Genomic DNA, 112,645 nt, shown 5'->3' with positions numbered 1-112,645 from the left:
TCACCACTTACGCCGCACAACCGGATCCAGAACGCAAACCTTGGCGCAAACGTGCCAGCGTGCGTGACCAGTCCTTCAGCCAGGAACTGGAACGCATGGAAAAGGAACTGCGCAGCGACAATCCCTGAGGCTCGGAGCCACGCCCGCGCGTCGTCGCCCGGCCAGCCCGGGCGCGGTCGATTTTTACTGTCCGGCTGATGATGAAATGGAATTACACAAATTTCATACGGCCGTTTGAATAATGGCGAAGCGGATTTTTCTTCGCTTTTATGTCTTTTTTCGCCAGCGTTTGTGCTTTTTAGCCGATTTTCACCTACCCATCGTCCCCGTCAAGCACGGCTCGCGTGCGCCATGAAGATTGCCATCGGTCTGCAGCAGGTGCATCGATTGCCAAGGTTTTCTGGCATAATCCCGCCCCCCTATGACCCGCCAGACAACCTTCATGATCGATTTATTCAGCGGACTGGATGCCTGGGTGTTGGTGAGCCTGCTGCTCGCCTTGACCTTCGTACTCGCCTTCGAGTTCATCAATGGCTTTCATGACACCGCCAACGCGGTAGCTACTGTCATCTATACCAAAGCCATGCCGCCGCACCTCGCCGTGTTCTTCTCCGGCGTGTTCAACTTCCTTGGCGTTCTGCTCGGTGGTGTTGGGGTGGCCTATGCCATCGTGCACCTGCTGCCGGTAGAGCTGCTGATCAATGTGAACACCGGACACGGCCTGGCCATGGTCTTCTCGCTGCTGGCTGCGGCCATCACCTGGAACCTGGGCACTTGGTACTTCGGCATCCCGGCCTCCAGCTCGCACACGCTGATCGGCTCCATTCTCGGTGTCGGCTTGGCCAACGCCCTGATCAACGACATCCCGCTGGGCGACGGCGTCAACTGGCAAAAGGCGATCGACATCGCCATGTCGCTGGTGGTCTCGCCCATGGCCGGCTTCGCCGTTGCCGCCCTGGTGCTGATCGGCCTGAAATGGTGGCGCCCGCTGTCGAAGATGCACAAAACCCCCGAGCAGCGCCGCAAGCTCGACGACAAGAAGCACCCGCCGTTCTGGAACCGCCTGGTCCTGGTGGTTTCCGCCATGGGTGTAAGCTTCGTGCACGGCTCCAACGACGGCCAGAAAGGCATCGGCCTGATCATGCTGGTACTGATCGGTATCGTCCCGGCCAAGTTCGTCCTCGACCTGAACAGCACCACGTACCAGATCGAGCGTACCCGCGACGCTACCCTGCACATGAGCCAGTTCTACCAGCGCAATGCCGCGACCCTGGGCGAATTCCTGGCACTGGGCAAGGCCAAGGCCAGCGACCTGCCGGAGCAGTTCAGCTGCAACCCACAGCAGACCGAACCGACCATCGCCGCACTGCAGTCCTCGTTGCAAGGCGTGACCGACTACCACAGCCTGGACGCCGAGAAGCGCGTCGAAGTGCGTCGCTACCTGCTGTGCCTGGATGACACGGCGAAGAAGGTTGGCAAACTGCCAGGCCTGGAAGCCCGTGAAAAGGCCGACCTTGAGAAACTGCGCAAAGACCTCACCGCCACCACCGAATACGCCCCATTCTGGGTAATCGTGGCCGTCGCCCTGGCCCTGGGCCTTGGCACCATGGTTGGCTGGAAGCGTGTGGTGTTGACCGTTGGCGAGAAGATCGGCAAACAGGGCATGACATACGCCCAAGGTATGTCGGCACAGATCACCGCAGCCTGCGCCATCGGCATGGCCAACGTGTTCGCCCTGCCGGTATCGACCACCCATGTGCTGTCGTCCGGTGTGGCCGGCACCATGGTCGCCAACAAAAGTGGCCTGCAAGGCGGCACCGTGAAGACCATCCTGCTGGCCTGGATCCTGACCCTGCCTGCCTCGATGGGCTTGGCGGCCGGCCTGTTCTGGCTGGCGTCCAAAGCCATTGGCTGACGGACACCGCAATAGAAAAAGGCGCCCAAGGGCGCCTTTTCTATGGCTATTTTCCTGCACTTAGTAGGAGCAGGTCGCCTGCCAGGTGCAGGTCATCACTTTTTCTTGCCGCCGAGCAACGACCCCATCAACCCGCGTACCAACTGCCGCCCCAACTGGTTGGCCGCCTGGCGTACCGCCGACTTGATCGCCTGCCCCGCCGCACTCTGCAAGAACTCACCGGCCTTGTCGGTAAAGCTCTCCTCATCCGCCTTCGGTTGCGGCGCCGGTTCCACCGCCTCGCCCTTGCGCTGGGTCAGCATCTCATAGGCCGACTCACGGTCCACAGGCTTGTCATAGCGCCCCGCCAACGGCGAGGCCGCAACCAACGCACTGCGCTCAACTGCACTCAGCGGCCCTATACGTGACTGCGGCGGTGCAACCAGTACCCGCTGCACCATGGCCGGCGTGCCCTTTTCTTCCAGCGTGCCCACCAGCGCCTCGCCAATCCCCAACTCAGTCAACACCGCCAGGGTGTCGAACGCAGGATTGGGGCGGAAGCCATCGGCCACAGCCCGCAGCGCCTTCTGCTCCTTGGCAGTAAACGCCCGCAGACCATGTTGTATGCGCAAACCTAGCTGGGCCAGCACCGCGTCGGGCAAGTCTCCTGGCGACTGGGTGACGAAATACACCCCCACGCCCTTGGAGCGGATGAGCCGCACCACTTGCTCAAGACGGTCCTGCAATGCCTTGGGCGTGCCGTTGAACAGCAAGTGCGCCTCATCGAAGAACAGTGCCAGCACCGGCTTGTCGGCATCGCCGCGCTCGGGCAACTGCTCGAACAACTCGGCCAGCAGCCACAACAGGAACGTCGCATACACTTTGGGTGCTTCGTGCACCAGCCGGCTGGCATCGAGCAAGTGGATGCGGCCACGGCCATCCGGGTCCGGGCGCAGCAAGTCCTCCAACTGCAATGCCGGCTCACCAAACAGCGCCTCCGCTCCCTGCTGCTCAAGGGTTGCGAGCCGGCGCAGCAAGGCCTGAGTGGAGGCCGTGGTCATCAGCGCACTGTCTTCGCCGAGCAGTTGCGGGTTGTCTTTCAGGTGCGCAAGCAGAGCCTTGAGGTCCTTGAGGTCCAGCAGCAGCAGGCCTTCGCGGTCAGCCACCTTGAAGGCTGCATACAGCGCCGCCTGCTGGCTGTCGGTCAGCTCCAGCAAGTTGCCCAGCAGCAGCGGCCCCATTTCACTGAGGGTGGTGCGCAGCGGGTGGCCGGACTGCCCGGCAATGTCCCACAAGCTCACCGGGTAAGCCCGAGGCGTATGCCCCAGCCACGGCATGCCGGCGATGCGCTCGGCCACCTTGCCCTGGGGTGCACCGGCTGCGCCCAGGCCGCAGAGGTCACCTTTGACATCAGCAGCGAACACCGCCACCCCGGCGTCGCTGAACACTTCCGCCAGGTGCTGCAGGGTCACGGTCTTGCCTGTACCGGTTGCGCCCGCCACCAGACCGTGGCGGTTGGCCAGGCGCATTGCTTGCCCGACTGGCTGGCCATCCGGGCCAGCACCTACAACGATGGTCGAAAATTCCGACATCTCTTTAATCCTCTGCTCAAGCTTTAGCTTAATTCGGCCGATACCTGTGGGTGATATTCGCCTTAATAGAGAGGAACAACCGAAAAGGTACTTTTCTGGATGTTGCACTGCCTACCGCTCCACTCGTGCGAACGCCTGATATAAAACCTTAGCGGAACCGATTACGCCATGAACAAAAGCCTTCGTTTCAGCCACAAGATTCTTTTGGCAGCATCACTGATCGTGATACTTGCCTTCAGCCTTTTCACCCTCTACAACGATTACCTCCAGCGTAATGCGATCCGCGAGGACCTGGAAAACTATCTGGCTGAAATGGGCACCTCCACTTCGACCAACATCCGCAACCTGTTCGAAGGCCGCATCAAACTGGTGGAGAACCTGGCACAGAACATTGCCCAGGACCCGACCAACGCCGAAACCCTGATGGGCCAGAATGCGCTGATATCCAGCTTCCTTACCGTGTACCTGGGCAAGGTCGACGGCGGTTTCAGCGTGCGCCCCGACGCGAAGATGCCCGACGGCTATGACCCACGTACCCGTCCCTGGTACAAGGACGGCATGAGCGCCAGCGGCGCAACCCTGACCGAACCGTACATCGACATGACCACCAACAAGATGGTCATCGGTATCCTCAGCAAGGTCTCCAGCAGCGTTGGCGTGGTTGGTGGCGACCTGGCCCTGGACGGCCTGGTGCAGATCATCAACTCGCTGAACTTCGGCGGCATGGGCTATGCCTTCCTGGTCAACGACCAGGGCAAGATCCTGGTGCACCCGGACAAAGACCTGGTGATGAAGTCACTGTCAGACCTGTTCCCGCAGCACACGCCAAAACTGACAGGCGAGCTGACCGAAGTGCAGAGCGATGGCCAGGCCCGCCTGCTGACCTTCACCCCGATCACCGGCTTGCCGTCGGCCAACTGGTACATCGGTTTGTCGGTGGACAAGAACAAGGCCTTCTCGATGCTCAGCACCTTCCGCACCTCGGCGGTGATCGCCACGGTAGTGGCGGTGGTGATCATCATCGGCCTGCTCGGTTTGCTGATTCGCGTGTTGATGCAGCCGCTGCACACCATGACGCGCGCCATGGAAGACATTGCCGAAGGTGAAGGCGACCTGACCAAGCGCCTGCGCATCCACAACCACGACGAATTCGGCATCCTCGGCAACGCCTTCAACCGGTTCGTCGAGCGTATTCACAGCAGCATCCGCGAAGTGTCTTCTGCCACCGAGCAGGTCAACGAAGTGGCCCTGCGGGTCATCAGTGCTTCGAATTCATCGATGACCAACTCCGACGAGCAGTCCAACCGCACCAACAGTGTCGCCGCCGCCATCAACGAGTTGGGCGCCGCCGCTCAGGAAATTGCCGGCAATGCTGCTCAAGCCTCGCAGCACGCCAGTTCCGCGCGCCTGCTGGCCGAAGAGGGCCAGCAAGTGGTCGAGCGCAACATTGCTGCGATGAACCGCCTGTCCGACCTGATCGTCACGTCCAGCGAGCACATCGAAACGCTGAACAGCAAGACCGTGAATATCGGCCAGATCCTCGAAGTGATCACCAGCATCTCCCAGCAGACCAACCTGCTGGCGCTGAACGCCGCCATCGAAGCAGCCCGCGCCGGTGAAGCCGGGCGTGGTTTTGCCGTGGTTGCCGACGAAGTGCGCAACCTGGCGCACCGCACCCAGGAATCGGCGCAGCAGGTGCAGACCATGATCGAAGAGCTGCAGGTCGGTGCCCGCGAGTCGGTCGACACCATGGACCAGAGCCAGCGCCACAGCCAGGACAGCATGCAGATCGCCAACCAGGCCGGTGAGCGGCTGGACAGCGTGACCGTGCGCATTGGCGAGATCGATGGCATGAACCAATCGGTGGCCACTGCCACCGAAGAACAGACCGCCGTGGTCGAGGCGATCAACATGGACATCAACGAGATCAACATGCTCAACCAGGAAGGCGTGGAAAACCTGCAGGCGACCCTGCGCGCGTGCTCCGACCTTGAGCAGCAGGCTGGCCGCCTGAAGCACCTGGTGGGCAGCTTCCGCATCTAAATACAGACCGCACCGCCCGCCCCCACAAGGACAGCACAACCCCGAAGGGTTGCGCCCTACCTGTGGGGGCGGGCGAGCCCGCGAAACAACCAACACCACTCGACGAGCCTGCCCCACCCAACCCCGATCGAACAAACTATCCTTCACACAGGTCAACCTTTAGGCGCGTCATCGCCGGCAAGCCACCGCCGGATGACAGACCCGAAGACGATCCCGGAGGGATGCTGATCGTGCATATCGCCGACATCACCATGTTCTACGCCCCGGCCAGCGGTGGCGTACGTACCTATCTTGATGCCAAACATCACCGTCTCGACGCCATCCACGGCGTACGCCACAGCCTGTTGATCCCCGGCGCCAGCGCCCACCAAGCCGATGGCATCTACCAGGTTCCCGCTCCACCCTTGCCGTTTGGCAAGGGCTATCGTTTTCCTGTACGCCTGGCCCCATGGTGCAATACGCTGCGCACGCTCAAACCCGACCTGATAGAAGTCGGCGACCCCTACCTCACCGCATGGGCCGCGCTGGAGGCCCGGCGCCAACTCGACGTGCCGGTAATCGGTTTCTACCATTCCGACTTGCCGTTGCTGGTGAGCAACCGCATGGGCAACTGGTTCACGCCCAATGTCGAAGCCTATGTCAGCAAGCTGTACGGCAATTTCGACCGGGTACTGGCGCCCAGCCAGGTCATGGCCGACAAATTACGCCGCCTGGGCGTGCGCGATGTACACGTGCAGCCGCTGGGCGTTGACCTTGCCACGTTCCATCCCGCCCAGCGCGACCCGCACCTGCGCGCCGAACTGGGCATAGCCGACACCAGCCGCCTGTTGATCTACGCCGGCCGCGGCTCGCGGGAAAAGAACCTGCCGGTGCTGCTCGACTGCATGCAGCAACTCGGCCACCCCTACCACCTGCTGCTGGTGGGCTCGAACATGCCGGCCAGCGTGCCGCACAACGTCAGCGTCATCGACCACTTCTGCCCCGCTGCAGAGGTGGCCCGGCTGATGGCCAGTGCCGACCTGCTGGTGCATGCTGGCGACCAGGAAACCTTCGGCCTGGTCATCCTCGAAGCCATGGCCAGCGCCACACCCGTGGTGGCCGTACGCGCAGGTGCGTTCACTGAAATCATCAACGAGCAGTGTGGCCGCCTGTGCACGCCCAACGAGGGTCGGGCGATGGCGATGGCAGTGCGCGAGGCGTTCGAGGCGGGGGTCCGCAAGCTCGGCATGCAGGCCCGTCGTCATGTAGAGCAACATTATTCATGGGATAAGGTGGTGGCGGGCCTGCTACAGCACTACCAAGCCGTGCTCGGCCATCAGCCACAGGTGCGTGCCCATGCTTGAGCCCTCCTCCAGGCAACGCAGCCTCCTGCTGGTATTGCATGATATGGCCCCAGAAACCTGGCCGGACTATGCGCCGTTCGTACACGCCGTGGATGCGCTGGGCAACGTGCCCATGACATGGCTGGTGGTCCCTGACTTCCATCGGCGTAATCCGCTGCACCAGGCACCCTCGTTCTGCCGCGTGCTGGACGAACGCCTGGCCAACGGCGACGAGCTGGCGCTGCACGGTTACGCCCATGCCGACGAAGGGCCGGCACCGCGCAGCCCCATCGACTACTTCATGCGGCGCATCTACACGCATGAAGGTGAGTTCTATAGCCTCGATGAGCACGCCGCGCTTACCCGGCTGCAGGATGGCCTGGCGCTGTTCGAGGACCACGGCTGGCCCGTAGCAGGCTTTGTCGCACCCGCCTGGCTCATGAGCCAGGGCACTCGGCAAGCCTTGCGCCGCCTGCCGCTGAAGTACACCAGCACACCGCAACACCTTTACCGTTTGCCGGACTTCACAGCCATCGATGCGCCAGGCCTGGTCTGGAGTGCCCGGAGCGCATGGCGTCGTACTTTGTCCCGCGCAGTCTGCAACTGGCAATGTCAACGCTGGCAGGACGCGAGCACATTGCGCCTCGGGCTGCACCCTGTGGACATGCGCCACCGCTCATCCCGTGACTATTGGCTGCGAACACTCGAAAGCCTGTTGAAGGACGGCCGCGAGCCGCTGACCAAATCTGCCTGGCTGGAGCGCCAGGTGCCAGCATGAACCGCTGGGCCTGGCTGGCGCTGGCATTGCTGGGTGCAGCGCTGGTGCCCGTGCTGCTGGGTGGTAGCGAGCTGCTGCCAAGGCTAAGCCGGTTCGACCCACAACTGATGCTGATATTGCTTGGCATGATTTTGTCGTGCTGGCTCATCAACGCCTTGCGCCTGCGCTTGTTGCTCGGCGAGCAGGCAAAGCAGTTGAGCCCTGCACGCAGCCTGGGCGTGGTGATGGCCACCGAGTTCGCCATCTGCACCACCCCCGGCGGCAGTGGCGGTCCGTTGACCCTGATGGCCCTGCTGGCGCGCAATCGCATCGGCCCGGCGCGCAGCGCTGCGGTATTCGCCATGGACCAGCTGAACGACCTGGTGTTCTTCTTCTGCGCGATGCTGACGATCGCCGGCTACGCACTGTTCCACAGCCTGGGCCGCAGCCAGGAAAGCATGCTGCTTGGCAGTGCATTACTGCTGTGCACAACGCTGGCCGGTGTGGTCGCGCTGTTGCGCTACCGACGCACGGTAATGCGCATGAACGGCAGGCTGTTGCAGCGCCTGGGCATGGGGCCGCCGCGCAACCGCCGCTGGGCGCGCAAACTGCTGCACTTCATCGCTGCCCTGGCACAGACCTGGCGCCTGCCCAAGCGCACCTTGAGCCTGGTGTTCACCCTCACCTGCGTCCACTGGGGGCTGCGCTACAGCGTGCTGTTCCTGGTGTTGCGGGGGCTGGGGGTAGAGCTGGCGTGGATCCCCAGCTTCCTGGTGCAGATGCTGTCGCTCAGTGCCGGCCAGTTCAGCCTGCTGCCTGGCGGGGCCGGGGCCGCCGAGCTGACTTCGGCCACCTTGCTGACACCCTTGGTGGGCAGCTCGACCGCAGCGGCGGCGATCCTGATATGGCGAGGGGTTACTTACTACTTTTATCTGCTGGCAGGCGGGCCTGTGTTCGTGTGCCTGCTGGCGCGTCCTTTGCTGGAGCGCTGGCGGCGGCAGGCGGGTTGAGCTGTTGCCAGAGTTCGGCGGCGCCTGGGAAGTCGGTGCCGTCGGTTTCGTCCAGGGCTTCGGGGTCGTAACGGGCCAGGCACCCTTCGCCAAGGGTGGGTGGGGGTGAGGCGGTTGGGGCATTGCGCTGCTTGGCCATTAGCGATCCTTTCAAGATTTTTGGGGCCGCTTTGCGGCCCAAAAATCCCACAGGCAACCTGCTGTTTCAGTCAAACACGACAGTCTTGTTGCCATGCACCAGCACGCGGTCTTCCAGGTGATAGCGCAGGCCACGGGCCAGCACCATCTTCTCCACATCACGGCCAAAGCGGACCATGTCCTCGATGCTGTCGGCATGGCTGACACGCACCACGTCCTGCTCGATGATCGGGCCGGCGTCCAGCTCTTCGGTGACGTAGTGGCAGGTCGCACCGATCAGCTTCACGCCACGCAGGGCGGCCTGGTGGTACGGCTTGGCGCCGACGAACGAAGGCAGGAAGCTGTGGTGAATGTTGATGACCTTCTCTGCATAGTCCCGGCACAGTTGCGGCGGCAGGATTTGCATATAGCGGGCCAGTACCACCACGTCGGCGGCGTGCTCCTGCACCAGGCGCGACACCTCGGCGAAGGCCGGGGCCTTGTCCTTGGGATCGACCGGCACATGGAAGAACGGAATACCGTGCCACTCGACCATGCTGCGCAAATCATTATGGTTGGAGATCACGCAAGGGATCTCGCAGTCCAGCTCATCGGTGTGCCAGCGGTGCAGCAAGTCTGCCAGGCAGTGAGACTCACGGCTGGCCATCAGTACCACGCGTTTTTTCTGCGCCGAGTCGGTAATGCGCCAGGCCATGGAGAACTCTTCGGCGATTGGCGCAAACGCCTCACGGAAAGCTTCGATACCGAACGGCAGAGATTCAGCGCGGATTTCATGGCGCATGAAGAACCAACCGCTCTGCTCATCGGAGTGGTGGCTGGCTTCGTTGATCCAGCCATTGTACAAGGCCAGGAAATTACTGACTTTCGCCACGATGCCTACACGGTCGGGGCAGGCGATCACCAGACGATAGGTGCGCATGAATGAGACTCCAGAACTTCGCAAAGGCGCCCATTCTAGCGGCACGCCAGCAAAAGCGCAGTATTGATCGCAGCCACGATGGCATATGCAGGCCCAAATCGATGCACGGGCAGCGTCTGGCAGACATGGGCTTTATGTAAAATTTTGTTCACGTTGAGAAATGTTGTCACAGCTTAATTAACAGTTAATGGTCCAATCTTATGTTTACTTGCGAGTATCGCCTGTCTATTATTGCCCCACACATTTCTGAACACGCATTAAGGAACACTCCATGTCCCTGATCAACGAGTACCGCGCTACCGAAGAAGCCATCAAGGAACTTCAGGCCCGCCTGGCCAACCTGTCGCAGGATGACAAGCTGAAGAAAGAACTGGAGTTCGAAGGCAAACTGCGCACACTGATGGGCGAGTACTCCAAGTCGCTGCGCGACGTGATTGCCCTGCTCGACCCAGAGTCGAAACTGAGCAAAGCACCGCGTGGCGCGGTCAAGACTACCGCCACCAAGCGTGCACGTAAGGTCAAGCAATACAAAAACCCGCACAACGGTGAAGTGATCGAAACCAAAGGCGGCAACCACAAAACCCTGAAAGAGTGGAAAGCCACTTGGGGCGGCGATGTGGTTGAAAGCTGGGCAACCCTGCTGGACTGATAGTCCGCATACACCGTTTGCTTCACACAACAAAAACGCCGGCACATTGCCGGCGTTTTTGTTTACCTACCATCAGCCAATTGCAAATTGTGCCTGCAATTGACGGGCATGCACTTGCCAGGCCTCGAGCACTCGCCGGCCCGCCTCGTCGGCCCCCTGCCAGGCTTGCTGGCGCGCCTGTTCAAAGTCGCCCAGGGTATTGGGTGCGCCCCACTGCGGGTCGCTCAGGCGTTGCTGGCAGAAGCCGTACCACCGTTGCAGCTCTTCGCTGGTCAAGGTTTCAGGGAAGTTACGAGCCCGATAACGGAACAACAGCTCCGGCAAACGCGGGTCATCGAACATCCAGTGGCCACGGCTCAACTGCGCCGGTTCCAGCGCACGAACTTGCTCGCATAAACGCCGGTCGCGGTCACCGATAAATCCCTCATACAACTGCTGTTCCGGGTCTTCACTCGGGGCGAACTCATCCTTGCCATAGATGTGTTCCAGCTTGTCTTGCCATTGCGCCTGTTGATTGGCCAACTGTTCACCGCGCGATTGTAACAACGTCAAGTCCAGACCCAACCGTTGTTGATCGGCCGGGCGCAATACCGACAGCGGCGCCAGTACCGGGCAGCGATTGATCTGCACCAATTTGAGCGGTACCGGTAATTCACCTTCGGCCAATTCATCATGACGGGTGTACAAGCGCTGACGCAGAATTTCAGCACTTTCCCGTAGTAACGGTAGGGTTTCATGGTGCAGGTCGCAGACAATCAGCGCATTGCGATTACGCGGGTGCCAGGCCAGTGGCAATACGACACCCAGGTAATTACGCGCCGCAGAAAAACGCCCGGATATATGCACCAGAGGCTGCAACAAACGAATTTGCTCCATCACTTTATGCTTGCTGCGCAACTGGAACAGCCAGTCATACAACTTGGGCTGTTTCTGCCGAATCAGGCGGGCCAGGGCAATGGTTGCCCGCACGTCGGAAAGCGCTTCGTGGGCATGCCCGTGGTCAATGCCATTGGCCTTGCTCAGCAGTTCCAGGCGCAGGCTGGTGCGCCCGTCCTGCTGCGGCCATTGGATGCCATCCGGGCGCAGGGCATAGGCGGTGCGCACGATGTCGATCAGGTCCCAGCGGCTGTTACCGCCCTGCCACTCACGGGCATAGGGGTCGAAAAAATTGCGGTACAAACTGTAGCGGGTCACTTCATCGTCGAAGCGCAGCGTGTTGTAGCCCGCGCCACAGGTACCCGGCTGCGCCAGTTGTGCGTACACCTGGGTCATGAACTCGGCTTCGCACAGGCCCTGCTCAGCCAGCAACTGCGGGGTGATGCCGGTTACCAGGCAGGCCGCCGGGTGCGGCAGGATATCGTCCGAGGGCCGGCAATAAAGGCTGATCGGCTCGTCGATTTCGTTGAGGTCGAAGTCAGTGCGCACACCAGCCACCTGCAGCGGCCGATCGCAGCGCGGGTTGATGCCGGTGGTTTCGTAGTCGTGCCAGAAAATGCTGGAGCTCACGGGGTCGTCCTGTATCGAGGTCGACCCGATTCTAGCGCGATTCTAGAAAGCCAAGGTTCAGACGCGAGCGTTGGCGGGGCGGAAACTGAAATACTCGCGCAGCGAGCGCACGAAATCATCGTACTCGCGTGGAGACTGCAGCAGCATGAAGCCCGAATCGTAGTGCCCCGGCGTCTGGTCCTCGCGGCACCACAGGCAACTGGCGGTGAGGTTGACGAACTGGTGCCCGCCGCCAGCCAGTGGCATGCGCAGTTGCAGCTCGTAATCAGGCCCGACCAGCACGGGTAGCTGGCTGATGACCATCAAGCCATCTTCGGAGGCATTGCCCAGCTGACCGAGTTCCTGACCGGTAAAACGGTTGAACACCTTGAGGACGCAAGGCAGTTGATGACGTTCGATGTGGCGCTTGTTGAACATGATCGCGAGTGTATTCCGTACCTGATGCCAGGAATACAAGGTACTGGCGGTTGTTGTAACAGCTGAGTTACAGATTAGCGCAGCGCGCGCAGCAAATCTCGTGAAATAAACCACACCTTGGTGTTAGCGCCAAGGTGCGGTCGTCACCGGGCTGGCCACGGCCGCTTCAACGCCGCGCACATGGCCGAGTTTTTCCAGCGTCTGCAGGCGCGCCTGGGCACGATAGGCGTACTCGTTGCCCGGGTACTGCTGGATCAAGTATTGGTAAGTCTGCGCAGCATCCACGTACAACGCCTGGCGCTCCAGGCACTGGCCGCGCAGCAACGATACCTCGGGGTGGATGAACGGCCGTGCACGGCTGGTGCGGTCAACCTGCGACAACTCGAGCATGACGCGTGCACAATCGCCCCGGTCGTAGGCGCGGTAGGCATTGTTCAGGTGGTGGTCCATCGACCAGCGGGTGCAGCCGACGGCGCTGACGGCCAGGGCTAAAACGATCAGGGCTCGCATGGGGATCTCCTTTGATGCCAGTGTATCGGCGTTTGCCTGCAAATCTTCACACCCTTTTGCAAGGATACCCTGCCCGTTCAAATGCCACCCTGCCTTGGTCGCAGGTAGTGCAACGGAACAATGACTACAGCGAGATTCAGGAGTAGCCTTTCGCTGCGCTTCACTATAGGAGTTTGTGCATGAGCATCCGCCGTACCAAAATCGTCGCCACCCTTGGCCCCGCCAGCAACTCGCCGGAAGTGATCGAACAGCTGATCCTTGCCGGCCTGGACGTGGCACGCCTGAACTTCTCCCACGGCACGCCGGACGAGCACAAGGCCCGTGCGCGCCTGATCCGTGACATCGCCGCCAAGAACGGCCGCCATGTTGCATTGCTGGGCGACCTGCAGGGTCCGAAGATCCGCATCGCCAAGTTCGCCAACAAGCGCATCGAATTGAAGATCGGTGACAAGTTCACCTTCTCCACCGCCCACCCGCTGACCGAAGGCAACCAGGACATCGTCGGTATCGACTACCCCGACCTGGTCAAGGACTGCGGCGTTGGTGACGAGCTGCTGCTCGACGATGGTCGCGTGGTCATGCGCGTCGAAACCGCCACTGCAGACGCCCTGCACTGCGTGGTGATCATCGGTGGCCCGCTGTCAGACCACAAAGGCATCAACCGTAAAGGTGGCGGCCTGACCGCACCGGCCCTGACCGAAAAAGACAAGGCCGACATCAAGCTGGCCGCGGAAATGGACCTGGACTATCTGGCCGTATCCTTCCCACGTGACGCCAGCGACATGGAATACGCGCGCAAGCTGCGTGACGAGTCCGGCGGCAGCGCCTGGCTGGTGGCCAAGATCGAACGCGCCGAAGCGGTTGCCGACGACGAGACCCTCGACAAGCTGATCGCCGCCTCCGACGCAGTGATGGTTGCCCGTGGCGACCTGGGCGTGGAAATCGGCGACGCCGAGCTGATCGCCATCCAGAAGAAGATCATCCAGCACGCCCGCCGCAACAACAAGGCGGTGATCGTGGCGACCCAGATGATGGAGTCGATGATCCAGAACCCGATGCCGACCCGTGCCGAAGTGTCCGACGTGGCCAATGCCGTGCTGGACAACACCGACGCGGTGATGCTGTCGGCCGAAAGCGCCGCAGGTTCCTACCCGATCGAAGCCGTCCAGGCCATGGCCCGCATCTGCCTGGGTGCCGAAAAGCACCCGACCAGCCAGAAGTCCAGCCACCGCCTGCACACCACCTTCGAGCGCTGCGACGAAAGCATCGCCTTGGCGGCCATGTACACCGCCAACCACTTCCCGGGCGTGAAGGCGATCATCGCCCTGACCGAAAGCGGCTACACCCCGCTGATCATGTCGCGCCTGCGTTCGCACGTGCCGATCTTCGCCCTGTCGCCGCACCGCGCTACCCAGGCGCGCGCCAACATGTTCCGTGGCGTGTACCCGATTGCCTTCGACCCGGCTTCGCTGCCGGCCGACAAGGTGAGCCAGGCAGCCGTGGACGAGCTGCTCAAGCGTGGCCTGGTGCAGCAAGGTGACTGGGTGATCCTGACCAAGGGTGACAGCTACCACACCATCGGTGGCACCAACGGCATGAAGATCCTGCATGTCGGTGACCCGCTGGTCGGTTGATCTGCTGCTACAAAGGGGGCCGCTTTGCGGCCCCCTGCTATTCAGGCATGCTCGACAAACACATCAGCAAACACCTGCCCCCGTGGCACCCCGGCAATGAACAGCCGCCGGGCAAAACGCTCCACACTCCCCGGCGCCCCGCACACCAGCGCCACCGTCTGCCGTGACGCCAGCCGCAACCCGGCCAGCGCATCATCCATCTGTTCCGCCAGCACCAACTCGACTTTCACCCCTGGCAACTGCTGCAATGGCTCCGCCAAATAGTGCCCCGCCCGATCCCGTGCCACATGCAACAGCCGAATTTCCCCCCGATGCCCCTGGCGTAGCGCCTCGCGCAAGATGCCCCACAATGGCGCCAACCCGGTGCCCGCTGCCAACAACCACAGCGGCCGCTCCTGCCAGTCCGGGTCGTAATGCAAAGCCCCCCCTCTCAATTCACCCAGACGCATTTCATCGCCAACCCGTAGACCGCGCGCCTTGTCACAAAAGGCACCAGGGCGCTGGCAGTCGATATGAAACTCAAGTTGATCATCTTCACCTGGCAGGCTGGCCAGGGAATAAGGCCGTGCAACCTCGTCCAGCCACAGCACCACATGCTGACCCGCCTGATAGCGCAACGCACGCTCTGGCTGCAGGCGCAAACGCAGCACATCGCCGAACCAGTCCAGCGCACTGACCTTGGCCGGCACACCGTCGTGCCGAGAGTCGAACAGCACCAGGCGCAGGTCCTCGACCACACGGCACTGACAGGCCAGGCGCCAGCCCTGGGCATGCTTGTCAAGCGCCAGCGCCTCGGGCAAGGCATCCAACGGTTGCCCCGCCAGGCAGTGCACCAGGCAGGCATGGCAACTGCCGGCGCGGCAGCTGTAGGGCACATTCAACCCGGCCTCGTTCAGGGCATCGAGCAGGTTGCTGCCAGTCGGCACCGCCCAACGGTGCTCGCCCACGCAAATTTCGGGCATGTTCGGTACTTCTCCTGCTATCCCAGGCTCACTGTAAGCCAAGCAGAGCACGCCAGCAAAAAGGATGCCTGACCGCTGCCGACCATGGTCCAGACCGGCCGCAGGTGTGTCCGCCACGGATGCGCGCTATACTGCCGCGCCTTTTTCCGTCGGCCTGACCTGCCGGCGCCTTGCAAGGCGCTTCGACATGCTGGTCGGCAATGTCGAGCGTCTTTTTGAATGTTCCCGTCTTTAAGAGGAGCGCGCTGCATGACCGTGATCAAGCAAGACGACCTGATTCAGAGCGTCGCCGACGCCCTGCAATTCATCTCGTACTACCACCCCGTCGATTTCATCCAGGCCATGCACGAGGCCTATCTGCGTGAAGAGTCGCCTGCTGCACGCGATTCCATCGCCCAGATCCTGATCAACTCGCGCATGTGCGCCACCGGCCACCGCCCGATCTGCCAGGACACCGGTATCGTCACCGTGTTCGTGCGCGTGGGCATGGACGTACGCTGGGACGGCGCCACCCTGAGCGTCGACGACATGATCAACGAAGGTGTGCGTCGCGCCTACAACCTGCCTGAAAACGTCCTGCGCGCCTCGATCCTGGCCGACCCGGCCGGTGCTCGCAAGAACACCAAGGACAACACCCCGGCAGTGATCCACTACTCCATCGTCCCCGGCGACAAGGTCGAGGTCGATGTCGCAGCCAAGGGCGGCGGCTCGGAGAACAAGTCGAAGATGGCCATGCTCAACCCGTCCGACTCGATCGTCGACTGGGTGCTGAAGACCGTGCCGACCATGGGCGCTGGCTGGTGCCCGCCTGGCATGCTCGGCATCGGCATCGGCGGTACCGCCGAGAAAGCCGCAGTAATGGCCAAGGAAGTGTTGATGGAGTCCATCGACATCCATGAGCTGAAAGCCCGCGGCCCGCAAAACCGCCTGGAAGAAATCCGTCTGGAGCTGTTCGAGAAGGTCAACCAGCTGGGCATCGGCGCCCAGGGCCTGGGTGGCCTGACCACCGTGCTCGACGTCAAGATCATGGACTACCCGACCCACGCCGCCTCCCTGCCGGTGTGCATGATCCCCAACTGCGCCGCCACCCGCCACGCCCACTTCGTGCTCGATGGCTCCGGCCCGGCAGAACTGGAAGCGCCGTCGCTGGATGCCTACCCGGAAATCGTCTGGGAAGCTGGCCCGAGCGCCCGTCGCGTCAACCTCGACGACATCACCCCGGAAGAAGTCGCCAGCTGGAAGCCGGGCGAAACCATCCTGCTCAACGGCAAGATGCTGACCGGCCGCGATGCCGCGCACAAGCGCATGGTTGAAATGCTCAACCGTGGCGAAGAACTGCCAGTCGACCTGAAAGGCCGCTTCATCTACTACGTAGGCCCGGTCGACCCGGTCGGTGACGAAGTGGTAGGCCCAGCCGGCCCGACCACCGCCACTCGCATGGACAAGTTCACCCGCCAGATCCTCGAGCAGACCGGCCTGCTGGGCATGATCGGCAAGTCCGAGCGTGGCCCGACCGCCATCGAGGCGATCAAGGACAACAAGGCCGTGTACCTGATGGCCGTTGGCGGTGCTGCCTACCTGGTAGCCCAGGCCATCCGCAAGTCGAAGGTACTGGCCTTCGCCGAGCTGGGCATGGAAGCGATCTACGAGTTCGAGGTCAAGGACATGCCGGTTACCGTCGCCGTCGATAGCAACGGTGAGTCGGTACACATCACTGGCCCTGCCCTGTGGCAGAGCAAGATTGCCCAAAGCCTGGCAGTCGAAGTGAAGTAACCAGATGTAACTGCGGCGCCCGCTCCCACAGGTAACGCGTAGCCTTCTGGCTTGCGCTGTACGTGTGGGAACGGGCTTGCCCGCGAAGAGGCCACTGCTGTCATCACAGGGCTCTTTCAAACTGCTCCGGCCAGTCCCGCCAGGTAAACACCTGCCCTTCCCGCCTCACCCGCCGCACCTCCTCCAGGTCCACCTCACACACCAGCCACTGGCTGCAATCTGGGCTCAGCGCCTCACTCAACGCCACCACCCCATCCCCCGGCATCCCATGATCCGGCGGCACGAACAACCCTGCCCGGCCAATATTCTCGTCCAACGCCGGTGACCAGGGTGCCAACCCAACCGTAGGGCTCTGCAACACGGCGATCTGGTTCTCCAGCGCCCGCGCCTGGGCGCCAATGCGTACCCGGTGGTAACCGGCCTCGGTATCGGTACAGCTCGGCGCCAGGATCAGGTCGGCACCAGCCTCGGCCAAACGCCGGGCCAGCATGGGGAACTCATTGTCATAACAGATCAGAATCCCCAGCCGACCCAATTCGGTGTCGAACACCTGCAGCCCCTGGCCTGCAGCGATGTCCCACTGTTCGCGCTCGAACCGGGTCATCATCAGTTTTTCCTGGTAGCCCAGCACACCCTGGGGGCCGAACAGCCAGGCACGGTTGCGGTAGCGCCCATCGCTGTCCAGCACCGGCACGCTACCCGGTTGCAGGTAGATCCCCCAGCGCCGGGCAAGACCCTCGCACAGTGCTTTCCAGGGTTCGATCAGCGGCTGAATACCGGCAATCGAAGCCTTCAGGTCCCCTCGCTGCTCGGCACTCAGCTGGCCACTCAGCACCAGCCCGGCGTACTCCGGTAACAACAGCAAGCGAGCGCCCGCCTCTACCGCCTCGGCACACAGGCGTTGCAGATGGTCGGCGTAGGCGTCCCAGGTTTCATGCAGTTCGATGGCGTATTGGCAGGCCGCCATACGAATCATATCGGCAGCGCCTTGAGCCAGAACGACATCAACTTGTCGGAGCTTTCCGGTTCGTCCAAGTCGCGCCAGGCATAGCGGGTGCGTAGCGACGGGTCATGCAGAAAGCCGCGATTGCGCCAGAAGCCGTGCAAGGGTTTGTAGTCCGCTGGCCGTCGCGGGTGCACGCCTGGCCGCTCCACCGCGCAGAACGCGCAGTAATCGAACTCGGCCAGTTTGTGCGCGTAGGACTCGCGTTCGATGAAGAAGCGCACCCCCAGGCCCTGGCCACGGTATTCGGGCAGCACCAGCGATTCGCCAAAGTAATACACACTGGCGGGGTCGCGGCCTTGGGCCAGGAACGGCTGCTGGAATTCGGCCGCGACATCCACCAGCGGCAGGCCGGTAGAGGCACCGACCACCTTGCCGTCGTCCAGCGCCAGCACTACCAGGCTGCGCCCGGAGCGGGCGTAGTTGGACAGGTAGTCAGCCTCATACTCCGGGGTGCCGTCGTAAAGGTAGGGAAACTCGCGGAACACGGTAAGGCGCAGGCGAGCGAGGTCATCGATGTAAGGCGCGATAGCGGCGCCGTGCAACAGGCGTATTTCCATGCTTGGCGGTCGTTTTGTCGATGTGGATGACGCGCTCGGCTAAGCCGGGCTTGAGGGGAAACCCTATCATCCGAGGCAACGACCCGCCTTTTCCCTACACGACAGGTATTGTTCCATGACCGCTACCGAACTGGTAAATGCTTACTACGCCGCCTTCAACGCCGGCGACATGCCGGGCTTTCTGGCGCTGCTCAGCGAGGACGTGATCCACGACATCAACCAGGGCGAGCGGCAGATGGGCAAGGCCAGGTTTGCTGCGTTCATGGACAAGATGAACCGCTGCTACCGCGAACGTCTGGCCGACATCGTGGTGATGCAAAACGCCGATGGCAGCCGCGCGGCAGCGGAGTTCACCGTGCATGGCGAATACTTGGCCGATGACCAAGGGCTGCCAACTGCCAACGGGCAGACCTATGTACTGCCGGCGGGGGCTTTCTTCTACATCCACTGCGGCAAGATTGCCCGGGTGACCAACTACTACAACCTCAATGACTGGGTTGAGCAGGTTGCCTAAGCCTGACACGCCTGCTCCCGGGGGCGGTGGTAAACCTGCGGGAGCAGGCGTGCCTGCGAAGGGGCCCGATCAGGCGATACGGGTACCCAGCACTTTGAGGAAGGCCGCCAGCCACGCCGGATGCGCTGGCCATGCGGGGGCAGTGACCAGGTTGCCGTCCACATGCGCCTGGTCCACTGCGATATCGATGAACGTACCGCCCGCCAATCGCACTTCCGGCGCACATGCCGGGTACGCACTGCACTCACGCCCCTCGAGCACCCCGGCCGCCGCCAGCAGCTGAGCGCCATGGCACACCGCCGCAATCGGCTTGCCGGCCTGGTCGAACGCCCGCACCAGCTCCAGCACCTTTTCATCCAGGCGCAGGTACTCTGGCGCACGGCCACCCGGGATCAGCAATGCGTCGTAACTTTCGGGCCGCACCCGCACGAAGTCATAATTCAGGGCAAAGTTGTGCCCAGGCTTTTCGCTGTAGGTCTGCTCACCCTCGAAGTCATGAATCGCGGTGCGCACAGTCTGCCCGGCCAGCTTTTCCGGGCACACCGCATGCACTGTGTGGCCGACCATGCTCAGGGCCTGAAACGGCACCATCGCTTCATAATCTTCAACGTAGTCGCCCACCAGCATGAGAATTTTCTTCGCCGTCATCACGCCCACTCCTTCGGTTAACTGTGAATAGTCACTGCACGATAGCCGCTGTCAGTCCCGACGGTCGAGGAAGTTGACCACCAACCGATCGAGCCAGCCCCAGATCCGTTGTTTCACCCTGCGCCACAAAGGGCGCGCATGCCAATGGGCAAGGTCGACTTCCTCGCATTGGGCAAAATCGCGCTCGAAGCTGGCCACCACCGCCGCCGTCAACGATGGGTCCAGCGCCTCGATGTTGGCTTCAAGGTTGAAGCGCAGGTTCCAGTGGTCGAAGTTGCACGAACCGACGCTGACCCAGTCGTCCACCACCGCCATTTTCAGGTGCAGGAAGCACGGCTGGTACTCGAAAATCCGCACCCCGGCGCGCAGCAGGCGTGGGTAGTAGCGATGCCCGGCGTAGCGCACCGAGGGATGGTCGGTGCGGGGGCCGGTCAGCAGCAGGCGCACGTCCAGCCCCTTGCTGGCGGCCCGGCGCAACGAGCGGCGCACGCTCCAGGTCGGCAGGAAGTACGGTGTGGCCAGCCACACCCGTTGCTTGCCGCTGTTCAGCGCCCTCACCAGCGCATGCAGGATGTCCTGGTGCTGGCGGGCGTCGGCATAAGCGACCCGGCCCATGCCTTGCCCTTGTGCGGGCACCTTGGGCAGGCGCGGCAGGCCAAAGCCCTCGGCAGGGCGCCAGGCGGTGCGGCGGTTGTTGGCGTGCCACTGGCGATCGAACAGCAACTGCCAGTCGTTCACCACTGGCCCCTGCATCTGCACCATCACTTCGTGCCATTCGCTGGTCGCTTCGCCCGGCGTCCAGAATTCGTCGGTAACGCCCGTGCCCCCCACCACTGCCCAACGCTCGTCCACCAGCAGCAGTTTGCGGTGGTCGCGATACAGGTTGCGCAGGCCACGCTTCCAGCGCAGGCGGTTGTACCAGCGCAGGTACACGCCGGCGTCCGACAGGCGTTGGCGCAGCGCGCTGTTGAAAGCCAATGAGCCGTAGTCGTCAAACAGGCAACGCACCCGCACGCCGCGCCGGGCGGCCTGTTCCAGCGCTTCGACCACCGCCTCGGCACAGGCGCCGGCCTCGACCAGGTACAGTTCCAGGTCCACCTGAAACTCCGCGTGCTCGATCGCATTGAGCATGCGTGGGAAGAACGCGGGGCCGTCGATCAGCAATTCGAACTGGTTGCCATCCCGCCAGGGGAAGACTGGCCCCGCCATGTCAGCGAGCGGTGAAAATCAGCACCGCACTCACCGGCACCGATGGGTTGATGGACTTCAACTTGGCAAACTTGCGCAGGCTTTCCAGCCCAGGCAGCAAGCCGAAATCCTCGGCACGCAGCAGCAGCGGCTCGAGGGTTACAACCTGGAAGCGCCGCGCATCCAGGCGGGTGGCCAGTAGCAGGGCGTTGTAGCTGTGCGACTGGCCATGCAGGGTAACCGTTAGCGGCAGGCGCAACTCGATCTGCGCACCGTCGGCCAGGTCATTGATCGGCCGCAGGTCGATCTGTGCCTTCACTGTGGCCTCGGCAAATCGCTCGACCTCGAACAGGTTGTCGCGCATCTGCTCGTCACGCAGCGGGATGCCGCTGCTCACCGAGTCCATCTCGATACTCAACCCCGCCACACCCTTGCGGTCGACCGTACCGTGCAACACCAGAAAGCGATGCACTTCGGCGGTGTCGCCGTTCTTGCCGGTAATGAACGACAGGCGTGAAGACTCGCCATCAAGGTGCCAATTGGCATGGGCAGGCAGGCACAAAGCCAGCAGCAAGGCGGGTAACAGACGGGGCAGCTTGAACATGACAGATCTCGTGAAACCAAGCCGCCAACCTTACCCGCCTGCCTTCATGGCAGCAAGCGGCAGCCCTCGCGCGCGCCTTGCCAAGCGGCCTGGTTGCGCCGCCCCAGACCCTCTGCGGTCACTTGGCGCTGCCGGCTGTTTTCTTCCAGCAGGGTCAGCGGCAGCCATTGCTTCACGTAACCGTGGCAATACGCCTGATCGAAGCCCATGACAAAGCGGCACGAACAATATTCCTTGGCCGAGTAGGCCGAGAGAATGTCGGGGAAATCCGCCAGCGCCTGGCGCTCCTGCCAAGCCCAGTACAACAGCCCCGCCAGCACCAGCAGCGCTAACCGCTTCATGCTCCCGCCCCGGCCAATGCCGCCAGCACCCGCTTCAGCAGTTCGTCGTGCTGATAGCTGCCGTCGCGGTCATCGGCGTAACGCACGATCACCAATTTTTGCTCCGGTAGCACGTACAGCGCCTGGCCCCAGTGGCCAAGGGCGGCGAAGGTAGCTGCGGGGGCACTCGGCCAAGGCCGTTGGGCGTCGGTCAGCGGCTGGTTGAGCCACCAGTGCCCACCAGGGTTGGCCTCGCCGCTCAGCACTTCGGCCTGGGCAAACGGTGTGCGGTTGAAGGCTACCCAGGCCTTTGGCAGCAGTTGCCGGCCCTGCCAGCGGCCGTCGCGCTGCATCAGCAGGCCGATACGCGCCAGGTCGCGGGTACTGAGGTACAGATAGGAAGAGCCCACGTAAGTGCCTGCCCGGTCACGCTCCCACACCGCACTGTCGATACCCAGCGGGGTGAACAGTGCCTGCCAGGGGTAATCCGGGTACTGGCCCGCATCGAGCATGCCGCGCAGCGCGGCGGCCAGCAGGTTGCTGTCGCCACTGGAATAGAGAAATCGCTGCCCAGGGCTGGCCGACGTACCCCGCGCGGCCGTGTAGGCCGCCATGTCCGCACGACCACGGGTATACAACATGGCCACCACTGAGGATTTCAGCGGGGCGTACTCGTAGTCTTCCTGCCAGGCAAGGCCACTGGCCCAGTGCAGCAGGTCGGCCATACGCACGCCCGGATGCGCGCGCATGGGTGGATAGAAGCGGCTGACCGCGTCTTGCAGCTGAAAGCGGCCTTCGCCCTGGGCCACCCCCAGTAGCGTGGCCAGTACGCTTTTGCTCACCGACCAGGTCAGGTGCGCGGTGGCGGCAGTGGTGGGCGCGGTGTAGCGCTCGTGGACGATACGACCGTCGCGGATGATCAGCAAGGCGTCGGTGCGGATGCCACTACGCTCGGAGGGGGCGCGTTCGGGGAAGGCGTAGGCGTCGACGGCTTGCCAATCGAATGCGGCAGGGTCGCTTTGCCACTCCGGGTCAGGCCACTCTTCAGCCCAGGCGGGCGCCATGGCCATGCACAAAAGCAGCAGCAGACCTTTCAGCATCCCCATACAGGCTCACTTTTGTTGGGGCAGCAACGCGGCCCCAGGATTCAGAAGTTCACCCAAAGCTATCAGCCATTCATGACAATCCGGCAGCCGCCCAAGCTTTGTTCAACCGTTTCTCCCGCGCCGCCGCAGCCAACGCCATCACCCCTTGGTCACGCTGCCAGATTTGCGCCCAATGCACCGGCCCTGCTGCCAAGGCCGCGTCGATCGCCCCTCGCAACGCCTGAAACTGCGCGAACAACCCACCCAGCAGCAAATGGCAACCCGTGCTGTCAGCACACTGCCGGCTGCCCTCGGCACACCCTGCCAGCAACCCCAGCAGTTGCAGGCGCAAGTCCTGTGGCCAGGCGCTCTCCTGCCCCACGCCATACAACCAGGCCGTCAGTGCCGTGAGCACATACAAGTCTTCCAGCGAGCGAAACGGCTTCACGTAGGCATCCCAGCCGTCACCGGCCAGCAACTCGCACGCGGCCTGCTCCAGCAGCAATCGGCCATGGCCCACTTCCGGCATCAGCGGCAGGGTCGGCAGTGGCTCCAGCTTCACCCCCGGCTCACCGGGATAAACCACCGCCAGGTTCAGTTGCGGCGCCGCGCCAGCCGCTTCGCTACGCGCCGCCACCAGCAACCACTCCGCCTCCAGGCCTGCGGTAACGAAGTCCTTGCTGCCCGTCAGCCGCAAGCCGTCCAGCCGCGTGTGCATGTCCGCTGGCCGCACACTGCGCCGCTCGGTGGCACACAAGGCGCCAAGGCTGGGCGGCGCACTGGGCCAAAGCACCCGCAGAGCGGCCTGGTAACCCACCAGAAAGGCCAGGCCAGGGGTGGCCATCGCGCGCCCGCCCAGTGCCGCGAGTTCGAACGGGGCAACCGGTCCGAGGCGCTCGAGCAGCCCGGCGTAGGTTTCGCCCAGGGTGCCTGCCAGCGCGTGGCGAAGCGGGTCGTTGAGTCGTTGCAACCAGGCCATGGCACAGCTCCTTGCTGGGGGCTTTCGGGGAAGGCTCAGGGGGTGTCACGCAAGCATCACCAAAGATTCACAGGGGTGACACCACGTCTACCTAGGCTGACTTTGCACAACAAAGCCGACCGGCCGCAACCCTTCATGGCTGGCTTATGGAGACTCGCAATGACTCGGATCGCTCACGCTAGCGACAACAGCACTGAACGCCGTCTGCAAGCCGAACGCCTGGTTGGCGCCGCGGCGCTGCAAGAAGCCCAGGCCCTGCGCTACAAAGTGTTCAGCGCAGAATTCAAGGCCAAGCTCAAAGGTGCCGAGCAGGGCCTGGACATGGACGACTACGACGTGCACTGCCGCCACATTGGTGTGCGCGACCTGAGCACCGGCGAACTGGTTGCCACCACCCGCCTGCTCGACCACCAGGCCGCCAGCAGCCTGGGCCGTTTCTACAGCGAAGAAGAATTCAGCCTGCACGGCCTGTTGCAACTGCAAGGCCCGATCCTTGAACTGGGCCGTACCTGCGTGGCCCCCGACTACCGCAACGGCGGCACCATCGCCGTGCTCTGGGGCGAACTGGCCGAGGTGCTCAACGAGGGTCGCTACAGCTACCTGATGGGCTGCGCCAGCATCCCCATGCAGGACGGCGGCGTGCAGGCCCATGCGGTGATGCAGCGCCTGCGTGACCGTTACCTGTGCACCGAGCACCTGCGTGCCGAGCCGAAAAACCCGCTGCCGAAGCTGGCCCTGCCCACTAACGTCATTGCCGAAATGCCACCGCTGCTCAAAGCCTACATGCGCCTGGGCGCGAAGATTTGCGGCGAGCCATGCTGGGACGAGGACTTCCAGGTGGCTGACGTGTTCATCCTGCTCAAGCGCGACGAACTGTGCCCACGCTACGCTCGCCACTTCAAGGCGGCGGTCTGATGCCGAAGTTGCGGGTGTTGGCCCGCCTGACTCGACTGCTGCTGGTACTGGCGCTGGGCATGCTGATGGCCAGCATGATTGCCTTGAGCGAGCGACTGGGCTTCAAGACGCCGATCGAGCGCCGTCAACGCTGGACCTGCCTGTTCATGAAGCGCTTGGTCGCTGCCCTGCCCTTCGACGTGAAAGTCATCGGCGAGCTGCCGCAGCGGCCGATGCTGTGGGTCAGCAACCATGTGTCCTGGGCCGACATCCCTCTGCTGGGCATGCTGATGCCGCTGTCGTTTCTGTCCAAGGCCGAAGTGCGCCACTGGCCGGTGGCCGGCTGGCTGGCGGAAAAAGCCGGCACGCTTTTCATTCGTCGGGGCGGTGGCGACAGCCAGCGCCTGCGCGAACAGATCGCCGGGCAGTTGGGCCTGGCTCGACCGCTGCTGATCTTCCCCGAAGGCACCACGACCAACGGTCGCACCTTGCGCACCTTCCATGGCCGCCTGCTGGCCGGAGCCATCGACCGAGGTGTGGCGGTGCAGCCGGTGGCTATCCAGTATTTGCGCGATGGCCAGCTCGATCCGATTGCGCCGTTCATCGGTGATGACGACCTGGTATCGCACCTGATGCGCTTGTTTGCCCAACCGCGGGCCGAGGTGTGCATTCACCTGCTGCAGCCGATTGGTAGTGTGGGCAAGGAACGTGCGGTGCTGGCGTTGCAGGCACAGCAGGCGATCCATTTGGCGTTGTTCGGGGTTGAAGAAGTTGAGCTGGCGCCACGGCGGCAGGCACGGGCTGCCTGATTTTTCGCACTATCGCTACCGGCCTCTTCGCGGGCGTGCCCGCGAAGAGGCCGAAACAGAACTAACTGTCAGACAACCGCCCCGCCGCCGCAAAGGCCTGCAACTGCGGATAAAACGCCCTGAAGTCCGCCAGCAATGGCTCATACAGCCGCTCCAGCTCGCCCATCACCCCGGACATCCCTTCAGGGCGTGACAGGCGCCGAGCAATGCCATTGAACACCTGCTCCAATGTGGCGAAATCACCATAGGCCCCCAGCCAGTCATCCGCCGCCATGAACGGTGCAATCCGCGCCAGCCGCCCCGGCAGTTGTGGCTCTGCCAGCAGCACCCGGTAAAACGCCCCAGTGAACTGTGCCAGTGGCTGCTCGGCATAATCACGCCAATGTCGCGCCAGGCAATGGTCGAAGAACACATCCAGGACAATGCCGGCAAAGCGCCGCCGCTCACGCGGAAAACGCGCCAGCGCCGCCAATACCAACGGGTGCCGATCGGTGTAGCTGTCGATATGCCGATGCAGCCGAATGGCCGCCTCCAGCGCAGGCGGAAAGCGCCCTTCCAGCGAGCCTTTGACAAAGTCGCCATACAGGCTGCCAAGCAGTTGTTGCGGCGCCGGGCCGCCCAGGTGCAAGTGTGCGAGGTAATTCATGCACGCAGTCTAGCACCGCCAGCACGTATATCGTTATAACGCGATATACCGATTCGCGCTCAGCTCAGAACACCTTCGTATTTGTATATCGGAATTCAGCGATTTACATTTCGCCCTATCGCGATATGCCGCTACAACGAGCCTCAACCATGCCACTCGATCTCGACGAAATCATAAAAGCGCTGGCCCATCCGGTCAGGCGAGAAATCCTCAGCTGGCTGAAAGACCCGGCAACCCAGTTTCCCGACCAGTACCACAGCACCGAAAACGGTGTGTGCGCCGGGCAGATCGACCAACGCTGCGGCCTGTCGCAGTCGACCGTCTCTGCCCACCTGGCCACCTTGCAGCGCGCCGGGCTCATCAGCAGCCAGAAGATTGGCCAATGGCACTTCTTCAAACGCGACGAAGACACCATCCAGGCGTTCCTCGAACAACTGCGCCAAGCACTTTGACAAGGCAGGTAACCGCTATGACCACGCTTTTCGATCCGATCACCCTGGGCGACCTGCAACTGCCCAACCGCATCATCATGGCCCCGCTCACCCGCTGCCGCGCCGATGAAGGGCGCGTGCCCAATGCGCTGATGGCCGAGTACTACGTACAGCGTGCCAGTGCCGGGCTGATTCTCAGCGAGGCGACCTCGGTCAGCGCCATGGGGGTCGGCTACCCGGATACCCCCGGTATCTGGAACGATGAACAAGTTCGTGGCTGGAACAATGTGACCAAGGCCGTACACGGCGCAGGCGGGCGTATCTTCCTGCAGCTGTGGCACGTGGGCCGCATCTCCCACCCCAGCTACCTGAATGGCGAACTGCCGGTGGCTCCCAGCGCGATCCAGGCCAAGGGCCATGTCAGCCTGGTACGCCCACTGAGTGACTACCCCACCCCGCGTGCGCTGGAAACCGAAGAAATCACTGACATCGTCGAGGCCTACCGCAGCGGCGCGGAAAATGCCAAGGCGGCCGGCTTCGATGGTGTGGAGATCCACGGTGCCAACGGTTACCTGCTCGACCAGTTCCTGCAAAGCAGCACCAACCAGCGCACCGACCGTTACGGCGGCTCACTGGAAAACCGCGCGCGCCTGCTGCTGGAAGTGACCGATGCGGCCATTGAAGTGTGGGGCGCGAACCGCGTGGGCGTGCACCTGGCGCCGCGTGCCGACGCCCACGACATGGGCGACGCCGACCGCGCCGAAACCTTCACTTATGTGGCGCGCGAGCTGGGCAAGCGCGGCATCGCCTTCATCTGCTCGCGGGAACGGGAAGCCGACGACAGCATTGGCCAACTGATCAAAGAAGCGTTCGGCGGCCCGTACATCGTCAACGAGCGGTTTGACAAAGCCAGTGCCAATGCGGCCCTGGCCAGTGGCAAGGCCGATGCGGTGGCGTTCGGCGTGCCGTTCATCGCCAACCCCGACCTGCCGGCGCGGCTGGCGGCGGATGCGCCGTTGAATGACGCCCGGCCGGACACTTTCTATAGCAAGGGGCCGGTGGGGTATATCGATTATCCGCGGTTGTAACTGATTTCGCCGGGGCCGCTTTGCGGCCTTGTGCCGCGAAAGGAGGGCAAGGCCCTCCCCTGCCATGTTACGGACGGGAGTTGATCTGCTGCTGCAGGTTCTGGATCTGGCTCTGCAAGGTATTCAGGTTGCGGGTCATCTGCGCCCGGAACGCATCGAACTCCTGCACCGAAGCACCGCCTGCCGACGAAGCAGCCGGACGATTATCGATCTGGCTCTTGAGCACCAACATGTCCTGCTCCAGGCTCTGGATAGCAGCACTCGGGTTGCCTTGTTTCTTCAAGGCAGCCACATCGCTACCCAGGCTCTTGAGTTGCACGTCCAGCTTGCCGCCATCCACCTGCGCAGCCTTCAGCGCGGCAACCTGCTCGTTCAAACCCTTGAACTGGGTATCCAGCTTGCCACCATCAACCTGCCCCGAACGCAGCGCCGCCAGCTCACCATTCACCAACTTCAACTGCGCCTGCAACTGGCCTTGCAGCTCAGTCACCGCTTTCTGCTGTGCACGGGTATCGGCCAGCACCTGCTCCAGGCGCTTGCCCAGATCACCGGTCTGCCCGGCCACGCCCTGCTGCAGCTGACGCAACTGCAGCTTCAGCGCCTCGCTGCTGGTAGTCACACCGGATTCGCTGGCCTCCACCTTGCCACTGATCGCCTGCAGGCGCCCGGCCGCTTCTTCACTGATGCGGGCAAAGCTCTCCTGGGTCGCCACCAGTTGCTGCTCCATCAGCGAGATCTGCTGAAAGCTCCACCAGCCCAAGCCCGCCAACGCGATAAACGAGGCGCACAACAACGCCCACAACGGCGCCGTGCTGGCCCCACGGGCGGCCTTCTGGCGGCTGCGCACCACGTGCGCCGGCATCAGTTCGTCATCATCAACCGTGCCCGCCCGCAAGGTAGGCACGTCATCGTAGTCATCGTGAGCATGGTTACGCATGGATACATTCAACCGCGGTAGTCGCAAAGAGGCACGAGTATAAACCGCCAGCGCGGCGCGTTGATGACCATTGTCCGCCGGGCGGCTTCAATGCCCCGGCGGCAAGTGCTTCCACCAGCCACAGAATTCATCCAGCGCCGTCCACAGGCTGACTTTGGGCTGGTAGTCCAGGTATTGCCGGGCGCGGCTGATATCCAGGGTGAAATCACGGCTCATCACCTGCATGCCCAGGCGCGACAAGGTCGGTTGCGGGCGCCCTGGCCACAGCATGCAAGCCGCCTCGTTCAGCGCGGCGAAGCTGTAGGCCAGGCCGTAGGAACGGTAGCGGGTAACCTGTGGCAACTGCATCTGGCGCATCACGTAGTTGACCACGTCCCACAGCGGCAGCGGCTGCCCGTTGCTGATGTTGTAAGCCTGGCCCAGCGCCCGTTCATCAACGAACAGCGCACTGAGCAGCGCCTCGTTGAGGTTGTGCACACTGGTGAAATCGACCTTGTTCAGGCCATTGCCGATGATCGCCACACGGCCTTTGCGCTGCATCTGCATCAGCCGCGGGAAAATGCTGGCATCGCCGGCGCCGGTGACGAAGCGCGGGCGCAGCGCCAATACTTCGAGGCCGAACTCCTGGGCACCGAACACTTTCTGCTCGGCCAGGTGTTTGGTTTGCCCATAGTGGTCGTGGAAACGGCGCGGCACCTGGTCTTCACGGATGTCCAGGCGTGAACGGCCATTGAAATAGATCGACGGCGAAGACAGATGAACCAGGCGCCGTACATGCTCTTTCAGGCAGCCCTCGACCACATTCTCGGTAACCACCACGTTGCCCTGGTAGAAGTCCTGATAACGCCCCCAGTTGCCCACCGCGCCTGCACAGTGCACCACCGCCTCGACGCCCTGGCACAAACGCCGGGCCAACTCGGCATCGCCCAGGTCGCCGGGGATGAACTGGGCGCCGCGCTTGACCAGGTGCTCCACCCCTTCGGCACGGCGGCCGCTGACGCGCACGTCCAGGCCCTGCTCCAGGGCGAAGCGCGCAAAGCGCCCACCAATGAAGCCACTCGCGCCGGTGACCAGAATTCGCATGTAACACTCCGTCTTGCCAGATTTCAGATGCAACTGACGCCAGCCGTGGCTACAAGGGCACCAGCCAATGCCGTGCGGTGTACCGCAGGTGGTCGGTCAGTTGCGCGAGCAATTGCCCGCCATTGCGCCAATGATGCCAGTACAGCGGCACATCGATAGGGGTATCGCGGCAGATTTCCACCAATTGCCCGTTGGCCAGCTGCTCCTGGGCCTGCAGTTCTGGCACCAGGCCCCACCCCAACCCGGCTTCGGTCATGCGCAGGAAGCCTTCGGATGACGGGCACAGGTGGTGCAGGAAGCCGTCCTCGATGCCCAGCGATGCCAGGTAGCGATGCTGCAGGAAATCATCCGGGCCGTACACGATCGCCGGGGTGCGGGCCAGGCGGCTGGCGACGAAGCCGTGGGGGAAATGCCGCGCCATGAACCCGGGGCTGGCCAACGCCCGGTAACGCATGGCCCCCAGTAGCAGGCTGCGTGCGCCGGCTACCGGGCGTTCACTGCCACACAGGCAGGCCGCCACTTCGCCAGCACGCATGCGTTTCAGGCCCACCTCCTGGTCTTCTACCACCAGGTCGGTCAGCACGTTCTGTTGCGCACAGAAATTGCCCACCGCACCGGCCCACCAGGTGGCCAGGCTATCGGCGTTGAGGGCTATGCGCAGGCGCTCCGGCATGCCCTCTTCATCCAGCGCCGGCACCTGGCGCTGCAAGTCACGTTCAAGCAGGCGCACCTGCTGCACGTGGTTGAGCAACTGGCGGCCGACTTCGGTCGGGCTGGGTGGCGTGGCACGCACCAGCACCGGCTGCCCAACCCGCGCTTCGAGCAGCTTGATGCGCTGGGAGATGGCCGATTGCGACAAGCCCAGTATTTGCGCCGCACGCTCGAAACCACCTTGTTCGATCACCGCCGCGAGGGCGGCCAGGAGCTTGTAGTCGAACATCGATTTTCCTAATGACGGATCAGCTTTATTTGTTTTTCTTATACAGTGCCGAACCTCACAATAACCAGCATCTTTTACGACCTTTTTGGAGAGCCCAGCCATGTGGCAAAGCTACCTCAACGGCATGCTGGTGGCCTTCGGCCTGATCATGGCCATCGGCGCGCAGAACGCCTTCGTACTTGCCCAAAGCCTGCGCCGTGAGCATCACCTGCCGGTGGCGGCACTGTGCATCGTCTGTGATGCCCTCCTGGTGGCAGCCGGGGTGTTCGGCCTGGCCACCGTGCTGGCGCACAACCCGACCTTGCTGGCGGTCGCACGCTGGGGCGGCGCGGTGTTTCTGATCTGGTACGGCGCCAAGGCCCTGCGCAGCGCCTGCTCCAAGCAGAGCCTGCAGCACCAGCAAGGCCAGGGCGCCCGCTCACGCCGTGCCGTGCTGCTCAGCGCCCTGGCGGTGACCCTGCTAAACCCGCACGTGTACCTCGACACGGTGTTGCTGATCGGCTCGCTGGGCGCCCAGCAGACCGCCCCCGGCGCCTACGTGGCCGGCGCCGCCAGCGCCTCGCTGCTGTGGTTTTCGACCCTGGCGATCGGCGCGGCCTGGCTGGCCCCATGGCTGGCAAGGCCGGCGACCTGGCGCATGCTCGACCTGATGGTGGCGGTGATGATGTTCGCGGTGGCAGCGCAGTTGATCTTCAACTGATCGCAGGCCTGCAAGGCCCGGCACACACCTGCTGGCCTGAAAACGACCACCACTGGTCGGCGACCGCCAACCGCTCTGGAACCTCTATTCCCTATGTTTGTTGCGTGGTTATGCGCCGGGGCTGGTGCTATGATCGACCCCTTGCGTCGCAAAGAGTACAAACTCGCCGACGCTCATAGGGCCGCCCGTGATCGGCCCTGCGCAAACCGCGAACTAGACCTGAATCAGGAGATCCACCATGGCTTTTGAATTGCCGCCGCTGCCGTACGCCCACGATGCCCTGCAGCCGCACATCTCCAAGGAAACCCTGGAGTTTCACCACGACAAGCACCACAACACCTATGTCGTGAACCTGAACAACCTGGTCCCAGGCACCGAATTCGAAGGCAAGACCCTGGAAGAGATCGTCAAGACCTCTTCGGGCGGCATCTTCAACAACGCCGCTCAGGTCTGGAACCACACCTTCTACTGGAACTGCCTGGCCCCTAACGCCGGTGGCCAGCCGACCGGTGCCCTGGCAGACGCCATCAACGCCGCTTTCGGTTCCTTCGACAAGTTCAAGGAAGAATTCACCAAGACTTCGGTTGGCACCTTCGGTTCCGGCTGGGGCTGGCTGGTGAAGAAAGCTGACGGTTCCCTGGCCCTGGCCAGCACCATCGGCGCCGGCTGCCCGCTGACCAGCGGCGATACCCCGCTGCTGACCTGCGACGTCTGGGAACACGCCTACTACATCGACTACCGCAACCTGCGTCCGAAGTACGTCGAGGCGTTCTGGAACCTGGTCAACTGGGCCTTCGTTGCCGAGCAGTTCGAAGGCAAGACCTTCAAGGCCTGAGTCTTCAGCCCTGAATGAAAAGACCCGGCCATGTGCCGGGTTTTTTTATGCCTGTGCCGGCCCCCTTCACGGGTAACCCGCAGCCACAGAGGCACGCACGGTTTTGCTTGCTCAGCCCGCATAGCGCGCTAACATCAAACCTCTGGAAGATTGATACAGCGCACTCAAGTTGCGGGGTCAGGCAACCGATACACTGCTCATGATCGGCCGATAGTGTATCGTCATCGTTGATGGCAAAATGATGCCATGCGCATGGATTAAGGAAACCCCATTGAAGCTGGAATTGCGGAACAGCTTGTCGGTCAAGTTGCTCAGGGTCGTGCTGCTGTCGGCGCTGGCGGTCGGCGTCGTGCTCAGCTGTGCGCAAATCGTCTACGACACCTACAAGACCCGCCAGGCCGTGAACAATGATGCCCAGCGCATCCTCGACATGTTCCGCGACCCTTCGACCCAGGCGGTGTACAGCCTCGACCGCGAAATGGGCATGCAGGTGATGGAAGGCCTGTTCCAGGACGAATCGGTGCGCATGGCCTCCATTGGCCACCCCAACGAAACCATGCTGGCAGAAAAGTCACGTCCATTGCAGGACATGTCCATGCGCTGGCTCACCGACCTGATCCTCGGCCAGGAACGCACCTATACCACGCAACTGGTTGGCCGCGGCCCCTACAGCGAATACTACGGCGACCTCAGCATTACCCTGGACACCTCGTCCTACGGTGAAGACTTCCTGATCAACGCGGTGATCATCTTCATTTCCGGCGTGCTGCGGGCCCTGGCCATGGGCCTGGTGCTGTATCTGGTGTACCACTGGCTGCTGACCAAACCGCTGTCGAAGATCATCGAGCACCTCACCCAGATCAACCCCGACCGCCCCAGCCAGCACCAGCTACCGCTGCTCAAAGGCCACGAGAAGAACGAGCTGGGCCTGTGGGTGAACACCGCCAACCAGTTGCTGGCCTCGATCGAGCGCAACACCCACCTGCGCCACGAGGCGGAAAACAGCCTGCAGCGCATGGCCCAGTACGACTTCCTCACCGGTCTGCCCAACCGCCAGCAATTGCAGCAGCAACTGGACAAGATTCTTGTCGACGGCGGCCGCCTGCAGCATCGCGTGGCGGTACTGTGCGTGGGTCTGGACGATTTCAAGGGCATCAACGAGCAATTCAGCTACCAGGTCGGTGACCAGCTGCTGCTGGCCCTGGCCGACCGCCTGCGCGCCCACAGCGGCCGCCTGGGCGCGCTGGCGCGGTTGGGCGGCGACCAGTTCGCCCTGGTGCAGGCCAATATCGAGCAGCCCTACGAAGCGGCCGAACTGGCGCAAAGCATCCTCGACGACCTGGAAGTGCCGTTCGACCTCGACCACGAGCAGATCCGCCTGCGCGCCACCATCGGCATCACCCTGTTCCCTGAAGACGGCGACAGCACCGAGAAACTGCTGCAGAAAGCCGAACAGACCATGACCCTGGCCAAGGCCCGTTCGCGCAACCGCTACCAGTTCTACATCGCCAGCGTCGACAGCGAGATGCGCCGCCGCCGCGAGCTGGAAAAGGACCTGCGTGAAGCCTTGCCGCGCAACCAGCTGTACCTGGTGTATCAGCCACAGATCAGCTACCGCGACCACCGCGTGGTCGGCGTAGAGGCGCTGTTGCGTTGGCAGCACCCGGAGCTGGGCATGGTGCCACCCGACCAGTTCATCCCCCTGGCCGAGCAGAACGGCAGCATCATCAGCATCGGCGAGTGGGTGCTGGACCAGGCTTGCCGGCAATTACGCGAATGGCACGACCAGGGCTTCAGCGACCTGCGCATGGCAGTCAACCTGTCCACCGTGCAGTTGCACCACAGCGAGCTGCCACGGGTGGTCAACAACCTGCTGCAGGCCTATCGCCTGCCGCCGCGCAGCCTGGAGCTGGAGGTCACCGAAACCGGCCTGATGGAAGACATCAGCACCGCCGCCCAGCACCTGCTGAGCCTGCGCCGCTCCGGGGCGCTTATTGCCATCGATGACTTCGGCACCGGCTACTCATCGCTCAGTTACCTGAAGTCGCTACCGCTGGACAAGATCAAGATCGACAAGAGCTTCGTCCAGGACCTGCTCGACGACGATGACGACGCCACCATCGTTCGCGCCATCATCCAGCTGGGCAAGAGCCTGGGCATGCAGGTAATCGCCGAAGGCGTGGAAACCGCCGAGCAAGAAACCTACATCGTTGCCCAGGGTTGCCACGAGGGCCAGGGTTACCACTACAGCAAGCCGCTGTCGGCCCGCGAGCTGACCCACTTCCTCAAGCAGGCGCAACGCAACCAGGTTTCGATGTTCTGAGCCCACCTGCCCGGTTACAGGCTGTGACCGGGAATTACATGAATTGCGTGCCCGCCCCTTTACAGCAAATGCAAATCTTTCGCATGATGTTGCGGTTTCGCGTGCCACGGCGCACGGTCCACCCCTTGGTCCAACCACACGACGCAGGAAAACCAATAATGATTCGAATGCCTCTGGCCTCCGCCAGTCTGCTGGCCATTGCCATCGCCCTCGCCGGTTGCGGCGAAGGCAAGGACGAAAAAGCCGCCGCGCCGCAAGCCCAGGCACCTGCTGCCGCCAGCACCACCGCTGCTGCGCCAGGGGCCGTCGACGAAGCCGCCGGCAAAGCCGTGGTCAAGCATTACACCGAAATGGTCTACGCCGTGTACAGCGACTCGCTGAGCACCGCCAAGACACTGCAGACCGCCATCGACGCGTTCCTGGCCAAGCCCAACGACGAAACCCTGAAGGCCGCCAAGGAAGCCTGGTTCGCCGCGCGCGTACCGTACCTGCAAAGCGAAGCCTTCCGCTTCGGCAACACCATCATCGACGACTGGGAAGGCCAGGTGAACGCCTGGCCCCTGGACGAAGGCCTGATCGACTACGTCGACAAGAGCTACGAGCACGCCTTGGGCAACCCGGCCGCCGGCGCCAACATCATCGCCAACACCGAGATTCAGGTGGGTGAAGAGAAGGTCGACGTCAAGGACATTACCCCCGAGAAACTGGCCAGCCTGAACGAGCTGGCGGGCTCCGAGGCCAACGTCGCCACCGGCTACCACGCCATCGAGTTCCTGCTCTGGGGCCAGGACCTGAACGGCACCGGCCCAGGCGCTGGCAACCGCCCGGCATCCGACTACCTGGAAGGCCAGGGCGCTACCGGTGGCCACAACGACCGCCGTCGTGCCTACCTGAAAGCGGTTACCGACCTGCTGGTCAGCGACCTCGAAGAGATGGTCGGCAACTGGGCACCGAACGTCGCCGACAACTACCGCGCCAAGCTGGAAGCCGAGCCTGTCAACGACGGCCTGCGCAAGATGCTGTTCGGCATGGGCAGCCTGTCGCTGGGCGAACTGGCTGGCGAGCGCATGAAGGTTTCGCTGGAAGCCAACTCGCCGGAAGACGAGCAGGACTGCTTCAGCGACAACACCCACTACTCGCACTTCTACGACGCCAAGGGCATCCGCAACGTCTACCTGGGCGAGTACACCCGCCCGGACGGCACCAAGGTAAGCGGCCCAAGCCTGTCGTCGTTGGTCGCCAAGGTCGACCCGGCTACCGATGCAGCCCTCAAGGCCGACCTGGAGGCCACCGAAGCCAAGATTCAGGTGATCGTCGACCACGCCCTCAAAGGCGAGCACTACGACCAACTGATCGCTGCCGACAACGCGGCCGGCAACCAGATCGTGCGTGACGCCATCGCCGCCCTGGTCAAGCAGACCGGTTCGATCGAGCAGGCTGCAGGCAAGCTGGGCATCGCCAACCTGAACCCGGACACTGCGGATCACGAATTCTGATCCTGCTGTAGCGGTACTGAAAGAGGCGGCCTTCGGGTCGCCTTTTTTGCTGATGGCCTGTTCGCGGCCAACCGGACCGCGAACAGGCACATGAAAATGCTGGCATTTCACATCCCTTTCACCCAGGTAATTGCAAATTGCTCTTATTCAAGAGCCGCTGGCCTGCTAAGCTTGCACGCCGGTTTTTCGTCCACGCCCAGGATTTTGCATGTCCTTGTCGCTGTCCCGACTCTCCCCCTTGCTGCTGGCCTTTGCCCTCGCCGCCTGTGACGACGCCCCGCGTTTCACCCAAGCCGAGCCTGGCGAAGCGTTGTCGGCCGGCAAGGCGACTGTGCAGCGCACTGACCGCAACGCCTATTCCCTGCCTTCGGCCAACCTCTCGCCCGAGCGGCGCGTGGACTTCGCCGTAGGCAACAGTTTCTTCCGCAACCCCTGGGTGATCGCCCCGTCCACCACCACTGCTCGCGACGGGTTGGGCCCGCTGTTCAACACCAACGCCTGCCAGAACTGCCATGTGCGCGATGGCCGCGGTCACCCGCCGGAGCCTGGCAACAGCAACGCGGTGGGCATGCTGGTGCGCTTGTCGATCCCCGACCAGCCTTACCTCGCCAAAGTGATCGAACGCCTCGGCGTGGTGCCGGAGCCGGTGTACGGCACCCAGTTGCAGGACATGGCCATCCCGGGCGTGGCGCCAGAAGGCAAGGTACGGGTGAGCTACACCCAGGAAACGGTAGCGTTCAAGGACGGTCATCAGGTCGAGCTGCGCAAGCCTGCCCTGCAGATCACCCAGCTCGGCTACGGCGTCATGCACCCCGACACACGCTTTTCGGCGAGGGTGGCCCCGCCGATGATCGGCCTGGGCCTGCTCGAGGCCATCCCCGAAGCCGACCTGCTGGCCAACGAAGACCCGGACGACCGCAACCGCGACGGCATCCGCGGGCGTGCCAACCGTGTGTGGGACGACGCCCAGGGCAAGACCGTGATCGGCCGCTTCGGCTGGAAAGCCGGGCAGCCCAACGTCAACCAGCAGAACGTGCACGCTTTTGCCGGCGACATGGGCCTTACCAGCACCCTGCAGCCCAATGACGATTGCACCCCGGCACAAACCGACTGCCTGGCTGCGCCCAACGGCGACGGCGCCGATGGCGAGAAAGAAGTCAGCGACAACATCCTGCGCCTGGTCACCTTCTACACCCGCAACCTGGCGGTGCCGGCCCGCCGCGACGTTGGCTCGCCGCAGGTGCTGGCGGGCAAGAACCTGTTCTACCAGGCCGGCTGCCAGGGGTGCCACACACCGCAGTTCACCACTGCCGCCGATGCGACCGAGCCAGAATTGGCCAACCAGGTCATCCGCCCTTACAGCGACCTGCTGCTGCATGACATGGGCCCTGGCCTGGCCGACGAGCGTACCGAATTCGCCGCCAACGGCCAGGACTGGCGTACCCCGCCCCTGTGGGGCATCGGCCTGAGTGAAACGGTCAGTGGCCACAGCCAGTTCCTGCACGACGGGCGCGCCCGCAACCTGCTAGAAGCCGTGCTCTGGCACGGTGGCGAAGCCGAGGCGGCACGCAACTTCGTGCTCACATTCAACGCAGAGCAGCGCGCCGCGTTGCTGGCGTTCCTGAATTCACTTTAAAACGCGCAAAGGAGCCGGGCATGTTCCGACCCAAACTGTTGTTCACCAGCCTCGCCGCACTCGCCCTCGGTGCCTGCTCGCCGCAGGACCCGCAAGCCGTGACCTCCGCCGCCATCGCCAAGCAGGTGATCCTGCCAACCTACAGCCGCTGGGTCGAAGCCGACCGCACGCTGGCCGCCAGCGCCCTGGCCTACTGCGAAGGCAAGGAGTCCCTGGATAAAGCCCGCGCCGACTTCCTCAACGCGCAAAAAGCCTGGGCCGAGCTGCAACCGCTGCTGGTCGGCCCGCTGGCCGAAGGCAACCGCGCCTGGCAGGTCCAGTTCTGGCCCGACAAGAAGAACCTGGTCGGCCGCCAGGTCGAGCAACTGGTCAACGGCGACAAGCCCGTCGATGCCGCCGCTCTGGGCAAAGCCAGCGTGGTAGTACGTGGCCTGTCGGCCTACGAGTACATCCTGTTCGACAGCAAGCCAGACATCGCCACTGCCGAGCAGAAAGCCCGTTACTGCCCACTGTTGGTGGCCATCGGTGAACACCAGAAGGTCTTGGCCGAGGAGATCCTCAAGAGCTGGAACAGCACCGACGGCATGCTCTCGCAGATGACCAAGTTCCCCAACCAGCGCTACGCTGACTCCCACGAGGCCATCGCCGACCTGTTGCGCTCCCAGGTCACCGCCCTGGATACCCTGAAGAAGAAGCTGGGCGCGCCGATGGGCCGCCAAAGCAAGGGCATCCCGCAGCCGCTGCAGGCCGAAGCCTGGCGCAGCCATTCCTCGCTGAAGAGCCTGGAAGCCACCCTCAAGGCTGCCGAAACCGTCTGGGTCGGTGTCGACAACCAGGGCCTGCGCGGCTTGCTGCCCAGCGATCAGAAAGCGCTGGCGGACAAGATCGACGCCGCCTACGCTACCTCGCTCAAACTGCTGGCCGACAACCAGAAAACCCTCGGTGAGTTGCTGGCCGACGACGCTGGCCAGCAAACCCTCAACCAGATCTACGACAGCCTCAACGCCGTCCACCGCCTGCACGAAGGCGACCTGGCCAAGGCGCTGAACATCCAGCTGGGCTTCAATGCCAACGACGGTGACTGATCATGCTGCGACGCCAGGCACTCAAACTCGGTAGCGTATTGCTCAGCGCCCTCACCCTGGGCGGCTGGAGCCTGTTCCGCAACAAAGGCAGCGAACCCTTGCTGCTCTCGGCGCGTGACGACGGCGACGGCAAGCACTATGCCGTCGGTTTCCGCCTGGACGGCACCCAGGTGTTCAGCACTCAGGTCGCCCAGCGTTGCCATGCCATCATCCACCACCCCGAGCAGCCGATCGCCCTGTTCGTCGCCCGCCGCCCCGGTACCGAAAGTTACCTGATCGATTTGCGCGACGGGCGCTTGCTACAAACGCTCGCCTCACAGCCAAACCGGCACTTTTATGGCCACGCCGTGGTGCACAAAGGCGGCGAATGGCTGTATGCCACCGAGAACGACACCACCGACCCTGGGCGCGGCGTGCTTGGGGTATACCGTTTCGAGGGCGAGCGCCTGGTGCACACCGGCGAGATCCCAACCCACGGCATCGGCCCACACGAGGTGGCCTGGCTGCCCGACGGCGAAACGCTGATCGTGGCCAATGGCGGCATTCGCACCGAAGCCGAAAGCCGGGTGGAGATGAACCTCAATGCCATGGAGCCAAGCCTGGTACTGATGCAGCGCGACGGCACCCTGTTGAGCAAGGAAACCCTGGCCCAGCAGATGAACAGCGTGCGCCACCTGGCGGTGGGCAGCGACGGCACCATCGCCGCTTGCCAGCAGTTCATGGGCGATGCCGATGAAACGGCCGAGCTGCTGGCGATCAAGCGCCCAGGCAAGCCGTTCAAGGCCTTCCCGGTGCCAGAGCGGCAGTTGCAGGCCATGGCCCAGTACACCGCCAGCGTTGCCATCCACAGCGAACTGCGGCTGGTGGCGCTGACTGCACCACGGGCCAACCGCCTGTTCGTCTGGGACCTGGACAGCGGCGCGGTGCGGCTGGATGCGCCGATGCCCGATTGCGCAGGGGTGGGTACGGTGAAAGATGGTTTTGTCGTCACGTCCGGGCAGGGCCGTTGCCGGTTCTACGACTGCACCAAGGCCGAGCTGGTCGGGCAGCCGATGAACCTGCCGTCCGGTTTCTGGGACAACCACCTGCATCTCGTCTGATTTTTCTGCTGCCCTCACCGGCCTCTTCGCGGGCACAGGCATTTCACTCCCCTTCCTCCCAAAAACAGTCAATAATTCTCCCAGCCACGTGGGCAGGATCGCCCGTTTTCGTGTCCAAACGAATAACAACTGCATCCAAGGAACCGGACCTATGCTGCGCCGCCGCATGCTCATCATGTTGGCCGTGGTTCTGCTGATCGTGCTGGCCCTGGGGGGCTACAAAGCCTTTTCGATCTACCAGCAGATCCAGATGTTCACTGCCCCCAAGCCGCCCATCACCGTAGCGGCCGCTGTGGCCGAACAGCGCCAGTGGCAAGAGCGCCTGCCCGCCGTCGGCAGCCTCAAGGCCCTGCAAGGCGTTGACCTGAGCCTGGAGGTGGAAGGCATCGTCAAAGCCTTGCATTTCGACTCGGGCCAGCAGGTCAAGGCCGGGCAACTGTTGCTGCAACTCAATGACGACCAGGAAACCGCCCTGCTCGGCACCGCCCAGGCCGACCTGGGCCTGGCCAAGGTCGATTTCGGCCGTGGTAGCCAGCTGGTCGGCGACGCGGCCATCTCCCGTGGCGAGTTCGATCGCCTTACCTCCCAATACCGGCGTAACCAGGCGGTGGTCGAGCAGCTCAAGGCGCAGAAGATCAAGAAAAGCATCAACGCCCCGTTCAGCGGCACCATCGGCATCCGCCAGGTGGACATCGGCCAATACCTGGCCGCCGGCACAGTGATCGCCACCCTGCAGGACACCTCCAGCCTGTACGTCGACTTCAACGTACCGGAACAGGCCCTGCCACGCCTGAGCCTGGGCCAGCAGGTGCTGGTGCAAGTGGCCGCTTACCCGGGCCAGACTTTCCCCGCCAGCCTGAGCGCCATCAACCCCAAGGTCGAGGAAGCCACGCGCAACCTGCTGGTACGCGCCACCATGGCCAACCCCGACGGCAAACTGCTGCCGGGCATGTTCGCCAGCCTGTTGATCCTGCTGCCCAACCCACAGCCGCAAGTGGTGGTGCCGGAAAGCGCCATTACTTACACCCTGTATGGCAACTCGGTGTATGTCGCCTCGCCGAAAAAAGACAAGGACGGCAAGCCGGAAAACGACGACAAAGGCCAACCCCAACGGGTGGCCGAACAGCGCACCGTTCAGACCGGCGAGCGCCGAGACGGCGTGGTGGTGGTCAGCAAAGGCCTGCAGGCAGGGGAGCAAGTGGTCACTGCCGGGCAGCTGAAACTCACCCCCGGTGCTGCGATACGCATCGGCCAGGATAACGCTCTAAAGCCCGCACCGGGCACAGCGGCCAAGGACTGACAGGAGGCTGGCATGGCGTTCACCGACCCGTTCATCCGCCGCCCGGTGCTGGCCAGTGTGGTCAGCCTGCTGATCCTGCTGCTGGGCTTCCAGGCCTGGAACAAGCTGCAGATCCGCCAGTACCCGCAGATGGAAAACGCCCTGATCACGGTAACTACCGCCTACCCTGGGGCCAACGCCGAAACCATCCAGGGCTACATCACCCAGCCGCTGCAACAAAGCCTGGCCAGCGCCGAAGGCATCGACTACATGACCTCGGTGAGCCGGCAGAACTTCTCGATCATTTCCATCTACGCGCGGATCGGCGCCGACAGCGACAGGCTGTTCACCGAGTTGCTGGCCAAGGCCAACGAAGTGCGCAACAAGCTGCCCCAGGACTCCGAAGACCCGGTACTGAGCAAGGAAGCCGCCGATGCCTCGGCGCTGATGTACGTCAGCTTCTACAGCAAGGAAATGAGCAACCCGCAGATCACCGACTACCTGTCGCGGGTGATCCAACCCAAGCTGGCCACTTTGCCGGGCATGGCCGAGGCGGAAATCCTCGGCAACCAGGTGTTCGCCATGCGGCTGTGGCTGGACCCGGTCAAACTGGCCGGTTTCGGCCTGTCGGCCACCGACGTGACCAACGCCGTACGCCGCTACAACTTCCTCTCCGCCGCCGGCGAGGTAAAGGGCGAATACGTGGTCACCAGTATCAACGCCAGTACCGAGTTGAAGTCGGCCGAGGCGTTCGCCGCCCTGCCGGTCAAGACCAGCGGTGACAGCCGCGTGCTGCTGGGCGATGTGGCGCGGGTCGAAATGGGCGCGGAAAACTACGACACGGTCAGCTCGTTCGATGGCACCCCGTCGGTGTACATCGGCATCAAGGCCACCCCCGCCGCCAACCCGCTGGAGGTGATCAAGGAAGTGCGGCGCATCATGCCCGAACTGCAAAGCCAGCTGCCCTCGGCCCTGAAAGTGTCGATCGCCTACGACGCCACACTGTTCATCCAGGCCTCCATCGACGAAGTGATCAAGACCCTCGGCGAAGCGGTGCTGATCGTCATCGTGGTGGTGTTCCTGTTCCTCGGTGCCCTGCGTTCGGTACTGATCCCGGTGGTGACCATACCGTTGTCGATGATCGGCGTGCTGTTCTTCATGCAGATGATGGGCTATTCGCTTAACTTGCTGACCCTGCTGGCGATGGTCCTGGCCATCGGTCTGGTGGTGGACGATGCCATTGTCGTGGTGGAAAACATCCACCGGCACATGGAGGAAGGGAAGTCACCGTTCGACGCAGCCCTGGAAGGTGCCCGCGAGATCGCCATGCCCGTGGTGTCGATGACCATCACCTTGGCCGCCGTATACGCACCGATCGGCTTCCTCACCGGGCTCACAGGGGCCCTGTTCAAGGAGTTCGCCCTGACCCTGGCTGGGGCGGTGATCATTTCCGGTATCGTTGCCCTCACCCTGTCACCGATGATGTGCGCCCTGCTGCTGCGCCAGGAGCAGAACCCCAGCGGCCTGGCCCACCGCCTCGACCAACTGTTCGAACGCCTGAAGGTGCGCTACCAGAAGCTGCTGCACGCCACCCTCGACAGCCGGCCGGTAGTGCTGGTGTTTGCCGTGATCATCCTGTGCCTGATCCCGGTGCTGCTCAAGTTCACCCAGAACGAACTGGCGCCCAACGAGGACCAGGGGGTGATATTCATGATGAGCAGTTCGCCGCAACCGGCCAACCTCGATTACCTCAACGCCTACACCGACCAGTTCACGCCGCTGTTCAAGGCTTTCCCCGAATACTACTCATCGTTCCAGATCAACGGTTTCAACGGCGTGCAGACCGGCATTGGTGGCTTTTTGCTCAAGCCCTGGAACGAGCGCGAGCGCACGCAGATGGAGTTGCTGCCGCTGGTGCAGGCCAAACTCGAAGAAATCGGCGGCCTGCAGATCTTCGGCTTCAACCTGCCGTCGTTGCCGGGCACTGGCGAGGGCCTGCCGTTCCAGTTCGTGATCAATACCGCTGGCGACTACCCAGCACTGCTGGAAGTGGCCCAGCGCATCAAGGCGCGCGCGCAGGAATCGGGCAAGTTCGCCTTCCTCGACGTCGACCTAGCCTTCGACAAGCCCGAGGTGGTGGTGGATATCGACCGGGCCAAGGCGGCGCAGATGGGGGTGTCGATGGACACCCTCGGCGGCACCCTTGCGACCTTGCTGGGCGAAGCGGAAATCAACCGCTTCACGCTTGAGGGCCGCAGCTACAAGGTGATCGCCCAGGTAGAACGGCCGTACCGCGACAACCCGGGCTGGCTGAACAACTACTACGTGAAGAACGACCAGAACCAATTGCTGCCGCTGTCGACCCTGATCACCCTCACCGACCGCGCCCGCCCACGCCAGCTCAATCAGTTCCAGCAACTGAACTCGGCCATCATCCAGGGCGTGCCCATGGTCAGCCTGGGCGAAGCGCTGAAGACCGTGCAGGACATCGCCCGCGAAGAGGCACCGGAAGGCTTCGCCTTCGACTATGCCGGCGTGGCCCGCCAGTATGTTCAGGAAGGCAGCGCGCTGTGGGTTACCTTCGGCCTGGCACTGGCGATCATCTTCCTGGTGCTGGCGGCGCAGTTCGAAAGCTTCCGCGACCCGTTGGTGATTCTGGTAACCGTGCCCTTGTCGATCTGTGGCGCGCTGTTGCCGCTGTTCCTGGGCATATCGAGCATGAACATCTACACCCAGGTCGGCCTGGTGACCTTGATCGGCCTGATCAGCAAGCACGGCATTCTCATTGTCGAGTTCGCCAATCAGTTGCGTGAGGAGCGCGGCTTGAGCGTGCGCGAGGCCATCGAGGAAGCGGCGGCGATTCGCCTGCGGCCGGTGCTGATGACCACGGCGGCGATGGTGTTCGGCATGGTGCCGCTGATTCTCGCGACCGGGGCGGGGGCGGTCAGCCGTTTTGACATCGGGACGGTGATTGCCACCGGGATGTCGATTGGCACGCTGTTTACCCTGTTTGTGCTGCCTTGTATCTATACCTTGTTGGCGCACAAGGCGAAAGCCAAGGAAGCTGCAATAGCCTGATCCGGCCTCTTCACGGGCTTGTGGGAGCGGGCAAGCCCGCGAAGAGGCCCGCACTGCAGATGCAAAAATGCCAGAGGCCCCGCAATCGCGAGGCCTCTGGCATTTCTAGCTAACGCAGGGCTCAACCAAATGGCCGCAACCCCTGACGCAGGCCGAACAGGAACAGCAACAGGTCCTGATCTGGCGCGACCTGTGCCTGTTGCTGCGGTTTCGCTTCCCGCGGCAATGCGCACTGGTCGGCCATCTCGGCCTTGCTGAACACGTTCGGCCTCGGCTCTTCCCAGGCTGCCACCGCCACGGTGGTCACCGCCAGGCCAGCTACCAGGAACAAAGCTCGAGCTATTTCTAGTTTCATTACTCTAACCCTTTGACAGCGCTGCCAAACGCCATCTTGTAAAAGTAGAGCAGCGTCTGCCATTCCGCGTCATTGATCGACGAATGGCGGCGCAGCTGGCGCAGGTCGTTACCTGCTGCACGCTGGCAGCTGATGCGCCGTCGGCACTTTTCCAGGTCCAACAGCGCCACCTCGACGCGGGCCTGCTCACCCTCGCCAATTACCTTGATGAACACGTGCTTGCCATACAGGCAGCCGTGCTGCCAGTGCCCCAGGTGCATGCGTGCCAGGTTGTCCGCCAGGTCCTTGAGCATGCGCTCATGCACCACCTGTGGGTACCGCTCGCGGGCACCTTCGGCATGCCAGGTGTCGAGCTCGACAAAGCCGTCCAGCGCTTCACTGACCAGCAGCGCACGCCACTGGTGGTCGGCATCGCGCTCGGCGCCACAGAAAACAATGCGCGGTACACGCACGCCCAGTTGCTCGAAGCTGTTCAACGCATCCAGTTCACGCAATACCGTAGGCCGGCCGAAAGGGTGCAGCAGGCTGCGGTAGATATGCCCGACCTGCCGTTTGGCATACAGCAGCTTGCCATTGGCATCGTTGAGGCGTTGCACGCCACTCTCACCGCCGCGCCGCTGGTTAGGCTCCTCGACCCACTCGCCTTGCTGGCGCCAATAAAAATCGAAGCGCGACTCCCCTCTCTGGGCTACAGCCATCAAACACTACCCCTTACGCAATACGTAGACCCGCCACATGGCATAGAACGGCAGGAAGTCGAGGCGTTCCTGGATTCTGAAGCCGGCGGCTGTGAATTCTTCTTCGACCGTTTCGGCCGGTAACACGAAACGGTTCTGGTAATTGTCCTGTTCGGCCTTGGCGCTGCGGCGCTGCTCGAGTTTTTTCCGGCGCCAGGCCTTGAAGTTGCCATCCACCCACAGGGACAGGATCACACTATCACGGCTAACCCGCTGAAATTCCGAAAGTATGGTCTTTCTGTGCGCCGATTCGCCAATGTGGTGGAACAGGCGCATACAAAAAATGCTGTCCACCGAGTTGTCCGGCAGGTCGATAGCAAATGCCGAAGTCTGCAAAGGCCGTACCCGTGCCACCACCTCTGGCGGTTGCGCCGCACAGGCCGTCTCGATCATCGCCTCGGAGTTGTCGGCCCCGATGATCACCCGGTTGGGCTTTTCCGCCAGCAGTGGCCAGAAGCGGCCGGCACCGCACGGCAGGTCCAGTACCAGGCCAGGCTCGCCAGCCAATGCCAGGGCGCGACGCGCCAGCTGCTCATCTCGCTTGTGGGAAAGGCGTCGCGCCAGGCCGTCCTGGTGCTTGAGAAAGTACTCACGCGCATGGTCTTTGTCGTACTTCTCGGAAAATTCAAGCTTGATGGGGCTACGCATTGGGTATCTCCTGACTCCATTGCGAGCACATTAGGTAGGCAAGCGTTGGAATCAGGTCATGCCAATGTGAAAAAAACGTTGAGCCCCATTTGACCTGTTACAACAGATTACTCAGCCAAGGCATCCGGGTCGCCTTGGCCGGCTGTGTTGCTCAGGTCTACCCGAAAGCGGCAACCATGCGGCAAAGTGGATGTCAGGGTGACATGCCAGCCCTGGTCGTCACAAATTCGCTGCACCAACGACAGGCCCAGGCCCAGGCCCTCACCACGCCGTTCATCACCACGCACGAACGGTTTGAACATGGCCTCGCGCTGCTCTTCAGGAATACCCACGCCGCTGTCCTCTACACTGAAGCCGTTGGCTTCCAGGCTCAGGCGTATGTAGCCGCCATCGGTGTAGTGCGCCGCATTACGCAGCAGGTTGCCCATCACCGACTGCAGGAAGGTGGCGTTGTACAGCACCGGGCTGGCGCTGACACGGCCATCGAAGTACAGGGTGAGGCCCTTCTGTTCGATGGTGTCGCGCCATACGCCGATCAGCTCATCGGCCACTTCGCGCAGGGTCGCCTGCGATGCCACCGCACCCTCGTCGCGCTGCGCCCGGGCCAGCATGAGGAAAGTCTTGACCAATTCGCGCATTTCCTCGGTGGCCCGCGCCACACGTTCCACCTGGCTGCGCGCGCGAGCATCGAGGTTAGGGTTTTCCATCAGCAACTCGCAGGAGGTCGCCAGCACCATCAACGGTGTGCGCAGCTCGTGGCTGACGTCACTGGTGAACAGCCGTTCGCGGGTCAACGCGTCGCGCAGGCGGCCCAGGGTGTCATCGAACGCGACTGCCAGCTGGCCCACTTCGTCCGCCGCGTAATCCGGTGCCAGTGGCGGGGCCAGGCCCAGCAACTGGTCGCGGTGACGCACCTGGCGCGCCAGACGGATGACCGGTGCCATTACCCGACGTGCCACCAGCCAGCCGAGGATCACGGCCAGCACCAGGCTGAGCACGAAGCCCACCACCACCACCGCGAACAGCACACGCTCGCGCTCTTCGAAATCGCTCTGATCCTGCAGCAGTACATAGCGGCGGCCATCGACGATCTCGACCATGGCGTGATACGACAGTTGGTCGCGGAACACCTCGTGGAAGCCGCGATCGAGGTGGCGCAAGTCCTTGGGCAGCTCGAAATCGTCGCGCCCGCCGCTGAAGTAGAACAGCTGGTCGGGACGCGGCCGGTGGCTCCAGTCACTGACGCTGTCCATACGCAACAGGCGCTGCAGGTCACCGCCCAGTACCGAGGAAATCAGCCGCTCTTCAACCAGGTGCACGGTGGCGACGATGCCAAAGGCGAAGGCCCCGGCCACCAGCGCACTCATCAAGGCAAAAGCAATGATGATGCGCTGGGCAAGGCTTTGCTTAAACTCCATCGCGGCCCTCGGCGAGGCGATAGCCGACGCCATGGACGGTATGCAACAACGGTTTTTCAAACGGTTTGTCGATCACCTGGCGCAGCTGGTGCACATGGCTGCGCAAGCTGTCGCTGTCGGGGCAGTCGTCGCCCCACAGGGCTTCTTCCAGCACCTCGCGGCGCAGGACGTGCGGGCTTTTTTGCATCAGCACCGCCAGCAGCTTGAGGCCGACCGGGTTGAGCTTGAGCAGGCGGCCCTGGCGGGTAACTTCGAGGGTGTCGAGGTCGTAGCTGAGGTCCGCCACCTGCAGGGTACGGCGCCCGCCGCCCTGGGCACGGCGCAGCACCGCTTCGATGCGCGCCGCCAACTCCGACAGGGCAAACGGCTTGAGCAGGTAGTCATCGGCACCTGAGCGGAAGCCTTGCAAGCGGTCGTCGAGCTGGTCACGGGCGGTGAGCATGATCACCGGCGTGTCGCGGCGGGCGTCTTCGCGCAGGCGCTTGCACAGGGTGTAGCCATCGATGCCGGGCAGCATGATGTCGAGCACGATCAAATCGTAGTGTTCGGTGGCGGCCAGGTGCAGGCCGGACAGGCCATCCTGGGCACAGTCGACGGTGTAACCCTTCATGCCCAGGTAATCGGCCAGGTTGGCCAGGATATCGCGGTTGTCTTCAACCAAAAGAATGCGCATCGGTTTCTCCTGTGCGGCGCTTCTCGCTGTGGTGCGCGGCAGGCGCAGCTTAAGGCCTATGCCTGCACGGTGCCAGCCCCTGGGAAAATTCACCGCACTTGACGGTTTTTTCACTGATCCTTCACGGACACAGGATAGCGGCCAGCCGACAATGCCCGATCTTTTTCGCGCCCTGGAGCCGTCATGCAGCAACGCACCCGCCCTCGCCCGATCAACTACTGGCTGTACCTGGGGATACCCCTGGCGACCGCGCTGGCCTTGATTCTGCTGGAGCTGACTTCGGTCGACATGGATGTGGCCAACCTGTTCTTCGATCCCGTTGCCGGGCAGTTCATTGGCCGCCACAGCTACCTTCTGGAAAACATCCTGCATGACCGGGTCAAGCAAGTGGTGATTTTGCTGGGGGTGCTATCGCTGTTCACCTTTGCTGCGAGCTTTTTCTGGAAGCGCTTGTTCGGCTGGCGCCGCGAATTGGGCTGCCTGGTGCTGGCACTGGGCTTGTCCACGGCGTTTGTCACACCGCTGAAGAAGGTCACCCAGGTGCAGTGCCCGTGGAGCCTCACACAGTTTGGCGGCACGGAAACCTACAGCAAGCTGCTGGAGCCACGGCCGGCTACCGACAAAGCCGGGCTGTGCTGGCCGGGTGGGCATGCAGCCACCGGGTTCTGCCTGTTCGGCCTGTTCTTCATGTTGCGTGATCGCAAGCCGCGTCTGGCACAGGTGGCATTCGTGGTGGCCTTGATAGCAGGGTCGGTGCTGTCGGTGGGCAGAATGATGCAAGGGGCGCACTTCTTGTCGCACAACGTGTGGACGGCAGTGTTCTGCTGGTTGATAGGGTTGGGGTCTTATTACCTTGTGCTGTATCGGCATGGGGTGGCTGAGGAGCCTGTCGTCGAGCGTAGCGTCGCTTGACAGAGGAGCATGTCTTGAGTTTGATGCGGTGCGTAAACCGAGCGCCGCCCGCGCGGCGCTCGATCTCGCAGGCGCCACATAACCCACACCAAGCAAAAAGCCCCGGTTCTCACGAACCGGGGCTTTTTGATGGTGCAGGGGGTAAGGCTGGCTTACATCATGCCGCCCATGCCACCCATGCCGCCCATGTCTGGCATGCCGCCGCCAGCTGGGGCTTCGCTCGGAGCGTCAGCAATCATGGCTTCGGTGGTGATCATCAGACCGCCAATCGAAGCAGCAGCTTGCAGGGCCGAACGGGTGACCTTGGCTGGGTCCAGGATACCCATCTCGATCATGTCGCCGTATTCACCGGTAGCAGCGTTGTAACCGAAGTTACCCGAACCTTGCTTGACCTTGTCAGCGACAACGCTTGGCTCGTCGCCGGCGTTGGCAGTGATCTGGCGCAGCGGGGCTTCAACAGCACGGCGCAGCAGGGCGATACCGACGTTCTGGTCTTCGTTTTCGCCTTTCAGGTCAACGATCGCGGCCAGGGCACGAACCAGGGCAACACCACCGCCAGGCACCACGCCTTCTTCAACGGCTGCACGGGTAGCGTGCAGGGCGTCTTCAACGCGGGCTTTCTTCTCTTTCATTTCAACTTCGGTGCCGGCACCGACCTTGATCACGGCAACACCGCCAGCCAGCTTGGCCAGACGCTCTTGCAGCTTCTCACGGTCGTAGTCCGAAGAAGTTTCTTCGATCTGGGCGCGGATCTGCTTGACGCGTGCTTCGATCTCGGTGTCGGCGCCAGCGCCGTCGATGATGGTGGTGTTTTCCTTGGACAGGATGACGCGCTTGGCGTTACCCAGGTGCTCCAGGGTAGCGGTTTCCAGGGACAGACCGATTTCTTCGGAGATGACCTGGCCGCCAGTCAGGACGGCGATGTCCTGCAGCATGGCCTTGCGGCGGTCGCCGAAGCCTGGCGCCTTGACCGCTGCAACCTTGACGATGCCGCGCATGTTGTTGACTACCAGGGTAGCCAGCGCTTCGCCTTCGACATCTTCGGCAACGATCAGCAGTGGGCGGCCGGCCTTGGCAACGGCTTCCAGAACTGGCAGCAGCTCACGGATGTTGGAGATTTTCTTGTCGACCAGCAGCAGCAGCGGGCCTTCCAGCTCGGCAACCATGGTGTCTGGCTTGTTGACGAAGTATGGCGACAGGTAGCCACGGTCGAACTGCATGCCTTCTACGACGGACAGTTCGTTTTCCAGGCCCGAGCCTTCTTCAACGGTGATCACGCCTTCTTTACCGACTTTTTCCATGGCTTCGGCAATGATGTTGCCGATGGAGTCGTCAGAGTTGGCGGAGATGGTGCCTACCTGGGCGATGGCCTTGGAGTCGGCGCATGGCTTGGACAGGTTCTTCAGCTCGGCAACGACTGCAGCGGTAGCCTTGTCGATACCGCGCTTGAGGTCCATCGGGTTCATGCCGGCAGCGACGGCTTTCAGGCCTTCGTTGACGATGGCCTGAGCCAGAACGGTAGCGGTGGTGGTGCCGTCACCGGCAGCGTCGTTGGCCTTGGAAGCCACTTCCTTGACCAGCTGGGCGCCCATGTTTTCGAACGCGTCTTTCAGCTCGATTTCTTTGGCGACGGAAACGCCGTCCTTGGTGATGGTTGGCGCGCCGAAGCTCTTGGCCAGTACCACGTTACGGCCTTTCGGGCCCAGGGTCGCTTTTACCGCGTCAGCCAGAACGTTGACACCAACCAGCATTTTCTTACGAGCGGAATCGCCGAATTTTACGTCTTTAGCAGCCATGATCGTTTAATCCTTGGAATTCTTTGGAGTAACGGGAAGTCGGGGAAATCAGCCTTCGATGACGGCGAGGATTTCGTTCTCGGCCATGACCAACAGGTCTTCGCCATCGACTTTCACGGTGTTGCTGCCCGAGTAAGGGCCGAAAACCACTTTGTCACCCACTTTCACGGCCAGCGCGCGAACTTCGCCGTTTTCCAGGATGCGACCGGTGCCGACGGCAACAACTTCGCCGCGGTTTGGTTTTTCAGCGGCCGAACCCGGCAGGACGATACCGCCAGCGGTTTTCGATTCTTCTTCGCTGCGACGGATAACGACGCGGTCATGCAGAGGACGAAGCTTCATTGTCGATCTCTCCCAAATTGTGGTTTTCATCGGCCGGTATCGACACCGGCGGGTTGATGCTGTCCGGCGTTGCCGGGAGGTGGCCCGCAATGGGCGAACCACCTGTGTAATGTCTGGCGTTGCCGCCAGAAACCTTGCGGTGACCACATACATGAGGCCGCCATAATCAATTACAAGGCTTGAGATACAAAATTTTTCGTCAGAATCGAGTAGGAGGCGGCTTCACAGCCGCCGTCCTCTCACACCACCGTGCGTACGGTTCCGTACACGGCGGTTCAGGTTATACGGCTAAGCCGGTTTATCGTATCCAGTATCGAGACCAGTCCGAACCTATCCCATAGCCTCTTCGGTAGCGCCTGATTCACATGAGATGCTCCCGAGTTCCACCACGGGCCTCGGCCATTAAAGGCCGATTTACAGGCACGTTCTTCGCTCAGGCCCAGGCGCATCAGGTTGCGCGCCCTCGTTGAGGGCCGTTTCCATTGACGCCAGATGACGCAGCGAAGTTTATGCCTGACCCAACCATCCAATTTCTCAAGTGGGCGTTTGCTCTGGCTGAGCTTGAAGTAGCCAGCCCAGCCTCGCAGGACAGGGTTGATTCGCTCAATGACAGTCGCCACTTTGCGGGCCCTTACACTGCGTAGCAATATTCTGAGTCGGTCGCGTAAGCGCCCCAGGCTCATCGTTGCCACACGCAGCCTTGGTTGCTGGTGCCTGCTCATCCCGTAACCCAAGTAGTCACACTTCCAAGCCCCTGCTACTTGGCTCTTCTTCCGGTTCACCGTCAGTTTCAAACGATGGCACAGGAAGCGCTCGATACTGGCCAACACCCGCTCGCCCGCCCGAGGACTGCGCACATAAATGTTCGCATCATCGGCGTAGCGCACGAAGCGATGACCCCGCCGTTCCAATTCGCGGTCGAGCTCATCCAGAAGGATATTCGACAGCAACGGCGAGAGTGGGCCGCCTTGCGGTGTCCCCTCTTGCCGTTGGCTGACGATACCGCCCGACATGGCCCCAGCTTCAAGGTAGCGGCGGATGAGCCTAAGCACTCGCTTGTCTTCGACGCGACGCTGCAAGCAGGCCATCAGGATGTCGTGGTTGACCCGATCAAAGAACTTTTCCAGATCAAGCTCCACGCACCAGCGATGCCCCGCCGCCACATGGGAGCGGGCCAGTTCAACGGCTTGGTGAGCGCTTTTGCCCGGACGAAAACCGTAGCTGTAGTCCGAAAACAGCGGATCGAAGAGTAGCGTGAGTTGTTGCTGTAATGCTTGCTGGATCAGGCGATCCACGACGGTGGGGATTCCCAGTTGCCGTGTGCCGCCCTGCGGCTTGGGAATTTCAACCGCTCGCACTGCTTGGGGATGGTATTCACCGGCCAGCAACCTGGCCTTGAGGGTTGGCCAATACTGTTTCACGTAGCCCGCCAAGTCAGCGACCGTCATGCCATCGGCACCCGGAGCCCCCTTGTTGCTAACCACGCGTTGATACGCACGCCTGAGGTTGGCCGGTGCAAGCACCCGCTCCATCAGCGTGTCCGGCTCCGCGTTCGTCCACGTCGCTGACGCCGCCGGCACCTTTGCACTGTCAGGCATCACCCTCGGCTTCTGGCCGGGATTCGGAGTGACAGATTCCGTTGTAGGAAATTTCTGCATTACGGCTACCAACGAGACAGTGACGCCTACTGGCGGCATAACCTGTTCGGCCCTTGGTGGCGCGGTTAACCGCCACTTACTACGGCCTCGGCTGACTTCTGCACGCTCGTCCCGTCGCCTCTCGACGCTCGGTAGCACAGTGGCAAACGTGCAGATCTCCCAGGGTAATTCGCGTGACCTTCCTGCTTATGCCTGTCGGATTTACGTCACAGCGTCCCGTGCAAGTACTGGGCTTTGACGATTTGGGCCGCCTCACCCCGCTGTGCCGCCTCTATCCGCTTCCTGTTCGTCAGGCCAGCAGTTTGCCTCGGGCTTCCTTCAGATTCGCGGTCGCCCACGACACCCTTGCCTCTGGCTAACACTTCCCCTTGCCGGGTGTGTAGAGGACTTTCACCTCCAAGTCACCCGCTTTGGCCACCACAACCAAGCGGGTTGCGCTACGCGCAACGCGCCATGCCTGGCGCACCCAAAAAAACCGGGGCCGCTTGCGCGGCCCCGGGCGTTTTACTTGTCGCGGCGCTCGTACTCGCCTTCGATCACGTTCGGGCGATGGCCACCCTCTCGTGGCTGCGCCTGGAACGGGTCATCCTGGAACGCACGCTGACGCATGGCCTGGGCCTCGGCACGCTCACGCATCTTGCGCGCCGCCAGGCGGCGGGTGAACGGCAGCAGGCACAGCACGCCCAGCACATCGCTGATGAAGCCCGGCAGCAGCAGCAGGCCACCACCCACGGCCAGCATCATGCCCTGGAACATGTCCTCGGCGGGCAATTCGCCACGTTGCAGGCTTTCACGGGCGCGCAGTGCGGTGGCCAGGCCGGCCACCCGCATCACCAGCACACCCAGGGCGGAGCCGGCGATGATCAGCAGCAACGCCGGGAAGAAACCGATTGCCGCGCTGACCTTCACGAAGACGAACAGCTCCAGCACAGGAAAAATCAGAAACAGCAGTAGAAAAGCACGCATCAAGGGTTCCTCGACGGAAGATAACCTTCCAATAAGACCTCACATGGATGCCTGCGCTCCAGATTTCAACCCTCGACTTGCGCCTGAACCGGCCACTGGTCGGCGCGCGCCAGTAAAACCAAGGCTTCGCGGACTTGTGTCGGCGTGTTGCAAGTATTCGGGAATGGCAGCCAATACACGGCCTGACCGATGCGCAGGTGCATGCCTTCGCTGTCTACGCCAACCATCTGCGCCGGCGCATGCTGCGGCAGGTCGGTCAGTTCGACGTAATGGGCGATGGCGTTGGCATGATCGCTGTTCATGTGCTCGACCATGCTTGCCTCGGCCTTGCCGGCGAACGGATTGCCCAGGGTTACCTGGTCAAGCCAGTGGATGGCGCCGAAGCCGCCGATGTAGCGGTGGCGCACTGGCTGCAACACCCAGAAATCGAAGTCGTGGGCCTTGTGGTAGTTGGCCGCTTCCGGGAAATAGCGGTAGTAGCGCTCGGCAGCCGCCTCGATAGCGGCTTCGTCGACCAGCTTGTGTGCCTCGGCCATCACGGTCAGGCGCCCCACGGCCTGCACATCCTCCGCCTCGCGCTCCCCCACCAGCAGCGAGCATTTCGGGTCTTTCTGCAGGTTGTGGGTGTGCTGGGCAATGCGGCTGATGAGGATCAGCGGGTTGCCCTGGGCGTCCATGCAGTACGGCACGACGGAACCGAAGGGGTAGCCGGGCATCGACTTGGAATGAGTCGAGAGCACGCCACGGTATTCCTTGAGCAGCAGTTCCCGGGCGGGGCGGATGGCGTTGGTACTCACTTGAGGGCGGCTCCTGGCGGACTGGATGGAGGACAAGATAAGCATTATCAGGTCCAGTGCCAATGGGGTCCTTCCGACCGCCTGCAGGCCGTACACCATCCCCTGTAGGAGCGGCCCTGTGTCGCGATGGGCCGCAAAGCGGCCCCAAAAAATTACCAGGTAACGCCGAAGCCCGCGGTATAGCGCGTCTTGTCCAGGTCACTCTCACGCGTGCCGGTGATGATGTCCTTCTCCGCCTTGAGGTTCAGCGAGGCCCACTCGGTGACCTTGTAGCGCAGGCCAATCTCGGCATCCAGCGAGTAGTCGGCCACGCCACCCAACGGTTTGGCGAACTCGCCGTTGGTGAACAATTGCACGTTCTTGCCGATCAGGTAGCGGGTGTAGTCCCACTTCACCGCCGCGGAATAGAAGTTGTCCTTGGAGCCGTCCTGGTACTCGAAGTCGGTGCGGTTGATCAGCGAGCCCAGCGAGAACGCGCCCAGTTCGTCATCCCAGAACTGGTAACCCGGGCCGGTGCCGACGGTACGCTGACGGGCCAGGTCTTCGATACGGTCGCGCTTGTATTCCGCACGCCCCTGCCAGAACCACTTCTCGGTCATGAAGCGGTCCAGGGCGTACTCGGCGCTCCAGTTGTCGGTGGTGGTGACGTCGTCCTTGGTCTCGCGGTTGTATTCGCCTTCGGCATTGTGCCGCCAGCGGCCATGGCGGGCGGTGGTCTTGAAGCCTACGTCGTAATCGTCGGTGTCGTTCTCGGCGCGCTTGTAGTCCAGCGCTACGTCGACGTTGCCTTTCCATACGAAGTCCTCGACCAGGGGCTTGGGCTTCATGATCTGCTCGATGCTGGCCAGTTCCACCGTTTTCGGCGCCTCGCCATTGGCCAGAGTCACCTTGCCTGGCTCGGCGGCCTTCAGCGACTTGGCCTTCTCACCGCTGTAGGCGTCCTGCTTGACCAGCATCTCCTGGTCGCTTTCCAGGGTTTGGACTTCTTTCCAGTCCAGGGCGATCGACCCGCCATAGGGGGTTTCCAGCAGCAGCTTGCCGCCGTCGAAAACTTTGATCTTGCCACTGAGCCGGTCACCGTTTTTCATCCACACGGTGTCGGCGAACACCGGGGAGGCGCACAAGGAGGCAGCTAGCAGGCACAACAACGATCTAGTATTCATAAGCGGACTACGGGTTCGATTCGACGAAAAAAGCCGGGCATTATCCAGATACCGCCGGCCAGAGCAAGGACAGACCGAGCACATGCCGTTGAGTTCAACTCTCATTTGCCGGACCACCGGTCCGGTTTCATCTACAGCCCAAGGGGGGCGTGATGTCTGATGGATATGCGCACGCGCTTGATTCCGCCGAGGGCCGACGAACGGCGCTATATTCAGTACTTGGGCAGGTGCCGGCCGGCAAAGTGGTGAGCTATGGCCAACTGGCCGAACTGGCGGGGCTTGGCCGAGCAGCGCGCTGGGTCGGGCGTACCCTTGGGCAGTTGCCCGAGGACACACGCCTGCCCTGGCACCGGGTGCTCGGTGCAGGGGGCCGGTTGAGCCTGGCACTGGGCACCCCATCGGGGGATGAACAACGGGCGCGACTACGCGCGGAAGGTGTGAATGTAACCAACAATCGTGTGGATATGACGCGCCATGGCTGGCGCCCAATGGAGCACAGCGGTTAGAGTGCGCGCTTTGTTTTCGCAAACTTGAGGCAGATGTTGGCCCATGCCCCGTAAAACCTGGCGCGCTGCGCTTGCTGCCTATGCCAGCCCGTCAACCTTGGTACTTTTGCTACTCGGTTTCGCCGCCGGCCTGCCCTACATGCTGGTGTTCTCGACCCTGTCGGTGTGGTTGCGCGAAGCCGGCGTGGCCCGTGAAACCATTGGTTATGCCAGCCTGATCGGCCTGGCCTACGCCTTCAAGTGGGTGTGGTCGCCGCTGCTCGACCAATGGCGCCTGCCGCTGCTCGGTGGCCTGGGTCGCCGCCGCTCGTGGCTGCTGTTATCGCAGGCGCTGGTGGTGATCGGCTTGGTCGGCATGAGCCTGTGCGACCCGCAACAACATCTGTCATGGCTGATTGCCATGGCCGTGCTGGTGGCCTTTGCCTCGGCGACCCAGGACATCGCTGTGGACGCCTACCGCTTGGAGATCGCTGACGACCAGCGTCAGGCTGCGCTCGCTGCCAGCTACATGGCCGGGTACCGGGTAGCTGCCCTGCTGGCCACGGCCGGCGCGCTGTTCTTTGCCGAATGGTTCGGCTCCACCGGTTTCAGCTATCTGCACAAGGCATGGGCCGGCACCTACGTGATGTTCGGGGTCATGATGCTGCCCGCCCTGTTCACCACCCTGGTCATGCGCGAACCGCCAGTGCCCATGCGCACTCAGCTGTCGGCAGCACGCTATGGGCTGGTGCACCAGATGGCCTCAGTGTTCGTGTTGATCATCCTCCTGGTGTCGGTACCGGCCAGCTTCACCCAGATGTTCAACACCGGCTGGTCCAGCGTGATTTCCGGTGACGCCACGCCGCTCGATCTGTTACTGGAAGACCGCGCTTTCCTGCGCCTGATCCTTTACGTGCTGCTGACCTGGGCGTGCCTGTCGAGCCTCGGCCGTCGCGGCCTGGCCCCAGTGCTGACCCCGGTCAACGACTTCATCGCCCGCTACCGCTGGCAAGCCCTGCTGCTGCTTGGCCTGATTGCCACCTATCGCATGTCGGACACGGTGATGGGCGTAATGGCCAACGTGTTCTACATCGACATGGGCTTCACCAAGGACCAGATCGCCAGCGTCAGCAAGATCTTCGGCCTGATCATGACCCTGGTCGGCGCCGGGGTCGGCGGCCTGTTGATCGTGCGCTTCGGGATCATGCCGATCCTGTTCATCGGCGGCGTAGCCTCGGCCGGCACCAACATCCTGTTCCTGATGCTGGCAGACATGGGCCCGAACCTGGAAATGCTGGTGGTGACCATCTCGCTGGACAACTTCAGCTCTGGCATGGCCACTTCGGCCTTTGTCGCCTACCTGTCGAGCCTGACCAACCTCAAGTTCTCGGCGACCCAATATGCGCTGCTCAGCTCGATCATGCTGCTGTTGCCACGCCTGATCGGCGGCTATTCGGGGGTGATGGTGGAGAAGTTCGGTTACCACGACTTCTTCCTGATTACTGCCTTGCTGGGCGTGCCTACATTGATTCTGATCGCCCTGCAGTGGCGCCAGGAGGCTGGGCGAGGCACCCCGGTGGCAGAGGAAAACTCGGCGGCCGAGCGGCCCTGATAGATCGATGGCCCCTGTACTGGCCTATTCGCGGGTGAACTCGCGCAGGCCAGTACAGGCAATGAAGTTACTGAGCTACAGCCCCTTCCCCATGGCGCCCGCCTACGACAAACCACAACGGCCACAACGCCAACGCCCCCGCCACACCCGCCGCCAGGGCAAAGTGCAGCAAGCTGGCACCGGCGCCAATCATCGCCAGCAACGCCCCGCCCAGCCCCAACAAGGCAATGGTGATCATCCCCAGCATGGCCGAAACCAGGCCCTTGCTTTGCTCGCTGGAGAACAACGTCATGCGGTACAGCACCGCGTTGGCCACGCCCAACCCCAGTGCGTACAGCGACATGCCCGCCACCACACTGGTCACGCTCGGCCAGTACCAGGTCACCAGCACCATCAGGCTCAGGCCGGCCAGGTACGGCCACAGCGCGCCACGCACCAAAGCCGGCAACGGGTAGCGGTCGGCGATACGGTTGATGATCAGGTTGCCGAGAATCAGCCCGCCAAATACCGGCAACTGCCACAAAGCGTATTCCAGGGTGCTTAAACCCTCATCGTGAATCAGCAGCACCGGCGACAGGCCAATCCAGCCAATCAGCGGCAAGCCGACCAGCCCAAGGGCAGCGCTGCCGGCAACGAAGCGGCGGTTGGCCAGCAACTGGCCGTAACCCGCCAGCAGTGGCAGCAGGTGGATTGGTGTGAATGCCAGGCGCGAGCCATCTCGGCGTTCCACACCCAGGGTTTCCGGCATCAGGCGATACAGCAGCAGCCAGACCAACACCGCGCCAATGGCGAACGCCACGAACAGCCAGCGCCAGTCCAGCCACTGCAGCAACAAGGTGCCCACCAGCGGCCCGAGCAGCGGCGACAGCAGGGCAATGTTGGCCAGCAAGGCCATCATGCGCACGGCATCAGCCTCGCTGAAGGCCTCGTTCAGCGCCGGGTAGCTGACCGTGACCACAAAGCCCAGGCCTATGCCCTGCAACAGGCGCAGCAGGTTGAACAGGCCAATATCATGGACCCAGAAGGTGGCCAGGCAGGACAAACCGAAGAACGCGCAACCGACCAGCAGCAACGGGCGCCGGCCATATCGGTCGGCCAGCGGGCCGATCAGCCATTGCAGTACCACGCCCCCCAGCAGGTACAGGTTGAGAGCATGGGGAATGTATTCGGGGCTGGCGTTCAGGTCGCCGACCACCACCGGCATGGCCGGCATGACCGCGTCGCTGGCCAGGTAGGTCAGCAGCTCGAACAGAGCCAGGGTCAGGCCGAACAGCAAGGCACGTAGGGGGGTGATGTACAGCAGTGGTTTCATGATGGCGTATCGGGTGTGACAGGAAGGGTCAGGCTATATGCCAGAAATGGGGTGATATTGCTGTGAACAAGTGTAAAAAAGGGCCGCATTGCGGCCCCGGTCTCATGCGCAATTACTGCGCTGCAGTCTCCTGCACCACACGAATCACCCGCTGCGGGAACGGAATGTCGATCCCTTCGGCCTTTAACCGGTCACGCGCATGCTCGTTGAGCATGAACATCACGTCCCAGTAATCGGACGTCTTGGTCCACAACCGCAGCGACACGGTAATCGAGCTGTCGCCCAACGTCGCCACTACCGCCTGCGGTGCAGGGTCAGGCAGCACACGCGGGTCCTCTGCCAGCGCCAGCAGCACATTGCGGGCCTTCTGCAGGTCGGCCTCGTAGTCCACACCTACATCGAACACCACCTTGCGCGTCGGCTGGCGGTTGGTGTTGGTGATGATGCCGTTGGACAGGCTACCGTTGGGCATGATGACGGTCTTGTTGTCACCGGTGCGCAGCACGGTGTGGAAGATCTGGATGCTGTCGACGGTGCCGGAAACACCCTGCGCCTCGATCCAATCACCGATACGGAACGGGCGGAACATCAAAATCAACACACCGCCGGCGAAGTTCGCCAGGCTACCTTGCAAGGCCAAGCCGATGGCCAGGCCTGCGGCACCGATGGCGGCAACGAACGAGGTGGTCTCGATGCCGATCATCGAGGCCACGCTGACCATCAGCAGCACCTTCAGCACGATGTTCGCCAGGGTACTGATAAAACCCTGCAGCGCCAGGTCGGCGTTGCGCAGGCCAACCAGCTTGCCGAGGCGGGCGCTGACTTTGTTGATGATCCACCAGCCGACCGCGAGGGTGAGCAGTGCCAGCAGCACACGGCTGCCGTATTCCATGATCAAAGGGATCCAGGTTTGCGATTGGCGGACCAGCTGATCGACTTCAGCGTTCAAATCCATACTCATCTCCTGATGCCGAGCGGCAAGTACACGGTAAAACAGGCCGCGCGCGTTTACGCAGCCCCGGCCCCCATGGACATCATTACGCCATCGGGGTTCCGGGCGGCGCCTGCATCAGTCGCGGAAGTTGTTGAACTGCAGAGGCATGTCGAATTCCTTGGTGCGCAGCAGGGCAATGGCTTCCTGCAGGTCGTCGCGCTTCTTGCCAGTTACGCGCACCTGCTCGCCCTGAATGGCGGCCTGTACTTTCAGCTTGCCGTCCTTGATGGTGGCAACGATCTTTTTCGCCAGGTCCTTGTCGATGCCCTCGCGGAACTTGGCTTCCTGTTTCTTTTCCTTGCCGGAAGGGTACGGATCCTTGGTTTCCAGGCATTTCACGTCGATCTTGCGTTTGACCAGTGCCAGGCGCAGGATTTCCAGCATCGCTTCGAGCTGGAACTCTTCCTCGGCGGTCAGCATCACGGTCTGATCTTTGTCCTTGAACTCGAAGGAGCCCTTGCCCTTCAGGTCGTAACGGCGATCAAGCTCCTTGATGGCGTTATCAACGGCGTTCTGCACTTCGTGCTTGTCCAGTTCCGATACCACGTCGAACGAAGGCATGGTTGTTCTCCCAAAATAAAAGCGCGCTCAGGCTGAAGATGGAGCGCGCTGGGTTTGACGGTTAAAATGCGGGCTCATTATAACGGGTTGCGAAACGCATATGAGCAGCACCTGGCATATTCTCGGCGCCGGCAGCCTGGGCAGCCTGTGGGCCTGCCGCCTGGCACGGGCGGGCAAGGCAGTGCGCCTGACCCTGCGCGACGGGCAACGGCTGCAGGCTTATCAGCAGGCCGGCGGCCTGACCCTGGTCGAACAGGAACAACCCCAGCACTACGCCATCCCTGCCGAAACCGCGCAGGCGCAAGGCCCGATCCACCGCCTGCTGGTAGCCTGCAAGGCCTATGATGCGGCGCTGGCGATCGCCGGTGTAGCACCGCGGCTTGCCGAGGGCGCCGAGGTACTGCTGTTGCAAAATGGCCTTGGCAGCCAGGATGAGGTCGCCGACCTGGTGCCACGCGCGCGCTGCATCTTCGTCTCCAGCACCGAGGGGGCCTTTCGCGAAGGGGACTGGCAGGTGCGTTTTGCCGGCCATGGCTTCAACTGGCTGGGCGACCCACGCAACCCCACGATCCCTGCCTGGTTCGATGACCTGCACGAAGCAGGCATTCCCGCTGAGTGGACGGTGGACATTCTCACCCGCTTGTGGCGCAAGCTGGCGCTCAATTGCGCCATCAACCCGCTGACTGTGCTGCACGACTGCCAGAACGGCGGGCTGCTGGGGCACTTGGCTGAAGTGCAGGCTCTGTGCGTCGAGCTGGCCCAGTTGCTACGCCGCTGTGGTCAGCCGAAAGCAGCCGATGAGCTGGACGAAGAAGTGCAGCGGGTTATCCTCGCCACCGCAGCCAACTACTCTTCGATGTACCAGGACGTGCGCGCGGGCCGGCGCACCGAGCTGCACTACCTGCTCGGCCATGCCTGCCGGGCCGCAGGCCGGCATGGCCTGCAGCTGCCGCAGCTGGAACACCTGCTGCAGCGCCTGGTCGAAAACCTGCGCACGCGTGGCTTGCCCTGCGACTGACGCGGCCCTCCAACCGGATACGGACATTGCCTAGCCCATGACCTTGCGCCAACGCCTGGAAAACCTGCCGGTCGGGCAGAAGCTGCTGGCGGCCCTGCTGGTATTGCTGGTAACCATCCTGCTGGTGGCCAACCTTACCTTCATCAGCGCCGCCTACTGGATCACCCAGGAAAGCATGGCACCGCAGGCTCTGCAGACCATAGGCCGGCTGGTAGCCAACCCGCAGCTTGCGGCCCGCGCCGGCGATACCCCCGACACCGCCAGCGCCCTGCTCAAGGAGCTGGACAGCTACACACCGCTGCGCGCTGCCGCTGTCTACGGGGGTGATGGTCGCCTGCTTGCACAACTGCAGCATGGCGAGCCGCTGGCCCTGCCCAAGCGTTTTCGCAACATCGACGGCTGGCGCCTGATGGAATTTCGAAGCACTCAGCTGATTCGCATTCCGCGCGATGCCAACCCACCGGCGCACCTGCTGCTGGTGGCCAGCAGCGAACTGCCCACGGCCTTCTACACCGGCACCCTCAGCGCCAGCCTGGGCATTCTGGTGTTCAGTATCCTGCTGTGGATCGTCATCGCCCGGCAGATCAAACGCCTGATCACCCAGCCGATCAACCAGCTGGAAGAACTCAGCCGCCAGGTCACCCGCGAAGAGAGCTACGCCTTGCGCGCCCGGCGCGGCAACGACGATGAAATCGGCAGCCTGGCCGAGGCTTTCAATACCATGCTGTCGCGCATCGAGGCCCGCGAGCATCAGCTCAAGCGCGCCCGCGACGAATTCCAGGATGCCTATGACCAGGCTCAGGGCCTGGCCGAGGAGACCCGCCACACCAACCGCAAGCTGGAACTGGAAGTGCAGGTGCGCAGCAAGATCGAGAAAAAGCTCACCGGCTTCCAGAACTACCTCAACAGCATCATCGACTCGATGCCCTCGGCACTGATCGCCCTCGACGAACAACTTTACGTGACCCAGTGGAACCACGAAGCCACGGTGCTTTCCGGCACGCCGCTGGACGAAGCACTGAACCAGCCAGTGTTCATTGCCTTTGAACCGCTCAAGCCGTTCCTGCCACAGCTGAAGGAAACCGTGGAAAAACACCGGGTGGCGAAGATCGAGCGGGTTACCTGGCCCAAAGACGACGACCTGCGCCATTACGCCCTGACCTTCTACCCGCTGACCGGCGGCGGCGGGCGCGGTGTGGTCATCCGTATCGACGACATCACCCAGCGCCTGTCACTGGAAGAAATGATGGTGCAATCGGAGAAAATGCTTTCGGTCGGTGGCCTGGCTGCCGGCATGGCCCACGAAATCAACAACCCGCTGGGCGCCATCCTGCACAACGTGCAAAACATACGCCGACGCCTGTCGACCGACCTGCCGCGCAACCAGGAACAGGCCCAAGAGCTGGGCATCGACCTGGCCACGGTCAACCGCTACCTGGACAGCCGCGAGGTGCCGCAACTGCTCGACGGCATCGCGCAAGCCGGCGCCCGGGCGGCGAAAATCGTAACCCACATGCTCAGCTTCAGCCGCCGCAGCAACCGCCAGCTGGTGCCGTGCGAGCTGCCGGCACTGATCGACCAGGCACTGGAAATTGCTGGGAATGACTTCGACCTGGCCATCGGTTTCGACTTCAAGGGCCAGGCCATCGTGCGCCAGTTCGACCCCAACCTGGGGCCAGTACCCTGCACGGCCAACGAGCTGGAACAAGTGCTGCTCAACTTGCTGAAGAACGCCGCCCAGGCCATCCACCAGCGCCCGCAGCCGAGTGAGCCCGGGCGCATCACCCTGCGTACCCGGCTGAACCCGCCATGGGCGGAGATCCAGGTCGAGGACAACGGCGTCGGCATGCCCGAGGCGGTGCGCAAGCGCACCTTCGAGCCGTTCTTCACCACCAAGGAAATCGGCCAGGGCACCGGGCTTGGCCTGTCGGTCTCGTACTTCATCATCACCAACAACCATAAGGGGCAGATGGAAGTGCAGTCCACGCCCGGCCAGGGCACTTGCTTTACCCTGCGCCTGCCCCTCGGCCAGCCGGCGACGCCGGCCAACACGGAGAAGTGACATGGGCTACCGCCTGTCGAAGATCTACACTCGCACCGGCGACAAGGGCGAAACCGGCCTGGGCGACGGACGCCGGGTACCCAAGGACCACCCGCGGATCGAGGCAATTGGCGAGGTGGACAGCCTGAACAGCCAGTTGGGCCTGCTGCTGGCGGGGCTGGACGAGCAAGGGCTGGACGAGCTGAGTGCTGTGCTGGTGCCATGTCAGCACCGCTTGTTCGACCTGGGTGGTGAGCTGGCGATGCCCAGTTACCAGGCGTTGACCCTGGCAGAGGTGGAGCGCCTGGAGGCGGCCATCGATGTATGGAACGAAGAGCTGGGGCCGTTGAAGAACTTCATCTTGCCCAGTGGTTCGGCGCTGGTGGCACAAGCCCATGTGTGCCGCAGCCTGGCGCGCAGTGCAGAGCGGCGGTGTCAGCAGTTGAATGCCATAGAGCCGCTGCAAGGCGTTGGGTTGGCGTACATCAATCGGCTTTCCGATCTGCTGTTCGTGGCAGCGCGGATCATTGGCAGACGCCAGGGCGTGGCTGAGGTGTTGTGGCAGCCTGCTGAGAAACCGAAAGGCTGAAATTTACGCGATTCCCTGTGGGAGCGGATTTACCCGCGAAGCATCCAACGCGGTGTATGGCACCGGCTGCGCCGGTGTTCGCGGCGGTTCGACGCCTCGATGAACCCGCTCCCACTGGGGCCCAATTGACTCAGATTTCAGGCCAGAACGCGCGGATCCCTGCCACACCCTGTGCCCCGGCATTCCAGGCCTGCTCGCGCTCGCCCGGCCCTACCCCGCCCAACAGGTAAACCGGCTTGCTGAACCCGGCAATCAATCGCTGCGCCTCATCCCACCCCAGCGGCACCGCCTCTGGGTGAGTCTGGGTCGCCTGCACCGGCGACAAGGTGACAAAGTCCACGCCCATCTGCTCAGCCAGCGCCAGTTCCTCGACGCTGTGGCAGGACGCCGCCAGCCAGCGTTCCTTGGGGAACGGCCTGCCTTTGGCGGCGTACTTGCGCAACTGCGCAGCCGTCAGGTGCCAACCCGCCGACGGGAAATCGCCCAGCCATTCCAGCGGCCCCTTGAGCATCAACTGAGCCTTGCCTGCGCACAGCCCGACGGCATCCACCGCTACATCGCGGTACTTGGGGTCGTACATGTCCGGCGCCCGCAACTGAATCAAGCGCGTACCGTTGGCCACCGCCCTCTGGATGCCTTTGAGCATCTGCGGCACTTCCAGGCCATCCGGGGTAATCAGGTACTGGTCCGGCAGGCGTGCGGCTGCAACGATCGGCTTGTTGGCCTCAGGGAATTCGTACTGCGGCAAATCGCGCGGCGCAACCCATTCCAGCGGCTGCCCTTCCGCGCCATGAGGTTCGCCCGTGAACGCTTCGACCTCGCGCACGTCCAGCAGCACCTGTTTGTCCGGGTAGTCATGGCTGACCTTGATCAGCGCACGCGAGCGGGTCACCTCGATGCCCAGCTCCTCGCGCAGCTCACGGGCCAATGCCGCTTCCACGCCTTCCCCCTCCTCCACTTTGCCGCCGGGAAACTCCCACAGGCCGCCCTGGTGCTGGGTATCGGCCCTGCGTGCAATCAGAATGCGGCCGTCAGTACCACGAATGACCGCAGCTACAACATGTATCCGTTTCACCCTTCACGCTCCGCCAGGCCGGCCTGCTGCCATGCCTGGAAGGCTGGCCACTGATAAATGGTTTCGATGTAGGCTGCCGCCTCTGCCGGCACCTCTACGCGGTAGGTGCGCAGGCGCACGGCCACCGGGGCGAAGAAGGCGTCGGCCAGGCTCGGCTTGCCGAACAGGAACGGGCCGCTGTCCTTGGCCACCACACGGCATTCGGACCACAGCGCGACGATGCGATCGATGTCGACCTGCACCTCAAGCGGTATATCGTCCAGGGCCTGGTCACGCGACAGGTCGAACGGCATGGCGCTGCGCAAGGCGAAGAAACCGCTGTGCATCTGTGCGCAAGCCGAACGGGCCTGGGCACGGGCGGCTACGTCGGCAGGCCACAGTTGGGCTTCGGGGTGCTGTTCGTTGAGGTATTCGGCAATGGCCAGGGAATCGGCGATCACACCCTGCTCACTCTTGAGCAGCGGCACCTTGCCGGTGGAGGAAAAAGCGAGGATGCGCTGACGGGTATCAGGCTGGTTGAGCTTGATCAGGGTTTCTTCGTAGGGCACGCCAGCCAGCTCGAGGGCCAGGGCGCCACGCAGCGACCAGGAGGAATACAGCTTGTCGCCGATGATCAGGTGATAGCTCATGGTTCGGCTCCATTGGTTTGGATGTCTTGGGGCTGCTTTGCAGCCCAATCGCGACACAAGGCCGCTCTCACAGGACCTTGTGGGAGCGGCCTTGTGTCGCGATTGGGCCGCAACGCGGCCCCATTTTCGATCAGGTACGGTACTCGGCGTTGATCTTCACGTACTCGTGGGACAGGTCGGTCGTCCAGATGGTTTCGCTGCACTGGCCACGGCCCAGCTCGATACGGATGGTGATCTCCTCCTGGGCCATCACTGCCGAACCCTGCGCTTCGGTGTAGCTTGGGCTGCGGCCGCCTTTGCTGGCGATGCACACACTGTCCAGGTACACGTCGATCAAGCTCACGTCCAGCTCCGGTACGCCGGCACGGCCAACGGCGGCAAGGATACGGCCCCAGTTCGGGTCGGAGGCGAACAGCGCAGTCTTGATCAGCGGCGAATGGGCCACGGCGTAGCCGACGTCCAGGCACTCCTGGTGGTTGCCACCACCGTTGACTTGCACGGTCACGAACTTGGTGGCGCCTTCGCCGTCACGGACAATGGCCTGGGCCACTTCCATGCACACTTCGAACACCGCTTTTTTCAGCGCTTCGAACAGCGCGCCGCTGGCTTCGGTCACTTCCGGCAGGTTGGCCTTGCCGGTGGCGATCAGCATGCAGCAGTCGTTGGTCGAGGTGTCGCCATCGATAGTGATGCGGTTGAACGACTTGTTGGCGCCGTCCAGCATCAGGTCCTTGAGCACCGCAGGGGCAACCTTGGCGTCGGTGGCGATGTAGCCGAGCATGGTGGCCATGTTCGGGCGGATCATGCCTGCACCCTTGCTGATGCCAGTCACGGTAACGGTCACGCCTTCGTGCTGGAACTGGCGGCTGGCGCCCTTGGGCAGGGTGTCGGTGGTCATGATGCCGGTGGCGGCTTCAGCCCAGTGGTTTTCCGACAGGTTGTCGAGGGCGGCCTGCAGTGCTCCCTCGATCTTCTCTACCGGCAGTGGTTCGCCGATCACGCCGGTGGAAAACGGCAATACCGATTCAGCTGGCACACCCGCCAGCTCGGCCAGCTTGGCGCAGGTACGTTCGGCTGCGGCCAGGCCTGGCGCGCCGGTACCGGCATTGGCGTTACCGGTGTTGGTCAGCAGGTAGCGCACGGTGCCCTGAACGCGCTGCTTGGACAGGATCACCGGCGCCGCGCAGAAGGCGTTGAGGGTGAACACGCCAGCCACGCTGGAGCCTTCGGCACAGCGCATGACCACCACATCCTTGCGCCCTGGGCGCTTGATGCCGGCAGAAGCGATGCCGAGTTCAAAACCCGGAACCGGGTGCAGGGTGGGCAAAGGACCAAGACCAACAGCCATTAGAGCGCTCCTAGAAAAACGGTGAAATGATGATGGAAGAGCGGGGCCGCTTCGCGCCCCATTCGCGGCACAAGGCCGCTCCCACAAGGGCATCGCAGCCTAGAATGCGGCGCGGTCCTTGTGGGAGCGGCCTTGTGCCGCGAATGGGCCGCACGGCGGCCCCGGATTTGTCACGTTACTGCGAGTGGATCAGATCACTCGATCTGCCCGTGGCAATGCTTGAACTTCTTGCCCGAACCACACCAGCACGGTTCGTTGCGGCCCAGCTTCTGGTCGTTACGTACTGGCGCCGCGGCTACCGCCACTTCGGCACCCTCCTCGCTCAGTTGCTCGCTTTCCAGGCCCGGTGCGGCGGCGTGCTGGAACTGCATGCGGCTGGCCAGTTCTTCGGCCTCGCGACGCAGGCGGGCTTCTTCTTCGATAGGGTCTTCGCGGCGAACCTGTACGTGCGACAGCACGCGGATGGTGTCGCGCTTGATCGACTCCAGCAGCTCCTGGAACAGGCTGAACGACTCGCGCTTGTACTCCTGCTTCGGGTTCTTCTGCGCATAGCCGCGCAGGTGAATACCGTGACGCAGGTGGTCCATGGTCGACAGGTGGTCTTTCCACAGGTCGTCCAGCACGCGCAGCAGGATCTGTTTCTCGAAGGTACGCAGGGCTTCGATACCGGCCTGGTCTTCCTTCTCGGTGTAGGCGGTAGTGATTTCGTTAAGCAGCTTCTCGCGCAGGGTCTCTTCGTAGAGGTGATCATCCTCGTCGAGCCACTGCTGAATCGGCAGCTTCATGGCGAAATCGCTGGCCAGCGAAGCTTCCAGGCCGGCCACGTCCCACTGCTCGGGCAGCGACTGCGGCGGAATGTGCTGGCTGATGGTAGCGTCCAGAACTTCCTGGCGGAATTCGACGATGGTGTCGCCGATGTTCTCGGCGGCCAACAGGCTGTTGCGCATGTGGTAGATCACCTTGCGCTGCTCGTTGGCCACGTCGTCGTATTCGAGCAGTTGCTTACGGATGTCGAAGTTGCGGCCTTCGACCTTGCGCTGGGCCTTCTCGATGGCGTTGGTGACCATGCGGTGCTCGATGGCCTCGCCCGACTGCATGCCCAGTGCCTTCATGAAGTTCTTCACCCGGTCAGAGGCGAAGATGCGCATCAGGCTGTCTTCCAGCGACAGGTAGAAGCGGCTGGAGCCTGGGTCGCCCTGACGGCCGGAACGGCCACGCAGCTGGTTGTCGATTCGACGCGATTCGTGACGTTCGGAGGCGATTACGTGCAGGCCACCGGCCTCGATCACCTGCTGGTGACGCTTCTGCCAGTCGGCCTTGATCTGGGCGATCTGTTCGGCGCTCGGGTTTTCCAGGGCGGCCACTTCGGCTTCCCAGTTACCGCCCAACAGGATGTCGGTACCACGGCCAGCCATGTTGGTGGCGATGGTCAGGGCACCCGGAGCACCCGCTTGCGCGATGATCTCGGCTTCCTTTTCGTGGTACTTGGCGTTCAGTACCTTGTGGTCGATGCCTTCCTTCTTGAGCAGGTTCGACATGTGCTCGGAAGTTTCGATGGTCGCGGTACCCACCAGGATCGGCCGCCCCTTGGTCATGCTTTCCTTGATGTCGGCAATGATCGCGGCGTATTTCTCGTCGGCGGTCAGGTACACCAGGTCGTTGAAGTCCTTGCGCGCCAGCGGCTTGTTCGGCGGAATGACCATCACGTTGAGGGCGTAGATCGACTGGAACTCGAACGCTTCGGTGTCGGCGGTACCGGTCATGCCGGACAGCTTGGTGTACAGGCGGAAGTAGTTCTGGAAGGTGGTCGAAGCCAGGGTCTGGCTCTCGGCCTGGATGTTCAGGTTTTCTTTCGCCTCGATGGCCTGGTGCAGGCCCTCGGACAGACGACGGCCCGGCATGGTACGGCCGGTGTGCTCGTCGATCAGCAGGACCTGGCCGTCCTGGACGATGTACTCGACGTTGCGGTGGAACAGTTTGTGCGCGCGCAGGCCAGCGTAAACGTGGGTCAACAGGCCCAAGTTATGGGCGGAGTACAGGCTCTCGCCTTCGGCCAGCAGGCCCGCTTGGGTCAGCATCTCTTCGATGAACTGGTGACCGGCCTCGTTCAGCTCGACCTGACGGCTCTTCTCGTCGATGGTGAAGTGGCCTTCCTGGGTGACCTGGCCTTCGACCTCTTCGATGTGCTGGGTCAGGCGCGGGATCAGGCGGTTGATTTCGATGTACAGCTTGGAGCTGTCTTCAGCCTGGCCGGAAATGATCAGCGGGGTACGCGCTTCGTCGATGAGGATCGAGTCGACTTCGTCGATCACGGCGAAGTTCAGTTCACGCTGGAACTTCTCCTCCTGGCTGAACGCCATGTTGTCGCGCAGGTAGTCGAAACCGAATTCGTTGTTGGTGCCGTAGGTGATGTCGGACGCATAAGCGGCGCGCTTTTCTTCCGGCGGCTGGAAGGCCGAGACGATACCGACCGACAGGCCGAGGAACTCGTACAGCGGGCGCATCCAGTTGGCGTCACGGCGGGCCAGGTAGTCGTTGACGGTGACCACGTGCACGCCCTTGCCGGACAATGCGTTGAGGTACACGGCCAGGGTACCGACCAAGGTCTTGCCTTCACCGGTGCGCATTTCTGCGATCATACCCTCGTGCAGGGTCATACCACCGATCAGCTGCACGTCGAAGTGGCGCATGCCCATTACGCGCTTGCCGGCCTCACGGGCCACGGCGAAGGCTTCGGGCAGCAATTGGTCCAGTGTCTCGCCTTTGGCCAGGCGCTCCTTGAACTCTGCGGTCTTGCCCCGCAGCTGCTCGTCGGAGAGGGCCACCATCTTCTCTTCGAAGGCATTGACGATACTCACCGTCTTGAGCATGCGTTTGACTTCACGCTCGTTCTTGCTTCCAAAAAGTTTTTTTAACAAAGGCGCAAACATATCGGCAGGATCTTCCACACGTAGGGATGGAGGGCGGCCCCATGAGTCGCCCGTGCAGCCCTAAGGCCGCATGCGAACGAGCATTCTACCCGGAAACGATGGTGAGGAAAGTGGTGGATTTCCACGATGCTATTACAGCGTTTTGGCGGGGGCTTGTTTTAGATAGGGGCATTTTCCCTGAGTTCAAGGCCCGTGTTCATGAAACGTATCGAGAATGACTCGTATCTTGCATTGCCCGCGAACGGCCGCCACAGGCTATAGAGGTGTTAAACTGCCGCTCTTGCCATCTCATGCGTACCCCATGGCCTACAAACCCTCCCCCGCCCAGCCGCCCTCCGCCCTGCTGCGCCAGGTGCGCCCACTGCGCCTGCTGCTGAACCAGGCCGAGCGCCTGGAGCACCTGCAGCGCCTGCTGGAAAGCCAACTGCAACCGGCGGCCCGCGAGCACTGTCACGTGGCGTCGTGGCGTGATGGCACCTTGTTGCTGGTGGTGACCGACGGCCATTGGGCAACCCGCCTGCGCTACCAGCAGAAGCATTTGCTGGCGGCATTGCAGGCCATGGAAGCCTTCGGCAACCTCAGGCGCATCCTGTACAAGGTGCAGCCGCCGCTGGTGCCGGCCAAGCGTGGTGGGCACGCCGCAGAGCTGTCGAACAGCGCAGCCGAAAGCCTGCGCGATACCGCCGAGGGCATCACCGACCCCAAGCTGCGCGCAGCGCTGGAACGGCTGGCAGCCCACGCTCAGCACAAGATCGAGTAGGAGGCGGCTTCACAGCCGCCGTCCTCTCACACCACCGTGCGTACGGTTCCGTACACGGCGGTTCAGGTTATACGGCTAAGCCGGTTTATCGTATCCAGTATCGAGACCAGTCCGAACCTATCCCATAGCCTCTTCGGTAGCGCCTGATTCACATGAGATGCTCCCGAGTTCCACCACGGGCCTCGGCCATTAAAGGCCGATTTACAGGCACGTTCTTCGCTCAGGCCCAGGCGCATCAGGTTGCGCGCCCTCGTTGAGGGCCGTTTCCATTGACGCCAGATGACGCAGCGAAGTTTATGCCTGACCCAACCATCCAATTTCTCAAGTGGGCGTTTGCTCTGGCTGAGCTTGAAGTAGCCAGCCCAGCCTCGCAGGACAGGGTTGATTCGCTCAATGACAGTCGCCACTTTGCGGGCCCTTACACTGCGTAGCAATATTCTGAGTCGGTCGCGTAAGCGCCCCAGGCTCATCGTTGCCACACGCAGCCTTGGTTGCTGGTGCCTGCTCATCCCGTAACCCAAGTAGTCACACTTCCAAGCCCCTGCTACTTGGCTCTTCTTCCGGTTCACCGTCAGTTTCAAACGATGGCACAGGAAGCGCTCGATACTGGCCAACACCCGCTCGCCCGCCCGAGGACTGCGCACATAAATGTTCGCATCATCGGCGTAGCGCACGAAGCGATGACCCCGCCGTTCCAATTCGCGGTCGAGCTCATCCAGAAGGATATTCGACAGCAACGGCGAGAGTGGGCCGCCTTGCGGTGTCCCCTCTTGCCGTTGGCTGACGATACCGCCCGACATGGCCCCAGCTTCAAGGTAGCGGCGGATGAGCCTAAGCACTCGCTTGTCTTCGACGCGACGCTGCAAGCAGGCCATCAGGATGTCGTGGTTGACCCGATCAAAGAACTTTTCCAGATCAAGCTCCACGCACCAGCGATGCCCCGCCGCCACATGGGAGCGGGCCAGTTCAACGGCTTGGTGAGCGCTTTTGCCCGGACGAAAACCGTAGCTGTAGTCCGAAAACAGCGGATCGAAGAGTAGCGTGAGTTGTTGCTGTAATGCTTGCTGGATCAGGCGATCCACGACGGTGGGGATTCCCAGTTGCCGTGTGCCGCCCTGCGGCTTGGGAATTTCAACCGCTCGCACTGCTTGGGGATGGTATTCACCGGCCAGCAACCTGGCCTTGAGGGTTGGCCAATACTGTTTCACGTAGCCCGCCAAGTCAGCGACCGTCATGCCATCGGCACCCGGAGCCCCCTTGTTGCTAACCACGCGTTGATACGCACGCCTGAGGTTGGCCGGTGCAAGCACCCGCTCCATCAGCGTGTCCGGCTCCGCGTTCGTCCACGTCGCTGACGCCGCCGGCACCTTTGCACTGTCAGGCATCACCCTCGGCTTCTGGCCGGGATTCGGAGTGACAGATTCCGTTGTAGGAAATTTCTGCATTACGGCTACCAACGAGACAGTGACGCCTACTGGCGGCATAACCTGTTCGGCCCTTGGTGGCGCGGTTAACCGCCACTTACTACGGCCTCGGCTGACTTCTGCACGCTCGTCCCGTCGCCTCTCGACGCTCGGTAGCACAGTGGCAAACGTGCAGATCTCCCAGGGTAATTCGCGTGACCTTCCTGCTTATGCCTGTCGGATTTACGTCACAGCGTCCCGTGCAAGTACTGGGCTTTGACGATTTGGGCCGCCTCACCCCGCTGTGCCGCCTCTATCCGCTTCCTGTTCGTCAGGCCAGCAGTTTGCCTCGGGCTTCCTTCAGATTCGCGGTCGCCCACGACACCCTTGCCTCTGGCTAACACTTCCCCTTGCCGGGTGTGTAGAGGACTTTCACCTCCAAGTCACCCGCTTTGGCCACCACAACCAAGCGGGTTGCGCTACGCGCAACGCGCCATGCCTGGCGCACCCATAAAAAAGGCCACCCGAAGGTGGCCTTGATTACAACACTAGAGAGAGTGTTCGAACTTACACGGCCGCAACAGGGCGCATGTACGAGATCGGTGCCGTACTGGCATCTTCGAAAGTGACCACTTCCCAGGCATCGGTTTCAGCAATCAGCTTGCGCAGCAACTGGTTGTTCAGCGCGTGGCCGGACTTGTAGCCCTTGAACTCGCCAATCAAGCTGTTGCCCAGCAGGTACAGGTCGCCAATGGCGTCGAGGATCTTGTGCTTGACGAATTCGTCTTCGTAACGAAGGCCGTCTTCGTTGAGCACGCCGTCCTCATCGACCACGATGGCGTTCTCGACACTGCCACCCAACGCAAGGTTGTGCTTGCGCAGGTACTCGATATCACGCATGAAGCCGAAGGTACGCGCGCGGCTGACTTCCTTCACGAACGAGGTGCTGGAAAAGTCGACGCTGGCGCTTTGGGTCCGGTTGCGAAGCACCGGGTGATCGAAGTCGATCTCGAAGCTCACCTTGAACCCTTCGAAAGGCAGGAATGTGGCGCGCTTGTCGCCCTCTTCCACAGTTACCTCACGCAGGATGCGGATGAACTTCTTGGCTGCGTCCTGTTCTTCCAGGCCGGCAGACTGAATCAGAAATACAAAGGGTCCGGCGCTGCCATCCATGATCGGCACTTCCGAGGCGGAGAGCTCGACGTAGGCGTTATCGATGCCCAGGCCCGCCATGGCGGAGAGCAGGTGCTCGACCGTATCGACCTTGACGTCACCGTTGACCAGCGTCGTCGACATGGTTGTCTCGCCGACGTTGGCCGCACGCGCAGGGATCTCGACCACAGGGTCGAGGTCGGCGCGGCGGAAGACGATGCCGGTGTCAACAGGTGCAGGCTTGAGGGTCAGGTAAACCTTCTCCCCGGAGTGCAGACCGACACCTGTGGCACGGATGGTATTCTTCAGGGTGCGTTGTTTAATCATGGCATTGGCCGCTTCAGCGCAAATTGCGAACAGGTATCAACAAAGGCTGGGGATGATAACAGACCCAACCTTTGATGAATACCAATCACCTTTATACCCCTGATAAATTCCATTAATCAGCCTGACGACGCAGGAAAGCCGGGATATCGAGGTAGTCCAGGTCATCCTGAGGGTTCAGTTTAGCGGCTGCGGCAGCACCTGCATGGGCCTGGTTGCGCATTACGGTCGGGCGCTCCAGGTCACGGTAGTTGACCGCTGGCTGCTCCTGGCGGGCCGGCGCAGGGTTGGACGCTTCGTACGCCTGCTGGGCGGTCTGCAGGGTGTTGTCGACTACCTTCACAGGCTTCTCGATGCGCGCGCCCAGGCCAGTGGCCACGACCGTCACGTGCAGTTCGTCGCGCATGTCCGGGTCGATCACGGTGCCGACCTTGACCATCGCGTGGTCAGAGGCGAAGGCTTCGATGATGCTACCCACGTCGGAGTACTCACCCAGCGACAGGTCCGGGCCTGCGGTGATGTTCACCAGGATGCCGCGCGCGCCCTGCAGGTTGACGTCTTCCAGCAGCGGGTTGCGGATCGCGGCTTCGGTGGCTTCACGCGCACGGTTCGGGCCGCTGGCGCAGCCAGTACCCATCATGGCCATGCCCATCTCACCCATTACGGTACGCACGTCGGCAAAGTCGACGTTGATCATGCCAGGGCGCTTGATGATGTCGGAAATACCGCGCACGGCACCGGCCAGTACATCGTCAGCCTTGGCGAAGGCGGACAGCAGGCTGGCATCCTTGCCCAGGATGGTCAGCAGCTTCTCGTTGGGGATGGTGATCAACGAGTCGACGCTTTCAGCCAGCATGCGGATGCCTTCATCGGCGATCTGCATACGTTTGCGACCCTCGAACGGGAACGGACGGGTCACCACGGCTACGGTGAGAATGCCCATTTCCTTGGCCACTTCGGCAATGATCGGCGCTGCACCGGTACCGGTACCGCCGCCCATGCCAGTGGTGATGAACACCATGTTGGTGCCTTGCAGCACTTCAGCGATGCGCTCACGGTCTTCCAGCGCGGCCTGACGGCCGACTTCCGGATTGGCACCAGCACCCAGGCCCTTGGTCACGCCAGTGCCCAATTGCAGAATGGTGCGCGCGCCAATGTTTTTCAGCGCCTGGGCATCGGTGTTGGCGCAGATGAATTCCACGCCTTCGATGCTGCTCTTGACCATGTGATTGACGGCGTTGCCGCCACCACCACCAACGCCGATCACCTTGATGACCGGGCTTTGCGGGACGTTGTCTACGAGCTCGAACATTTTCCCTCTCCTTACAGTTCTCTAGTTGTTGCGCCTACCACTACTGCTTTGAAACTTAGAAGTTGCCCTGGACCCATTTCTTGAAGCGCTCAAGCACTGGGGCCTTCGGTTCATCGCCATAGCTGTTGTTGCTGCTGTTGCTGTTACCGGTCAGGACCAGGTCCTCGGACTGCTTCAGCAGGCCATAGGTGAGCAAGCCCACGCCGGTGGAATAGATCGGGTTGCGCACCACGTCGCTCAGCCCCCGAACGCTGTGCGGTACGCCCAGGCGTACCGGCATATGGAAGATTTCCTCGGCCAGTTCCACGGCGCCTTCCATCTTCGCGGTGCCGCCGGTGAGCACGATGCCGGCCGGCACCAGGTCCTCGTAGCCGCTGCGGCGCAGTTCGGCCTGGATCAGGGTGAAGAGCTCGTCGTAACGTGGCTCCACCACCTCGGCCAGGGCCTGGCGCGACAGCTCACGCGGTGGGCGGTCGCCCACACTCGGCACCTTGATGGTCTCGCCGGCGCCGGCCAGTTTGGCCAGGGCGCAGGCGTAGCGGATCTTGATTTCTTCGGCGTACTGGGTAGGGGTACGCAGGGCCATGGCGATGTCGTTGGTCACCTGGTCGCCGGCAATCGGGATGACCGCGGTGTGGCGGATGGCACCCTCGGTGAAGATGGCGATGTCGGTGGTGCCGCCACCGATGTCCACCAGGCACACTCCCAGCTCTTTTTCATCATCGGTCAGTACCGAATAGGCCGAAGCCAGCTGCTCGAGGATGATGTCGTCGATTTCCAGACCACAGCGGCGTACGCACTTCTCGATGTTCTGCGCCGCGTTGACCGCGCAGGTGACCACGTGAACCTTGGCTTCCAGGCGTACGCCCGACATGCCCAGCGGCTCGCGCACGCCTTCCTGGTTGTCGATCACGTAATCCTGCGGCAGGGTGTGCAGCACGCGCTGGTCGGCCGGAATCGCCACGGCCTGAGCGGCGTCGAGTACGCGCTCCAGGTCGGCCACGCTGACCTCGCGGTCGCGGATGGCGACGATACCGTGGGAGTTCAGGCTGCGGATGTGATTGCCAGCCACGCCGACGAACGCCGAGTGAATGCGGCAGCCGGCCATCAGCTGTGCCTCTTCCACGGCGCGCTGGATCGACTGCACGGTGGACTCGATGTTCACCACCACGCCCTTCTTCAGGCCACGGGACGGATGAGTGCCGATCCCGACGATTTCCAGGGTGCCGTCTTCGCCCACTTCGCCCACCAGCGCCACCACCTTGGAGGTGCCAATGTCCAGCCCGACGATCATTTTGCCGCTATGCGCGTTTGCCATGGTCCTGCCTCTCTCTAATTCTTCGCAACGGCGGGTTGGGCCGTCGTCGGTGCAATCGGTTCCCGCCAACCAACGGCAAGTCCGTTGGAATAACGCAGATCAATGCGGGCGATAGTGGTGATCTGGTCTTTGAGTGTCTTGTCGTAAATGGCAATGAAACGGCGCATCTTCTCCACCAGATGGTCGCGCCCCAGCAGCAGCTCGATGCCCGGCCCGGCACTGCTCGCACCGGTGGTCAGGAACCAGCTGCCTCGCTCGCGCAGCTCCAGGCGAGCGATGGAAAAGCCCAGGGGGCGCAGCATCTGGCTCAATACCTGATACTGCTGCATGACTTGTTGCTGCGCACGCTGCGGCCCGGCCAGCTGCGGCAGGTGTTCGTAGTTGGCCAGCTCGCGCGGGGTAAAGGCCTGGCCCTGGTTGTTGAGCAAAGCTTCATCACCCCAGCGGGCTACCGGCAGTTGCTCTTCCAGGCGGATCACCACCTCGTCGGGCCACACCCGGCGCACTTCGGCATGGGCGATCCAGGGCATCTGCTCAAGCTCGGCACGCATCGCCGGCAGGTCGACACTGAAGAAGCTTGCCGCCACGTAGGGCGCGATACGCTGCTGCACCGACTGCTGGCTGATGTAGCTGAGGTCACCCTGCACGTCGATCTTGGTGATGGGCCGGTCGGCGTACGGCATCAGCCGAATGGCGCCCTCGTAGGCACCAAAACCGGCCGCCACCAGCAGCACCGGCCACAGCAGGCGCTTGAGGCCGCCCAGGCTTGGCCGTGGCAGGCGCGCCGATACGGGCTCGTCGGCCACCAGCCGGCTGGCACCACGCGGCACCGGCTTGCTACGGCCGGTAACGGGTTGCTGCTGACGTATCATCGCGCCTTGCATGGTTGTTAACCTCGCGTCGCCACGCTTTCGGCCAGGATTGCCAGCACCAGTTGCTGGAAGTCCAAGCCGGCCGCGCGGGCCGCCATGGGCACCAGGCTATGATCTGTCATGCCTGGTGCGGTGTTGACTTCGAGCAGCCAGAACCGGCCCTGCTCGTCCTGCATCACGTCCAGCCGCCCCCAGCCTTCGATGCCGATGGCATCGCAGGCACGTGCGGTCAGGTCGATCAGTTCCTGTTCCTTGGCGCTATCCAGGCCGCACGGGATGCGGTACTGGGTATCGTTGGCGATGTACTTGGCGTCGTAGTCGTAGAACACGTGCGGCGTACCCAGGGCGATCGGCGGCAGCACCTGGCCGCGCAGTACCGCGATGGTGAACTCCGGGCCGTGGATCCACTGTTCCACCAGTACCTGGGAATCGTATTTGGCGGCGTCCTGCCAGGCGGCGACCAGTTCCTGGGCGCTGTTCACCTTGGCCATGCCGATGCTAGAGCCTTCATGGGCGGGTTTGACGATAAGCGGGAAGCCCAGTTCCGTACTGGCCTGCAAACAATCGCTTTCGCTCGCCAATACCGCGTGACGCGGGGTCGGAATGCCCAGGCTCTGCCACACCTGCTTGGTGCGCAGCTTGTCCATGGCCAGCGCCGAAGCAAGGATGCCGCTGCCGGTGTAGGGGATGCCAAGGCACTCCAGCAGGCCTTGCATGCTGCCGTCTTCACCGCCACGGCCGTGGAGGATGATGAAGGCGCGGTCGATTTCCTCGCTTTGCAGGCGCGCGAGCAGGTCGTCACCGACGTCGATGGCAACCACGTCGACACCGGCAGTTGTCAGCGCATCGATCACCGCAGCGCCAGACTTCAACGACACCTCACGCTCGGCGCTCTTGCCACCGTACAGCACGGCAACGCGGCCGAATGCCTTGACGTCCAAGGTGGAGTGCAGCTTGTCGTAGGCGCTGGTCATTTCGACTTCTCCTGCTTGGCGCCTGCGAACAGCGGGCTTTTCATCAACTGCGGGGCCAGGCCGCCAACATCGCCGGCACCCTGGCAGATCAGGATGTCACCAGCGCGCAGCAGTGGCTTGACCAGCGGCGCCAGCTCGGCGCCACGCTCGATATAGATCGGGTCCAGCTTGCCGCGCTGACGGATGCTGTGGCACAGCTGACGGCTGTCGGCACCGGGGATCGGCTCTTCGCCGGCCGGGTACACTTCCATCAGCAGCAGCACGTTGGCATCGCCCAGTACCTGGACGAAATCGTCATACAGGTCGCGGGTGCGGCTGTAGCGGTGCGGCTGGTAAACGATCACCAGGCGACGGCTTGGCCAGCCACCGCGCACGGCCTTGATCACCGCGGCCACTTCGGTCGGGTGATGACCATAGTCGTCGACCAGCATCACGCTGCCGCCTTCGACCGGCAGCTCGCCGTACACCTGGAAGCGACGGCCGACACCCTGGAAGCCAGAAAGGCCTTGGATGATGGCTTCGTCAGTGATGCCTTCGTCAGTGGCAATGGCGATGGTGGCCAAGGCGTTGAGCACGTTGTGGTTGCCGGGCATGTTCACCGACACCTCCAATGGCTCGCAGTCACGGCGCAGCACGGTGAAGTGGGTCTGCATGCCCTGCTGGCGCACGTTGATGGCGCGGATGTCGGCCTCTTCGCTGAAGCCGTAGGTCACGGTCGGACGCTTCACCTGCGGCAGGATTTCGCGCACCACCGGGTCGTCCAGGCACATCACGGCCAGGCCGTAGAACGGCAGGTTGTGCAGAAACTCGACGAAGGTTTTCTTCAGCTTGTTGAAGTCACCTTCGTAGGTCGCCATGTGGTCGGCGTCGATGTTGGTGACCACGGCCACCATCGGCTGCAGGTGCAGGAAGCTGGCATCGCTTTCGTCTGCTTCGGCGATCAGGTAGCGGCTGGTGCCCAGCTGGGCATTGGTACCGGCGGCGGTCAGGCGGCCACCGATGACGAAGGTCGGGTCCAGGCCACCGGCGGCGAACACCGACGCCAGCAGGCTGGTGGTGGTGGTCTTGCCATGGGTACCGGCAACGGCAACGCCGTGGCGATAGCGCATCAGCTCAGCCAGCATCTCGGCACGCGGTACCACTGGGATGCGCCGCTCGAGGGCGGTGGCCACTTCCGGGTTGGCCGGGTTGATGGCGCTGGACACCACCAGCACGTCGGCGGTGGCGGCGTTCTCGGCACGGTGGCCAACGAAAATCTCGGCGCCGAACGATTCCAGGCGCTCGGTGACCGGCGAAGCTTTAAGGTCGGAACCGGACACTTCATAGCCCAGGTTCAGCAGCACTTCGGCAATACCGCACATGCCCACGCCGCCGATACCGACGAAGTGAATACGGCGAATACGGCCCATCTTCGGCTGGGGCATGGCTTTCTGGCTCTCAACCATGGGCCACCTCCAGGCAGATATCGACCACGGTGCTGGTTGCGGCAGGTTTGGCCAGGCGCCGTGCGGTGCCTGCCATGACGTTGAGTTTCTCGGGTTGCATCAGCACCTCGTTCAGGCGTTCAGCGAGCTGCGCTGCGCCAGTTGTCGCTTGTGGCATCAGGAAGGCAGCGCCTTCGCGGGCCAGATATTGGGCGTTGTGGGTCTGGTGGTCGTCGATTGCGTGGGGCAAAGGCACCAGCATCGAAGGCAGGCCTGCTGCCGCCAGCTCGCTGACGGTCAGGGCACCGGCCCGGCACACCACCATGTCGGCCCAGCCATAGGCTTGGGCCATGTCTTTGATGAAGGGCTCTACCTGAGCTGCGACGCCCGCCTCGTGATAACGCTCGGCAGTGATCGGCGCGTGTTGCTTGCCGGCCTGGTGGAACACCTCTGGCCGCAGCCCAGCGGGCACCTCGGACAGGGCCTTAGGCAACAATTTGTTCAATGGTTCCGCACCCAGGCTGCCACCGAGCACCAACAGGCGTGCACGGCGCTCGGCCAGGGGCGCGCGTTGCGCGTCCATGAACAGCTCCGGGCGCACCGGGTTGCCGGTGGTGCGACGTTTGTCGCTAGCCTCGAAGGTGTTCGGGAAAGCTTCGCAGACCCGCGCCGAAAGTGGCACCAGCAGGCGATTGGCGGTACCGGCCCGGGCATTCTGCTCGTGAATCACCAGCGGCACGCCGCACAGCCGCGCAGCAACGCCACCAGGGCCGGTCACGTAACCGCCAAAGCCCAGTACGCATACCGGCTTGAGCTGACGAATGATCCGCCGCGCCTGCAGCACGGCCTTGATCAGGGTGAACGGCGCCTTGAGCAACGACAGCTTGCCCTTGCCGCGCAAGCCGCTGACCTGGATCAGGTGCAATGGCAAGCCTGCCTGTGGCACCAGCTCGTTCTCGATGCCGCGCGGGGTGCCCAGCCAGTGCACGCTGTAACCGCGTGCCTGGAACTCTCGGGCGCAGGCCAGGGCCGGGAACACATGGCCCCCGGTGCCGCCTGCCATGATCAATACATTCTTGCCGTCAGCGGCCATGACTGGTCTCCTCGGCAAAATCGCTTTCACTGAATTCGTGTTCCTCGCTGCCCAGGTGCGTGCGGCTTTCCCACTCGATGCGCAGCAACAGGCCCACGCAGGCACAGCAGATCACCAGCGAGCTGCCCCCGTAACTGAGGAATGGCAAGGTCAGGCCCTTGGTCGGCAGCAGGCCGACGTTCACGCCAATGTTGATCAGGAACTGGCCGATCCACAGGAAGGCCAGGCCGAACGCCATATAGGCGGCAAAGAACTGCTTGGCCTTCTCGGCCCACAGGCCGATGTACAGGGCACGCACGGTGACGAACACGAACAAGGCGATGGTCACCAGCGAGCCGACCACGCCCAACTCTTCGGCCAATACCGAGAACACGAAGTCGGTGTGCGCTTCAGGCAGGTAGAACTGCTTCTGCACACTGTTGCCCAGGCCAACACCCAGCCACTCGCCACGGCCGAAGGCAATCAGCGCCTGGGTCAGCTGGTAACCCGAGCCGAACTGGTCGGACCACGGGTCGGTGAATGTGATAAGGCGCGCCATCCGGTACGGCTGCGCCTGTACCAGCACGAACACCGCCAGCACCGCCAGCACCACCATCAGGCTGAAGCGGAACAGCCCCACCCCGCCAAGGAACAGCATCGCCGCCGCCGCGCCCATCATCACCACGGTGGCACCGAAGTCCGGCTCCATCAGCAGCAGTGCAGCCATGGGCAGCAGCACGATGAACGGTTTGAAGAAGCCCATCCAGGTTTCGCGCACCTCGGTCTGACGGCGCACCAGGTAGCCGGCCAGGTAGATGACCACGAACACCTTGGCAATTTCCGAAGGCTGCACGTTGAAGAAGCTGAAACCGATCCAGCGCATGGAGCCGTTCACTTCACGACCGATGCCTGGCACCAGCACCAGCACCAGCAGGCCGAAGGCGCCCAGCAGCATCATGAAGCCCATGCGCTGCCAGGTGGCGATCGGCACCAGCATGGTCGCACCACAGGCAACCAGGCCAAGGGATACGTAAACCAGGTGGCGGAACATGTGGTAAAGCGGGTTGCCCGACTGCACCGCAGCCACTTCCGAGGACGCCGAGGTGATCATCACCAGGCCAAGGCCCAGCAAGGCCAGGCAACCGGCAAGCATCGGGAAGTCCAGGTCGATGCCACGGCCGCTGATCAGCGGCGACGGGTAAGGCTTGAGGATGCCGAAGATCATGCAAGGCCTCCCGCTGCCTGGGCGAACAGGCGCCCGCGTTCTTCGAAGTTCTTGAACATGTCGAGGCTGGCGCACGCCGGCGACAGCAGCACGGCATCACCGGCCTGGGCCAGCTGGGCACACTGCTGCACGGCGTCGTCGAGGCTCTTGACCCGTACCAGCGGCACGTCATCGCCCAAGGCGTCGGCCAGACGCTCGGCATCACGCCCCAGCAACACCACGGCGCGGCAGAAACGCTTGACCGGCTCGCGCAGTGCGGTGAATTCAGCGCCCTTGCCATCGCCACCGGCAATCAGCACCAGCTTGCCTTCGATATCGGCCCCCAGGCCTTCGATGGCGGCCAGGGCAGCACCCACGTTGGTGGCCTTGGAATCGTCGTACCAGTTCACCCCGTTACGCTCGCGTACCCACTGGCAACGGTGGGCCAGGCCACCGAACTCACGCAGGGCTTCGAGCATGGGCTCGAACGGCAGGCCGGCGGCATGCCCCAAGGCCAGGGCCGCCAGGGCGTTGCTCTGGTTGTGAGCGCCGCGAACCTTCAGCTCGCGCGCCGGCATCAGCGCCTGGAACTCGAACGCCAGGTATTTTTCGCCATCCACTTCACGCAGGCCAAAGGCCTTGAAGTCCGGCTGGTTGAGGCCGAAGGTCCAGCATGGGCGGCCTTCCACCGGCAGCGGCCGGCTCAGGGCGTCCTGACGGTTGACCACCACCTGCTTGGCGCCCCGGAAGATCCGGTGCTTGGCCAAGTGGTAGGCAGGCAGGCCGCTGTAGCGATCCATGTGGTCTTCGCTGATGTTCAGCACCGTAGCCACTTCAGCGTTGAGCTGGTCAGTGGTTTCCAGCTGGAAGCTGGACAGCTCCAGCACGTACAGCTCGACATCATCGGCCAGCAGGTCCAGCGCCGGAGTACCGAGGTTGCCGCCCACGGCCACGCGCTTGCCGGCCTTGGCGGCCATTTCGCCGACCAGGGTAGTGACGGTGCTCTTGGCGTTGGAACCGCTGATGGCAATGATCGGCGCGGTGGCATGGCGGGCGAACAACTCGATATCGCCGGACAGCTTCACGCCGCGCGCGGCCGCCTGCTGCAGGGCCGGCGTGGCCAAGGCCAGGCCAGGGCTCACGTACAGCTCGTTGGCGCGGCACAGGAAGTCCACGTCCAACTCACCACAGCGCACTTCCACCTGCGGGTAATCACGGCGCAGGGTGTCCAGTTCCGGCGGTTGCTCGCGGGTGTCGGCGACCGCAAAGGCAATGCCCCGGTTCGCCAGGAAGCGAACCAGGGACATGCCGCTCTTGCCGAGGCCGACAACGATGCGGAATTGGTCGGAAGCGATCAAAGACACGCTCATCTACCTCAGTTTCAGGGTTGCAAGGCCGATCAGCACCAGGATCACGGTGATGATCCAGAAGCGGACGATCACCCGTGGCTCTGGCCAGCCCTTGAGTTCAAAGTGGTGGTGGATCGGCGCCATGCGGAACACGCGCTTGCCGGTCAGCTTGAAGGAGGCGACCTGGATCACCACCGACAGGGTTTCGACAACGAAGATGCCCCCCATGATGAACAGCACGATTTCCTGGCGCACGATCACGGCGATGGTGCCCAGCGCAGCGCCCAGCGCAAGCGCGCCGACGTCGCCCATGAACACTTGTGCCGGGTAGGTGTTGAACCACAGGAAGCCCAGGCCGGCACCGATCAGCGCGCCGCAAAACACAATCAGCTCGCCCGAGCCCGGCACATAGGGGATCAGCAGGTATTCGGCGAACTTCACGTTACCTGACAGGTAGCAGAAGATGCCCAGCGCACCGCCGACCATCACTGTCGGCATGATTGCCAGGCCGTCGAGGCCATCGGTGAGGTTGACCGCGTTGCTCGAGCCGACGATGACGAAGTAAGTCAGCACCACGAAGCCGACGCCCAGCGGAATGGTGACATCCTTGATGAACGGCAGGATCAGGGTGGTCTCCACGCTGGTTGGCGCGGTCTTGTACAGGAACACTGCCGCCGCCAGGCCGAACACCGACTGCCAGAAATACTTCCAGCGGCTCGGCAGGCCACGCGAGTTCTTTTCGATCACCTTGCGGTAGTCATCGACCCAGCCGATGGCACCGAACGCCAGGGTGACGATCAGCACAACCCAGACGTAACGGTTGCTCAGGTCCGCCCACAGCAGGGTGCTGACGGCGATGGCCGACAGGATCAGCGCGCCACCCATGGTCGGGGTGCCGGACTTGGACAGGTGCGATTGCGGGCCGTCGTTACGCACGGCCTGGCCGATCTGGCGAATTTGCAGGGTACGGATCATCCACGGCCCCAGCCACAGCGCCAGGGACAACGCGGTCAGTACACCAAGAATCCCGCGCAGGGACAGGTACTGGAAGACCGCGAAGCCTTTGTGGAACTGTTGCAGATACTCGGCCAACAGCAGCAGCATTAATGTTTCTCCCCGCTGGCACCGCACAATGCCGCCACGACGTTTTCCATCGCAGCGCTGCGCGAGCCCTTGATCAAAATAGTGGTGTCGCTGGCGTGTTCGGCGCTAACTGCGTCGATCAGCTCAGCTTGAGTAGCGAAATGGCGGCCATTGGCGCCGAACGCCTTGACCGCGTGTGTCATGTTGGAACCCACTGCGTACAGGGCATCGACCTTGCCACGCGCGTAGTCACCCACCTGACGATGGCCTTCTTCCGCCCATTGCCCCAATTCGCCGATATCCCCAAGCACCAGGACGGTGCGTCCGGAAAAGCCGGCGAGTATATCAATGGCCGCGCACATGGAGGAGGGATTTGCGTTGTAACTGTCGTCGATCACCCGTACCCCGTTCGGCGCAATCTGTGCCACGGTACGGCCCTTGACCGGCTGCACTGCAGCCAGGCCGGCAGCAATACCGTTCAGGCTCAGACCAACGGCATGCGCAGCGGCGGCAGCGGCCAGGGCATTGCTGACGTTGTGCTCGCCCAGCACATTGAGTTGCACGTCTACTGTTTCACCCGCGCCATGCAGCTTGAACGACGGACAGCCACGTGCATCGCGACCGATGTCCGTGGCGTGGAAATCGGCCTTCGGGTTGCTGCGCGCGAAACTGACGACCTTGTGCGAGCCGGCACGCGCACTCCAGATGGCGAAGGCCTTGTCGTCCAGGTTGAGGATGGCAATGCCGCCCTCGCCCAGGCCTTCGAGAATCTCGCCCTTGGCTTCGACAATCTTCTCCGGGCCGCCGAACTCGCCAACGTGGGCGGTACCGGCGTTGTTGATGATGACCACCTGCGGCTGGGTCAGGCCCACGGTGTAGCGGATCTCACCGATGCGCGAGGCGCCCAGCTCGATCACTGCGGCGCTGTGCTCCGGGGCGATCTCCAGCAGTGTCAGCGGCGCACCGAGGTCGTTGTTCAAGTTGCCACGGGTAGCGTGCACCAGGCCACGGGTACGCAGGATGCTGGCGAGCATTTCCTTGACCGTGGTCTTGCCGCTGGAGCCGGTAATGGCCACCACCGGTTTGTCGAATGCGGCGCGGTTCAATGCACCGAGTTGGCCAAGGGCCAGGCGGCAATCGGCCACCAACAGCTGTGGCAGGTCTACATCGGCGACTTCACGCTCTACCAAGGCTGCGACCGCGCCTTTGGCTTTTACATCGGCCAGGTAGTCGTGACCATCGAAACGCGGACCGGCCAGGGCGACGAACAGTTGCCCGGCGCCGACACTGCGGCTGTCGATGCTGACACCGGTAAACGTGGCGTCGGCACCGATTTGTCGACCACTCAGTGCTGTGGTCAGCTGGCTGAGTGATAGTGGCTTAAGCATGTGGCGCCTCCCAGGCTGCAAGTGCCTTTTCGGCTTCGGTCAAATCGGAGAAGTCATGGCGCTCGCCATTGATCTCCTGGTAATCCTCGTGCCCCTTGCCAGCCAGCACGATCACGTCGTTGGCAGCAGCGGAGGCAATCAACTGCGCGATGGCCTCGCCACGACCGGCAACGAACTCGACCGAGACAGGCCGGGCGAAACCGGGACGGATGTCGTCGAAGATGCGCTGTGGGTCTTCGGTACGTGGGTTGTCATCGGTGACCAGTACGCGATCGGCCAGGCGCTCGGCCACTTCGGCCATCAGCGGGCGCTTGCCGCGATCACGGTCGCCGCCGCAGCCGAACAGGCACAGCAACTTACCGTGGGCGTGTGGGCGCAGCGCTTCGAGCACTTTTTCAAGGGCGTCCGGGGTGTGGGCGTAATCGACCACCACCAGCGGTTTGTCGCCGCCACCCAGGCGCTGCATACGGCCTACCGGACCGTGCAGTTGCGGGGTGACCTTGAGGATTTCGTCCAGTGCATAATCCAGTGCCAGCAGTGTCGCGACAGCGGCGAGCATGTTGCTCAGGTTGAAGCGCCCCAGCAGCTGACTGCGCAGGATACGCTCACCTTGTGCGGTAACGATCGTCGCGCGCACGCCATCGTCACTGAACGCGGCCTCGCGACAGAACAGCGAGGCATCTGGGTTTTCCAGGCTGTAGCTCAGCAGCCGGGTGTCGATATGGTCGACGCTCGGACGGCGGGCAAAGTCAGCGGCCAGGCGACGGCCAAAGGCGTCATCCAGGTTGACCACCTGGCAACGCAGGCTGGGCCAGGCGAACAGCTTGGCCTTGGCGGCCTCATAGGCCTCCATGCTGCCGTGGTAGTCGAGGTGGTCGCGGGACAGGTTGGTCATCACCGCGATGTCGAACTCCAATGCGGCGACTCGGCCTTGCTCCAGGGCGTGAGAGGAAACCTCCATGGCCACAGCCTTGGCGCCCTGCTTTTTCAAATCGTAAAGGGTCGACTGCACGGCAATCGGGTCGGGCGTGGTCAGACGGCCGCTCTGCAGCTCCCCGTAGAAGCCGGTACCCAGGGTGCCGATCAAGCCGCAGCGCTGGCCGAGCAGGTCGAGCGCCTGGGCCACCAATTGGGTAACGCTGGTCTTGCCGTTGGTCCCGGTCACACCGACCAGGTTCAGCTGGCGGCTGGGTTCGCCATAAAAACGCCCGGCGACATCCGACAGCTGTGCGATCAGGCCCTTGACCGGAATCAATGGCACTTCGGTCAGCGGCAGCACGGTGGCGCCCTGCTCTTCATAGGCCACGGCGGCGGCACCACGGGTCAAGGCATCGGCGATATGCTCGCGGCCATCGACCTTGGCACCCGGCACGGCCAGGAACAGGTCACCCGGGCGCACGTTGCGGCTGTCCAGGGTCAGTTCACGAATCAGCGGGTCACGGCTGGCGTGGGCGAAAAGTTTGCTTAATGGCATTGTCATCATCCACGCCCTCCCTTGGCGGCTGTTGCATTGACTTGCGATTGCACGGCAGGTGCCGCGGGTGCTGGTGGCGGCAGGTTGTCTGGCGGCACGTTCATCAGGCGCAGGGTGCCGGACATGACCTTGCTGAACACCGGCGCCGAGACCAGACCACCGAAGTAACCACCCTTGCCCGGCTCGTCGATGACCACGACGATGGCGTAGCGCGGGTCGCTCATCGGCCCGAAGCCGGCGAACAGCGAGCGGTAGGCGTTTTCGGTGTAACCCTTGGAGCCCACGGTGGCTTTACGCGCGGTGCCGGACTTGCCGGCCACGTGATAGAACGGCACCTGGGCACGGAACACACCACGCGGCGCTTCAATCACCTGCTGCAGCATGCCTTGAACGGTTTCGGCGGTTTCCTTCGGAATGGCCTGCACCGCTTCCGGGGCCTTGTCGACCTTGATGATCGACAGCGGCACCATCTTGCCGTCGTTGGCCAGCGCTGCGTAGGCATGCACCAGTTGCAAGGCAGTCACCGACAAGCCATAGCCATAGGACAGCGTCGCGGTCTCGGCCTTGCGCCACTCGCGGTGGTTGGGCAGGTTACCGACACGCTCGCCCGGGAAGCCAAGGCCGGTGTACTGACCCAGACCGACCTGGGACATGACCCGGTAGATGGCCTCGCCCCCGATGTCGAAGGCGATCTTGCTCATGCCGACGTTACTGGAGTTGATCAGGATGCCGGTCAGGTCGAGGATCGGGCCCTCGCTGCGCGACACGTCCTTGATGGTGTAGCGGCCGATCTGCAGGCTACCCGGGTACACCTCGACCTTGTCGGTCGGCTTCCAGCGGCCGCTCTGCAGCGCCGCGCTCATGGAAATCGGCTTGACCGTGGAACCCGGCTCGAACACATCGATGATCGCCCGGTTACGCATGGCCGCCGGGAACATGCTGCGGCGGTTGTTGGGGTTGTAGGTCGGCTGGTTGACCATGGCCAGGACCTCACCGGTCTTCACGTCCATGATCACCAGGCTGCCGGCCTTGGCGTCCTGCTCGGCAATGGCATTGCGCAGCTCGCGGGTAGCCAGGTACTGCAGGCGCAGGTCTATCGACAACGCCAAGGTCTTCCCGGCCTTGGCGTTCTTGGTTACCTGGATGTCCTTGATCAGCCTGCCGCGCCGGTCCTTGATCACCTGGCGCTTGCCTGGGACACCGGCCAGCCACTCGTCATAGGCCAGCTCCACCCCTTCACGACCGTGGTCGTCGAGGTCGGTAAAGCCGACCATGTGCGCGGTGACATCACCGGCCGGGTAGAAGCGGCGGAATTCTTCCAGGCCGTACACACCCGGCACTTTCAAGTCGAGCACGTGCTGGCCCTGCTCCGGGGTCAGGCCACGCACCAGGTAGATGAACTCTTTGTTGGCCTGCTGAGTCAGGCGTTCGATCAGCTGTTGCGGGTTTTGCCCCAGCGCGGCAGCCAGTTGCGGCCAGCGCTCCTTGGAGGCCTGCATTTCCTTGGGGTTGGCCCACAGGGTGGTAACCGGGGTACTCACGGCCAATGGCTCACCGTTGCGGTCGGTAATCAACCCACGGTGCGCCGGGATGGGAATGTGACGCAGGCTGCGCGCATCGCCCTGGCCCTTGAGGAAGTCACGGTCAACTACCTGCAGGTCGATGATGCGCCAGCAGATCGCACCGACCATGATTGCCAGCAAGCCGATCACCACGCGGAAGCGCCACGGGTAGAGTGCGCCTTCGAGCTTCATCATGGCGCCACCATCCGTACTTCGTCAGCCGACGGCACGCGCATTTTCAGCTGTTCGGAAGCCAGGTTCTCGATACGGCTGGCGGCGGTCCAGGTGCTCTGCTCCAGAATCAGCCGGCCCCATTCGGCCTGAGCCTTGTCGCGCTCGCTCAATTCACCGTACAGGGTATTGAGCAGCTGGCGGTTCCAGTGCGCGCTGTAGGACACGGCAATGGCCGAAACCAGCACGCCAACGAACAGCAGAAGCATCAGGAAGCTTCCGCCTGGCAAAGGCTTGGCGAACAGCCTGCTCACCGCAGTTTCTCCGCCACACGCATCACGGCGCTACGCGACCGCGGGTTGGCCTTGAGCTCGGCTTCGGAGGCGAACTGGGCCTTGCCGATGAGTTTGATTTTTGGCTCGAAGACCTTGTGCTGCACCGGCAGGTTGCGCGGCAGGTTGTCGGCCTCGCCTTTCACCAGCTTGCGCATGAACAGCTTGACGATACGGTCTTCCAACGAGTGGAAACTGATGACCGCCAGACGGCCCCCGACTTCGAGCGCATCGAGTGCGGCTTCAAGGCCAGCCTCAAGGTCGCCCAGCTCGTTGTTGACGTGAATGCGAAGCCCCTGGAAGGCACGGGTAGCCGGGTTTTTACCTTTTTCCCAAGCCGGGTTGGCCACCTTGAGCACTTCTGCCAGGTCGGCGGTACGGGTGAACGGCTGCTTTTCGCGGCGTTCGACCACGGCCCGCGCCATACGCCCAGCGAAACGCTCCTCGCCGTACTCCTTGAAGACGCGGGCGATTTCTTCTACTGGCGCAGTGGCGATGAACTCCGCGGCACTGATGCCCTGGCCCGGGTTCATACGCATGTCCAGCGGGCCATCATTGAGGAAGCTGAAGCCACGCTCGGGGTCATCCAGCTGCGGCGAAGACACGCCCAGGTCCAGCAGCACACCACTGACCTTCCCGTGCAGGCCGCGCTCGGCCACCTCAGCGCCCAGCTCGGCAAAGCTGCGCTGCACAATGACAAAGCGGCCGTCTTCGGCCGCCAGCGCTTGCCCCGTGGCAATCGCCTGTGGATCTTTGTCGAAGCCCAGCAGCCGCCCTTGCGGCCCGAGCTTGCTGAGTATCAGCCGGCTGTGTCCGCCACGGCCAAAGGTGCCGTCCAGATAGCAACCGTCGGCGCGCAGGGCCAATGCCTCGACAGCTTCGTCGAGCAGGACGGTAATGTGGTTGAAGCCGCTATCTATGGTCACAGGATCAGGTCACGCAATTCGTCGGGCATGGCGCCCGGTTGTTGAATAGCTGCAAGGTCGGCTGCCGAAACCGCGTTCCAGGCATCTTCATCCCACAGCTGGAATTTGTTCAGTTGCCCCACCAGCATCGCCTTCTTGTCGAGCTTGGCGTACTCACGCAGGCGGGGCGGCACCAGGAAACGACCACTGCCATCGAGCTCCAGGTCAACCGCATTACCAATCAGCAAGCGCTGCAGGCGGCGGTTTTCCTCACGCAACGATGGCAAGGCACGCAACTTGGCTTCTATCTGTTCCCACTCATCGAGGGGATAAACACACAAGCAGGGGTCTACGGCGTCGATGGTCACGATCAGCTGACCATTGCAACGCGAATCGAGCTCGTCACGGTACCGGCTCGGCATGGCGAGACGGCCCTTGGCATCGAGGCTGACGGCGTTGGCTCCGCGGAACACGGCTGCGATTCCCCACAATGTTAGCTTTTTTGTGCCAGAAAACCCACTTCATCCCACTTTCTGCCACTTGCGCACACTATAGGAATCCGTCCGCAGCACCGTCAAGGCGCGTTCATAAGGAAAAGCCTTACAGGACCGAGATTTAGCGCGATAAGGGAATGTGGAAGGACTGCCGAAGAGAAAAAAACACGTGAAAAATCAAACCCACTCAAGCGAATGGAGTTCAAAGTTAAAGTGATTTATCAAGAGTAAGATTTTTTCGGTATTACCAGAGAGGATCTGCTACCGAATCACGCAGGGAAGGAAAGGTGGAGAGTCGATCTGTAAGCCGGGTTTTGTCGAGGACAGTCATTCCTCTACGACGGCCATCACTGGACGCCTCTAGCAACCTACCCGGTTCCGACGCGGGCCACGCCTGATGGAACCCTATTTGGTCTTGCTCCGAGTGGGGTTTACCTAGCCACGCACTGTTGCCAGACGTGCGGTGCGCTCTTACCGCACCTTTTCACCCTTACCGGCACCGAAGTGCTTAGGCGGTTATTTTCTGTGGCACTTTCCGTAGGCTCGCGCCTCCCAGGCGTTACCTGGCACTCTGCCCTATGGAGCCCGGACTTTCCTCCCCCTGCTGTCCACACAACAAAGTTGCGGAACAAAAACAGGCAGCGACTGTCTGATCGACTCTCCGCCGCCAAGGTTACCGGCACGCGCGCACAAGAACAAGCAATACCGGTATTTATATCAAAGTGCCACTATTCGGCTTTCTGCTTTTCAAGGGCAAGTTGATACAACAGGTTCTTGCGCACACCGGTAATTTCCGCGGCAAGTGCCGCCGCCCGCTTCAGCGGCAACTCGGCCAACAGCAGGTCGAGCACACGCTGCGCCTCGGCGCTGATGGCCTGCTCGCCCTCCGGCGCACTCCAGCCGCCGACCAGCACCACGCATTCACCGCGCTGCTGGTTGCTATCACCAGCAACGAATGCACGTAGCTCCGCCAGCGGCAAACCCTTCAGGGTCTCGAAGGTTTTAGTCAATTCGCGCGCCAGCAACGCCGGGCGGTCGCCACCAAATACCGCTTCCATGTCCTCAAGGCACTCCAGGATCCGGTGCGGGGCCTCATAGAAAATCAGCGTACGTGGCTCTTCCTTTACTTGCTCCAGGCGTGCCCGACGCCCGGCCTGCTTGGCCGGCAGGAAGCCTTCGAAGATGAAGCGGTCCGACGGCAAGCCGGCTGCCGACAGCGCGGCGATCAAAGCACAGGCGCCCGGCACCGGCACCACGTTCACGCCCGCGGCCCGCGCCTGGCGCACCAGGTGGTAACCCGGATCGGAAATCAGCGGCGTGCCGGCATCGGAAACCAGCGCCACATGCTCACCCGCGAGCAGCTTGGTGAGAAAGCGCCCGCCCTCGTCGCGCTCGTTGTGCTCATGGCAGGCCGCCAACGGCGTATCGATGCCAAAGTGTTGCAGCAGGCGGATCGAATGACGGGTGTCTTCGGCGGCGATCAGGGCCACATCCGCCAGCACCTTCAGCGCCCGGGCGCTCATGTCGTCGAGATTGCCGATGGGGGTTGCCACCACATACAGCGTCCCCACCGTGGATTTCGAAGCCCCTGCCACATCAGTCACTGCGTACACCTGTCATTTGGATCAAAGGCGCCATTGTAGCCCGAGCGCCTGCAACAGGGCGCAAAGATCTTCGCCGGCGATCAGTAACAAGCCGCCTATAGTGAAGGATCGACACAGCAACATCGCGCCCCGGCCAGTGCTTGGGTACAATTGCCGGCCAACTTGATCGAGTAACAGGACCTTTACATGATCGCTTGCCTGCGGCTGCTCACAGCCCTCTGCCTCGCCGCCCTGCTGGCAGCCTGCGCCAGCTCGCCCTCATCCAGCCTGGGCGAACTGCCACGCACCCCGGACGCCAGCATCGAGCAACTGCTCGAAAAAGCCGCTTCCAGCAAGTCTGCTGAAGACGCGGCCCTGCTGCGCCTGAGCGCGGCCGACCTGGCCTACAAGCAGAAGGATTTCCCACGCGCCGCACGCATTCTCGAGCAGGTTCCGCTGGACACGCTCAAGCCGGCCCAGCAAGTGTTCGCCAGCACCCTCGCCGCCGAGCTGGCCATGAGCCGCAACCAGCCCAAAGCGGCCCTGGCTGCCCTGGCCCACCCCAGCCTGCAGCGCGTAGCTGAGCTGCCAAAGGAACAGCAAGCGCGCACCTACAACGTGCATGCCGCCGCCCTCGAAGCCGACGGCCAGGCCTTGGCGGCCGCACAACAGCGCGTGCTGCTGGCCCCGCTGCTCAGCGGCCAGGCCGCCAGCGCCAACAATGACGCCATCTGGGCCCTGGTTGCCTCACTGCCGGCAGAGCAACTGCAACAGCCAGCCAACGATCAGACCCTGGCCGGCTGGACCAGCCTGGCCTTCGCCGTGAAAAGTGCAGGCACCCTGGAACAGCAACAAGCGGCCATCGAGACCTGGGTCAAACAACACCCGGACCACCCTGCCGCCCAGCAACTGCCGCTGGCGCTGACCAAGCTCAAGGAACTGGCCAGCCAACCGCTGACCAAGGTCGCCCTGCTGCTGCCTCAGGAGGGCCCGCTGGCCGGTGTTGCCCGCGCCCTGCGTGACGGCTTCATGGCCGCTCACTTCCAGGCCCAGCAAGCCGGCCAACCGGCACCTGCCGTGCAGGTGTTCGACAGCTCGCGCATCGGCTCGCTCGATGACTTCTATCGCCAGGCCCAGGCCGCCGGCGTGCAACTGGTCATCGGCCCGCTGGAAAAGCCGCTGGTGAAGCAACTGGCCGCCAAACCGCAATTGCCGATCACTACCCTGGCCCTGAACTACGCCGACGCCGGCCAGAAAGCCCCGCCGCAACTGTTCCAGTTCGGCCTGGCTGCCGAAGACGAAGCCCGCGAAGTAGCCCGCCGCGCCCGCGCCGATGGCATGGTCCGCGCCGTGGCCCTGGTGCCGAGCGGTGAATGGGGCGACCGCGTACTGGCCGCCTTCCGTCAGGACTGGGAAGGCAATGGTGGCACCCTGCTCGCCGCCGAGCGCATCGCCCAGCCGGTCGCCCTGGCCCAGCAGATTGCCGACCTGTTCCAACTGCGCCAGAGCGAAGGCCGCGCCAAGAGCCTGCAAAGCACGGTAGGCGGCAGCATTGCCGCACAACCGTCGCGCCGCCAGGACATCGACTTCATTTTCCTCGCCTCGACCCCACAGCAGGCCCAGCAGATCAAGCCGACCCTGAACTTCCAGTACGCCGGTGACGTACCGGTCTACGCCACCTCGAACCTGTACAGCGCCAGCGGTGACGTCAACCAGTACAACGACATGAACGGCATCCGCTTCTGCGAAACGCCGTGGCTGCTCGACACCAGCAACAGCCTGCGCCAACAGGTCGTACAGCAGTGGCCACAGGCCGCTGGCAGCCTGGGCCGTCTGTATGCCATGGGCGTCGATGCCTACAGCCTGGCGCCACGCCTGGGCCAGCTGAAAGCACTGCCGGACAACCGCGTCCTGGGCCTTTCGGGCAGCCTGAGCATCAACGCCAACCAACGCGTCGAGCGCCAGCTGCCATGGGCCGAGTTTGCCGGCGGCCAGGTCAAGCGCCTGCCTGACACCCCGCGCTGATGCCTGCAGCATCGCCTACCCGTGCCGGGCAAGCAGCAGAGACCCAAGCCCTTGAGTACCTTCAGGGGCAAGGCCTGCAACTGCTGGCACGCAACTGGCGATGCAAAGGCGGTGAGCTTGATCTGGTCATGCTCGACGCCGATACAGTAGTATTCGTCGAAGTCCGCTACCGGTTGCACGCGGGCTTCGGAGGCGCCCTCGACAGTATCGATGGGCGCAAGCAGAAACGGCTGGTGCTTGCCGCCAGCCTGTTCCTGCAGAAGGAGCCCCACTGGGGCAACCACCCCTGCCGCTTCGACGTAGTCGCCCTGCAGGGCAGCCACCATGCAGGCAGACCGCTTCAATGGCTGAAAAACGCCTTCGAATGCTGAACCCACTTCGTTTTTTTTGCTCTATGTTTCGCGGGCTGGTCGTTGTTGCGCGTAGCAAAGGCCACCGCCCCACTTAAGGTCACCAGATGGACATGCAATCCCGAATTCGCCGGCTGTTTCAGGCCAGCATCGATACCAAGCAACAGGCAATGGACATCCTGGCACCGCACATCGAGCAGGCTAGCCTGGTCATGGTCAATGCGCTGCTCAACGAGGGCAAGATGCTCGCCTGTGGCAACGGCGGCTCGGCCGGCGATGCCCAGCACTTTTCTTCAGAGCTGCTCAACCGCTTCGAGCGCGAGCGCCCGAGCCTGCCGGCCATCGCGCTGACCACCGACAGCTCGACCCTGACCTCTATCGCCAACGACTACAGCTACAACGAAGTCTTTTCCAAGCAGATCCGCGCCCTGGGCCAGCCCGGCGACGTTCTGCTGGCGATCTCCACCAGCGGCAACTCGGCCAACGTCATTCAAGCGATCCAGGCCGCACATGACCGCGAAATGATTGTCGTAGCATTGACTGGTCGCGACGGCGGCGGCATGGCTTCGCTGCTGCTGCCCGAGGACGTGGAAATCCGCGTTCCTTCGACGGTTACCGCGCGCATCCAGGAAGTCCACCTGCTGGCGATCCACTGCCTGTGCGATCTGATCGACAGCCAACTGTTCGGGAGTGAAGAATGACCCCTATGCGCCTCGGCCTGATGGCCCTGACCCTGTGCCTGAGCGTCACCGGTTGCAGCTCGGTACTCACCTCTACCCGCAATTCGCCGATCGAGGACGATCGCGGTACGCGCACCATTGGCAGCAAGATCGACGACTCGCTGATCGAGACCAAGGCCGCCGTGAACATCTCCAAGGCCAACCCAGACCTGGACAAGGGCTCGCACATCGTTGTCAGCAGCTACAACGGCATTGTCCTGCTGGCCGGCCAGACCCCACGCGCCGACCTCAAGAGCCTGGCCGAGCAAACCGCCAGCCAGGTACAACGGGTCAAGAAAGTGCACAACGAGCTGCAGGTGATGCAGCCCTCCTCCATCCTGGCGCGCAACAACGACGCCTGGCTGACCACCAAGATCAAGACCCAGATGCTGACCGACAATGCGGTGCCAAGCTCGCGCATCAAGGTGATCACCGAAAACGGCATCGTCTACCTGCTTGGCCTGGTCACCCAGCAAGAGGCCAACTCGGCCACTGCCGTGGTGCAAGGCGTGTCGGGCGTGCAAAAGATCGTCAAGCTGTTCGAGTACATCGACTGACTCTCCGGCCTCTTCGCGGCTAAAGCCGCTCCTACAGGGGTACGCTACACCCTGTAGGAGCGGCTTTAGCCGCGAAGAGGCCGGCGCAGACAACACCCTCAAGAAACCCAGGAAACACCGCATGAAAAAGCTTCTGCTGCCCGCCCTGCTGATCGGCACCTTCGCCACCCTGGCCGGCTGCTCCACCCCAAGCCTGATCACCCTCAACGATGGCCGTGAAATTCAGGCTGTCGATGCACCAAAGTTCGACCGCGACGCCGGCTTCTACGAGTTCCAACAGCTCGACGGCAAGCGCACCCGCATCAACAAGGACCAGGTACGCACCATCAGCGACCTGTAACCCAGATTGGCGGTAAAGAAAAAGGCGATCCGGTTGGATCGCCTTTTTTGTTACTTGACCACTTTCAGGCTTGGCCGACCAGTCGGACGCGGCGGCTGGCCACCGCCCTCTGGCGGGCCATCGTCATCCGGCTGTACATCATCGTCTTCAAGGTCGTCGCCATCCATCAACGGGGACTCCAGCTCGAAGACCATACCCTGGCCATTTTCGCGAGCATAAATGCCCAGGATGGCGCCAACCGGCACGTACAACGAATGAGGCACGCCACCGAAGCGGCCATCGAAACTGACCGCTTCGTTGTCCATCTTCAGGCTCCGCACGGCACTTGGCGAGATATTCAAGACGATCTGGCCATCACTGGCGAAACCATCCGGCACCTGAACTTTCGGGAATTCGGCATTGACCAGCATATGGGGCGTGCAATCGTTGTCGACGATCCACTCGTACAGTGCTCGAACCAGATAGGGGCGACTGGAGTTCATCAACGGCTCCTTAAAGCTTGCGCATTTCACGTTCTACGGAGGACAGGCTCGCCTGGAAAGACTCGCGGGCGAACTGGCGCTCCATGTAATCAAGCAGCGGCTTGGCTTGCCGCGGCAACTCGATACCCAACACCGGCAGACGCCAGAGTATGGGCAATAGACAGCAATCGACCAGGCTTTGCTCATCACTCATGAAGCAGGCGAACTCGCTGAACAACGGCGAGACCCCGGTCAGGCTTTCACGCAAGGCCTTACGCGCATCGGCTCGGACAGCCTCTTTGCTGCGCGGGTCGAGGACGGTATCGGCCAGGGCACACCAGTCGCGCTGGATGCGGTGAATCAGCAAACGGCTGTTGCCGCGCGCAACCGGGTAGACCGGCATCAGCGGCGGGTGCGGGTAACGCTCTTCGAGGTATTCCATCACCACGGTCGACTCATACAACGCCAGGTCTCGGTCGACCAAAGTCGGCACGCTGCCGTAAGGGTTGACCTCGACCAGCTTGGGCGGCAGGCGAGCAGGGTCGACATCGATGACCTGCACGCTCACACCCTTCTCGGCCAGCACCAGGCGAACCCGATGAGAATAGTGATCAGCGGGATCGGAATAGCAGGCTAACCTGTTGGTTGCGCCCATGTAGCGGCTCCTCGCACGGGATGCTTGTGACACTGTAAATGAAAACGCGCCCGGGGCACCCTGGCAGTATTGCCAGGGCGCCACGGGCGCGTTCAACAACCAGAAACTACTGCGTGATCAGTGCACGTCCTTCCAGTATTCACGCTTGAGCAAGTAGGCGAATACGAAGAAGAAAGCCAGGTACAGCAACACGTAGGTACCGATGCGCTGGCTTTCCAGTTTGACCGGGTTGGCCGAATAGGCCAGGAAGGTCACCAGGTTCTTGACCTTCTCGTCGAACTGCTCAGTGGTCAGGGTACCGGATTTCGGCGTAATGGTCAGCTGGTCACAGGCTTCATGGGTTATCGGGCTGCCGGTCAACGGGTCGAATTGCTTCTTGCCATCGGTCACGGTCTGCACCTGCTTGCAGCCGATCACCTGGTTACCCTGCAGGCCAACCAACACGTTCGGCATGCCGACGTTCGGGAACACCTTGTTGTTCACCCCGTAAGGCCGCGACGGGTCCTCGTAGAAGCTGCGCAGATAGGTGTACAGCCAGTCGGTACCGCGCACCCGAGCCACCAGGGTCAGGTCGGGTGGCGCAGCGCCGAACCAAGTCTTGGCGTCGCTGGGCTTCATGCCGATCTGCATGTGGTCACCGATCTTGGCACCGGTGAACACCAGCTTCTCGAGCATCAGCTCGTGCGGAATGCCCAGGTCATCGGCCACTCGCTCGTAACGCTGGAACTTGGCACTGTGGCAACCCATGCAATAGTTGGCGAAGGTACGCGCACCGTCCTGCATGGCGGCCTTGTCGGTCAGGTCGATATCGGCCTTGTCCAGCTCCAGGCCGTGTTCGGCAGCGAAGGAAAAGGCAGGCATCACTGCCAGCAAAAATACTGCAATCAACTTTTTCATCAGCCAGTCACCCTTTCCGGAACCGGTTTGGTCTTCTCGAGCCTTGTGTAGAACGGCATCAGCAGGAAGTAGGCGAAGTACAGCACCGTGCATACCTGCGACAACAAGGTACGCCCAGGTGTCGGCGCCAGTACGCCCAGCACGCCGAGGATGACGAAGGCCACGCAGAACACCAGCAGGAAGACCTTGCTGATCCAGCCCTTGTAACGCATGGAACGCACCGGGCTACGGTCGAGCCAGGGCAGTACGAACAGCACGGCGATGGCCGCACCCATGGCAATGACACCCATCAGCTTGTCGGGCACCGCACGCAGGATCGCGTAGAAGGGTGTGAAGTACCACACCGGAGCGATGTGCTCAGGGGTCTTGAACGCGTTGGCCTGCTCGAAGTTCGGTTTTTCCAGGAAGTAACCGCCCATTTCCGGGAAGAAGAACACCACGGCGCAGAACACGAACAGGAACACCACCACCCCGACAATGTCTTTGACGGTGTAGTACGGGTGGAACGGAATGCCGTCCAGCGGAATGCCGTTTTCGTCCTTTTTCTTCTTGATGTCCACGCCATCAGGGTTGTTCGAACCCACTTCGTGCAGCGCAAGGATATGCAGCACCACCAGGCCGAGAATCACGATTGGCAGGGCAACCACGTGCAGGGCGAAGAAGCGGTTCAGGGTGATGCCCGAGATCAGGTAGTCACCACGGATCCACTGGGTGAGGTCGTCACCGATCACCGGGATGGCACCGAACAGCGAAATGATCACCTGGGCGCCCCAGTAAGACATCTGCCCCCACGGCAACAGGTAGCCCATGAACGCTTCAGCCATCAGCGCCAGGTAGATCAGCATGCCGAACAACCAGACCAGTTCGCGTGGCTTCTGGTAGGAGCCGTAGAGCAGGCCGCGGAACATGTGCAGGTAGACCACGATGAAGAACGCAGACGCACCGGTAGAGTGCAGGTAGCGCAGAATCCAGCCGTACTCCACATCACGCATGATGTACTCGACCGAGGCGAACGCCTCTTCCGCCGAGGGCGTGAAGCTCATGGTCAGCCACACGCCGGTAACGATCTGATTCACCAATACCAGCAATGCCAAGGAGCCGAAGAAATACAGGAAGTTGAAGTTCTTGGGCGCGTAATACTTGCTCAGGTGGTCTTCCCACATCTTGGTGGCGGGGAAGCGAGCATCAATCCAGTCCATGAACTTGCTCATCATGCGTTCTCCTGGTCGACGCCAATGACGATGATCTCGTCCGACTCGTAAGAGTGCGGTGGCACGGGCAGGTTGAGAGGCGCCGGCTGCGACTTGTAGACACGGCCAGCCAGGTCATAGTGGGAGCCGTGGCATGGGCAGAAGTAGCCACCTACCCATTTCGGGCCAAGGTCGGCGGGCGCGACTTCCGGGCGGAAGGTGGGCGAGCAACCCAGGTGCGTGCAGAGGCCCACGAGAATGAGGATTTCCGGCTTGATCGAGCGAACCTCGGGGTCGACGTAAGCCGGCTGGACCGAGGCCTTGGACTCTGGATCAGACAGATCGCCGGTGATTTTTTTCAGGTTACCGAGAATCTCCTCCGTTCGGCGCACGATGAATACGGGCTGGCCACGCCACTCGGCCACCATCTGCTGCCCGGCCTCGACCTTGGCAATATTGACCTTCACCGGTGCACCCGCGGCTTTCGCCTTGGCACTGGGAAACCATGACCCCACGAACGGTACCGCAGCCCCCACTGCTCCCGCTGCCCCGACCACGGATGTCGCGGCTACGAGGAAGCGGCGCCGGCCTGCGTTGACGCCGTCATTGCTCATTCAGTCCTCTCCCATCAGCTTGCTTGGCCTGTTGAACCAGGCTTGTACTTAGGTTGTGTCAATGGCACTAAAAATTGGCCGCCATGGTAAGAAACAAATCCACACACTGACAAGGTGATTACCCCGGCAAGGGTGACAACCCGCGCTTTGCTTGATCTGTGTCTATGCGACAAGCGGCCACTGACATGCTGACAGGTTAGTTCAAGCCAAAAAAAAAGCCCGGTTCCAAGGAACCGGGCTTTTTTCGACTGCCGAAGCGGTATTAACGCTTGGAGTACTGAGGACGCTTACGCGCTTTACGCAGACCCACTTTCTTACGCTCAACTTCACGAGCGTCGCGGGTGACGTAGCCAGCACGACGCAGAGCGCCACGCAGGGTTTCGTCGTATTCCATCAGAGCGCGGGTGATACCGTGACGGATCGCACCGGCTTGACCGCTGACACCACCACCGGAAACGGTGACGTAGATGTCGAACTTCTCAACGGTTTCGGTCAGCTCGAGTGGCTGGCGAACAACCATGCGAGCGGTTTCGCGACCGAAGAACACGTCCAGAGAACGGTTGTTGATGGAAATGTTACCAGTACCCGGACGCAGGAATACGCGAGCGGTTGCGGTCTTGCGACGGCCAGTGCCGTAATTTTGAGTCGCCGACATAATGAACTATCCCGTTAGATCTTCAGTTCTTGAGGCTGCTGAGCAGTGTGTGGGTGAGCAGCACCCGCGTACACTTTCAGCTTGCGGTACATGTCGCGACCCAGCGGGTTCTTAGGCAGCATGCCTTTGACCGCGGTTTCGATAACACGCTCAGGGGCCTTGGCGATCAACTTCTCGAAGTTGATTTCCTTGATACCGCCCGGGAAGCCGGAGTGGGAGTAGTACATTTTGTCGGAAGACTTGGCACCAGTCACACGAACCTGCTCGGCGTTGATAACGACGATGTAGTCGCCGGTGTCAACGTGAGGGGTGTATTCTGGTTTGTGTTTGCCACGCAGACGGGTAGCGATTTCGGTAGCCAGACGACCCAGGGTCTGGCCAGCGGCGTCGACTACGAACCACTCGCGCTTTACTGTTTCCGGTTTAGCAGTAAAAGTTTTCATTCTCTAAAGCCTCAGAGGCCGCCCAGCGAAAAATAGACGGCGAATCTTACTGGATAGTGCACAGCTTGCCAAGGGCAAGCGCGCAGCCGAACACAGACGCTTTTGGGGGCTCGGGTCGGGCACGCCAATGTTCGACGGGGTTCTTCCTGCGTGATGGTGCATCACTTCCGCCACGCGGAGAGGGGCTGAATTATCCAGATTGCGAGAAAAATTTCAACCTGCTTTGATAGGCTTCTATTGCCAAGGAGTGTCTAACCGATGGAATACCGTCAGCTCGGCCGTACCGACCTCAACGTCAGCGCCCTGTGCCTGGGCACCATGACCTGGGGCGAGCAGAACGTTGAAGCCGAGGCCTTCGAACAGATTGCCCGGGCCAAGAAAGCCGGGGTCAACTTCATCGACACCGCCGAAATGTACCCGGTGCCACCCCGCCCGGAAACCTACGCTGCCACCGAACGCATCATCGGCAACTGGTTCCGGGCCAACGGCGATCGCGATGACTGGGTCCTGGCCAGCAAGGTCGCAGGCCCCGGCAACGGGATCAGCCACATCCGCGACGGCCAGCTCAAGCACAACCGCCAGCACATCGTCGCGGCGCTGGACGAAAGCCTCAAGCGCCTGCAAACCGACCGTATCGACCTGTATCAGTTGCACTGGCCGGAGCGCAGCACCAACTTCTTCGGCAAGCTGGGCTACCAGCACCTGCCACAGGACCATTTCACCCCGCTGGAAGAAACCCTCGAAGTACTCGACGAGCAGGTGCACGCGGGCAAGATCCGCCACATTGGCCTGTCCAACGAAACGCCGTGGGGCACCATGAAGTTCCTGCAGTTGGCCGAAAGCCGTGGCTGGCCGCGGGCGGTGTCGATCCAGAACCCGTATAACCTGCTCAACCGCAGCTTCGAGGTAGGCCTGGCGGAAGTGGCCATCCGCGAGCAGTGCGGCCTGCTGGCCTATTCGCCGCTGGCCTTCGGCATGCTCTCGGGCAAGTACGAGAACGGCGCACGGCCGGGCAACGCACGCCTGACCCTGTTCAGCCGCTTTGCCCGTTATTCCAACCCGCAGACCGTGGCAGCCTGCAGCCGCTATGTGCAACTGGCCCGCGAGCACGGCCTGGACCCGGCGCAGATGGCCCTGGCGTTCGTCACCCGACAGCCGTTCGTGACCAGCAACATCATCGGTGCCACCAGCCTGCAACAGCTGGACAGCAACCTGGCGAGCCTTGAGCTGAACCTGAGCGATGAGTTGCTGGCGGCGATTGAAGCCATCCACCAGGAGCAGCCTAACCCGGCACCTTGAGCTGCAAAGCAGCCCCGCTGTTACATGGGGTAGACACAATCGCCAAAAAATAAGACGATCCAGCCGGTGATTGACCACTCTACCCTATAAGAACAATGACAATGATGTTTACCCAACCCTCCGCGTCGCTGCGGCGCGTCAGCATCCTGGCCATTGACAAGGTGTTTGCTTCGACCTTGATGCAGGCCAAGGACTTCTTCCACCTCGCCAGCCTGCGCTACAGCAAGCAGCTGGGCCTGGGTTTGCAGCCCATGTTCGAAATCCGCCTGGTGAGCCCCGACGGCCAACCTGTGGACAGCTTCAGCAATGTGCAGCTACCGGTCGATGGCGGCCTGGACGACGCCGATGTGATCATTCTCCCGGCCTACTGGGATGACTTCGACAACCTCCTGCAACGTTACCCGCAGGTGCTGCCGTGGCTGCGTGAGCAGCACGCGCGTGGCGCGGTGCTGTGCGCCGAGGCCAGTGGCGTGTTCTGGCTGGCCGAGTCGGGCCTGCTCGACGGCAAGGAGGCCACCACCTACTGGCGCTTCTTCAGCAGCTTTGCCGAACGCTTCCCGAAGATCCGCCTGAACCAGGACAAGCACCTGACCGATGCCGACAATATCTATTGCGCCGGCGGTGCAACTTCAGCCTGCGACCTGTACATCTACCTGATCGAGCGCTTCTGCGGTGCCAATGTGGCCCGTGCGGTGTCACGCGACATTCTTTACGAAGTGCAACGCAACTACACCCCGGGGCGCATGGGCTTTGGCGGGCAAAAACTGCACCAGGACCTGATCATCCTGCAGATTCAGCACTGGCTGGAAGAGCACTTCGCCGACAAGTTCCGCTTCGAAGATGTGGCCCGCAACCACGGCATGAGCATCCGCAACTTCATGCGCCGGTTCCAGGGCGCAACGGGTGACAAGCCGCTGCACTACCTGCAACGGCTACGCATCGAGACAGCCAAGGGGTTGTTGTCGAGCACGCGCAAGAGCATCAAGACCATCAGCTACGAGGTCGGTTATGACGATGCCAGTTTCTTCGCGCGGCTGTTTCGCCAGCACACCGAGCTGTCACCAAACCAGTATCGGCAGCAGTTCATGCAAGAGGCTTGAGGCCAATGGGGCCGCTTTGCGGCCCCCAAATTTATGGCTTGTGCGCGCGCGACAGGAATTCGTGCGACTGCATCTCCAGCAACCGGCTCAGGGTACGCTGGAACTCGAAGCTCAGGCGCCCACCGGTATACAGGTCCTTTAGTTCCACCTCGGCCGAGATGATCAACTTGACGTTGCGGTCGTAGAACTCGTCCACCATGTTGATGAAGCGACGGGCGATGTCGTCGGTGGTAACGCCCATCTGCTCCACGTTGCTGAGCAACACGGCGTGGAAGATCTTGCCCAGTTCGATGTAGTCGTTCTGGCTGCGCGGCCCGTCGCACAGGGCGCGGAAGTCGAACCAGGCGACGTCGTCGCACGTACGCAGGGCATTGATCGGGCGGTTCTCGATCATCAGCACGTCGTTCTCGACCGCCTGGGTGCACTCAGGGGTCAGCGCCTTGAAGCTGGCACGCATGCTCTGATGCGCCGCATCATTGAGCGGGAAGTGGAACAGTTCGGCCTGTTCCAGATGACGCAGGCGGTAGTCGACGCCGCTATCCACGTTCACCACGTCGGTGTACTGCTTGATCATGGCGATGGCCGGCAGGAAGCGCGCACGTTGCAGGCCGTCTTTGTACAAGCCGTCCGGCACGATGTTGGAGGTGGCCACCAGCGATACGCCGTTCTTGAACAGTTCTTCCATCAGGGTGCCGAGGATCATGGCATCGGTAATGTCCGACACGAAGAATTCGTCGAAGCAGATGACCTTGGCTTCTTCGCTGAAGCGCTTGGCGATGATGGTCAGCGGGTTCTTCTCGCCCTTGAGGGTTTTCATTTCCTCGTGCACGCGCTTCATGAAGCGGTGGAAGTGCGTGCGCATCTTCTGCTTGAACGGCAGCGCTTCATAGAATGTATCGACCAGGTAGGTCTTGCCTCGCCCTACCCCACCCCAGAAGTACAGGCCCTTGACCGGGGTCTGCTCCTTCTTGCCGAACAACTTGCCGAACATGCCTGGCTTATTGTTCTGCGCCTGCACCAGGTCGTCGTACAGGCGCTGCAGGTGACGCACCGCAGTTTCCTGCGCCGCGTCATGGAAGAAGTCGGGACGTTTCAGATCTGCTTGATAGCGTTCTAAGGGAGTCATGATTCGTTAGCGAGGCAACAAAAAACGGGCCGTCACTGTAGCGACAGGCCCGCTTAATGGCAATCAGACTTGCGTCAATATGCCTCAGTCGTGCTGTGGTGCCAGGGCATCACGCAGGCTTTGAATGGCCACATCACGGGCTTCGGTGCTGTCAAACTGCGGCCCGTCGGCAACCTGCTCGCCATTCAGCCACAGGCCGAAGCTCAGGCCTTCAACCCGTACATCGGCCTCGCCACCCTGTTGCAGCTGCTTGCTCACGGCGCCGGCGCTCTTGCCGTCGGCAAAGCTGCGCGACAGCAGCAGTTGCTCGCCGTCAGCGGCCAGCAGGCGGAAGCGGAAGCTGCCATCTTCGTCACGGAAGCTGACAAAGCGCGCACTCTTGGCGGCTTTTTTCTTCACTTCGGCAGTGGCCTGCACGCCAGTACGGAACGAACGCAGGCCAACGGCTTCGCGCAGTTGCTCGAGGAACGGCGTGGCAATCTTGCGGGCCTTGGCGGCGCCGGCCAGCAGGATGTCTTCCAGGTCCGCCGGGCGGGCGATCAACTGGTGGTAGTACTCGCGTTTTTCGGCCAGTTGGCCATCCAGCAACTGGAACAGGCGCTGCTTGGCATCGCCCCAGCCCAGACCCTGCAGCAGCTCTTCACGGAAGCCGGCGCATTGCTCCGGCGTCGAGAAAGCCTGGTACAGGGTGAACAGGTGCGAGTTGTCCGGGTCTTTCGCTTCGCCTGGCGCGCGCGAGTCGGTGACGATGCGCGAAATGGCGTCCTTCATGTCCTTGGCGCTGGTGAACAACGGGATGGTGTTGTCATAGCTCTTGGACATCTTGCGCCCATCCAGGCCGGGCAGCGTGGCCACGCTTTCTTCGATCACCGCTTCTGGCAGGGCGAAGAAGTCCTGGCCCTGACCGAACAGGTGGTTGAAGCGTTGGCCGATGTCGCGGGCCATTTCCACGTGCTGGATCTGGTCACGGCCAACCGGCACCTTGTTGGCGTTGAACATCAGGATGTCGGCAGCCATCAGCACCGGGTAGCTGAACAGGCCCATGCTCACGCCGGCGTCCGGGTCTTCGCCGCTCTCGACGTTCTTGTCCACCGAGGCCTTGTAGGCATGGGCACGGTTCAGCAGGCCCTTGGCGGCAACGCAGGTCAGCAGCCAGGTCAGCTCGGGGATTTCCGGGATATCGGACTGGCGGTAGAAGGTCACCTTGTCTGGGTCCAGGCCACCGGCCAACCAAGTGGCGGCGATTTCCAGACGCGAACGTTGAATGCGCTGCGGGTCGTCGCACTTGATCAGGGCGTGGTAGTCGGCCAGGAAGTAGAACGAGTCGACACCGGGCTGCTGGCTGGCACGGATCGCCGGGCGGATGGCGCCGGCGTAGTTGCCCAGGTGCGGTGTGCCGGTGGTGGTGATACCGGTAAGAATGCGCGTGGTCATGGGTGTTCGCTTATTCAGGCTTGGCTCAGTTCGAAAGGCGCGGCAGCAGCAGATCCTTCAGATCGGTCAGCTTGCCATGGAAGAAGTGTCCGCATTCTGCCACTTTCAGCAGCTCATGGGGGCGCGACAAGCTGTCGGACCACTCGTAAACCAGCTGCGGCGCGACGACTTCGTCGGCGTCCGGTTGCACCACGGTGATCGGGCAACGCTGCGGCACCGGGAACTCGGTGGTCAGGCGCATGACGGCGGGGGCGATCATGAACAGATGCTGCAACTGCGTGCCTGCAGCTTCCAGGCGCCCAGCCAGGCTGGTGGCCACGAAACCACCGAACGAGAAGCCCATCAGCACAAGTGGCAGCTCGGGGTGTTTGGCACGCAGCCAGGCGGCAGCGGCCTCGGCATCGGCCACTTCGCCAGCGCCCATGTCATGGCTACCGGCGCTCTGGCCAACACCACGGTAGTTGAAACGCAGGGTCACATAGCCGGCATCACGTGCGGTGCGCTGCAGGGTCGAGACCACCTTGTTGAGCATGGTGCCGCCCTGGACCGGGTTGGGGTGGCAGATCAGCACCGCGCCACGGGCGTCGGCCACGTCCAGGTACAAGGCTTCCAGCTGGCCGCTGGGGCCATCGATGAACAAGGGGGTTTCGCGGACAAGCAAGGCACTACTCCGTGACCTCGGGAAGGGTCGATTCGTCTAGGTGAGGAATTCTGTTCTGATTTGCGATCGCTCGCGGTATACAGCGCAGGTCTGAGCCGTTAACGTAAAGCAAAGCCGTTTATAGAGGAAGGACTCGTGGAACTCTCGCTCCTTGTTTGGTTGTTGCCAACCCTGGCCCTGGTCATCGGTGTGGCGGTCGGTTTCATCGTTGCCCGCCTGCTGCCCAATGCGGCGCCGAGCAACACCCAGCGCCAACTGGATGATATCCAGAAGCGTTTCGACAGCTACCAGAACGAAGTGGTCACCCACTTCAACAGCACCGCCATGCTGGTCAAGAAACTGACCCAGAGCTACCAGGACGTACAGGATCACCTGGCCGAAGGCGCCAACAGCCTGGCCCTCGACGACGTCACCCGCCAGCGCCTGCTGGCTGCGCTGCATTCCGAAGCGCCGCAAGGCCCGCGTGACCGCCTGACCCCGCCGAAGGACACCGCCGAAGTGCCACGCGACTATGCGCCAAAAGCGCCGAACTCGCCGGGCATGCTCGACGAGAGCTACGGGCTCAAGCGCTGATCGGCTGAACATGAAAAAGGCCTCGCAAGAGGCCTTTTTTGTGGGCTGGTACAGGCTGCCTATTTGCAAGCCTGCAATGCCTGCTCGACATCCGCCAGCAGGTCTTCCACATCCTCCAGCCCCACCGACAACCGCACCAATCCTTCCGATATGCCGTGATGCGCCCGCTCCTGCGGCGTGTAACTGGAATGCGTCATGCTCGCCGGATGCTGCGCCAGCGATTCGGCATCACCCAAGCTCACCGCCCGTGCAAACAGCTGCAGCGCATTCATGAAGCGCCGCCCGGCGTCGATCCCCCCCTTGAGCTCGAAGGCAATCATCCCACCCGGCAAGCGCATCTGCCGCTGCGCCAGTTCGTATTGGGCGAACGACGGCAAACCTGGGTAGTGAATAAGTTCCACCTGCGGCTGCCGCGCGAGGAACTGCGCCACCTGCAAGGCGTTGGCGCAATGGCGGTCCATGCGCAGGGCCAAGGTCTTGATACCGCGCATCAGCAGCGACGCGTCATGCGGCGACAGCACCGCCCCGGTCATGTCCTTCAGCCCCTCCAGGCGAATGCGGTCGACCAGCGCCTTACGCCCCACCACCAGGCCCGCCGTGATATCACCATGGCCACTGAGGTACTTGGTCGCCGAATGCACCACCAGGTCCGCCCCAAGCTCCAGCGGCCGCTGCAGGTACGGCGTGCAATAGGTGTTGTCGACCACCACAAGTACATCACGCCCTCGTACTGCCTCGACGACCGCCGCTATATCCACCAGTTGCATGTTGGGGTTGGCCGGCGTTTCGAAGTAGATCATCCGTGTTTTGCTGTTGATCGCCGCTTTCAGGGCCTTGGCATCATTGAGGTCGACATGGTGGATCTTTACCCCGAACTCGCCAATGCCGTGATGCAGGAAAGCGAACGTGCAGCCATACAAAGTACGCCCGACAATCAGTTCATCGCCAGGCCGCAGCAAGGTCCAGATGGTCGAAGTGATCGCGCCCATCCCCGACGCCAGCGCCAGCCCCGCCTCACCGCCCTCCAACGAAGCCATGCGTTGCTCGAGCAAGGCCAGGGTGGGGTTGGAGATGCGGCTGTAAAAGTGGCCCGCCTCCTCCCCGGCGAAGCAGGCTGCGCCGTACTCAACGGTGGGAAAGGCATAGGTAGCGGTCTGGTACACCGGTGGCACCAGGGCACCACCGTGGGAAAGCGGGTCGTAGCCATGGTGAATGGCCCGTGTGGAAAAACCGGTGTTGTTATGGGAGTCGCGCATGGCAACAGCCTCTTGTGGTTTGTTATAAGCTTATGCCACCGGGCTGCCCGATTTTTTCCAAATTGGCCCACGCATACGCGTGCTTGCTGGAACGAAAACAATAATCAACGGACCAGGAGGGCAAAATATGCCTTCAAGCCTCGATCGCACCGACCGCGCCCTGCTGGCTGCGTTGCAGGACAACGCCCGCCTCACCATCGCCGAGCTCGCCGACCAGGTGGCGCTGACCACCTCGCCCTGCTGGCGACGGGTCAAGCTGCTGGAAGACAACGGCTACATCACCGGCTACCAGGCCATCCTCTCGCCCAAGTCGCTGGGGTTTGGCGTGACGGCGTTCGTCAGCATCATGATGGACTCGCACACCAAGGACATGGCGCTGGCGTTCGAGCAGCGACTGATGGAAATTCCCGAGATCGTCGCCTGCCACAACATCTCAGGGCGCTATGACTTTTTGCTGGAAATTCTGGCGCGGGACCTGGAGTCGTTTGGCGAATTCACCCGGGAAGTGCTGCAACGGCTGCCGGGGGTGAAGGAGATCTATTCGAGTTTTTCCTACAAGGCGGTGAAGGAGAAAAGGGTAATACCTGTGTCGGAAAAACACATCTAAGACAGATCTTCCCAATCAGCAGGAACGTTCCTACTGACACGCAGTCCGTCTCTGACATACATAAAACTCGTCTCCGGGCACACTTTCCATGCCTCTTATTCCAGGGACGACTCCATGGCCAGCCATCTTCCAGAGTTCATCATCCAGAAACTCGCAGGTCGAACATTCCACAGCTTCGACCATTTTTCCCAGTCCTTCTGGCTGGCGATCGCAGAGGACCCAATCTACAGCCAGCAATTCATCCCCGCCCAGCTCAACCGCCTCAAGAAAGGCTGGCCCCCTCGCGCGCCATTCCATGAGACGGCAAAGGGGCTGCGCTCCTATCAGCTATGCCACCTGAACCCGCCCGAGTGGGGTGGGCTGATGTACGACGCTGAAAACCTGCGAATCATGAGCGCGATGCAGTACACGCTTTCATCGGAGGCGCCCTGGTGATAAGCCTGAAGCAGGACCTGGCAGACTATTCATACAGTGAGTTCCGCTCGATAGTAGACGCGCTAATTCAGGCGACAGGCTCCCGGGAATGGCAGGAAAGACTGCTGGAGCATTTTATCGAGCTGGTTGCGCACCCCGATGGTTCTGACCTGATCTATTACACCGGGGATAAACCGGAAGACTGCACTGGGCAGGTAATGACTCGCATCGTGGCATGGAGAGCGTCGAAGGGCCTTTCAGTGTTCAGGGACTGACAGCGGGCGCAGCATTGGGTGATGATCGCCTCACAAGCCGGTATTGCACACAAAAAACCCCGCCGAAGCGGGGTTTTCCTTGCAGCCTAGCGCTTAGATCGCGCCACGCTGACGCAGCACGTCCAGCACCAGCTTCACACCTTCGTCCACGCTGGTGGACTGGGTGTCGATCACAAGGTCAGCATCCAGCGGCACATCGAACGGGAAGCTTTCGCCCGGGATGTTGTCGCCGCCGGCGGCGTACAGGCCTTGCGGGTCACGCTCGCGGCAAGCCAGCGGCGAAGCCTGGACGTAAACAGTCACCAGGCGGTCCTTGCCGATCAGCGCCTTGGCCTGTTCGCGGCCTTCGGCATCCGGGGCCACGAACGCAGCCAGGGTCAGCAGGCCGGCCTCGTTGAACTGGCGCGCCACATGGGCGGCGCGGCGCCAGTTTTCGGTGCGACCGGCGCGGTCTTGCGGCAGGCCCTTGTTCAGGTCGTGGCGCAGGTTCTGGCCGTCGAGCACGTACACCGCACGGCCCATGTCGAACAGCTTGCGCTCCACGGCATAGGCCAGGGTGCTCTTGCCAGCGCCGGACAGGCCGCTGAACAGCACGGTGGCTGGCTGCTGGCCGAAGCGCAGGGCGCGCTCTTCGGTCGACACGTGGGCCTGCTTGCCATGCTGGCCGGTGCTGCCGTGTGGCAGAACGGGCGGAGCGATGATCATGCCGGCGCCAACGGTGCCGTTGGTCAGGCGGTCGATGACAATGAACGCACCGGTGGTGCGGTTGCTGTCGTAGCCGTCCAGGGCGATCGAGGCGTCCAGTGCAACCTTCACGCGGCCGATCTCGTTCAGCTGCAGTGCGCTGGCAGCGCCCTGCTCCAGGGTGTTCACATCGACCTTGTGGGTGATGCTGGCAATCGAGCCCGGCACATAGCTGGTGGCGCGCTTGATGTCGTACTTCTTGCCCGGGAGCATCGGCTCTTCGGCCATCCACACCAGCATGGCGTCGAACTGGTCGGTCACCGGCGGTACGTTGTCGGCATGTACCAGCAGGTCGCCACGGGAGATGTCGATCTCGTCTTCCATGGTCAGGGTCACTGCCTGGCCTGGGCCGGCGTTTTCCAGCTCACCTTCGTAGGTGACAATGGACTTGACGCGGCTGCTCTTGCCCGACGGCAGCACGACGATTTCGTCGCCCTTGTGCACCACGCCGCTGGCGATGGTGCCGGCGAAGCCACGGAAGTTCAGGTTCGGGCGGTTCACGTACTGCACCGGGAAACGCAGGTCGGTGAAGTTGCGGTCGGCCGACACTTCGACGGTTTCGAGGATTTCCATCAGCGTCGGACCGGCATACCACGGCGAACGCTCGCTGTGGTTGACCACGTTGTCACCCTTGAGCGCCGACATCGGCACGAAGTGCAGGCTGCTCGGGGTCAGGTTGATGGCTTCGGCGAACTGCAGGTAGTCGGCCTTGATCGACTCGAAGACGTCTTGGTCGAAGCCCTTGAGGTCCATCTTGTTGACCGCGACCACGATGTGCTTGATGCCCAGCAACGAGGCGATGTAGCTGTGGCGGCGGGTCTGGGTCTGCACGCCGTAGCGGGCATCGACCAGGATGATCGCCAGGTCGCAGGTGGATGCACCGGTGGCCATGTTGCGGGTGTACTGCTCGTGGCCCGGGGTGTCGGCAATGATGAACTTGCGCTTGGCGGTGGAGAAGTAGCGGTAGGCAACATCGATGGTGATGCCCTGCTCACGCTCGGCCTGCAGGCCGTCTACCAGCAGTGCCAGGTCGACTTCTTCGCCGGTGGTACCGACTTTTTTCGAATCACGGGTGATGGCCTCGAGGTGGTCCTCGTAGATCATCTTCGAATCGTGCAGCAGGCGCCCGATCAGGGTGCTCTTGCCGTCATCCACGTTGCCGCAGGTGAGGAAACGCAGCAGTTCTTTGCGCTCGTGCTGAGCCAGATAAGCGAGGATGTCTTCGCTGATCAAATCGGATTGGTGCGACATGGAGTAACCCTGAAAATTAGAAGTAGCCCTGACGTTTTTTGTCTTCCATGGAACCGGCGCCATCGTGGTCGATGACTCGGCCCTGGCGCTCGGAAGTGCGCGTCAGGAGCATTTCCTGAATGATGTCGGTGAGCGTTTCGGCTTCCGACTCGACAGCGCCCGTCAGCGGGTAGCAGCCAAGGGTACGGAAACGCACCTTCTTCTTGACGATGCGGGCTTTCTCTTCCTCGGAGAGGTGCTCGAGAATGCGCTCGTCGTCGATCATGATCAGGGTGCCGTTCTTCTCGATGACTTCACGCTCGGCGGCGAAGTACAGCGGCACGATCGGGATGCCTTCGAGGTAGATGTACTGCCAGATGTCCAGCTCGGTCCAGTTCGACAGCGGGAAGACGCGGAT

At 62.4% G+C, this 112,645-nt stretch carries 108 protein-coding genes and 1 other RNA gene (2 of these 109 only partly in view); 41 read left to right on the top strand and 68 right to left on the bottom strand.

The features are described from left to right. Together Q9451_RS07535 and Q9451_RS07530 are read left to right on the top strand one after the other, a co-directional pair. Positions 1–128, top strand: partial view of a hypothetical protein gene (locus Q9451_RS07535; RefSeq protein WP_012273990.1) — the 3' portion only. It extends 73 nt beyond the left edge of the window; only the last 128 of its 201 coding nucleotides appear in the window; its start codon lies beyond the left edge, outside the window; the stop codon is at positions 126–128. A gap of 314 nt (positions 129–442) precedes the next feature. Then, complete coding sequence (locus Q9451_RS07530) at positions 443–1,915, top strand: inorganic phosphate transporter (protein WP_041166780.1); 1,473 nt, start codon at positions 443–445, stop codon at positions 1,913–1,915. 95 nt (positions 1,916–2,010) lie between these two features. On the opposite strand, the gene Q9451_RS07525 is transcribed toward Q9451_RS07530, so the two are convergent. Then, positions 2,011–3,486, bottom strand: coding sequence for a helicase HerA-like domain-containing protein (locus tag Q9451_RS07525; RefSeq protein ID WP_012273992.1), 1,476 nt, complete (start codon positions 3,484–3,486; stop codon positions 2,011–2,013). A gap of 168 nt (positions 3,487–3,654) precedes the next feature. Between Q9451_RS07525 and Q9451_RS07520 the strand changes: the two genes are divergently transcribed. From Q9451_RS07520 to Q9451_RS07505, 4 genes are all read left to right on the top strand, one after another. Beyond that, the gene (locus Q9451_RS07520; protein ID WP_012273993.1) at positions 3,655–5,529 is read left to right on the top strand and encodes a methyl-accepting chemotaxis protein; all 1,875 of its coding nucleotides are present in this window, start codon (positions 3,655–3,657) and stop codon (positions 5,527–5,529) included. A 221-nt stretch (positions 5,530–5,750) separates the two neighbouring features. Then, positions 5,751–6,872 (top strand): glycosyltransferase family 1 protein, encoded by a 1,122-nt coding sequence (locus Q9451_RS07515; protein ID WP_012273994.1) that lies wholly within the window; start codon positions 5,751–5,753, stop codon positions 6,870–6,872. Next, the gene (locus tag Q9451_RS07510; RefSeq protein WP_012273995.1) at positions 6,865–7,629 is read left to right on the top strand and encodes a polysaccharide deacetylase family protein; all 765 of its coding nucleotides are present in this window, start codon (positions 6,865–6,867) and stop codon (positions 7,627–7,629) included. Before Q9451_RS07515 ends, Q9451_RS07510 begins: the two co-directional genes overlap by 8 nt. Further along, entirely contained in the window at positions 7,626–8,618 is a 993-nt protein-coding gene (locus Q9451_RS07505) for a lysylphosphatidylglycerol synthase transmembrane domain-containing protein (RefSeq protein WP_012273996.1), read from the top strand. Before Q9451_RS07510 ends, Q9451_RS07505 begins: the two co-directional genes overlap by 4 nt. Before the next feature lie 205 nt (positions 8,619–8,823). Here the strand turns inward: Q9451_RS07505 and purU are convergent, their stop codons facing one another. Beyond that, positions 8,824–9,675, bottom strand: coding sequence for a formyltetrahydrofolate deformylase (gene purU / locus Q9451_RS07500; RefSeq protein WP_012273997.1), 852 nt, complete (start codon positions 9,673–9,675; stop codon positions 8,824–8,826). Between the two features lie 271 nt (positions 9,676–9,946). Here purU and mvaT point away from each other — a divergent pair, with 271 nt between their 5' ends. Next, positions 9,947–10,324 carry a histone-like nucleoid-structuring protein MvaT gene (gene mvaT, locus Q9451_RS07495; protein WP_012273998.1) on the top strand — a complete coding sequence of 126 codons (378 nt, stop codon included), beginning with the start codon at positions 9,947–9,949 and terminating at the stop codon, positions 10,322–10,324. Between the two features lie 72 nt (positions 10,325–10,396). Here mvaT and sbcB read toward each other — a convergent pair whose 3' ends face one another. The 3 genes from sbcB to Q9451_RS07480 all read right to left on the bottom strand — a co-directional run bounded on the left by sbcB (position 10,397) and on the right by Q9451_RS07480 (position 12,757). Then, on the bottom strand, positions 10,397–11,830 hold the full coding sequence (gene sbcB, locus Q9451_RS07490) for an exodeoxyribonuclease I (RefSeq protein WP_012273999.1): 1,434 nt from the start codon (positions 11,828–11,830) through the stop codon (positions 10,397–10,399). A gap of 57 nt (positions 11,831–11,887) precedes the next feature. Then, positions 11,888–12,247 carry a PilZ domain-containing protein gene (locus tag Q9451_RS07485; RefSeq protein ID WP_012274000.1) on the bottom strand — a complete coding sequence of 120 codons (360 nt, stop codon included), beginning with the start codon at positions 12,245–12,247 and terminating at the stop codon, positions 11,888–11,890. A gap of 123 nt (positions 12,248–12,370) precedes the next feature. Beyond that, positions 12,371–12,757, bottom strand: coding sequence for a hypothetical protein (locus tag Q9451_RS07480; RefSeq protein ID WP_012274001.1), 387 nt, complete (start codon positions 12,755–12,757; stop codon positions 12,371–12,373). A gap of 179 nt (positions 12,758–12,936) precedes the next feature. On the opposite strand from Q9451_RS07480, the gene pyk reads away from it, so the two are divergent. After that, positions 12,937–14,391 carry a pyruvate kinase gene (gene pyk, locus Q9451_RS07475; protein ID WP_012274002.1) on the top strand — a complete coding sequence of 485 codons (1,455 nt, stop codon included), beginning with the start codon at positions 12,937–12,939 and terminating at the stop codon, positions 14,389–14,391. 41 nt (positions 14,392–14,432) lie between these two features. Here pyk and Q9451_RS07470 read toward each other — a convergent pair whose 3' ends face one another. Continuing rightward, complete coding sequence (locus tag Q9451_RS07470) at positions 14,433–15,353, bottom strand: iron-sulfur-binding ferredoxin reductase (protein WP_012274003.1); 921 nt, start codon at positions 15,351–15,353, stop codon at positions 14,433–14,435. 249 nt (positions 15,354–15,602) lie between these two features. On the opposite strand from Q9451_RS07470, the gene Q9451_RS07465 reads away from it, so the two are divergent. Then, complete coding sequence (locus tag Q9451_RS07465; RefSeq protein ID WP_012274004.1) at positions 15,603–17,126, top strand: fumarate hydratase; 1,524 nt, start codon at positions 15,603–15,605, stop codon at positions 17,124–17,126. A 103-nt stretch (positions 17,127–17,229) separates the two neighbouring features. Here the strand turns inward: Q9451_RS07465 and Q9451_RS07460 are convergent, their stop codons facing one another. Both Q9451_RS07460 and Q9451_RS07455 read right to left on the bottom strand, forming a co-directional pair. Continuing rightward, positions 17,230–18,102 carry a carbon-nitrogen hydrolase family protein gene (locus Q9451_RS07460; RefSeq protein ID WP_012274005.1) on the bottom strand — a complete coding sequence of 291 codons (873 nt, stop codon included), beginning with the start codon at positions 18,100–18,102 and terminating at the stop codon, positions 17,230–17,232. Then, the gene (locus Q9451_RS07455; RefSeq protein WP_012274006.1) at positions 18,099–18,689 is read right to left on the bottom strand and encodes a GNAT family N-acetyltransferase; all 591 of its coding nucleotides are present in this window, start codon (positions 18,687–18,689) and stop codon (positions 18,099–18,101) included. The genes Q9451_RS07460 and Q9451_RS07455 overlap by 4 nt, the downstream gene beginning before the upstream one ends. Before the next feature lie 115 nt (positions 18,690–18,804). Between Q9451_RS07455 and Q9451_RS07450 the strand changes: the two genes are divergently transcribed. Further along, positions 18,805–19,203: a nuclear transport factor 2 family protein gene (locus tag Q9451_RS07450; RefSeq protein WP_012274007.1), complete on the top strand. Its 399-nt coding sequence runs from the start codon at positions 18,805–18,807 to the stop codon at positions 19,201–19,203. A 69-nt stretch (positions 19,204–19,272) separates the two neighbouring features. On the opposite strand, the gene Q9451_RS07445 is transcribed toward Q9451_RS07450, so the two are convergent. From Q9451_RS07445 to Q9451_RS07420, 6 genes are all read right to left on the bottom strand, one after another. Further along, positions 19,273–19,854, bottom strand: coding sequence for a DJ-1/PfpI family protein (locus Q9451_RS07445; protein WP_171577218.1), 582 nt, complete (start codon positions 19,852–19,854; stop codon positions 19,273–19,275). Positions 19,855–19,902: 48 nt separating this feature from the next. Continuing rightward, positions 19,903–21,060 carry a phosphatidylserine/phosphatidylglycerophosphate/cardiolipin synthase family protein gene (locus Q9451_RS07440; protein ID WP_012274009.1) on the bottom strand — a complete coding sequence of 386 codons (1,158 nt, stop codon included), beginning with the start codon at positions 21,058–21,060 and terminating at the stop codon, positions 19,903–19,905. A gap of 1 nt (position 21,061) precedes the next feature. Continuing rightward, positions 21,062–21,643, bottom strand: coding sequence for a YceI family protein (locus Q9451_RS07435; RefSeq protein WP_012274010.1), 582 nt, complete (start codon positions 21,641–21,643; stop codon positions 21,062–21,064). 44 nt (positions 21,644–21,687) lie between these two features. Further along, a complete protein-coding gene (locus Q9451_RS07430) occupies positions 21,688–21,984 on the bottom strand; it encodes a hypothetical protein (RefSeq protein WP_012274011.1) in 297 nt (98 codons plus the stop codon). Next, entirely contained in the window at positions 21,981–23,063 is a 1,083-nt protein-coding gene (locus Q9451_RS07425) for a serine hydrolase (RefSeq protein ID WP_041166781.1), read from the bottom strand. The genes Q9451_RS07430 and Q9451_RS07425 overlap by 4 nt, the downstream gene beginning before the upstream one ends. A gap of 76 nt (positions 23,064–23,139) precedes the next feature. After that, positions 23,140–24,027 (bottom strand): hypothetical protein, encoded by an 888-nt coding sequence (locus tag Q9451_RS07420; protein ID WP_012274013.1) that lies wholly within the window; start codon positions 24,025–24,027, stop codon positions 23,140–23,142. Between the two features lie 159 nt (positions 24,028–24,186). On the opposite strand from Q9451_RS07420, the gene olsB reads away from it, so the two are divergent. Both olsB and Q9451_RS07410 read left to right on the top strand, forming a co-directional pair. Continuing rightward, entirely contained in the window at positions 24,187–24,942 is a 756-nt protein-coding gene (olsB, locus tag Q9451_RS07415; protein WP_012274014.1) for an L-ornithine N(alpha)-acyltransferase, read from the top strand. Further along, positions 24,942–25,730 (top strand): lysophospholipid acyltransferase family protein, encoded by a 789-nt coding sequence (locus tag Q9451_RS07410; RefSeq protein WP_012274015.1) that lies wholly within the window; start codon positions 24,942–24,944, stop codon positions 25,728–25,730. The genes olsB and Q9451_RS07410 overlap by 1 nt, the downstream gene beginning before the upstream one ends. Before the next feature lie 61 nt (positions 25,731–25,791). Here Q9451_RS07410 and Q9451_RS07405 read toward each other — a convergent pair whose 3' ends face one another. Beyond that, entirely contained in the window at positions 25,792–26,376 is a 585-nt protein-coding gene (locus tag Q9451_RS07405; protein WP_012274016.1) for an ACP phosphodiesterase, read from the bottom strand. Between the two features lie 149 nt (positions 26,377–26,525). Here Q9451_RS07405 and Q9451_RS07400 point away from each other — a divergent pair, with 149 nt between their 5' ends. Both Q9451_RS07400 and Q9451_RS07395 read left to right on the top strand, forming a co-directional pair. Then, positions 26,526–26,828, top strand: a complete 303-nt coding sequence (locus tag Q9451_RS07400; protein WP_012274017.1) for a helix-turn-helix transcriptional regulator — start codon at positions 26,526–26,528, stop codon at positions 26,826–26,828. Between the two features lie 17 nt (positions 26,829–26,845). Then, positions 26,846–27,895: an alkene reductase gene (locus Q9451_RS07395; protein ID WP_012274018.1), complete on the top strand. Its 1,050-nt coding sequence runs from the start codon at positions 26,846–26,848 to the stop codon at positions 27,893–27,895. Between the two features lie 67 nt (positions 27,896–27,962). Here Q9451_RS07395 and Q9451_RS07390 read toward each other — a convergent pair whose 3' ends face one another. The 3 genes from Q9451_RS07390 to Q9451_RS07380 form a co-directional block, all read right to left on the bottom strand. Next, positions 27,963–28,832: a hypothetical protein gene (locus tag Q9451_RS07390; RefSeq protein WP_012274019.1), complete on the bottom strand. Its 870-nt coding sequence runs from the start codon at positions 28,830–28,832 to the stop codon at positions 27,963–27,965. 87 nt (positions 28,833–28,919) lie between these two features. Further along, positions 28,920–29,915: an NAD(P)-dependent oxidoreductase gene (locus Q9451_RS07385; RefSeq protein WP_012274020.1), complete on the bottom strand. Its 996-nt coding sequence runs from the start codon at positions 29,913–29,915 to the stop codon at positions 28,920–28,922. Positions 29,916–29,964: 49 nt separating this feature from the next. Continuing rightward, positions 29,965–30,855, bottom strand: a complete 891-nt coding sequence (locus tag Q9451_RS07380; RefSeq protein WP_012274021.1) for a LysR family transcriptional regulator ArgP — start codon at positions 30,853–30,855, stop codon at positions 29,965–29,967. A gap of 100 nt (positions 30,856–30,955) precedes the next feature. Between Q9451_RS07380 and Q9451_RS07375 the strand changes: the two genes are divergently transcribed. From Q9451_RS07375 to Q9451_RS07335, 9 genes are all read left to right on the top strand, one after another. Next, entirely contained in the window at positions 30,956–31,555 is a 600-nt protein-coding gene (locus Q9451_RS07375; protein ID WP_012274022.1) for a LysE/ArgO family amino acid transporter, read from the top strand. Between the two features lie 238 nt (positions 31,556–31,793). Further along, a complete protein-coding gene (locus Q9451_RS07370) occupies positions 31,794–32,390 on the top strand; it encodes a Fe-Mn family superoxide dismutase (protein WP_012274023.1) in 597 nt (198 codons plus the stop codon). 271 nt (positions 32,391–32,661) lie between these two features. Beyond that, complete coding sequence (locus Q9451_RS07365; protein ID WP_060494282.1) at positions 32,662–34,713, top strand: GGDEF domain-containing phosphodiesterase; 2,052 nt, start codon at positions 32,662–32,664, stop codon at positions 34,711–34,713. A 158-nt stretch (positions 34,714–34,871) separates the two neighbouring features. Then, positions 34,872–36,209, top strand: a complete 1,338-nt coding sequence (locus Q9451_RS07360; protein WP_012274025.1) for an imelysin family protein — start codon at positions 34,872–34,874, stop codon at positions 36,207–36,209. 208 nt (positions 36,210–36,417) lie between these two features. Beyond that, positions 36,418–37,845: a di-heme oxidoredictase family protein gene (locus Q9451_RS07355; protein ID WP_012274026.1), complete on the top strand. Its 1,428-nt coding sequence runs from the start codon at positions 36,418–36,420 to the stop codon at positions 37,843–37,845. 20 nt (positions 37,846–37,865) lie between these two features. Next, entirely contained in the window at positions 37,866–38,930 is a 1,065-nt protein-coding gene (locus Q9451_RS07350) for an imelysin family protein (protein WP_012274027.1), read from the top strand. 2 nt (positions 38,931–38,932) lie between these two features. Continuing rightward, positions 38,933–40,030: a DUF1513 domain-containing protein gene (locus Q9451_RS07345; RefSeq protein ID WP_012274028.1), complete on the top strand. Its 1,098-nt coding sequence runs from the start codon at positions 38,933–38,935 to the stop codon at positions 40,028–40,030. Between the two features lie 151 nt (positions 40,031–40,181). Next, on the top strand, positions 40,182–41,330 hold the full coding sequence (locus Q9451_RS07340; RefSeq protein ID WP_060493222.1) for an efflux RND transporter periplasmic adaptor subunit: 1,149 nt from the start codon (positions 40,182–40,184) through the stop codon (positions 41,328–41,330). A 12-nt stretch (positions 41,331–41,342) separates the two neighbouring features. After that, positions 41,343–44,387, top strand: a complete 3,045-nt coding sequence (locus tag Q9451_RS07335; protein ID WP_012274029.1) for a multidrug efflux RND transporter permease subunit — start codon at positions 41,343–41,345, stop codon at positions 44,385–44,387. Positions 44,388–44,508: 121 nt separating this feature from the next. Here Q9451_RS07335 and Q9451_RS07330 read toward each other — a convergent pair whose 3' ends face one another. The 5 genes from Q9451_RS07330 to colR all read right to left on the bottom strand — a co-directional run bounded on the left by Q9451_RS07330 (position 44,509) and on the right by colR (position 48,218). After that, positions 44,509–44,742 (bottom strand): hypothetical protein, encoded by a 234-nt coding sequence (locus Q9451_RS07330; protein WP_012274030.1) that lies wholly within the window; start codon positions 44,740–44,742, stop codon positions 44,509–44,511. Beyond that, positions 44,742–45,440: a lipopolysaccharide kinase InaA family protein gene (locus Q9451_RS07325; RefSeq protein WP_012274031.1), complete on the bottom strand. Its 699-nt coding sequence runs from the start codon at positions 45,438–45,440 to the stop codon at positions 44,742–44,744. Before Q9451_RS07325 ends, Q9451_RS07330 begins: the two co-directional genes overlap by 1 nt. Before the next feature lie 6 nt (positions 45,441–45,446). Next, positions 45,447–46,127 carry a class I SAM-dependent methyltransferase gene (locus tag Q9451_RS07320; RefSeq protein ID WP_012274032.1) on the bottom strand — a complete coding sequence of 227 codons (681 nt, stop codon included), beginning with the start codon at positions 46,125–46,127 and terminating at the stop codon, positions 45,447–45,449. A 107-nt stretch (positions 46,128–46,234) separates the two neighbouring features. After that, on the bottom strand, positions 46,235–47,545 hold the full coding sequence (locus Q9451_RS07315; RefSeq protein ID WP_012274033.1) for a HAMP domain-containing sensor histidine kinase: 1,311 nt from the start codon (positions 47,543–47,545) through the stop codon (positions 46,235–46,237). Beyond that, complete coding sequence (gene colR / locus Q9451_RS07310) at positions 47,535–48,218, bottom strand: two-component system response regulator ColR (RefSeq protein WP_003255215.1); 684 nt, start codon at positions 48,216–48,218, stop codon at positions 47,535–47,537. Before colR ends, Q9451_RS07315 begins: the two co-directional genes overlap by 11 nt. 183 nt (positions 48,219–48,401) lie before the next feature. Between colR and Q9451_RS07305 the strand changes: the two genes are divergently transcribed. Further along, complete coding sequence (locus Q9451_RS07305) at positions 48,402–49,130, top strand: phosphatase PAP2 family protein (protein ID WP_012274034.1); 729 nt, start codon at positions 48,402–48,404, stop codon at positions 49,128–49,130. A gap of 152 nt (positions 49,131–49,282) precedes the next feature. Here Q9451_RS07305 and groL read toward each other — a convergent pair whose 3' ends face one another. From groL to Q9451_RS07275, 6 genes are all read right to left on the bottom strand, one after another. Continuing rightward, positions 49,283–50,926 (bottom strand): chaperonin GroEL, encoded by a 1,644-nt coding sequence (gene groL, locus Q9451_RS07300; RefSeq protein WP_012274035.1) that lies wholly within the window; start codon positions 50,924–50,926, stop codon positions 49,283–49,285. A 48-nt stretch (positions 50,927–50,974) separates the two neighbouring features. Beyond that, entirely contained in the window at positions 50,975–51,268 is a 294-nt protein-coding gene (locus tag Q9451_RS07295; protein WP_012274036.1) for a co-chaperone GroES, read from the bottom strand. A 275-nt stretch (positions 51,269–51,543) separates the two neighbouring features. Then, positions 51,544–52,965, bottom strand: a complete 1,422-nt coding sequence (ltrA, locus tag Q9451_RS07290) for a group II intron reverse transcriptase/maturase (RefSeq protein WP_024718247.1) — start codon at positions 52,963–52,965, stop codon at positions 51,544–51,546. 465 nt (positions 52,966–53,430) lie between these two features. Continuing rightward, the gene (locus Q9451_RS07285) at positions 53,431–53,892 is read right to left on the bottom strand and encodes an FxsA family protein (protein WP_012274037.1); all 462 of its coding nucleotides are present in this window, start codon (positions 53,890–53,892) and stop codon (positions 53,431–53,433) included. Between the two features lie 65 nt (positions 53,893–53,957). Further along, entirely contained in the window at positions 53,958–54,689 is a 732-nt protein-coding gene (locus tag Q9451_RS07280; RefSeq protein ID WP_041166584.1) for a DUF2470 domain-containing protein, read from the bottom strand. A 152-nt stretch (positions 54,690–54,841) separates the two neighbouring features. Further along, positions 54,842–55,852, bottom strand: a complete 1,011-nt coding sequence (locus Q9451_RS07275) for a DUF481 domain-containing protein (RefSeq protein ID WP_012274039.1) — start codon at positions 55,850–55,852, stop codon at positions 54,842–54,844. 152 nt (positions 55,853–56,004) lie between these two features. On the opposite strand from Q9451_RS07275, the gene Q9451_RS07270 reads away from it, so the two are divergent. Both Q9451_RS07270 and Q9451_RS07265 read left to right on the top strand, forming a co-directional pair. Further along, entirely contained in the window at positions 56,005–56,358 is a 354-nt protein-coding gene (locus Q9451_RS07270) for an MGMT family protein (protein ID WP_012274040.1), read from the top strand. A gap of 43 nt (positions 56,359–56,401) precedes the next feature. Beyond that, complete coding sequence (locus Q9451_RS07265; protein ID WP_012274041.1) at positions 56,402–57,949, top strand: AmpG family muropeptide MFS transporter; 1,548 nt, start codon at positions 56,402–56,404, stop codon at positions 57,947–57,949. A gap of 67 nt (positions 57,950–58,016) precedes the next feature. Here Q9451_RS07265 and Q9451_RS07260 read toward each other — a convergent pair whose 3' ends face one another. The 3 genes from Q9451_RS07260 to Q9451_RS07250 form a co-directional block, all read right to left on the bottom strand. Further along, entirely contained in the window at positions 58,017–59,261 is a 1,245-nt protein-coding gene (locus Q9451_RS07260) for an MFS transporter (protein ID WP_012274042.1), read from the bottom strand. A gap of 112 nt (positions 59,262–59,373) precedes the next feature. After that, the gene (locus Q9451_RS07255; RefSeq protein WP_012274043.1) at positions 59,374–60,216 is read right to left on the bottom strand and encodes a mechanosensitive ion channel family protein; all 843 of its coding nucleotides are present in this window, start codon (positions 60,214–60,216) and stop codon (positions 59,374–59,376) included. A gap of 114 nt (positions 60,217–60,330) precedes the next feature. Continuing rightward, entirely contained in the window at positions 60,331–60,816 is a 486-nt protein-coding gene (locus Q9451_RS07250; protein ID WP_012274044.1) for a YajQ family cyclic di-GMP-binding protein, read from the bottom strand. A gap of 100 nt (positions 60,817–60,916) precedes the next feature. On the opposite strand from Q9451_RS07250, the gene Q9451_RS07245 reads away from it, so the two are divergent. Genes Q9451_RS07245 through Q9451_RS07235 form a run of 3 tightly spaced genes read left to right on the top strand, consistent with a single transcriptional unit; the run spans position 60,917 to position 64,464 of the window. Next, the gene (locus Q9451_RS07245; RefSeq protein WP_345960896.1) at positions 60,917–61,834 is read left to right on the top strand and encodes a putative 2-dehydropantoate 2-reductase; all 918 of its coding nucleotides are present in this window, start codon (positions 60,917–60,919) and stop codon (positions 61,832–61,834) included. A gap of 37 nt (positions 61,835–61,871) precedes the next feature. Continuing rightward, positions 61,872–63,896 carry an ATP-binding protein gene (locus tag Q9451_RS07240; RefSeq protein ID WP_012274046.1) on the top strand — a complete coding sequence of 675 codons (2,025 nt, stop codon included), beginning with the start codon at positions 61,872–61,874 and terminating at the stop codon, positions 63,894–63,896. A gap of 1 nt (position 63,897) precedes the next feature. Further along, positions 63,898–64,464: a cob(I)yrinic acid a,c-diamide adenosyltransferase gene (locus Q9451_RS07235; RefSeq protein WP_012274047.1), complete on the top strand. Its 567-nt coding sequence runs from the start codon at positions 63,898–63,900 to the stop codon at positions 64,462–64,464. A 130-nt stretch (positions 64,465–64,594) separates the two neighbouring features. Here Q9451_RS07235 and Q9451_RS07230 read toward each other — a convergent pair whose 3' ends face one another. The 4 genes from Q9451_RS07230 to secA all read right to left on the bottom strand — a co-directional run bounded on the left by Q9451_RS07230 (position 64,595) and on the right by secA (position 70,446). Beyond that, a complete protein-coding gene (locus Q9451_RS07230) occupies positions 64,595–65,539 on the bottom strand; it encodes a Nudix family hydrolase (protein ID WP_012274048.1) in 945 nt (314 codons plus the stop codon). Continuing rightward, a complete protein-coding gene (locus tag Q9451_RS07225) occupies positions 65,536–66,168 on the bottom strand; it encodes a glutathione S-transferase family protein (protein ID WP_012274049.1) in 633 nt (210 codons plus the stop codon). The genes Q9451_RS07230 and Q9451_RS07225 overlap by 4 nt, the downstream gene beginning before the upstream one ends. Positions 66,169–66,298: 130 nt before the next feature. Next, positions 66,299–67,516: a bifunctional glutamate N-acetyltransferase/amino-acid acetyltransferase ArgJ gene (gene argJ, locus Q9451_RS07220; RefSeq protein WP_012274050.1), complete on the bottom strand. Its 1,218-nt coding sequence runs from the start codon at positions 67,514–67,516 to the stop codon at positions 66,299–66,301. 194 nt (positions 67,517–67,710) lie between these two features. After that, positions 67,711–70,446: a preprotein translocase subunit SecA gene (gene secA, locus Q9451_RS07215; RefSeq protein WP_012274051.1), complete on the bottom strand. Its 2,736-nt coding sequence runs from the start codon at positions 70,444–70,446 to the stop codon at positions 67,711–67,713. A gap of 301 nt (positions 70,447–70,747) precedes the next feature. Here secA and Q9451_RS07210 point away from each other — a divergent pair, with 301 nt between their 5' ends. Then, on the top strand, positions 70,748–71,206 hold the full coding sequence (locus tag Q9451_RS07210) for a DciA family protein (RefSeq protein ID WP_345960895.1): 459 nt from the start codon (positions 70,748–70,750) through the stop codon (positions 71,204–71,206). Between the two features lie 62 nt (positions 71,207–71,268). Here Q9451_RS07210 and ltrA (Q9451_RS07205) read toward each other — a convergent pair whose 3' ends face one another. The 19 genes from ltrA (Q9451_RS07205) to rsmI form a co-directional block, all read right to left on the bottom strand. Next, a complete protein-coding gene (ltrA, locus tag Q9451_RS07205) occupies positions 71,269–72,690 on the bottom strand; it encodes a group II intron reverse transcriptase/maturase (protein WP_024718247.1) in 1,422 nt (473 codons plus the stop codon). Positions 72,691–73,176: 486 nt separating this feature from the next. Beyond that, positions 73,177–74,088 carry a UDP-3-O-acyl-N-acetylglucosamine deacetylase gene (gene lpxC / locus Q9451_RS07200; protein WP_012274053.1) on the bottom strand — a complete coding sequence of 304 codons (912 nt, stop codon included), beginning with the start codon at positions 74,086–74,088 and terminating at the stop codon, positions 73,177–73,179. 112 nt (positions 74,089–74,200) lie between these two features. Next, entirely contained in the window at positions 74,201–75,397 is a 1,197-nt protein-coding gene (gene ftsZ / locus Q9451_RS07195) for a cell division protein FtsZ (RefSeq protein WP_012274054.1), read from the bottom strand. Positions 75,398–75,452: 55 nt separating this feature from the next. Then, positions 75,453–76,715, bottom strand: a complete 1,263-nt coding sequence (gene ftsA / locus Q9451_RS07190) for a cell division protein FtsA (protein ID WP_012274055.1) — start codon at positions 76,713–76,715, stop codon at positions 75,453–75,455. A gap of 14 nt (positions 76,716–76,729) precedes the next feature. Continuing rightward, positions 76,730–77,599 carry a cell division protein FtsQ/DivIB gene (locus tag Q9451_RS07185; RefSeq protein WP_012274056.1) on the bottom strand — a complete coding sequence of 290 codons (870 nt, stop codon included), beginning with the start codon at positions 77,597–77,599 and terminating at the stop codon, positions 76,730–76,732. Positions 77,600–77,604: 5 nt separating this feature from the next. Then, a complete protein-coding gene (locus Q9451_RS07180) occupies positions 77,605–78,561 on the bottom strand; it encodes a D-alanine--D-alanine ligase (protein WP_012274057.1) in 957 nt (318 codons plus the stop codon). Beyond that, positions 78,558–80,006: a UDP-N-acetylmuramate--L-alanine ligase gene (murC, locus tag Q9451_RS07175; RefSeq protein ID WP_012274058.1), complete on the bottom strand. Its 1,449-nt coding sequence runs from the start codon at positions 80,004–80,006 to the stop codon at positions 78,558–78,560. The genes Q9451_RS07180 and murC overlap by 4 nt, the downstream gene beginning before the upstream one ends. Beyond that, positions 79,999–81,078: an undecaprenyldiphospho-muramoylpentapeptide beta-N-acetylglucosaminyltransferase gene (gene murG / locus Q9451_RS07170; protein WP_012274059.1), complete on the bottom strand. Its 1,080-nt coding sequence runs from the start codon at positions 81,076–81,078 to the stop codon at positions 79,999–80,001. The genes murC and murG overlap by 8 nt, the downstream gene beginning before the upstream one ends. Continuing rightward, complete coding sequence (gene ftsW, locus Q9451_RS07165) at positions 81,068–82,279, bottom strand: putative lipid II flippase FtsW (RefSeq protein WP_171577223.1); 1,212 nt, start codon at positions 82,277–82,279, stop codon at positions 81,068–81,070. Before ftsW ends, murG begins: the two co-directional genes overlap by 11 nt. Then, the gene (gene murD / locus Q9451_RS07160) at positions 82,279–83,625 is read right to left on the bottom strand and encodes a UDP-N-acetylmuramoyl-L-alanine--D-glutamate ligase (RefSeq protein WP_041166782.1); all 1,347 of its coding nucleotides are present in this window, start codon (positions 83,623–83,625) and stop codon (positions 82,279–82,281) included. The genes ftsW and murD overlap by 1 nt, the downstream gene beginning before the upstream one ends. Before the next feature lie 6 nt (positions 83,626–83,631). Continuing rightward, entirely contained in the window at positions 83,632–84,714 is a 1,083-nt protein-coding gene (gene mraY / locus Q9451_RS07155; RefSeq protein WP_003251852.1) for a phospho-N-acetylmuramoyl-pentapeptide-transferase, read from the bottom strand. Beyond that, entirely contained in the window at positions 84,714–86,081 is a 1,368-nt protein-coding gene (gene murF, locus Q9451_RS07150) for a UDP-N-acetylmuramoyl-tripeptide--D-alanyl-D-alanine ligase (RefSeq protein WP_012274062.1), read from the bottom strand. Before murF ends, mraY begins: the two co-directional genes overlap by 1 nt. Continuing rightward, positions 86,074–87,561: a UDP-N-acetylmuramoyl-L-alanyl-D-glutamate--2,6-diaminopimelate ligase gene (locus Q9451_RS07145; RefSeq protein ID WP_041166783.1), complete on the bottom strand. Its 1,488-nt coding sequence runs from the start codon at positions 87,559–87,561 to the stop codon at positions 86,074–86,076. The genes murF and Q9451_RS07145 overlap by 8 nt, the downstream gene beginning before the upstream one ends. After that, positions 87,561–89,309 carry a penicillin-binding protein 2 gene (locus Q9451_RS07140; protein ID WP_171577224.1) on the bottom strand — a complete coding sequence of 583 codons (1,749 nt, stop codon included), beginning with the start codon at positions 89,307–89,309 and terminating at the stop codon, positions 87,561–87,563. The genes Q9451_RS07145 and Q9451_RS07140 overlap by 1 nt, the downstream gene beginning before the upstream one ends. After that, positions 89,309–89,602, bottom strand: a complete 294-nt coding sequence (gene ftsL, locus Q9451_RS07135; RefSeq protein WP_012274065.1) for a cell division protein FtsL — start codon at positions 89,600–89,602, stop codon at positions 89,309–89,311. The genes Q9451_RS07140 and ftsL overlap by 1 nt, the downstream gene beginning before the upstream one ends. Next, positions 89,599–90,540, bottom strand: coding sequence for a 16S rRNA (cytosine(1402)-N(4))-methyltransferase RsmH (gene rsmH / locus Q9451_RS07130; RefSeq protein ID WP_171577225.1), 942 nt, complete (start codon positions 90,538–90,540; stop codon positions 89,599–89,601). The genes ftsL and rsmH overlap by 4 nt, the downstream gene beginning before the upstream one ends. Before the next feature lie 2 nt (positions 90,541–90,542). Beyond that, positions 90,543–90,998 (bottom strand): division/cell wall cluster transcriptional repressor MraZ, encoded by a 456-nt coding sequence (mraZ, locus tag Q9451_RS07125; protein ID WP_004575120.1) that lies wholly within the window; start codon positions 90,996–90,998, stop codon positions 90,543–90,545. A gap of 308 nt (positions 90,999–91,306) precedes the next feature. Continuing rightward, positions 91,307–91,680, bottom strand: an RNA gene (gene rnpB / locus Q9451_RS07120) — RNase P RNA component class A. Between the two features lie 67 nt (positions 91,681–91,747). Further along, the gene (gene rsmI, locus Q9451_RS07115) at positions 91,748–92,542 is read right to left on the bottom strand and encodes a 16S rRNA (cytidine(1402)-2'-O)-methyltransferase (RefSeq protein ID WP_231118587.1); all 795 of its coding nucleotides are present in this window, start codon (positions 92,540–92,542) and stop codon (positions 91,748–91,750) included. Between the two features lie 267 nt (positions 92,543–92,809). Here rsmI and Q9451_RS07110 point away from each other — a divergent pair, with 267 nt between their 5' ends. The 5 genes from Q9451_RS07110 to Q9451_RS07090 all read left to right on the top strand — a co-directional run bounded on the left by Q9451_RS07110 (position 92,810) and on the right by Q9451_RS07090 (position 96,593). Continuing rightward, positions 92,810–94,627, top strand: coding sequence for a penicillin-binding protein activator (locus tag Q9451_RS07110; RefSeq protein WP_012274068.1), 1,818 nt, complete (start codon positions 92,810–92,812; stop codon positions 94,625–94,627). Continuing rightward, positions 94,627–94,998 (top strand): YraN family protein, encoded by a 372-nt coding sequence (locus tag Q9451_RS07105; protein WP_012274069.1) that lies wholly within the window; start codon positions 94,627–94,629, stop codon positions 94,996–94,998. The genes Q9451_RS07110 and Q9451_RS07105 overlap by 1 nt, the downstream gene beginning before the upstream one ends. Before the next feature lie 86 nt (positions 94,999–95,084). Then, positions 95,085–95,678 (top strand): phosphoheptose isomerase, encoded by a 594-nt coding sequence (locus Q9451_RS07100; protein ID WP_012274070.1) that lies wholly within the window; start codon positions 95,085–95,087, stop codon positions 95,676–95,678. Continuing rightward, positions 95,675–96,253, top strand: coding sequence for a BON domain-containing protein (locus tag Q9451_RS07095; protein WP_012274071.1), 579 nt, complete (start codon positions 95,675–95,677; stop codon positions 96,251–96,253). The genes Q9451_RS07100 and Q9451_RS07095 overlap by 4 nt, the downstream gene beginning before the upstream one ends. A gap of 121 nt (positions 96,254–96,374) precedes the next feature. Next, positions 96,375–96,593, top strand: coding sequence for a YgdI/YgdR family lipoprotein (locus Q9451_RS07090; protein WP_012274072.1), 219 nt, complete (start codon positions 96,375–96,377; stop codon positions 96,591–96,593). 50 nt (positions 96,594–96,643) lie between these two features. Here Q9451_RS07090 and Q9451_RS07085 read toward each other — a convergent pair whose 3' ends face one another. From Q9451_RS07085 to rplM, 7 genes are all read right to left on the bottom strand, one after another. Continuing rightward, positions 96,644–97,075 carry a ClpXP protease specificity-enhancing factor gene (locus Q9451_RS07085; protein WP_012274073.1) on the bottom strand — a complete coding sequence of 144 codons (432 nt, stop codon included), beginning with the start codon at positions 97,073–97,075 and terminating at the stop codon, positions 96,644–96,646. A gap of 10 nt (positions 97,076–97,085) precedes the next feature. Further along, complete coding sequence (locus Q9451_RS07080) at positions 97,086–97,709, bottom strand: glutathione S-transferase N-terminal domain-containing protein (RefSeq protein WP_012274074.1); 624 nt, start codon at positions 97,707–97,709, stop codon at positions 97,086–97,088. A gap of 117 nt (positions 97,710–97,826) precedes the next feature. After that, the gene (locus Q9451_RS07075) at positions 97,827–98,606 is read right to left on the bottom strand and encodes a cytochrome c1 (RefSeq protein WP_012274075.1); all 780 of its coding nucleotides are present in this window, start codon (positions 98,604–98,606) and stop codon (positions 97,827–97,829) included. Then, a complete protein-coding gene (locus Q9451_RS07070) occupies positions 98,606–99,817 on the bottom strand; it encodes a cytochrome bc complex cytochrome b subunit (RefSeq protein WP_003251825.1) in 1,212 nt (403 codons plus the stop codon). Before Q9451_RS07070 ends, Q9451_RS07075 begins: the two co-directional genes overlap by 1 nt. After that, complete coding sequence (gene petA / locus Q9451_RS07065; protein ID WP_003251823.1) at positions 99,817–100,410, bottom strand: ubiquinol-cytochrome c reductase iron-sulfur subunit; 594 nt, start codon at positions 100,408–100,410, stop codon at positions 99,817–99,819. The genes Q9451_RS07070 and petA overlap by 1 nt, the downstream gene beginning before the upstream one ends. Before the next feature lie 262 nt (positions 100,411–100,672). Further along, positions 100,673–101,065, bottom strand: a complete 393-nt coding sequence (gene rpsI, locus Q9451_RS07060; protein WP_003260797.1) for a 30S ribosomal protein S9 — start codon at positions 101,063–101,065, stop codon at positions 100,673–100,675. A gap of 14 nt (positions 101,066–101,079) precedes the next feature. Beyond that, the gene (gene rplM / locus Q9451_RS07055; RefSeq protein ID WP_003251819.1) at positions 101,080–101,508 is read right to left on the bottom strand and encodes a 50S ribosomal protein L13; all 429 of its coding nucleotides are present in this window, start codon (positions 101,506–101,508) and stop codon (positions 101,080–101,082) included. 258 nt (positions 101,509–101,766) lie between these two features. On the opposite strand from rplM, the gene Q9451_RS07050 reads away from it, so the two are divergent. Both Q9451_RS07050 and Q9451_RS07045 read left to right on the top strand, forming a co-directional pair. After that, positions 101,767–102,807: an NADP(H)-dependent aldo-keto reductase gene (locus Q9451_RS07050; protein WP_012274076.1), complete on the top strand. Its 1,041-nt coding sequence runs from the start codon at positions 101,767–101,769 to the stop codon at positions 102,805–102,807. Between the two features lie 179 nt (positions 102,808–102,986). Beyond that, positions 102,987–103,907, top strand: a complete 921-nt coding sequence (locus Q9451_RS07045) for a GlxA family transcriptional regulator (RefSeq protein WP_171577226.1) — start codon at positions 102,987–102,989, stop codon at positions 103,905–103,907. Positions 103,908–103,938: 31 nt separating this feature from the next. Here Q9451_RS07045 and zapE read toward each other — a convergent pair whose 3' ends face one another. The 3 genes from zapE to Q9451_RS07030 all read right to left on the bottom strand — a co-directional run bounded on the left by zapE (position 103,939) and on the right by Q9451_RS07030 (position 107,128). Further along, a complete protein-coding gene (gene zapE, locus Q9451_RS07040; protein WP_012274078.1) occupies positions 103,939–105,033 on the bottom strand; it encodes a cell division protein ZapE in 1,095 nt (364 codons plus the stop codon). An 84-nt stretch (positions 105,034–105,117) separates the two neighbouring features. Then, positions 105,118–106,467: a tryptophan--tRNA ligase gene (locus Q9451_RS07035; RefSeq protein ID WP_012274079.1), complete on the bottom strand. Its 1,350-nt coding sequence runs from the start codon at positions 106,465–106,467 to the stop codon at positions 105,118–105,120. Positions 106,468–106,492: 25 nt separating this feature from the next. Continuing rightward, positions 106,493–107,128, bottom strand: a complete 636-nt coding sequence (locus tag Q9451_RS07030) for an alpha/beta fold hydrolase (protein ID WP_012274080.1) — start codon at positions 107,126–107,128, stop codon at positions 106,493–106,495. 135 nt (positions 107,129–107,263) lie between these two features. On the opposite strand from Q9451_RS07030, the gene Q9451_RS07025 reads away from it, so the two are divergent. Further along, the gene (locus tag Q9451_RS07025) at positions 107,264–107,701 is read left to right on the top strand and encodes a DUF1043 family protein (RefSeq protein ID WP_012274081.1); all 438 of its coding nucleotides are present in this window, start codon (positions 107,264–107,266) and stop codon (positions 107,699–107,701) included. A gap of 59 nt (positions 107,702–107,760) precedes the next feature. Here Q9451_RS07025 and Q9451_RS07020 read toward each other — a convergent pair whose 3' ends face one another. Then, positions 107,761–108,957, bottom strand: a complete 1,197-nt coding sequence (locus Q9451_RS07020; RefSeq protein ID WP_012274082.1) for a methionine gamma-lyase — start codon at positions 108,955–108,957, stop codon at positions 107,761–107,763. A 127-nt stretch (positions 108,958–109,084) separates the two neighbouring features. Here Q9451_RS07020 and Q9451_RS07015 point away from each other — a divergent pair, with 127 nt between their 5' ends. The 3 genes from Q9451_RS07015 to Q9451_RS07005 all read left to right on the top strand — a co-directional run bounded on the left by Q9451_RS07015 (position 109,085) and on the right by Q9451_RS07005 (position 110,253). Then, complete coding sequence (locus Q9451_RS07015; RefSeq protein ID WP_012274083.1) at positions 109,085–109,564, top strand: Lrp/AsnC family transcriptional regulator; 480 nt, start codon at positions 109,085–109,087, stop codon at positions 109,562–109,564. 114 nt (positions 109,565–109,678) lie between these two features. Next, positions 109,679–109,999, top strand: coding sequence for an S-type Pyocin (locus tag Q9451_RS07010; RefSeq protein WP_012274084.1), 321 nt, complete (start codon positions 109,679–109,681; stop codon positions 109,997–109,999). After that, positions 109,996–110,253, top strand: coding sequence for a bacteriocin immunity protein (locus Q9451_RS07005; protein ID WP_012274085.1), 258 nt, complete (start codon positions 109,996–109,998; stop codon positions 110,251–110,253). Before Q9451_RS07010 ends, Q9451_RS07005 begins: the two co-directional genes overlap by 4 nt. Before the next feature lie 93 nt (positions 110,254–110,346). Here the strand turns inward: Q9451_RS07005 and cysN are convergent, their stop codons facing one another. Both cysN and cysD read right to left on the bottom strand, forming a co-directional pair. Next, positions 110,347–112,248, bottom strand: coding sequence for a sulfate adenylyltransferase subunit CysN (cysN, locus tag Q9451_RS07000; RefSeq protein ID WP_012274086.1), 1,902 nt, complete (start codon positions 112,246–112,248; stop codon positions 110,347–110,349). Between the two features lie 16 nt (positions 112,249–112,264). Further along, positions 112,265–112,645, bottom strand: the 3' portion of a protein-coding gene (gene cysD, locus Q9451_RS06995; protein WP_003251799.1) for a sulfate adenylyltransferase subunit CysD. Its footprint extends 537 nt past the window's final position; the window shows 381 of its 918 coding nt (coding positions 538–918); the start codon falls outside the window, past its right edge — the gene reads right to left on this strand; its stop codon occupies positions 112,265–112,267.

The sequence above is a fragment of the Pseudomonas sp. NY8896 genome (genome assembly GCF_039634505.1).
Note: the sequence above shows the minus strand (reverse complement) of the source record. Positions and strands in the feature narration are given on the sequence as shown.

Coding starts and splice junctions, on each gene's coding strand:
- Q9451_RS07050 (WP_012274076.1), top strand. CDS start 101,767: ATGGAATACCGTCAGCTCGGCCGTACCGACCTCAACGTCAGCGCCCTG.
- murG (WP_012274059.1), bottom strand. CDS start 81,078: ATGGCCGCTGACGGCAAGAATGTATTGATCATGGCAGGCGGCACCGGG.
- Q9451_RS07085 (WP_012274073.1), bottom strand. CDS start 97,075: ATGAACTCCAGTCGCCCCTATCTGGTTCGAGCACTGTACGAGTGGATC.
- Q9451_RS07460 (WP_012274005.1), bottom strand. CDS start 18,102: ATGATTCGTATGGCGGCCTGCCAATACGCCATCGAACTGCATGAAACC.
- lpxC (WP_012274053.1), bottom strand. CDS start 74,088: ATGATTAAACAACGCACCCTGAAGAATACCATCCGTGCCACAGGTGTC.
- Q9451_RS07225 (WP_012274049.1), bottom strand. CDS start 66,168: ATGAGCTATCACCTGATCATCGGCGACAAGCTGTATTCCTCCTGGTCG.
- Q9451_RS07320 (WP_012274032.1), bottom strand. CDS start 46,127: ATGCGTAGCCCCATCAAGCTTGAATTTTCCGAGAAGTACGACAAAGAC.
- Q9451_RS07270 (WP_012274040.1), top strand. CDS start 56,005: ATGTCTGATGGATATGCGCACGCGCTTGATTCCGCCGAGGGCCGACGA.
- Q9451_RS07070 (WP_003251825.1), bottom strand. CDS start 99,817: ATGAGCAAGTTCATGGACTGGATTGATGCTCGCTTCCCCGCCACCAAG.
- Q9451_RS07010 (WP_012274084.1), top strand. CDS start 109,679: ATGGCCAGCCATCTTCCAGAGTTCATCATCCAGAAACTCGCAGGTCGA.
- Q9451_RS07245 (WP_345960896.1), top strand. CDS start 60,917: ATGAGCAGCACCTGGCATATTCTCGGCGCCGGCAGCCTGGGCAGCCTG.
- Q9451_RS07210 (WP_345960895.1), top strand. CDS start 70,748: ATGGCCTACAAACCCTCCCCCGCCCAGCCGCCCTCCGCCCTGCTGCGC.
- Q9451_RS07295 (WP_012274036.1), bottom strand. CDS start 51,268: ATGAAGCTTCGTCCTCTGCATGACCGCGTCGTTATCCGTCGCAGCGAA.
- rpsI (WP_003260797.1), bottom strand. CDS start 101,065: ATGTCGGCGACTCAAAATTACGGCACTGGCCGTCGCAAGACCGCAACC.
- ftsA (WP_012274055.1), bottom strand. CDS start 76,715: ATGGCAAACGCGCATAGCGGCAAAATGATCGTCGGGCTGGACATTGGC.
- petA (WP_003251823.1), bottom strand. CDS start 100,410: ATGAGCAATGACGGCGTCAACGCAGGCCGGCGCCGCTTCCTCGTAGCC.
- Q9451_RS07450 (WP_012274007.1), top strand. CDS start 18,805: ATGACCGCTACCGAACTGGTAAATGCTTACTACGCCGCCTTCAACGCC.
- Q9451_RS07350 (WP_012274027.1), top strand. CDS start 37,866: ATGTTCCGACCCAAACTGTTGTTCACCAGCCTCGCCGCACTCGCCCTC.
- Q9451_RS07180 (WP_012274057.1), bottom strand. CDS start 78,561: ATGACCAGCGCCTACGACAAGCTGCACTCCACCTTGGACGTCAAGGCA.
- Q9451_RS07075 (WP_012274075.1), bottom strand. CDS start 98,606: ATGAAAAAGTTGATTGCAGTATTTTTGCTGGCAGTGATGCCTGCCTTT.
- Q9451_RS07520 (WP_012273993.1), top strand. CDS start 3,655: ATGAACAAAAGCCTTCGTTTCAGCCACAAGATTCTTTTGGCAGCATCA.
- Q9451_RS07385 (WP_012274020.1), bottom strand. CDS start 29,915: ATGCGAATTCTGGTCACCGGCGCGAGTGGCTTCATTGGTGGGCGCTTT.
- Q9451_RS07390 (WP_012274019.1), bottom strand. CDS start 28,832: ATGCGTAACCATGCTCACGATGACTACGATGACGTGCCTACCTTGCGG.
- Q9451_RS07465 (WP_012274004.1), top strand. CDS start 15,603: ATGACCGTGATCAAGCAAGACGACCTGATTCAGAGCGTCGCCGACGCC.
- rplM (WP_003251819.1), bottom strand. CDS start 101,508: ATGAAAACTTTTACTGCTAAACCGGAAACAGTAAAGCGCGAGTGGTTC.
- Q9451_RS07330 (WP_012274030.1), bottom strand. CDS start 44,742: ATGAAACTAGAAATAGCTCGAGCTTTGTTCCTGGTAGCTGGCCTGGCG.
- Q9451_RS07265 (WP_012274041.1), top strand. CDS start 56,402: ATGCCCCGTAAAACCTGGCGCGCTGCGCTTGCTGCCTATGCCAGCCCG.
- Q9451_RS07315 (WP_012274033.1), bottom strand. CDS start 47,545: ATGGAGTTTAAGCAAAGCCTTGCCCAGCGCATCATCATTGCTTTTGCC.
- murF (WP_012274062.1), bottom strand. CDS start 86,081: ATGCTTAAGCCACTATCACTCAGCCAGCTGACCACAGCACTGAGTGGT.
- Q9451_RS07335 (WP_012274029.1), top strand. CDS start 41,343: ATGGCGTTCACCGACCCGTTCATCCGCCGCCCGGTGCTGGCCAGTGTG.
- ftsZ (WP_012274054.1), bottom strand. CDS start 75,397: ATGTTCGAGCTCGTAGACAACGTCCCGCAAAGCCCGGTCATCAAGGTG.
- Q9451_RS07100 (WP_012274070.1), top strand. CDS start 95,085: ATGGACATGCAATCCCGAATTCGCCGGCTGTTTCAGGCCAGCATCGAT.
- Q9451_RS07435 (WP_012274010.1), bottom strand. CDS start 21,643: ATGTTCAAGCTGCCCCGTCTGTTACCCGCCTTGCTGCTGGCTTTGTGC.
- Q9451_RS07355 (WP_012274026.1), top strand. CDS start 36,418: ATGTCCTTGTCGCTGTCCCGACTCTCCCCCTTGCTGCTGGCCTTTGCC.
- colR (WP_003255215.1), bottom strand. CDS start 48,218: ATGCGCATTCTTTTGGTTGAAGACAACCGCGATATCCTGGCCAACCTG.
- Q9451_RS07470 (WP_012274003.1), bottom strand. CDS start 15,353: ATGCCCGAAATTTGCGTGGGCGAGCACCGTTGGGCGGTGCCGACTGGC.
- Q9451_RS07095 (WP_012274071.1), top strand. CDS start 95,675: ATGACCCCTATGCGCCTCGGCCTGATGGCCCTGACCCTGTGCCTGAGC.
- Q9451_RS07140 (WP_171577224.1), bottom strand. CDS start 89,309: ATGAAGCTCGAAGGCGCACTCTACCCGTGGCGCTTCCGCGTGGTGATC.
- Q9451_RS07430 (WP_012274011.1), bottom strand. CDS start 21,984: ATGAAGCGGTTAGCGCTGCTGGTGCTGGCGGGGCTGTTGTACTGGGCT.
- Q9451_RS07480 (WP_012274001.1), bottom strand. CDS start 12,757: ATGCGAGCCCTGATCGTTTTAGCCCTGGCCGTCAGCGCCGTCGGCTGC.
- Q9451_RS07325 (WP_012274031.1), bottom strand. CDS start 45,440: ATGGCTGTAGCCCAGAGAGGGGAGTCGCGCTTCGATTTTTATTGGCGC.
- Q9451_RS07525 (WP_012273992.1), bottom strand. CDS start 3,486: ATGTCGGAATTTTCGACCATCGTTGTAGGTGCTGGCCCGGATGGCCAG.
- purU (WP_012273997.1), bottom strand. CDS start 9,675: ATGCGCACCTATCGTCTGGTGATCGCCTGCCCCGACCGTGTAGGCATC.
- Q9451_RS07145 (WP_041166783.1), bottom strand. CDS start 87,561: ATGACAATGCCATTAAGCAAACTTTTCGCCCACGCCAGCCGTGACCCG.
- Q9451_RS07505 (WP_012273996.1), top strand. CDS start 7,626: ATGAACCGCTGGGCCTGGCTGGCGCTGGCATTGCTGGGTGCAGCGCTG.
- Q9451_RS07090 (WP_012274072.1), top strand. CDS start 96,375: ATGAAAAAGCTTCTGCTGCCCGCCCTGCTGATCGGCACCTTCGCCACC.
- ltrA (WP_024718247.1), bottom strand. CDS start 72,690: ATGCCGCCAGTAGGCGTCACTGTCTCGTTGGTAGCCGTAATGCAGAAA.
- groL (WP_012274035.1), bottom strand. CDS start 50,926: ATGGCTGCTAAAGACGTAAAATTCGGCGATTCCGCTCGTAAGAAAATG.
- cysN (WP_012274086.1), bottom strand. CDS start 112,248: ATGTCGCACCAATCCGATTTGATCAGCGAAGACATCCTCGCTTATCTG.
- Q9451_RS07370 (WP_012274023.1), top strand. CDS start 31,794: ATGGCTTTTGAATTGCCGCCGCTGCCGTACGCCCACGATGCCCTGCAG.
- Q9451_RS07485 (WP_012274000.1), bottom strand. CDS start 12,247: ATGTTCAACAAGCGCCACATCGAACGTCATCAACTGCCTTGCGTCCTC.
- Q9451_RS07515 (WP_012273994.1), top strand. CDS start 5,751: ATGCTGATCGTGCATATCGCCGACATCACCATGTTCTACGCCCCGGCC.
- Q9451_RS07455 (WP_012274006.1), bottom strand. CDS start 18,689: ATGGAAATACGCCTGTTGCACGGCGCCGCTATCGCGCCTTACATCGAT.
- pyk (WP_012274002.1), top strand. CDS start 12,937: ATGAGCATCCGCCGTACCAAAATCGTCGCCACCCTTGGCCCCGCCAGC.
- Q9451_RS07440 (WP_012274009.1), bottom strand. CDS start 21,060: ATGGCGGGGCCAGTCTTCCCCTGGCGGGATGGCAACCAGTTCGAATTG.
- mraY (WP_003251852.1), bottom strand. CDS start 84,714: ATGCTGCTGCTGTTGGCCGAGTATCTGCAACAGTTCCACAAAGGCTTC.
- rsmI (WP_231118587.1), bottom strand. CDS start 92,542: ATGAGCGCCCGGGCGCTGAAGGTGCTGGCGGATGTGGCCCTGATCGCC.
- Q9451_RS07110 (WP_012274068.1), top strand. CDS start 92,810: ATGATCGCTTGCCTGCGGCTGCTCACAGCCCTCTGCCTCGCCGCCCTG.
- Q9451_RS07530 (WP_041166780.1), top strand. CDS start 443: ATGATCGATTTATTCAGCGGACTGGATGCCTGGGTGTTGGTGAGCCTG.
- Q9451_RS07340 (WP_060493222.1), top strand. CDS start 40,182: ATGCTGCGCCGCCGCATGCTCATCATGTTGGCCGTGGTTCTGCTGATC.
- Q9451_RS07260 (WP_012274042.1), bottom strand. CDS start 59,261: ATGAAACCACTGCTGTACATCACCCCCCTACGTGCCTTGCTGTTCGGC.
- Q9451_RS07425 (WP_041166781.1), bottom strand. CDS start 23,063: ATGCTGAAAGGTCTGCTGCTGCTTTTGTGCATGGCCATGGCGCCCGCC.
- Q9451_RS07015 (WP_012274083.1), top strand. CDS start 109,085: ATGCCTTCAAGCCTCGATCGCACCGACCGCGCCCTGCTGGCTGCGTTG.
- Q9451_RS07305 (WP_012274034.1), top strand. CDS start 48,402: ATGCAGCAACGCACCCGCCCTCGCCCGATCAACTACTGGCTGTACCTG.
- Q9451_RS07375 (WP_012274022.1), top strand. CDS start 30,956: ATGTGGCAAAGCTACCTCAACGGCATGCTGGTGGCCTTCGGCCTGATC.
- Q9451_RS07255 (WP_012274043.1), bottom strand. CDS start 60,216: ATGGATTTGAACGCTGAAGTCGATCAGCTGGTCCGCCAATCGCAAACC.
- zapE (WP_012274078.1), bottom strand. CDS start 105,033: ATGACTCCCTTAGAACGCTATCAAGCAGATCTGAAACGTCCCGACTTC.
- Q9451_RS07240 (WP_012274046.1), top strand. CDS start 61,872: ATGACCTTGCGCCAACGCCTGGAAAACCTGCCGGTCGGGCAGAAGCTG.
- Q9451_RS07020 (WP_012274082.1), bottom strand. CDS start 108,957: ATGCGCGACTCCCATAACAACACCGGTTTTTCCACACGGGCCATTCAC.
- Q9451_RS07410 (WP_012274015.1), top strand. CDS start 24,942: ATGCCGAAGTTGCGGGTGTTGGCCCGCCTGACTCGACTGCTGCTGGTA.
- Q9451_RS07275 (WP_012274039.1), bottom strand. CDS start 55,852: ATGAATACTAGATCGTTGTTGTGCCTGCTAGCTGCCTCCTTGTGCGCC.
- Q9451_RS07250 (WP_012274044.1), bottom strand. CDS start 60,816: ATGCCTTCGTTCGACGTGGTATCGGAACTGGACAAGCACGAAGTGCAG.
- Q9451_RS07345 (WP_012274028.1), top strand. CDS start 38,933: ATGCTGCGACGCCAGGCACTCAAACTCGGTAGCGTATTGCTCAGCGCC.
- ltrA (WP_024718247.1), bottom strand. CDS start 52,965: ATGCCGCCAGTAGGCGTCACTGTCTCGTTGGTAGCCGTAATGCAGAAA.
- mvaT (WP_012273998.1), top strand. CDS start 9,947: ATGTCCCTGATCAACGAGTACCGCGCTACCGAAGAAGCCATCAAGGAA.
- Q9451_RS07285 (WP_012274037.1), bottom strand. CDS start 53,892: ATGCGTGCTTTTCTACTGCTGTTTCTGATTTTTCCTGTGCTGGAGCTG.
- Q9451_RS07360 (WP_012274025.1), top strand. CDS start 34,872: ATGATTCGAATGCCTCTGGCCTCCGCCAGTCTGCTGGCCATTGCCATC.
- secA (WP_012274051.1), bottom strand. CDS start 70,446: ATGTTTGCGCCTTTGTTAAAAAAACTTTTTGGAAGCAAGAACGAGCGT.
- Q9451_RS07105 (WP_012274069.1), top strand. CDS start 94,627: ATGCCTGCAGCATCGCCTACCCGTGCCGGGCAAGCAGCAGAGACCCAA.
- Q9451_RS07510 (WP_012273995.1), top strand. CDS start 6,865: ATGCTTGAGCCCTCCTCCAGGCAACGCAGCCTCCTGCTGGTATTGCAT.
- Q9451_RS07235 (WP_012274047.1), top strand. CDS start 63,898: ATGGGCTACCGCCTGTCGAAGATCTACACTCGCACCGGCGACAAGGGC.
- argJ (WP_012274050.1), bottom strand. CDS start 67,516: ATGGCTGTTGGTCTTGGTCCTTTGCCCACCCTGCACCCGGTTCCGGGT.
- Q9451_RS07035 (WP_012274079.1), bottom strand. CDS start 106,467: ATGACCACGCGCATTCTTACCGGTATCACCACCACCGGCACACCGCAC.
- Q9451_RS07395 (WP_012274018.1), top strand. CDS start 26,846: ATGACCACGCTTTTCGATCCGATCACCCTGGGCGACCTGCAACTGCCC.
- Q9451_RS07405 (WP_012274016.1), bottom strand. CDS start 26,376: ATGAATTACCTCGCACACTTGCACCTGGGCGGCCCGGCGCCGCAACAA.
- Q9451_RS07185 (WP_012274056.1), bottom strand. CDS start 77,599: ATGCAAGGCGCGATGATACGTCAGCAGCAACCCGTTACCGGCCGTAGC.
- murC (WP_012274058.1), bottom strand. CDS start 80,006: ATGGTTGAGAGCCAGAAAGCCATGCCCCAGCCGAAGATGGGCCGTATT.
- Q9451_RS07045 (WP_171577226.1), top strand. CDS start 102,987: ATGCAGGCCAAGGACTTCTTCCACCTCGCCAGCCTGCGCTACAGCAAG.
- Q9451_RS07380 (WP_012274021.1), bottom strand. CDS start 30,855: ATGTTCGACTACAAGCTCCTGGCCGCCCTCGCGGCGGTGATCGAACAA.
- olsB (WP_012274014.1), top strand. CDS start 24,187: ATGACTCGGATCGCTCACGCTAGCGACAACAGCACTGAACGCCGTCTG.
- Q9451_RS07420 (WP_012274013.1), bottom strand. CDS start 24,027: ATGGCCTGGTTGCAACGACTCAACGACCCGCTTCGCCACGCGCTGGCA.
- Q9451_RS07080 (WP_012274074.1), bottom strand. CDS start 97,709: ATGGGCGCAACCAACAGGTTAGCCTGCTATTCCGATCCCGCTGATCAC.
- Q9451_RS07400 (WP_012274017.1), top strand. CDS start 26,526: ATGCCACTCGATCTCGACGAAATCATAAAAGCGCTGGCCCATCCGGTC.